The organism is Agromyces sp. NPDC058064 (assembly GCF_042885275.1).
Taxonomy (GTDB): Bacteria; Actinomycetota; Actinomycetes; order Actinomycetales; family Microbacteriaceae; genus Agromyces.
Window position 1 is genome coordinate 310,989 of the sequence record NZ_JBHVSE010000001.1, and the last position, 112,504, is coordinate 423,492.

Sequence of the window (112,504 nt, forward strand, 5' to 3'; positions counted from 1 at the left end):
CGAACGCGCCGAAGCCCGCCGGGCCCTACAGCCACGGCGTCGTCGCGAACGGATTCCTGTACACGGCCGGCTTCGGCCCCCAGGACCCGGCGACGGGGCTCGTCGTCGAGGGCGGCGTGAAGGAGCAGACCCGCCAGGTGCTGCGCAACATCGGCGCCGTGCTCGCCGAGTACGGGCTCACCCACGACGACGTCGTGAAGGTCACCGCGCACCTCGAGGACCTCGCCGACTTCGCCGAGTACAACGAGGCCTACGCCGAGTTCTTCACCGAGCCCTACCCCGTGCGCACCACGGTCGGCTCGCGCCTCGCGGACATCCTCGTCGAGATCGACGTCGTCGCCGCGATCCCGCAGGCCTGACCCGCCGACCGAGCGTCTGCTGCTTCTGCAGGAGAATGGGCCCCATGGTCGCCTGACCGGGCGTCTCAGTGCAATTCTCCTGCAGAAGCAGCGCGCCCGGGGCCCGGGGCCCGGGGCTCGGGCTACGCGATGCCGCCGCCGTCGACGACGAGCGCCGACCCCGTGACGTAGCTCGACTCGTCGCTCGCGAGCCACACGACCGCCGCTGCGATCTCGCGCGGCTCGCCCATGCGGCGCAGCGGCCGGTCGGCGGCCTCGGCGAGGAACCCGTCCTCGGCCTGGCCGAGCTGGCGGGCCTCGTCGCGCAGCATGCCCGTGTTCACGTCGCCGGGGTTCACCGAGTTCACGCGGATGCCCTGCGGGCCGTGGTCGATCGCGAGCGCGCGGGTCATGTTGACGACGGCGCCCTTCGAGGCGCAGTACGAGATCGCCTGTCCGCCGCCCTTGAGGCCCCAGCCCGAGCCGGTGTTCACGATCGAGCCGCCGCCCGCCGCCGCCATGACCGGCACCACGTGCTTGCACATGAGGAAGATCGAGCGCACGTTCACGCCGAACACGCGGTCCCACTCCTCGACGGTCGTCTCGACCGCGGTCGTGCGGCGGATGATGCCCGCGTTGTTGAAGACGACGTTCACGCCGCCGAACTCGCCGACGACGCTCGAGACGACGCGTTCGATGTCGGCCTCGCTCGAGACATCCGCCCCGATCGCGACGGCGGTGCCGCCCGCCGCACGGATCTCGTCGGCGACCGCCTGCGCGGCCTCCAGGTTCAGGTCGACGACGGCGACCTTCGCGCCCTCGGCCGCGAGGGCGATCGACGTCGCGCGGCCGATGCCGCCCGCGCCGCCGGTGACGATGGCCTGCTTGTTCTCAAGGCGCATGGCCTTCTCCTTCGGTGTGGGTGGGGGTGGGGTGGGATGCCTCGGCATCGGGCGCGAGCACAGGGTAGACGCTCGTGGTCGCCGCGCCCGTGATCACGCGCGCGAACCCGGCGAGGCGGGCGTCGACGCCGGGGTCGCCGGTGTCGACGAGCAGGGGGCTCCCGCCGAGGTCGATGAGCTTCTGCTCGGGCGCGACGACGAGGAGCGGGTCGTCGTCGAGCAGGCGCAGCACTCGCGCGGAGAGCTGCTGGTTGCCGCGGCCGAGCAGGAATCCCTGCCCGCCGATGACGCTCACGACCGCCTTCGCCGGGCCGCGCGAGATCTCGTCGACGAGCTCGTGCTCGCTCGCGCCCGCGCGCACGACGCGGCCGTCGAGCACGACGTCGACACCGAGCGGGGTCTTCGCGACGCCGAGCTCGCGGGCGAGCTCGGCCATCGTGCCGCCGGGCCCGAGCAGGTAGCGCACGCCCGGGCGCATCGCGCGTGCGGCCCCGCGCGCCGCCGCCACGACCGCGGCGTGCTCGCTCACCGGCGTCGCCGCCTTGCGCGACTGGGTGCGACCGGCGCGGTACGGCACGGGCATCGTGCCGTGGAGGCGGGGCTCGACGCGGGCGCGCCGCATGGCCGCCTCATCGATGTCGAGCACCTCGCGCTCCTGCACGGGCAGGGGCGCCGCCGCGGATGCCTCGGCCCACGCCACGGCGAGCGCGCCCGCCGCTCGCGGGCTCACGGCGAAGACGGGCGAGTACATCTTGACTCCGGCGGGGATGCCGAGGGCGGCGGCCGGGGTGTCGAGCCCGGCGGCGACGTCGCGCGCCGTGCCGTCGCCGCCGGCGAAGAGCACGAGGGTCGCACCGGCGTCGACGAGCGCGCGCACGGCGGCGGTCGTGTCGGCGGGCGTCGTCTCGAACGCGGATGCCTCGGCGCCGGCGCCGCCCGGACGGTGGACGACGCGCGGCTCCAGGCCTGCGGCGCGCACGGCGTCCTCGCCCATCGGGCCGGCGGCCGTGAGGATGACGGGAGCGTGGTCTCGATGCGCGTCGGGCCCGTCGCCGCTCCTCGACCGGCGGAGGCTCGTCGCGACGACCTCGAGCGCGACCCGGGCGCGCTCGCCGGCCAGCGGGCGGGCGCCGCGCTCGGCGGCCGCCGCCTGCACGGCCGCGCCGTCGGAGCCGGCGAGTCCTGCGGGACCGCCGACCCCGGCGACGGGGTTCACGACGAGGGCGAGCATGCTCAGGCGGCCGGCTCCGACACGGGGGTCTCGATACGGTCGCCGGCGCCTGCTCGACCGGCGGGAACCGCCACTCGACCGACCGGGGTCTCGCCGAAGTACTTCCGGCGGTACGCGCGCCAGGTGATCGCCCAGCGCTCGGGGTCGTCGAGGTCGTCGTGGTGGGTGTGGTGCACCGTCTGGTTGTGCGGCGCGGTGCGCACGACCTCGGGCGTCTCGCGCGCTTCGCGGGCGACCTCGGCGAGCGCGGCGACGTACTCGTCGATCTCGGCCATCGAGTACGACTCGGTGGGCTCGAGCGTGAACGGCTGCGGCACGACGTAGGGGTGGTGGCTCGTCCAGTAGTGCATGCCGAAGTCGGAGAGGCGGATGCCGATCTCCTCCGAGGAGATGCCCGTCTCCTCGAAGAGCTCCTGCCACGAGTAGCGCACCTGCTCGATGCGCCGTCGGCCCTCGGCGTACGGCGCCGAGGCGCCGGGGATGTCGGTGACCTTCTTCAGCAGGTAGTTGTTGTTGAGCACGGCGATCTCGGCGGCGCCGAGCAGGCCCTCGGCGCCGAGCGCCATGATCCACGAGTACGCGCGCACGATGTTCGGCACGACCCCGTGGAAGGGCGCGACCGAGCCGATCGACTGCGGTCCGGCCTCCTGCACGTCGAAGCGCACGTCGCCCGACTCATCGGTCGACCGCACGACGCGCGGCCCGGGCAGGAACGGCGCGAGCGCCTCGCTCACCGCGTTCGCCCCGGCGCCCGGACCGCCGCAGGCGTGCGGCGTCGAGAAGGTCTTGTGCAGGTTGAAGTGGCAGACGTCGAAGCCCGCGTCGCGGGCGCGCGTGATGCCGAGGATGCCGTTGGCGTTCGCCTGGTCGTACGACGCGAGGGCGCCGACCTCGTGCGCGGCATCCACCCACTGCTTGATCGCCGGGTTGTAGATGCCGGTGTCCTCGGGGTTGGTGACCATGATCGCCGCGGTGCGCGGCGAGAGGGCCGCCTTCAGCGCGGCGAGGTCGGGGTAGCCGTCGGCGTCGGGGAAGATCGTGACGACCTCGTACCCGGCCGCCTTCGCCGCCGCCGCGTTCGACGGGTGGCTGAAGATCGTCGTGATGACCTCGCGACGCTGCTCGCCCTCGCCGTTGGCCTCGTGGTACGCGCGGATCATGGCGATGTTCGCCCAGATCGCGGCCGAGCCGCCCTGCGTGTGCAGCGACACCTCCGCCATGCCCGAGATCTCGGCGAGCATGCGCTCGAGGTTCCAGGTGATCTCGAGCACGCCCTGCGCGTCGGCCGGGTCCTGCAGGGGGTGCATCGCCGTGAGCTGCGGCACCCCGATCAGCTGGTCGTTGATCTTCGGCGAGTACTTCATGGTGCAGGTGCCCTGGCCGATGTCGACGTTGAAGTCGGCGCCGAGGTTCTCCTGCGAGAGGCGCAGGTAGTGCTTGAGCACTCGCTGCTGGCCCATCTCGGGGAGGGCGGGCGGCGCCTCGCGGCGGAGGCCGGCGGGCAGCTCGGCGAGGACGTCGCCGACGGCGTCGCGCACGCCCGGCTCGATGGGCGTGACGAGCACGCCACGCTCGCCCGGGGTGGAGAGCTCGAAGATGACCGGTTCGTCCCAGCTGGCCTGGTGGAAGCGGCGGACGGCGGGCTTGGGTGCGAGCGGGAGACTCATGCGTTCTGTTCCTCGGTGGTCGTGGTGGATGCTTCGGTGCCGGTGCCGCTCGCGAGACCGGCGAGGGCCGTGGCGAGCCGGTCGATGTCGCCCTGGCTCGTCAGCTCGGTGACGCAGACCACGAGGGTGTGCTCGCCGAGCACGACGCCGGGCTCGATGCCCTGGCGGCGGAGCGCCTCGACGACGCCGCGCGCGGTGAGGCCGGCGCCCGACACGTCGATCGTGAACTCGCGCAGGTGCAGCGCCCCGTCGCCGAGCGCGACGCCCGGGATCGCGGCGAGTCGCTGCTGGGCGTAGCGCGTGCGGGCGAGCAGCAGCTCGCCGAGGTCGCGCATGCCCTGCGGCCCCATGAGCGCGAGGTGGACGCCCGCGGCGATGCCCCAGAGCGCGGCGGCCGTGCCGACCCACTCCTTGCCCTCCTCGCGCAGGGCGAAGGAGGTGCGCTCGTAGGCGACGTCCCCGAAGCCGACCTCTCCCGGAACGTCGGTGGTCGCGAGGCCGAAGAGGCGCGAGGGCATCTCCATGACGAACGTCGGGTCGTCGGCGACGGCGATGAAGCCGCCGTGGGCGCCGCCGTACCACTGGTGCAGGCCGAGCGACTGGATGTCGCCGCAGACGATGTCGGCGCCCTGCTCGGCCGGGGGCGTCAGCACGCCGTAGCCGATCGGGTCGGTGCCGACGACGAGGATCGCGCCGGCGGCGTGCGCCGCGTCGGCGATCGCCGCGAGGGATGCCTCGACCGCCCCCGTGACGCTCGGCGTCTCGACCCAGACCGCGGCGACGTCGTCGCCGAGCCGCGAGGCGAGCCCCGCGACATCCGCGGTGCCGTTCACCGTCGGGACGACCTCGAGGTCGAGATGCACGCGCACGAAGTCGAGCACCTTCGAGTACTTCGCGGGCAGCACATCGCTCGCGACGAGCACCCGGCGGCGGCCGGTGATGCGCCCCGCCATGGCGAGGCCCGTCGCGGTCGCCTGGTAGCCGTCGTAGGTGGGCACGTTCACGACGTCCATGGCGAGCAGCTCGGCCATGAGCGACTGGTACTGGAACAGCGCCTGGAAGCGGCCGTGGTCCTCGTACGGCTCGCCCGCGTAGGCGGTGAGGAACTCGCTGCGGTTGATGACCTCGTCGACGACGGCGGGCACGTAGTGGTGGTAGGTGCCGTGGCCGAGGAAGCTCAGGCGCTCGTCGGTCGAGCGGTTCTTCGCGAGGAGGCCGCGCACGTGGCGGGCGAGGTCCTGCTCTGCGAGGAGGGGCGCCGGAAGGTCGAGCGGCCGGCCGAGCCGCAGCTCGGCGGGCACGTCGGCGTAGAACTCCTCGGTGGAGGCCGCGCCGACGGCGTCGAGCATGGCCTGCTTCGTCGCGGGCGCGGTGTTCGGGATGTACGGATGGACGAATGCGTCGGTCATGGTGCCTCAGTCGTTCAGTGGTTCGTGTCGGACAGGGTGATGAAGGGCGGCTCCGCCGCGCGCGGCGTCGCGAGCACGGCGGCGCCGAAGCGCGGAAGGGCGAGGGTGGCTCCGGTCGACTCGCCAGTGAGCAGATCGCGCGCGCCCGCCGGCACGTCGACGGTGATCTCGCGGCGGCCGTGGTTGAGCACGAAGGTGTAGTCGGTCGCCTCGTCGCTGCGGGTGACGGCCTCGAGGTCGAGGTCGAGACGCTCGCGGGCCGGCAGGCCCGCGGCGGCGAGCACGTCGCGGAAGAGGGCGACGAGGCCGTCGCGATCGAGCACGCAGCTCAGGTACCAGGCCGCGCCGGATGCCTCGGCTCCCCCGGCTCGTCGCGTGACCGCCGCGCGCCCGTCGAGCTCGCCCGTGGCGTAACGCGCGAGCACCTCGGTGCCGTCGTGCACCTCGAGCCACTCGCCCCAGGTCGGGGCCGCGTGCTCGCCGCCGCCGGTGAACGCGACCCGCTCGGCGAGCCCGTCGGAGACCGGCCACTGCTCGTCGACCTCGACGCCGAGCAGCGCACGCAGCGGGCCGGGCGCTCCCCCGTCGTGCACCTTCTCGGTGTCGTCGACGACGCCCGAGAACGGGCCGACCACGAGCTGCCCGCCGCGGGCGACGAAGCCCTCGAGGGCGGCCGCCTGCGAGGCATCCGTCACGTAGAGGTTCGGCACCACGACCACGTCGTACCCGTCGAGCGGGCCGGTCGCGCGCACCGTGTCGACCGCGTGGCCGAGCGCGTGGAGCGCGGCGTGCCAGGCGCGTGCCTGGGCGAGCCACTGCAGTCGCTGCGACGGCAGCGACTCGGTGGCCGACGAGCCCCACCACGAGTCGTGGTCGACGACGAGCGCGACGCGCGAGCGCACCCGGGTGCCGCGCACCGGTTCGAGGTGCTTCAGCTCGGCGCCGAACGCCTTCGCCTCCTGGAAGGAGCGGGATGCCTCCCCGCGATGCCCGACCATCGCCGAGTGGAACTTCTCCTGGCCGTACTTGGCCTGGCGCCACTGGAACACCATGGCGCCGTCGGAGCCGTGCGCGATGGCCTGGAGGCTGCCGATGCGGTACTGGCCGGGCGCCTTCGGCACGTTCACGTCGCGCCAGCTGACGCCGCTCGGCGCCTGCTCGAGCAACAGCCACGGCTGCCCGCTCTTGAGCGAGCGCATGTAGCCGTAGTTGAGGGCGGCCGGCACGTGCGCGAGCGGGTCGGCAGGGTCGGGGTAGGCGTCGTCGGTGACGAGGTCTTCGGCGGCGGCGAAGTCCCAGTAGTTCAGGTCGCGCAGGATCGACATGAAGTTCGTGGTGACGCCGATCTCGGGCGTGACCTCGCGGAGGATGTCGACCTCGAGCTGGAAGAGCTCGAGCAGCGCGTCGGACGAGAATCGCTCGAAGTCGAGCAGCTGCGTCGGGTTGACGGGGCCGGTCGAGCGGCGGGGCGCCTCGATGTGCGCCCAGTCGGTGTAGCGCTGGCCCCAGACGTTGACGCCCCAGGCCTCGTTGAGACCGTCGAGGTCGCCGTAGCGGGCCTCGAGCCAGCGACGGAAGTGTGCCGACGACTCGGGGCACCAGCACCGCGACACGTGGTCGCCGTACTCGTTGGAGACGTGCCAGAGGGCGAGGGCGGGGTGGTCGCCGTACCGGTCGGCCATCGCCCGTGTCATGCGGCTGACGTGCTCGCGCCAGACGGGCGAGCTCGGGCAGTACGCCTGCCGCGAGCCGAACTCGAGGCGCTGGCCGTCCTCGTTCCAGGGCAGCATCTCGGGGTGCGAGCGGATGAGCCACGACGGCGGCGTCGCGGTGGCGGTCGCGAGGTCGACGGCGATGCCGCCCTCCCAGAGCAGGTCGATGATGCGGTCGAGCCAGCCCCACTCGTAGACGCCCGGGGCGGTCTCGAGCTGCGGCCACGAGAACACCGGCAGGCTCACGAGGTTCACCCCGGCTTCGCGCATGAGGCGGATGTCCTCGTGCCAGACCTCCTCCGGCCACTGGTCGGGGTTGTAGTCGCCGCCGTAGGCGAGTGCGTCGAGCCGGATCGCCCGAGGGGACTCGTCGGTCACGCCTGCTCCTCTCTGAGTGTGCGCGGGTCGGAATGTGCGCGGGGATGTACAGCCTGCGATGCAGAATGTATTCTGTATACAGACACCGTAAACCGGATGCCGGAGGCGGTCAAGCCCGGGCTGAGCCCTAGGCTTGCCGCGATGGACGAACGGCCGCACGCGGCCCGAAAGGCGATCTCATGGCGATCGAACGCAAGAACCTGCGCTCGCAGGTTCGCGAGGAGCTGCTCGCCCGCATGCGCGCGGGCGAGGTGCAGCCGGGCGAGGGCATCAACGAGGTGCAGCTCGCCGGCGAGCTCGGCGTGAGCCGCACTCCCCTGCGCGAAGCGCTCATCGCCCTCGAGAGCGAGGGCCAGATCACGAGCGAGAACGGCAAGGGCTTCCGCTTCGTGCCGCTCAGCGCGGGCGAGTTCGAAGACCTGGCTCCGGTGATGGCGGCGCTCGAGAGCCTGGCGCTCGAGCTCAGCCCCGTCGACGAGCTCCGCACGATCGGCGCACGTCTCGCCGAGCTCGCCGCCGAGTTCGACCAGGAGGTCGTCGAGCACGCCCTCGTCGTCACGAAGGACGACGAGTGGCACGGCATCATGCTCTCGGCCTGCCCGAACCGGCGCCTGCTCGACGTCATCGAGAGCGTGCGCGGGGCGTTCCACCGGTACGAGTCGCTGCTCGTGCCGAGCGACGTCATGATCGAGCGCGTCGCCGCCGAGCACGCCGCGATCGCCGCGTTCCTCGCCGACGGCGACGTGCCGGGCGCCGTGTCCGCGCTCAAGGTCAACTGGATCCAGGGCATGCGCCGCATCCTCGACAACGCGTCGAGCCCGTACTTCACCGCATAACGACCCCGATCGGCCGAGCGCCTCGCCGCCCGCGCTCGGCCTCGCGCCCGGCCCAAGCGTCCCCGTCCGCCTCCGTCGGCCTCCGTCGGGCGAGTCGCAGGACGGATGCCGCGACACGCCCTCCACGCACGGCGTGTCGCCCGAACTCTCCTGCAACTCGCGCACCGCGCCGCGGCACGAGGCGGGGCGGGGCGGGACGGGACGGGAAACTCGCGACGGGCCGGCTACGCGCCCGGCCGAGAGACCTCGACCGCGAGGTCGATGAACAGCGCCGCCGACCAGCCGAACGCCGTCGTGGCGGTCGGCGCCTTCTCGCCGGTGAGCGGGTTGAAGTACTCGTGCGGTCCGCCGCCGTGCACGACGAGGGCGACCGTGCGTTCGGCGAGGTCGTGCGCGAGGTCGTCGCGCCCCGAGGCTCGCAGCCCCTCGATGATGAGCCGGTTGGTGTTCACCCACACCGGGCCGCGCCACATGCGCGTCGCCGAGAAGTCGGGGTCGGCGGCCGAGACCGTCGGCACCGACCACGGCAGCGCGTAGCGCCCGGGGTCGCCGAGCGCCTCCAGCAGTGCCCCGAGCACGGGCTCGGGCAGCGATCCGGTCAGGAGCGGCATGAAGCCCACGATCGCGTCGCTCGGCACGGATTCGCCCGCTGCACGCGCCTCGAAGCGGCCGGATGCCTCGTTCCAGAGCCCGAGCAGCAGCTCGAGCGTGCGGGCGGCGCGTGCGCGGTGCCCGGCGGGGTCGCCCGCGGCGTCCGCCCCGTACCGCTCGGCGAGCCGGGCGAGCTCGAGGTCCTGCAGCACGAGGTACGCGCCGAGGTCGGGCGCGGTCGTCGGCAGCGGGCCGTCGAAGATCGGGCTGTCGTCGAGCCCCGACGAGTACGGGTGCCCGTACTCGGGCATGCCGTCGCCGTCGAGGTCGCTGCCGGCGAACCACCAGTCCTGCGAGCGGCGGATCGTCGCGAGCTGCTCGCGAGCCCAGTCGGGCGCGTCCTCGACCTCGAGCACCTTCGCGAGCGCCCACGCCGCGAGCGGCGGCTTCGTGAGCGGCACGGGCGCGTTGGGGTCGGCGATCTGCGAGCCCGCCCGGCGCAGCCGGTCGCGATCCGCCTGCGGCAGGTCGTCGCTCGTGGCGAGCACGCCCTCCTCGTGCACGACGTCGGGCAGCTGCCCGTTCTCGCTCGGGAACCGGAACGCGATCTCGAGCTGCTCTCGCGCGAGCGACGGGTCGCCGTGGCGCAGGCCCATCGCGATGAAGTACGCGTCCCACTGCCACACGCCGACGTAGCCGATCTTCGACGGCACGACGCCGCGTGCATCGCCCAGACGCGGCAGCTCGACGACGTTCGCCCCGAGCACCCACCAGCAGAAGGCGGCCATCTGCTGCAGGTCGTCGCGCACGATCGGGCACTTCGCGAACCAGTCGCGCCAGAGGCGCTCGGCGGTCGCGAGGTCGTCGTCGTGCGAGCCGGATGCCTCGTGCCGGACGCCGCGGTCGGCCGCCACATGCAGGCGCACCGAGGAATCCCGGGCCGTCAGCTCGACGCGCGTCGGCTCGCCGTCGGGGGTCGTCCACACGACCGAGAGACCCGGGGCTCCCCCGACCGACAGCGCGCTCGCCCCGGCGAACGTCAGCGTCGCCGCACCGTCGCCGAACTCGATGGCGTGCGGCAGCACCCCGGTGACGGGCAGCGCCAGCCCCGAGGCATCCAGCACGGTCAGTTCGTCGATGACGCGGCAGTCGTCGAGCCGGCGCTCGTACTCCGAGGTGTGCACGCGCACGGCTGAAGCAGGGGCGACGTCGCCGACGCCCCCACGCGCTTCGAGCTCCGCCCGGTCGGCCCGGAACACGAGCACGCGCGAACGCGGCAGCGTGAACGGGGCCTGCACCAGGTCGAGGTGGCGGCCGGCGAGGCCGGCCAGCGCCGCGGCATCCGTGGTCGTCGAATGCTCGGTCATCGTCCTCCCAATCCCGAGGCGGCCATGCTGTTGAGGATGCGGCGCTGCCCGATGACGAACACGATGAGCATCGGCACCGTCGAGATCGCGGAGGCCGCCATGACGAGCCCGTAGTTCACCGAGCCGAACTGCCCCTGGAAGCTCGAGAGCAGCAGCGGCACCGTGAAGAGGTCGGGCGTGTTCAGCAGCACCAGCGGGAAGAGGAACGCGTTCCACACCCCGAGCGACACGATGATGCTGAGCGCCGCGAGGCCCGGCTTCAGGTTCGGCAGGATGACGCTCCAGAAGATGCGCCAGCGGCCGGCGCCGTCGACGAGTGCCGCCTCCTCGAGCTCCTTCGGCAGCGACAGCACGAACTGGCGCATGAGGAACACGGCGAAGGGGTTCGCGAGCAGCCCCGGCACGATGAGCGAGAGGTGCGAGTCGACCCAGCCGAGCTGGGTCATCAGCAGGTAGAACGGGATGAGCGTGACCTGCGCGGGGATCATCTGCGTCGCGAGGAACACGATGAAGAGCACCTTGCTGCCCTTGAACGGGATGCGCGCGAACGCGTACCCGGCCATCGACGCGGTGATGAGCGTGCCGACGACGACGAGCACCGCGATGTAGATGCTGTTGAGGTACGCCTGACCGAAGGGCACCGCGTTCCACGCCTCGGCGTAGTTGTCGAAGGTCCACGGGTCGGGGATGAACGCGAGCGGGTCCTGGAGGAGCTGCGGCAGCGTCTTGAACGAGGTCAGCAGCATCCAGATGAACGGGAAGACCATCGCGAGGCCGCCGACGATGAGCAGCGCGTGCAGGAGCGTCGCGCTGAGGCGCCGCTTGCCGCGGCCGGTGCGCTGCCCGTTCGGCCGGTAGTCGTAGCCGGGCGCGGAGATCGCGATCGTCGAGTCGGTGGGTGCGGGCTGCACCCCGTCGACGAGGCCGGGGGTCGTGAGACTCATGCTGCGTCGTCCTCGTAGTGCACGAACTTCTTCTGGGCGCCGAACTGGATCGCGGTGATCACAAGCGTCAGGATCAGCAGGATCACACTCGCCGCACTCGACGGGCCGAACTCGAAGCGGCCGAAGCCGAGATCGTAGATGTGGTAGACGATCGTGCGGGTCGCGTTGTCCGGCCCGCCGTTCGAGACGAGCACGTAGACGATGTCGAAGGTCTGCAGCGACGAGATGAACGCCACGACCGACGAGAAGAACACGATCGGCGAGAGCAGCGGCAGGCGGATCTGCGTGAACAGCCGCCAGGCGCCAGCACCGTCGATGCGCGCGGCCTCGATGACCGACGGCGAGATGTTCTGGAGGCCGGCGAGGAAGATCACGACGTTGAGCCCGAGCGAGGCCCAGATCGCGACGATGCAGACCGCGAGCAGCGCGAGCTTCGGGTCCTGCAGCCAGTCGGGCGGGGCGACCCCGAAGACCTTCGAGATGGTCGTCGACATGACGCCGTCGGACCGGAACATCTGCTGCCAGATCATCGCGACCGCGACCGTCGAGGTCATCACCGGCGCGAAGAAGAGCAGCAGGTAGAGGGTGCGGGTCTTCAGGCGCTCGAGCGCGACCGCGATGACGACGGCGAGGCCGAGGCCCACGGGCACCGTGATCAGCGCGATCAGCAGGGTGTTGATGATCGAGCGGCCCAGCAGCTCGTCCTGGAGCTGGGCGCTGAAGTTCTCGAGGCCCACCCAGGTGAGCTCGCCGAGGCCGTCCCAACTGGCGAACGCGAGCACGAGGCTCGCCGCGAACGGCAGCACGACGAACAGCAGCATGCCGAACAGCTGCGGGCCGACGAAGACGTAGCCCCAGCGGCGGTCGCGCCGCCGCCAGGCGGACTCCTTGCGGATCGGTCGGGGCGACGGGGCGGATGCCGCAGGACGGGCCTGCGGCATCCGCTCACCGGTGGCGAGGTCGGTCACGCTACTCGCCCGACTTCTCCGCGACGAGGTCGGCGACGGCGTCGAGCGTGCCCTGCGCGTCGGTCTTGTCCTCGTAGAGCCCCAGGAACAGCTCGCTGATGTCGGTCGACAGCCCGGGGACCCGCGCCTCGGCGGCGTAGTTCGTGAAGCCCACGTCGCGCATGTCGAGGAACGTCTGGGCGTGCGCCGGGTAGTCGCCGTCGAGCACCACGTCGTCGGCGCCCTTGATCGACGGCACCGCGTTGCCGCCGCCCTCGAGGCGGAAGGTCTGGCCCTCGGCCGAGAGGAACTCGGTCCAGAAGGTGAACGCGGCGTCGCTCGCGGCGGTCTTGCCGTTGATCGCGAGGAACGAGACGGCGACGCCGGTCGGTGCCGCCTGCCCGTCGGGCGTCGGCCAGCGCACGATGTCGTAGCTGTCCTGCTCGCCGGTCGCCTCGACGGTGCCGATCGTGTAGCGGCCCTGCACGAAGAACCCGGCCTTGTGCGTCACGAAGACGCTGTCGGCGCCGGCGCCGTCGGGCAGCGTGTCGGCCACGACGAAGGTGCCGTCCTGGAACTTCTCGCCGAGCTCGTCGATCGCGGCGACACTGGCCGGGTCGGTGTTCGCGACGAACGCGCCCGACTCGTCGTACGGCGCGGGCAGGCCCTGCGACGACAGCCAGCTCCAGTGGGTCGCCCAGTAGTTCCAGAACATCGAGCCCGTGAGGCCCGCGTCCTGCAGCTTGTCGTTCATCTCGAGGTACTTCTCGGTCGTCCACTCGCCGTTCTCGGCGAGAGTGGCCGGGTCCTCGGTGATGCCCGCGGCCTCGAGGGCCTGCTTGTCGTACCAGAGCACGTCGGGGTTCGAGTCGTTCGGGGCGCCGTAGTACTCGCCGTCCTTCTCGGCCGCGCCGAAGAGGCCCGGGAAGAAGTCGTCGGGCTTCGTCTGGCTGTCCTTCGACTCCATGAGCTCCTTGAGCGGCATGAGCCGGCCCGAGTCGACGAACTGCCCCATCATGTCGTCGCCGACGTAGAACACGTCGGGCGCGGTGTTGCTCGTGAGCTGGGCGAGGAGCTTCGAGTGGTAGTCGCCGTACCCCGCGACGGGCTGCAGCTTGACGGTGATGTCGGGGTGGCGCTCCATGAAGGCCTCGTTGAACTCCTTGTACCGCGTGAGCTCTTCGGCAGTGCCCCACGTCGACCACACGACGGTGTTCTCGTCCTTCGCACCTCCCCCGCCGCTGCAGGCCGCCAGGCCGATCGCGAGGGCGCTTGCCGCGCCGATCGCCAGGAGACGCCTCATCTTCGAGTTCGCGCGGGCCATTCCGCTACCTCTTTCGTCATTGCAGGAGGTGCCGACGGGGTGTCGGCGGTGGGGATGCTTCGCCATTATTCTGTATACAAAACTCAATCTCGTCAAGGCGGACGACATCACGAACGCGCAACGGGCTCGCCGCGAGGTGGTGCGCATCCAGCACCGAACGGCCACTCGACCGGCCTCCGGAGACGACGGATGCCCCGTGGCCGACCGGCCACGGGGCATCCGAGTGGTTCGAGGAGGCGCTGCGCGCTAGACGCGCGCGGGCACCTTCGCGGCGACGAGCTCCGCGATCTGCACGGCGTTCAGCGCCGCGCCCTTGCGCAGGTTGTCGTTCGAGACGAAGAGCACGAGGCCCTTGCCCTCGGGCGCCGACTGGTCCTGGCGGATGCGGCCGACGTAGCTCGGGTCGCTGCCCGCCGCCTGCAGCGGCGTCGGCACGTCGCTGAGCTCGACGCCCGGCGCGGTCGCGAGCAGCTCGGTGGCGCGCTCGGGCGTGATCGGGTTCGCGAACTCGGCGTGGATCGACAGCGAGTGGCCGGTGAACACCGGCACGCGCACGCAGGTGCCGGCGACGAGCAGGCCCGGCAGCTCGAGGATCTTGCGGCTCTCGTTGCGGAGCTTCTTCTCCTCGTCGGTCTCGTTGTCGCCGTCGTCGACGATCGAGCCCGCGAGCGGGATGACGTCGAAGGCGATCGGCCGCGGGAACTTCACGGGCTCGGGGAACTCGACCGCCGAGCCGTCGTGGACGAGGTCGATCGGGTTCTGCCCGACGGCGGCGCGCGCCTGCTCGAGCAGCTCCTCGCCGCCGGCGAGGCCCGCGCCCGACACCGCCTGATACGTCGACACCATGAGTCGCTCGAGGCCCGCCTCGTCGTGCAGCACCTTCAGCACGGGCATCGCGGCCATGGTCGTGCAGTTCGGGTTCGCGATGATGCCCTTCACGGCCTCGTCGATCGCGTGCGGGTTGACCTCGCTCACGACGAGCGGGACCTCGGGGTCCATGCGCCAGCCGCTCGAGTTGTCGATGACCGTCACGCCCGCGGCGGCGAACCGGGGGGCCTGCGCCTTCGAGAGCGTCGCGCCCGCCGAGAAGATCGCCAGGTCGAGGCCGGTGGGGTCGGCCGTCGAGGCGTCCTCGACGACGATGTCCTCGCCCTTGAACGGCAGCGTGGTGCCGGCCGAGCGGGCCGAGGCGAAGAAGCGGATCTGCGCGACCGGGAAGTCGCGCTCCTCGAGGAGCTTCCGGACGACCGCGCCGACCTGACCGGTCGCGCCGACGACGCCGATGTTCACACCATTGCTCATATTCGTGTCTTCCTCACTTACGTCGACATCCAGTCTGCCGGACATTTCTGGGTAGGCCGGACGTGGGAGCGTTCCCACCGTGCGAAACGGCGGGATTCTCCCGGAAACCGGCAGGGAATCGAGGGCTAGCGGCCGGTGCCCGCGTGGACGACCGCGTCCTCGTCGCCGTCGAGCTCGAACGCCGTGTGCACCGCCTGCGCTGCGGCGTGCACGCTGTCGGCGCGCGTGACGACCGAGATCCGGATCTCGCTCGTCGAGATCATCTCGATGTTGATGCCCGCCTCGTAGAGCGCTTCGAAGAGGCGCGCCGAGACGCCCGTCGCCGAGCGCATCGCGTTGCCGACGAGCGAGAGCTTGCCGATCTGGTCGTCGTACTGCAGCGACTCGAAGCCGATCGCCTCCTGCGAGCTCGCGAGCGCGGTCAGCGCCCGCTCGCCGTCGGCCTTCGGCAGGGTGAACGAGATGTCGGTGCGGCCGGTCGCCGCCGCAGAGACGTTCTGCACGATGACGTCGACGTTCGCGTTCGTTCCGGCGACGATCTTGAAGATCTTCGCGGCGACGCCCGGCTTGTCGGGCACGCCGACGACCGTGATCTTCGCCTCGGACAGGTCGATCGCGACACCGGCGATGACGGACTCTTCCACAGCTGCTCCTTCGGGAAGACGCGAGGGGTCGTAGACGATCGTCCCCTCGCTGTTGTTGAACGACGAACGGACGTGCAGGGTGACGCCGTGCCGGCGCGCGTACTCGACCGCGCGGATGTGCAGGACCTTCGCGCCGGAGGCGGCGAGCTCGAGCATCTCCTCGCTCGTCACGCGGTCGAGCTTGCGGGCCTTCTTCACGACGCGGGGGTCGGAGGTGAACACGCCGTCGACGTCGGTGTAGATCTCGCAGACGTCGGCCTCGAGCGCCGCCGCCAGGGCGACGGCCGTCGTGTCGCTGCCGCCGCGGCCGAGCGTCGTGATGTCGCGGGTGTCGCGGTTGAAGCCCTGGAAGCCGGCGACGATCACGATCGCGCCGTCGTCGAGGGCCTCGCGCAGTCGCACCGGGGTCACGTCGACGATGCGCGCCGCCCCGTGCTGGGCGTCGGTGATCATGCCGGCCTGGCTGCCGGTGAAGCTGCGCGCCTCGTGCCCCATGCTCTTGATCGCCATCGCGAGCAGCGCCATCGAGATGCGCTCGCCCGCCGAGAGCAGCATGTCGAGCTCGCGGGGCGCCGGGATCGGCGACACCTCGTTGGCGAGGTCGAGCAGCTCGTCGGTCGTGTCGCCCATCGCCGAGACGGCGACGACGACGTCGTTGCCCGCCTTGCGGGTCTCGACGATGCGCTTCGCGACCCGTTTGATGCTCTCGGCATCGGCGACGGACGAGCCGCCGAACTTCTGCACGATCAAGCTCACGTGGCCTCCCGGGGGTTCTGGGCGCGCGCGGGCCGACGGGCCCGTCGTCGGAGTCTTCATCATACGGCGGCCCGCATGCGGGCCCCGCCATGTGACGCCGCCGTGACGGAGCGTGCGAGGAGTAGCATGCGGCCATGTCCGAGGCACTGGATGGCTGGTCGGAGTTCAACGTCGCGATGGTCGGTGCGACGGCGGCGCTCGCGGGGCTGCTCATCGTGGCGATGTCGGTCAACATCCGGACGATCCTGCAGTCGCCCACCCTGCCGGCGCGCGCGGCCGCCTCCGTCGCCACCCTCGTGCTCGCGATCGTCGTCACCGGGCTCGCGCTCGCCCCCGATCAGCCCGCCTGGCTCTACGGCCTCGAGGTGCTCGTCGTCACGCTCGTCGCCGGGGCGTTCGAGGTGCACGCGATCCGGGTGATCCGCCGCGACGCGACGGAGCACCGCGGCAGTGCGCTCGAGCAGCTCGCGAAGTCGATCGCCGGGGTGCTGCCGATCCTCGCCTACCTCCTCGGCGCGGTGGCGCTCGTGGCGGGCGCACCGGCGGTCGGGCTCTGGGCACTGGGCATCGCGACGCTCCTCGCGATCGCCACGGCCATCCTCTACTCGTGGGTCGTGCTCGTCGAGGTGCTCAGGTGAGTCGTCACTCCTCGTGGGCGCGCGGCATGTACCACTCCGTGAACTCGCTCGCCCGACCGTCGGGTGCGAAGCGGATCACCCACAAGTTGAGGTAGTCGCGTTCGGCCGGGTACTCGGTGCGGCCCTGCACGACGGCCAGATCGGATGCCTCGTGCACGACGTGCCACTCGAAGCTCCACTCGCCCGGGGCGTCGGCGTCCTCGATCCAGCCCGACGCGATCTCGGCCCGCCCGCGGCGCGGTTCGGCGTCGGGGGTGGTGAGGTAGACGGCGTCGTCGGTGAAGAGGGCGCCGATGTCGTCGGGGTCGTTGCTGCGCCAGGCGCGGAGGTAGCCGTCGATCCAGTTCGCGGTGCGGTCGCTCGCGGTTTCGCTCATCACCCCGGTCTACGCGTGCGCGTCGCGGGCGTCAACCCGCCGGCTCGCCTCGGGCGGGAACACCGTCGACCGCGGTTTCGGCTCGGTTTCGATCTCGGTCTCGGTCTCGGTCTCGGTCTGCCTCAGGCTCAGCCGACGACGCGGCGCCCCTCGAACGCGCGCCCGAGCGTCACCTCGTCGGCGTACTCGAGGTCGCCGCCGACGGGCAGGCCCGAGGCGAGGCGGGTGACCTTGATCTCGAGGGTCGTGAGGAGCCGGCTGAGGTAGGTCGCCGTCGCCTCGCCCTCGAGGTTGGGGTCGGTCGCGATGATGACCTCGACGACGGTGCCGTCGGCGAGCCGCTGCATGAGCTGGCGGATGCGCAGCTCGTCGGGGCCGATGCCGTCGATCGGGCTGATCGCGCCGCCGAGCACGTGGTACAGCCCGCGGAACTCGCGGGTGCGTTCGATCGCGACGACGTCCTTCGCCTCCTCGACGACGCAGATGAACGAGGGGTCGCGGCGCGGGTCGCGGCAGATCGAGCAGGTCGACTGCTCGGAGACGTTGCCGCAGATCTCGCAGAACCGCACCTTGTCGCGCACGGTGGTCAGGATCTCGGCGAGCCGGGAGACGTCGAAGTGCTCGGTCTGCACGATGTGGAACGCGATGCGCTGCGCCGACTTCGGCCCGATGCCGGGCAGCCGGCCGAGCTCGTCGATCAGTTCTTGGACGATGCCTTCGTACACGGGCTACCCACGCTCCCCGAAGCCGCGCGCCGGCGCCTCGACCTCTTCGAGGAAGGTCGCGCCGAGCACCTCGCGGACGACGGCCTCGCCGTACCGCTGGATGCCGCCGTCGGTCGTCGACGCGACCGGGCGGGCGGGGGCGCGCCGCGCACCCGACGAGGCCGGACGGGAGCCCTGCGCCGGGCGGCCCCGAGCGCCGCGCCCGGGGTCGGCGGGCGGTGGGGGCGCGTCGAACGGCTCGGGCTCGGGGCCCGGGTCGAACGGCGGCTCGTCGTCGACGGGCGGCGCATCGGCGTCGTCGGGCACGAGGTCGGAGGGCTCGGATGCGGTCGCATCGACCGCGCTCGGCGCGGCCTCGGGAGCCGGACGCTCGGCGACGGCCGTCGCGGTGCGCGGCGCCTCGGCCCGCGCAGCCTCGGCCGGGGCGGACTCGGGCTCGGGGTCGCGCGGGATCGCGACCGTCGCCCACGAGTCGACCGGGCCGGTCGGCGGCTCGGTCGCCCGCGCGGGCGCGGCCGTCGCGGCGGACGCGGGCGTCGACGTGCTGGGCCCCGTGGTCGCCGCGCCGCTCGCCGCGGCACCGCCGGTGCGCGCGGCTGCCGCCGAGCCGTCACCCGGACGAGCCGCATCGGGCTCGGACGCGTTCGGTGCAGGCGCCGCCGTGCCGCCGCCCGGTCCGGTCGCCGGCGCAGGGGCAGGGGCGTTCTGACCGCCGCTGCCGCCGCCGATCACGCGCGGCACGAACTTGACGGTCACGCCGAGCACCTCGGCGATCGCCGTGCGCAGCAGGTCGGCGGCGGTCTGCGAGCCGTTGCCCGCGCGCAGGCCGTCGAGGTCGCCGGGGCTCGCGAAGCCGAGCACGAGCACGGCCTCGTCGGTGCGGTACTCGAGCACCTGCGCGGCGAGCGCCGCCATCCAGGCGGTGCGCTTGGTGCGTTGGAGCACGTTGAGCACCTCGGGCCACGCGTCGCGCACCTGCTGCACCGTGACGGGGCCGCTCGGGCGAGGGCGAGCCGCGGGTGCCTCGGGCGCCTCGGTCGCGGGCGCCTCGGCGGGTGCCGCCGTCGCAGCCGGTGCGGACCCCGCGGCCGGGTCGATCGATCTCGGCGAGCGCTCGGGCTCGGCGACGGGCGGCTTCGGAGCACTCGGGGCGGGCGCCGGAGGCGCTGCAGCTGCGGCGCGCGGCGCCGGCTCGGCCGCACGGGCGGGCGCAGTGGCGCCCGACGGGCCGCCGCTCGGCGCGGCCATGACGACCCCGCCCTCGACGGCGCGCTCGAGCCGCTCGACGCGCGCGAGCGCACCGCGCTCGGAGTCGTCGCTCGCCGGCACGAGCACGCGCGCGAGCATCAGCTCGAGGTGCAGGCGGGGTGAGGTCGCACCGGTCATCTCGGTGAGGGTCTGGCTGACGAGGTCGGCCACGCGCGACAGTTCGGCCGAACCGAACGCCCGCGCCTGGGTCGCCATGCGCGCGAGCTCGTCTTCGGGCACGCCCCGCAGCACGGCCGCGGCGGCCTCGGGCGTCGAGGCGGCGACGACGATGAGGTCGCGCAGGCGCTCGAGCAGGTCTTCGACGAAGCGACGCGGGTCTTGACCGGTCTGCACGACGCGGTCGGCGGCGGCGAACGCGCCGGCGGCGTCGTGGGTGCCGATCGCGTCGATGACCTCGTCGAGCAGGGCGCCGTGCGTGTAGCCGAGCAGCGCCACCGCCCGCTCGTAGTCGATCGTCGACCCCTCGGAGCCGGCGATCAGCTGGTCGAGGAGCGAGAGCGTGTCGCGCGGCGAACCGCCGCCGGCCCGCACCACGAGCGCGAGCACGCCCGGCTCGACCGAGATGCCCTCTTCGGTGCAGAGCTGCTGCACGTACTCGAGCATCGGGGCGGGCGGCACCAGCCGGAACGGGTAGTGGTGCGTGCGCGAGCGGATCGTGCCGAGCACCTTGTCGGGCTCGGTCGTCGCGAAGATGAACTTGATGTGCTCGGGCGGCTCTTCGACGATCTTCAGCAGCGCGTTGAAGCCGCCCGAGGTCACCATGTGCGCCTCGTCGATGATGAAGATCTTGTAGCGATCGCGCGCGGGGGCGAAGATCGCCCGCTCGCGCAGGTCGCGCGCGTCGTCGACGCCGCCGTGGCTCGCGGCGTCGATCTCGACGACGTCGAGCGAACCGCCGCCGCCCCGCGACAGCTCGACGCAGCTGGGGCACACCCCGCACGGCTTGTCGGTCGGGCCCTCTGCGCAGTTCAGGCAGCGCGCGAGGATGCGGGCCGACGTCGTCTTGCCGCAGCCGCGCGGGCCGCTGAACAGGTAGGCGTGATTGACCCGATCGGTGCGGAGCGCCGTCATCAGCGGCTCCGTCACCTGGGACTGGCCGATCATCTCGGCGAACGTCTCTGGCCGGTAGCGGCGATATAGGGCGGTGACCACGATTCAATCGTAGTTGCCGCGTCCGACACCCCAACCGGATGCCTCGGGCGTACGATGCACGGACGGAAGGAGCGTGATGACGGTGACGACGATGACTCCGGCTCAGCTCGAGCGATTCGAGGCCCGGCTGCTCGCCGAACGCGCGGAGGCCGCCGAGCGCGCGGCCGAGTTCGACGACGTGATGGGCGAGGTCCGAGCCGCCAGGGCCGGCGCGAGCGCCGACGACGAGCACGACCCCGAGGGCCCGACGATGACCCAGGAGTGGTCGCAGCGCACCGCCGTCCTCGCCGACGTGCAGCACGAGCTCGCCGAGATCGACCGCGCGCTCGCCCGCATCGCCGACGGCAGCTACGGCTTCTGCGCCCGCTGCGGCAAGCGCATCACGGTCGCCCGGCTCGACGCGCGACCGACCGCCACGCTCTGCATCGACTGCGCCCGACTCGAGCGCTGACGACGGGGTGCCCGACGCCGCGCGTCGGGCACCACGTCACCGGCGTCAGGCCCCGTGCTCGCGGCGCCGCGCGAGCAGCACCGCGCCGAGCCCGAGGATCAGCGCACCGCCGCCGAGCGCCAAGGGTGCGAGCAGCTCGACGCCCGTGGAGGCGATTCCGCCCGCCGGCGGCGTCGCCGGCTTCGGCTCGTAGGCGAACCCGTCGGGCAGCGTCGCGTCGCCGCAGCTCTCGCTGCCGACGACGGTGAGGTCGACCACGCCCGTGCCCGCCGGCGACACGGCGACGATCGTGCCGTCGTCGATCACCTCGAAGGAGGTGGCGGGCGTGTCGCCGAAGAGCACCTCGGTCGCCCCGGTGAAGCACTGGCCCGTGATCGTGACCTCGGTGCCGCCGGCTTCGGGGCCGGTCGGCGGGTCGACGTCGTCGATCTCGCCGACGGGCGTGTAGGTGAACGGCAGCGCGTTGCTCTCGCCGCCGGGCGTCGTCACGACGACCTCGACGTCGCCCGCCGCGTGCGGCGGCGTCACGAAGGTGATCTCGGTGTCGCTCACCTGGGTGAACGGCACCGGCACCCCGTCGACGGTGACCTCGGTCGCCCCGCCGAGATCGCTGCCCGAGATCGTCACGGTCGTGCCGCCCGTCGCCGGGCCGGAGCCCGGCGCGAGCGCCTCGAGCGCGGGCGCGGGCACGTAGGTGAACTCGAGCGGGTCGCTCTCGCCGCCCGCCGTCGTGACGGTCACCTCGACCGGCCCCGCGGCGTGCGCGGGCGTCGCGAAGGTGATCTCGGTGTCGCTCACCTGGGTGAAGGGCACGGATGCGCCGTCGACCGTCACCTCGGCGGCTCCGCCGAGCGTGGTGCCCGTGATCGTCACCGAAGTGCCTCCCGCTGTCGGCCCTTCATCGGGGTCGAGCGAGGTGAGCACCGGGGGCGCGACGTACGTGAACGGCATCGGCGCGCTGGCGCCGCCCGGGGTGGTCACCACCACGTCGACCTCGCCGGCCGCGTGCGGCGCGGTCGTGAAGGTGATCTGGGTGCCGCTCACCTGGGTGAACGACACGGATGCCCCGTCGACGGTCACCTCGGTCGCGTCGGCCAGGTCCGTGCCGGTGATCGTCACGAGCGTGCCACCGGAGGTCGGGCCCTCTTCGGGGTCGAGCGCGGTGAGCACCGCGCCCACGACGTAGGTGAACGGCAGCGGGTTGCTCTCGCCGCCCGGCGTGGTGACGACCACGTCGGCCGGGCCGCCCGCATGGGCCGGCGTCTCGAAGGTGATCTCGGTGTCGCTCACCTGCGTGAACGTCACCGGGACCCCGTCGACCGTCACCTCCGTCGCACCGGCCAGGTCGGTGCCGGTGATCGTCACCGGCGTGCCGCCCGACGTCGGACCGCGGTCGGGATCGAGCGCGGTCAGCACCGGCGCAGGCACGTACGTGAACGACAGCGGCTCGCTCTCGCCGCCCGGCGTCGTCACGACGACCTCCACGGCTCCGGCCGCGTGCGCCGGGGTGACGAAGGTGATCTCGGTGTCGCTCACCTGCGTGAACGCGATGGGCGCCCCGTCGACCGTGAGCTGGGTCGCCCCCGCGAGCGCCGTGCCGGTGACGGTGACGGGCGTGCCGCCGGCCGTCGGCCCCTCATCGGGATCGAGCGCCGTGAGCACGGGGACGTCGAAGTAGGTGAACGGCAGCGCGTTGCTCTCGCCGCCGGGGGTCGCGACCACCACGTCGACCGGGCCGGCGACGTGCGCCGGCGTCTCGAAGGTGATCTCGGTCGGGCTCACCTGCGTGAACGTCACCGGCACGCCGTCGACCGTCACCTCCGTCGCGCCCGCGAGATCCGTGCCCGTGACGGTGACCGGCGTGCCCCCGGCGGCCGGGCCCTCATCGGGCGCGAGCGCGGTGATCGCTGGGACCGGCACGTAGGTGAAGGGCAGCGCATTGCTCGGGCCGCCCGGGGTCGTCACGACGACGCCGACCTCGCCTGCGGCGTGCGCGGGCGTCGTGAACTCGATCTCCGTGTCGCTCACCTGCGTGAAGGGCACCGACTCCCCGTCGATCGTCACGAGCTCTGCGCCGCCGAGATCGGTCCCGGTGATCGTCACCGGAGTGCCCCCTGCGACCGGGCCGGCGTCAGGGTCGAGCGCCGTGAGCACCGGGACGTCGACGTAGGTGAAGGGCAGCGCGTTGCTCGGCCCGCCCGGCGTGACCACCACGACGTCCACCTCGCCCACGACGTGCGGAGGAGTCGTGAACTCGATCTCGGTGTCGCTCGCCTGGGTGAACGTCACCGGCACGCCGTCGACCGAGACCGTGGTCGCCCCGGCGAGGTCGGTGCCCGTGATGGTCACCGGGGTGCCGCCCGCGACCGGGCCGGCCTCCGGGTCCAGCGCGGCGAGCACCGGCGCGGGCACGTACGTGAAGGGCAGCGGATCGCTCTCACCGCCGGGCGTCGTGACCGTCACCCCGACCTCGCCGGCCGCGTGCGGCGGGGTGATGAACGAGATCTCCGTGTCGCTCACCTGCGTGAACGGCACCGAGGCTCCGTCGACCGCCACCGCGGTCGCCGCGCCGAGCGCCGTGCCGGTGATCGAGACGATCGTGCCGCCCGCGGTCGGCCCCTCGTCCGGCGCGAGCACTGTCAGTACGGGAGCGTCGAAGTACGTGAACGGCAGTGCGTTGCTCTCGCCGCCCACGGTCGTCACCGTCACGTCCACCTCGCCGGCGGCGTGCGGCGGCGTCACGAACGTGATCTCGGTGTCGCTCACCTGCGTGTACGACACCGGCACGCCGTCGACCGTCACCGCCGAGGCGTCCCCGAGACCGGTGCCCGTGATCGTCACCGGCGTGCCGCCGGCGACCGGGCCCGCGTCGGGGTCGAGCTCCGTGAGCGCGGGCAGCGGCACGAACGTGAACGGCAGCGCATTGCCCGGGCCGCCCGCGGTGACCACCCCCACGTTCACCTCGCCGGCGGCGTGCGGCGGCGTGACGAACGTGATCTCGGTGTCGCTCACCTGCGTGAACGGCACCGACACCCCGTCGACCGTCACGAGCTCGGCGCCGCCGAGATCGGTGCCCGTGATCGTCACCGGCGTGCCGCCGCCGGTCGGACCCTCATCGGGCGCCAGCGCCGTGAGCACCGGCGCGGGAACGTAGGTGTACGGCAGCGCATCGCTCTCACCGCCCGGCGTGGTCACCGTCACGTCGACCGCGCCCGCGGCGTGCGGCGGGGTGATGAACGAGACCTCCGTGTCGCTCACCTGCGTGAACGGCACCGAGGCTCCGTCGACCGCCACCGCGGTCGCCGCGCCGAGCGCCGTGCCGGTGATCGAGACGATCGTGCCGCCTGCGGTCGGTCCTTCATCAGGCATGAGCGCCGTCAGCGCCGGAACGTCGTAGTAGGTGAACGGCAGCGGGTTGCTCTCGCCGTTCGACGTGGTCACGATCACCTCGACCGCGCCCGCAGCGTGAGCGGCGGTGACGAAGCTGATCTCGGTGTCGCTCACCTGCGTGAACGTCACCGGGACGCCGTCGACGGTCACCTCGGTGGTCCCGCCGAGGTCCGTGCCGGTGATCGTCACCGGCGTGCCGCCCGCGACCGGGCCGGCGTCGGGGTCGAGCCCGGTGAGCAGCGGGCCGGGCAGGTAGGTGAAGGCGAGCGGATCGCTCTCACCGCCGGGCGTCGTCACGACGACGTCGACCGGTCCGGCGTCGTGCGGCGGGGTCGTGAAGCTGATCTCCGTGTCGCTCACCTGCGTGAACGGCACCGAGGCCCCGTCGATCGTCACGACCGTTGCGCCGCCGAGCGCTGTCCCGGTGATCGACACGATCGTGCCGCCGGCCGCCGGCCCCTCATCGGGAGTCAGCGCCGCCAGGACGGGGACGTCGAAGTAGGTGAACGGCAGCGTGTTGCTCTCGCCGCCGGGCGTCGTCACCACCACGTCGACCGCTCCGGCCGCGTGCGGCGGGCTCAGGAACGTGATCTCGGTCGGGCTCACTTGCGTGAACGGCGTCGTCGCCCCGTCGACGGTCAGCTCCGAGGCATCCCCGAGGTCGGTGCCGAGGATCGTCACGAGCGTGCCGCCCGCGACCGGGCCCTCGTCGGGCGTCAGCGTCGTGAGCACCGGCGCCGGCAGGTAGGTGAAGGTGAGCGGCTCGCTCTCGCCGCCGGCCGTCGTGACGGTGACGTCGACGGGGCCCGCCGTGTGCGGCGGTGTGGTGAACTCGATCTCGGTGTCGCTCACCTGCGTGAACGGCACCGACACCCCGTCGACCGAGACGGTGGTCGCCCCGGCGAGCTCGGTGCCCGTGATCGTCACCGGCGTGCCGCCCGCCGCGGGGCCCTCGTCGGGGTCCAGGGAGGTCAGCGCGGGCGCGGGCACGTACGTGAACGGGAGGGGGCCCGAGGGACCGGCAGCCGTCGTCACCACCACGTCGACCGTTCCGGCCGCGTGCGGCGGCGTCGAGAACGTGATCTGCGCGTCGCTCACCTGGGTGAAGGTCACCGGCGCCCCGTCGACCGTCACCGAGGTCGCACCGCCGAGCGCGGTGCCGTCGATCGTCACGAGCGTGCCGCCCGCGGTCGGTCCCTCGTCGGGCGTCAGCGTCGTGAGCACCGGGGCCACGAGGTTCGGGCCGACGAGCGCGCGCGCGAGATTGAGCTCGAGCAGCTCGGGAACGATCGTCGTGGGCAGCAGGCTCAGCCGGAGGGCCGTCTCCTCGAACACCGCCCGCTGCACCGCCGGCGACGGCTCCTGCACGTTCGCGAGCAGGGACACGAGCGTGTCGATCAGCAGGAGCGCGGGGTTCAGCGAATCGATGACCGGGTTCAAGACGTCGGTCGTCAGCGTCGTGAGCAGGGTGCCGAGCGCACCGGTGTCGGGGTCGATCACGGCGTCGACGATCGGGCCGAGGGCGTCGAGGACGAGGTCATCGGTGAGCCCGCCGATCGGCAGGCCGCCGAGGGCGGTGATGTCGACTGCGGCGCTGCCGTTCGAGATCTCGAGCAGGGTGCCGGTGACGGTCACGTTCACCAGCGGCAGGCTGAGCGGAGCCGGCCCGTTGACGTCGACGTCGATCACGACCGCGGCGCTGTTCAGGGCGTTCGTGATCGCGGTGCCGAGGTCGTCGACCAGTCCGTCGATCAGCTCCGCCACCTGAGTCGTCACCTCGGTCAGCACCGCGGCCGAGAGCAGTTCGGTGCTCGGGTCGAGCGAGTTCAGTCCGCCCACGAGCTGATCGAGGTCGAGGGTGATCGTGCCGTCCTCGAGGTCGATCACTACGCCGCCGCCCGAGTCGAGCGGCACGGCGAGCACGCCGTCGACTGCGGCCTGCAGGTCGACCGTGACGGACGCGGAGGCATCCCCGAGCCCGCCGATCGCGAGCACGCTGTCGACCACGCCGAGCACGCCGTCGACGAGCGAGCCGTCGGGGCCCGCGAGCCCGTCGACCGCGGTGTCGAGCTCGGTGACCGCGCCGTCGATCGTTCCGGTGATTCCCTCGACGACCGGGCTGTCGACCACGACGGTCGCGCTCGCGATCTCGTAGTCGCCGACCGGCACGCCGCCCTGGGCCACGGCGGCGTTCGCGCTGATCGCCCCGAGGCTCACGACGAGGTCGGAGATCGTCGTCGCGAACTCGTCGCCGAGGAGGTCCGCGAGATCGAGGCTCATCGGTCCGGGCGCGACGCCGGGCGCCGGCGTGACGCCCGTGCCGATCGCGCCCGAGTCCGAGATGAGCCCCGACGCGCCGATCGACGACCCGTCGATCGCGGCGCTCGCGTACTGGCCGACGACACCGGCATCGGTGAAGTTCAGCGGAATCTGCACGCCGCCGCCGATGTCGATGTTCAGCACCGACAGCGCCGAGAGCCCGAGGTTCGTCGAGCTCGTCTCGGGCGTGACGCCGTCGCTCTCGGCGGTCTCGCCGTCGATCCCGACCACCGTGCCGAGGTCGACGAAGTCGAGGAGCGATCCCGAGAGGAACTGCCCCTCGGCGTACGACTGGTCGCCCGGCGCCGCCTGCGCCGAGATCGCGCCGCCGCCCGCGGTGAGGGCGATCACCCCCGCCGCGGCGAGCCAGCGCAAAGAGCGCGGGCCACGCCGATCGGGTGCCCGATGCGCCCCCCGCCGCTTCCGATTCGTGGCCGAGCGCGCGCGTTCGTACACCATGTGACGTCCCCCCAGAGTCAACACCGCGACGCCCCCGCATCGCATGCGCTCAACGTAGGGCGACCGCGTGTCCCCAGAACAGGGGTACAACCGAAATCACCCCCAAAAGGGGGGTACGGTGCGAGCCGCCCTCAGTCGCGCCGGCGGTACTCCTGGATCATCGGGCAGTCGAACGGGTCGCGCGCGGCCAGCCCGACCCGGTTGAGGTACGCGATGACGATGCCGTACGAGTCGACGAGCCCGGTCTCGGTGTAGCGGATGTCGTTCTCCCGGCAGTACTCGCGCACGATCTCCTGCGTGCGCTTCAGCGCGGGCCGCGCCATGCTCGGGAAGAGGTGGTGCTCGATCTGGTAGTTGAGGCCCCCCATGAGCGAGTCCATGAACCGACCGCCGCGGATGTTGCGGCTCGTGAGCACCTGGCGCTCGAGGAAGTCGACGCGGACCCCGCGCGAGATGAGCGGCATGCCCTTGTGGTTCGGCGCGAACGACGCGCCCATGTAGACGCCGAAGACGCCGAGCTGCACGGCGAGGAACGCGGCCGCGAGCAGGGGCGGGAACGCCCAGAACACGAGCGCGGTCACGCCGACGAGCCGCACGGCGATGAAGGCGAGCTCGAGCCCGCGGCGCTTGACCGCGTTGCGGCGGTCGATCACGTGACGGATGCCGTGCACGTGCAGGTTGAGGCCCTCGAGCAGCAGCAGCGGGAAGAACAGGTAGCCCTGCCGCTGCGTGATCAGCCTGACGAGTCCGCGGCTCTGCGCGGCGTCCTCCTCGAGGAACGAGATCGTGTCCTTCGCGATGTCGGGGTCGCGGCCGATCACGTTCGGGTTGCCGTGGTGGCGGGTGTGCTTGTTCATCCACCAGCTGTAGCTGATGCCGACGACGAGGTCGGCGAGCACGAGTCCCGCCCAGTCGTTGACCGGCCCCGAGCGGAAGATCTGCCGGTGCGAGGCCTCGTGCGCCATGAACGCGAACTGGGTGAAGACGACCCCGAGCACCGCCGCGATGACGAGCTGCCACCACGAGTCGCCGAGCATGACGGAGGCCGCGACCGCGGCCCCGAGCACGACGGCCCAGAACACGGCCTTGCGCACGTAGAAGCCGACGAAGCGGTCGAGGAGCCCTTCGTCCTTGATCTGGCGCGAGAGCCGGGCGAAGCCGCTCTGCGCCGGATCGACCGCGTCGCCTCGGCGACGGCCTGCGGTCAGGATGACGGGCGACATGGTGCCGAGGGCACCGTCGGGGCGTTCAACGACCTGCAGGCTCACATGCGCTCTTCTCGTCGTCCGAAAGTGCGCATGAGACTCAGACGAACGATTCGGGGGCGTGTGCGCGGCCGGGTTCGACCACGAGGCGAGCGTAGGCAGACGGTTCAGCGCAGGGCATCACACGGCTGAGCCATTCGCACCCCCTACCGCGGTAGGGGTTCGGATGACTCGGCCGCCGCCGAGGCGCTGCGCAGGCCCGAGAACGAGCGCAGGTAGAGCGGGCTCGACGCCAGCACCAGGTAGAGCGCGGCGCACGCCACGAGCGTCGGCACGAGCCCGGCCTGCTCGGCCGCGAGGCCGCCGAGGAAGGCGCCGAGCGGCATGGTCGCGGCGACGCCCGCGGTCGTCACGCCGAACACCCGGGCGCGCATGCCGTCGGGGATGAGGCCGTACATCGCCGTCGAGATCATCGGGTTGATGGCGCCCGCGGCGAGGCCCGAGAGCGCCAGCACGGGCAGGAGCACCGGCACGGGCGCGCCGAGCGCCATCGTCAGGTACGGCACGGTGCCGGCGACGAGGAAGCACAGGGCGAACATGAGACGCCCCGAGAAGCGGTGGCCGATCGCCCCGAACAGCACCGAGCCGGTCAGGGCGCCGGCCGCGAAGCATCCGAACATGAAGCCCAGTTGCGCCGGGTCGCCGAGCACCTCGGTCGCGTAGAGCGGCTTCAGCACGGTCATGCCGGCCGCGTCGATCGCGTTCGTGAGCGTCACGAGCAGCACGATCGCGCGCAGCAGCGGCGAGGATGCCACGAAGCGGAGCCCTTCCATGAAGCCGCCGCGCGAGGCCGGCGCGTCGTCGGCGTCGGGCTCGTCGGCGCCCTCGGCACCGAGCCGTCGCGGCACGAAGCAGAGCACGAGCAGCGCCGAGACGACGAACCCGCCCGCGTCGACGATGAGCGCCGGCATCGGCCCGAGGAACGCGACGAGCGCGCCGGCGGTTCCTGCGCCGAGCATCATCGCGGTGCGCTGCACGGCGGACTGCGCGCCCGCGGCCCGCTCGATCGGCCAGTTCGCGAGCTTCGCGAGGTCGGGCGTCATCGAGGTCTTCGCGGTGTCGCCGGGCGGGTCGAGGAGCCCGCCGAGGAAGACGAGGGCGAGCATCGCCCCGAACGGGAGGCCCACCGTCGCGTGCAGGATCGGGATGGCGAGCACGGTGACCGCGCTCGCGAGGTCGGCGACGATCGACGAGAGCCGGTAGCCGAAGCGGTCGACGAGCACGCCGCCGAGCGCCCCGCCGATGACGAGCGGCACCGTCGCGAAGACGCCGACGACGCCCGCCGCGAGCGGCGACCCCGTCTGGGTGAGCGCGATGATCGGCAGCGCGACGAGCGCGATCGCGTTGCCGCCGAGCGAGAAGAGGGCGGCCGCGAGGTTCGCGAGGATCGGGAGCCGGCGGGCGGGCGCCGCGGTGGTTCGAGCAGGCGCCCCGGTGTCGGCGCGAGCCCCCTCGGTCTCGGTCAGCTCGCTCATTGCTCGCTCCTCGGGAAGGTGTGCGTGATCCAGCGGACGGCGCGGGTGCCCTCGCGGGGCTCGCGCCCGACGGCCCACCACTTGTCGCGCACGGCGGCCAGGTCGGCGGTGAGCTCGCGGAACTCGTCGAGGGTGAGCTGCGCGCCGCCGTCGCTCGAGTCGGAGGCGGCGATCCACTCGGGCTCGAGCCCGAGCTCGGCGTCGAGCGCCCCGAGGAGCTCTCGGTGGTACGCGTCGATCACCGCGCGGCGCATCGCCTCGGCCGCCTCGCGACGCTCGGGGTCGTCGAGGTAGCTCTCGGCGCTCAGGCTCGTCACCTCGTGCGCCGAGCGCCACCAGCGCTCGCGGCCGTCGCGCTCGAGCTCGGGCGCGGGCTCGACGAAGCCGTGCTTGGCGAGCGTCGACAGGTGGTAGCTGATCGACCCAGAGGCGGCTCCGGTCGCCTCGGCGAGCATGCCCACCGAGTGCGGGCCGTGCATGCGCAGCAGCCCGAGGATGCGCAGCCGAAGCGGGTGCGCCATGGCGCGCATGGCGCCGGCGTCGCGCAGGTCGATGGAGTTCTGGTTCTCGCTCACGGCACCATGGTAACTCTGCAATAACTGTTGCGCAATGGTCCTTGTATATTTCGCGGACGCGCGGCGAACGCCGCTCCCCGCCGAGGAGGAACGCGTCGACCGGCGCGATCAGCCCGAGACGGCCTCGAGCGTCTGGCGGGCGATCTCGAGCTCCTCGTCGGTCGGTACGACGAGCACCGTGACCGGCGAGGCATCGGTCGAGATCACGCGCGCCCCACCCGAGCTGGCGGCGTTGCGCTCGGCATCGAGCTCGATGCCGAGCCGTTCGAGGCCCGCGAGCGCGGCGGCGCGCACCGGGGCCGAGTTCTCCCCGACGCCCGCCGTGAACGAGATCACGTCGACGCCGCCGAGCTGCGCGAGGTACGCCCCGATGTACGCCTTCAGCCGGTGCGCGTACACCTCGAGGGCGAGCGCCGCGCGCTCCTCCCCCGCCTCGGCCGCGTCGACCAGGTCGCGCATGTCGGCGTGCCCGCCGACGCCGAGGATGCCGCTGCGGAGGTTCAACAGGTCGTCGACCTCGTCGACGCCGAGTCCGCCGCGCCGCTGCAGGTGCAGCAGCACGGCCGGATCGATGTCGCCTGAGCGGGTGCCCATGACGAGCCCCTCGAGCGGGGTCATGCCCATGCTCGTGTCGACCGATCGGCCCCCGTCGATCGCGCACGCGGAGGCCCCGTTGCCGAGGTGCAGCACGATCTGGCGCAGCTCCTCGACCGGTCGGCCGAGGTATTCGGCCGCGGCCCGCGACACGTAGCGGTGGGACGTGCCGTGGAACCCGTAGCGGCGGATGCGGTACTTCGCCGCGACGTCGCGGTCGATCGCGTAGGTGTAGGCCGCCGGCGGCATGGTCTGGTGGAACGCGGTGTCGAACACGGCGACGTGGGGCACGTCGGGGAACGCGCGCTGCGCCGCCTCGATGCCCTCGAGGTTCGCCGGGTTGTGCAGCGGCGCGAGGGTCGAGAGTTCGTCGATGTTGATCTTCACGAGCTCGGTGATGACGGTCGGCTCGAAGAAGCGGGCGCCGCCCTGCACGACCCGGTGCCCGACCGCGATCGGCGGGTGCTGCTCGAGCGAGGGGCCGTGGGCGGCGAACCCCTCGAGCATCACCTCGAACGCGGCGAAGTGATCCGGCACGTCGACGTCCGCATCCCAGGTGGAGCCGAGGCTGTCGTCCTCGGGGCCCTCGTGGCGGTGCCTGGCATGCCCGCCCTCACGGCCGATGCGTTCGACGAGCCCGCTCGCGAGCGCCTCGCCGCGGGCGGCGTCGACGAGCTGGTACTTCAGCGACGACGAACCCGAGTTGACGACGAGGACGAGGCTCACGAGGCATCCGCCGCCTGGATCGCCGTGATCGCCACGGTGTTCACGATGTCCTGCACGAGCGCCCCCCGCGAGAGGTCGTTGACGGGCTTGCGCATGCCCTGCAGCACCGGTCCGATCGCGACGGCGCCGGCCGAGCGCTGCACCGCCTTGTACGTGTTGTTGCCCGTGTTGAGGTCGGGGAAGATGAAGACCGTCGCCCGCCCCGCGACATCCGAGTCGGGCAGCTTCGTGCGCGCGACCGCCGCATCGGCCGCCGCGTCGTACTGGATCGGCCCCTCGACCGCGAGCTCGGGCGCGCGCTCGCGCACGAGCTCGGTCGCCCGCCTGACCTTGTCGACGTCGGCGCCCTGGCCCGACTCGCCGGTCGAGTACGAGAGCATCGCGATCCGCGGCTCGATGCCGAACTGCGCGGCCGTCTGCGCCGAGGAGATCGCGATGTCGGCGAGCTGCTCGGCCGTCGGGTCGGGCACGATCGCGCAGTCGCCGTAGACGAGCACCCGGTCGGCGAGCGCCATCAGGAACACGCTCGAGACGACCTCGACCCCGGGCCGGGTCTTGATGATCTCGAACGACGGGCGGATCGTGTGCGCCGTCGTGTGCGCCGCCCCCGAGACCATGCCGTCGGCGAGGCCCAGCTCGACCATCATCGTGCCGAAGTACGAGACGTCCTGCACGCGCTCGCGCGCCTGCTCGAGCGTGACGCCCTTGTGCGCACGCCGCTTCTGGTACTCCTCGGCGAAGCGCGCGACGTAGACGAAGTCGTGGTTGGAGAGCACCGTGGCGCGCGAGATGTCGAGGCCGAGGCCGATCGCGCGCGAGCGCACCTCGATCTCCTCGCCGAGGATCGTGAGCTCCGCGACGTCGCGCGCCAGGAGCGTCGCGGCGGCGCGGAGGATGCGGTCGTCGTAGCCCTCGGGCAGCACGATGTGCTTGCGCTCGCGGCGCGCGCGCTCGAGCAGCCCGTACTCGAACATCAGCGGGGTGACGACCTCGGGGCGCGCGATCTCGAGCCGGTCGAGCAGGGCGGGCCCGTCGACGTGCTGCTCGAAGAGCGACAGCGCGGTGTCGCGCTTGCGCTGCGACTCCGCGGCGAGGCGGCCGCGCGTGTGCGTGATGGCGAGCGCGGTCTCGTAGCTCGTCAGCTGGGTGCGGATGATCGGCAGCCCGGCCTTCAGTCCCTCGACCAGGCGCTCGATGTGCTCGGACAGCGGGAACCCGCCGTTCAGCACGATGCCGGAGATCGACGGGAAGGTGGCCGAGGAGTGCGCCGTGAGCACCCCGAGCAGCACCTCGCTGCGGTCGCCCGGCACGATGACGACGGAGCCCTCGATGAGGTGCGAGAGCACGTTCTCCATCGACATCGCCGCGATCACGACGCCGAGCGCCTCGCGGTCGAGCAGGTCGGCGTCGCCCGCGTAGAGCTCGCCGTCGACGGCGTGCATGATCGAGCGCATCGAGGGCGCGACGAGGAACTGGTCTTCGGGGATCGCCCAGACGGCTGCGGATGCCTCGCCGGCGGGCGCGGCGGCCGCCGCGCCGTGCGCGGGCGCCGAGGCGCGTCGCACGGCGTCGACGATCTCGAGCAGCCCCTCGGGGTCGGCCCGGTTGACGACGATGCCGAGGAGCGAGGCGTGCTCGCGTTCGAGCTCCTCGACGGCGAGCTCGGTGAGCTGGGCGAGCTCGTCGGCCGTGCGGGCCTCGGTGTCGCCGAGGTGCTCGCTGCGTCCGCGACCCTGGCCCTCGCCGACGCGGCCGCCGAGCACGAGCAGCACGGGCGCGCCGAGGTTCGCCGCGATGCGGGCGTTGTAGGCGAGCTCGGTCGGGCTGCCGACGTCGGTGTAGTCGGAGCCGATGATCACGACCGCGTCGCAGCGGCCCTCGATCGCCTTGAACCGACGCACGATGGTCGCGAGCGCGGCATCGGGGTTCGCGTGCACCTCCTCGTAGGAGACGCCGATCGCCTCCTCGTACTCGATCGGCACGACCCCGTCGTGCGCGAGCAGGAGCTCGAGCACGTAGTCGCGCTCGGCGGTCGAGCGGGCGATCGGCCGGAAGACGCCGACCCGGGTCGCGCGGTGGGTGAGGGTGTCGAGGGTGCCGAGCGCCACCGTGGACTTGCCGGTGTTGCCCTCGGCCGAGCAGATGTAGATGCTGTGCGCCACGCCTCCCAGCCTATTCGGCGGGCCGTGCGGGGTGACTGGCAATCAGCTGCGTTCGATCGCCGGCAGCACGTAGCCGCCGTCGAGCACCGACTCGTCGGGCATGTACATCCGCAGGAGCGGCCGGAATGCCCCCGTCGGCGTCGGCAGCCAGTTCGCGGCGGCCGTCGGGTCGACGGGCCGCGTCGAGCTCATCGTGATGGTGACCCCGCCGTCGGCGTCGCGCACGACGCCGGGCGTGCGGTCGCCGATCGAGTACCGGTCGATCTCGTTGTCGACGAGGTAGAAGTCGGGCACGTCGTACATCGTGACCGACCAGAACGCGCCCACGGGCGGGGTCGGCGAGAACCGCAGGGTGTAGTTGCGGGCGCCGTCGAGCGGTTCGCCCGCGGCGTCGACGTAGGTCATGACGTAGGCGGCCTCGTAGGCGTGGTTGCCCCACAGTCCGGCCCGGGCCGCCGCCGCCCGCTGGGCGATGCGCACCTTCGGGTCGGCGATCTTCCATGCGTCGTCGTCGATCGCGCCGACCTCGAAGAAGTCGAGGTTGTAGTCGAAGACGTGGTACGTCAGCTGCCAGCCGTTGACGACCGGTGCGAGGTTCGAGTGGAGAATCTGCTCGAGCACCTTGCGACCCTCGGCGAAGCCGAGCTCCAGGGCGGACGTCACGTCGTCGTCGAGCGAGCCGACGGGCTCCTGGCCGGTGAGGCCGAGCGGCGCGAACGAGGCCTGGAGCGCGGCGTCCCGTTCGGCCGGCGGGAAGGCCTGGGAGTACACGCGGAACCGTTCGAAGAAGTCGAGCGCGTCCGACGGCCCCGGCCCGGTGGCCGGGAGTCCGACCGGGGGCACGAGCGAGCGGAGCACCGGCGTGAGCGTCGTCGCGTCCTGCAGTGCGTGCACGGCGGGCAGGTCGGCCTCGCCGTCGCACGCCCAGCGGCCCACGATCGAGGCGATCCGGGTCGGGAAGCGGATCGGGGTCGCATCGCCGTCGACCTCCCCGTCCCAATCGGGCGGAAGCAGCAGGAACTCGCGGGCCGACGTGCCCGTGGCCCGCTTGCCGACGTACGCGAAGTTGTTCGTCCACGCGTCCACGAACTGCATCACGTAGTAGCGATCGCCCGCGTCGGGCACGCTGAACCGCACCGGGCCGACGCTGAGGTCGACGTTCGCGATCGAGTAGACGGTGTCGTTGTTGATCGAGACGAACGTGTCCTCCGCCGTCGTGAGCGTGCGGGCGTGGCTGAACGAGTTGAGCGCGGCCGCCGGGTTCGCCCCGACGCCGGTGGACACGTACCGATCGACCTGTTCGAGGTCGAACACGATCGGGAAGCCGTACAGGTACGCCTTCGACGCCAGTTCCACCAGTGCTGCATCCGCCATGTTCTCCCCCTCGACGATCGTGATCGAAGCCTATGGCTTCCACGCGAACCGGCGCGAGCGGAACCCGAGCGGCATTCGCCTATGCTGATCGGGCACATCGACGTGCCGTGCCGTCCCCCTGCGGTGCGTACCCGAACCCGAATCGACCACCTGTGAACCCCATCGCCCTCATCGGAGCGGGCCCATCGGGCCTCGCCGGCGCGCGCGCCCTCAGCCGCGCCGGACTCCCCTTCCACGGTTTCGAGGCCGGCGCCGACGTCGGCGGCCTCTGGAACATCGACAACCCGCGCTCGACGATGTACGAGTCGGCGCACCTCATCTCGAGTCGCACGACGACCGAGTTCGCCGAGTTCCCGATGCGCTCGACGGCCGACTACCCGGGTCACCGCGAGCTCCTCGGCTACTTCCGCGACTACGCCGACGAGTTCGGCCTCCGCGAGCACTTCCGCTTCGAGACGCGGGTGACCGCGGTCGAGCCGCTGCCGGCGGCCGACGGCAAGACCCCGGGTTCGAACGGCTGGCGCCTCACCGCCGTCGACGCCTCCGGCGCGACCTTCACGGGCGACTACTCCTCCGTGATCCTCGCGAACGGCACCCTCGCCGAGCCGAACGTGCCCGCGTTCCGCGGCGAGTTCACCGGCGAGCTCATGCACACGAGCGCCTACAAGTCGGCGAAGGTGTTCGACGGCGAGCGCGTGCTCATCATCGGTGCGGGCAACTCCGGCTGCGACATCGCCGTCGACGCGGTGCAACACGCGGCATCCGTCGACCTGTCGGTGCGCCGCGGCTACTACTTCGTGCCGCGGTACCTGTTCGGCAGGCCCTCCGACACGCTCAACCAGGGTCGCCCCCTGCCCGCGCCGATCAAGCAGTTCATCGACACCCGGGTGCTGAAGGCGTTCACCGGCGACCCGGTGCGCTTCGGGTTCCCGAAGCCCGACTACAGGATCTACGAGTCGCACCCCATCGTGAACACACTGATCCTGAACCACCTCGGCCAGGGCGACCTGCGCATCGTGCCCGACGTCGACCGCTTCGACGGTCGCACCGTGCACTTCGCCGACGGCAGCTCGGCCGAGTACGACCGCGTCGTGCTCGCGACCGGCTACACGCTCGACTACCCGTTCGTCGCCCGAGAGCACCTCGACTGGACGGAGGCGTCGCCGACGCTCTTCCTCAACATCTTCCCGCCGAGCTTCAACGGCCTGTTCGTGCTCGGCATGATCGAGGCCTCGGGCATCGGCTGGCAGGGCCGCGCCGAGCAGGCCGAGCTCATCGCCGCCTACCTCGCCGCCGCCTCGAGCGCGCCCGAGCAGGCGGCCCGCTTCAGGGCCAGGGCGGATGCCCCGTGGCCCGACCTCACCGGCGGATACGACTACCTCGGACTCGACCGGATGTCGTACTACGTGAACAAGGACGCGTACCGGCGCACGGTGACGCGACTGCGCAAGACGCTGCCCGAGGCATCCGGCTCGCCCAGTTCGACGGCGAAGGCCGTCTCGACCGACGGAGTCCGCGCATGAACATCGACGACGTCGTCCTGAACTTCACCCCCGGCTCGATGCTCGCCCTGAACGTCGTGCTCGGGTTCATCATGTTCGGCATCGCGCTCGACACCGCGCCGAGCGACTTCAGGGCCGTGCTCACCGCGCCGAAGGCCATGATCATCGCGATGCTCGCGCAGGTCGTCCTGCTGCCGGCGGTCACCTTCGGGCTCACCCTGCTGCTGAACGTGCAGGCGTCGATCGCGCTCGGCATGATCCTCGTCGCGTGCTGCCCGCCCGGCAACATCTCGCAGGTGCTGACCTACCGCGCCCGCGGCAACGTGGCGCTCTCGGTCTCGATGACGGCCGTCGCGAACGCGCTCTACATCTTCGTGCTGCCGATCAGCATCGTCTTCTGGGGCAGCCTGCACCCGACGGCGTCGGAGCTGGTGCGCGAGGTCAGCCTCAACGGCTGGCAGATGCTGCTCGAGATCTTCCTCATCATCGGACTGCCGTTCTTCGCCGGCCTCCTGATCCGCGCGAAGTGGCCGCGCTTCGCGGCACGGGTGCAGCCCTACGCCCGGTGGATCAGCCTCGCCGCCCTCGTCGGCTTCATCGTCATCGCGCTCGTCGGCAACTGGGCGATCTTCATGGCGTACATCGGCGTCGTGCTCGTCGCGGTGTTCCTGCACGACGCCGTCGCACTCGGGCTCGGCTACGCGAGCGCCCGCATCGGCGGGCTCGGCGTGCGCGACCGCAAGGCGATCACCTTCGAGGTCGGCATCCGCAACGCGGGCCTCGGACTCGGCCTCGTGTTCGCGTTCTTCGACGGCCTCGGCGGCATGGCGATCGTCGCCGGCTGGTGGGGAATCTGGGACATCATCGCGGGCCTCGCGGTCGCGACGCTGTGGGCGCGGCACTCGGCGAAGCGGTCGGATGCCACGGCGCCGGAGCCCGCGGTCGCGGCCGGAGCCGGGGCATCCGATGGCGGCGATGCCGTCGGCGCCGCCGATGCCGCCGGCTCGTCCGGAAGCGAGCCGGTCGCATGAGGCGCGTGCTCGTCACCGGCGGATCCGGGTTCCTCGGCTCCTCGGCGGTGCGCGCCCTCGCGAGCGACCCGCGCGTCGAGCTCGTCGTCTCGGGCGACGTGCGCGAGCCCGCCTCGACGCCCGACGGGGTCGTCGTCGAGGCGTGCGACGTGACCGACGCCCTGGCCGTCGCCGCCGTCGTGCGGGAGCACCGGATCGACACGATCGTGCACCTCGCCGCGATCGTGAACCCCGGCGCCCTCGACGAGGAGATCGAGTACCTGGTCGACGTCGAGGGCACCCGCAACGTGCTCGACGCGGCCGTCGCGTACGGCGTCTCCCGCATCGTCGTCTCGTCGTCGGGCGCCGCGTACGGGTACCACGCCGACAACCCCGAGTGGCTGCGCGAGGACGACGCGATCCGCGGCAACGAGGAGTTCAGCTACTCCCGGCACAAGCGCCTCGTCGAGGAGATGCTCGCCGACTACCGCGAGGCCCACCCCGCACTCGAACAGGTCGTGCTCCGCATCGGCACCATCCTGGGGCCGACCGTCGCGAACCAGATCACCGCCCTCTGGGACGGCCCGCGCATCCTCGCCATCCGCGGCTCCGACAGCCCGTTCGTGTTCGTCTGGGTCGACGACGTGGTCGGCGCGATCGCGACGGCCGCGACGGGCGAGGCCACCGGGGCGTTCAACGTCGCCGGCGACGGCCGGGTGACCGTGCACGAGATCGCCGCAGCGCTCGACAAGCGCACGCTGACGCTGTCGCCCGCACTGCTCGCGTTCGCCCTGCGCGCGGGGCGCGCCCTGCGGCTCACCGTGCACGGCCCCGAGCGCGTCGGGTTCCTGCGGTACCGGCCGGTGCTCGCGAACGCCCGGCTCAAGTCGGAGCTGGGCTACGTCCCCGCGAAGACGAGCCGCGAGGCGTTCGACGCCTACCTCGCGGCACGGGCGGCGGGCGCGTAGGGCGCGCTCGCAACCTGGGGGCATGCACGCTTCAGGACGACGGCACGGCGGGAGGGAGGGCCCACGTGGGCGAGGGCTACGGTCGGGTGCGTGCAGAATGCAGGATGCTCCGTGCGACACGCCGCACGCGGCATCCCGGCTGCGGGCGCGCCGCGCCGGACATCCTGAGTTCTGCACGCGCCGGTGCTCGGGCTCAGCGCGTGTCGACGATGAGGTGCGCCACCTCGCGCGGGTCGAACCGCTCGGCGAAGTCGCGCTCGTTCGGCACCCAGACCTCGTCCCAGAGGCGATCGTGGCGGCGCCCCAGCGCCTCGTCGCGCGCCTTGCCGCGCCGGGCTGCGATCTCGAGGTCGAGATCGACCCAGATACGGAGGTCGAGCAGCTCGACCGTCTCGGGGTGGAAGAGGCCGATGAGGTCGACCACGAGCACCTCCGCGTCCGGCAACGGGCGCGGCTCGCCGAGGCGGTGCGCGCCCCAGTCGTACGGGCGGTACTCACCCGGCCTCCCCTCGCGGAACGGGCGCAGCACCTCGACGGCGAGACGCCCGCGCTCGACCCCGCTCCAGTCGCTCGAGCGGAGGTGCGAGCGCACCGGATCGAGGAAGTCGTCGCCTCGGATGCGGGCGATGCCACCGCCGCGCTCGACGAGGGCCCGCGCGAGGGTCGACTTGCCCGCTCCGCAGAAGCCCGAGACGCCGACGACGATCGGCCGCTCCGCCGCAGCCCGCACCGACATCACCCGAGCGTGCACGGCGTCGAGGGTGGTCCGAGGCATCCCCCAAACGTACTGGGGGCGCGGCGCGAGCGACGCTGGTTCTTCGAGGCCCCTCCGCTCGGGTAGACTGTCGGAGGCTCCCCACGTGGCGCCATCCAGGCCAACTCCCCCAGGGCGGAAACGCAGCAAGGGTAACCGGGCTCTGGCGGGTGCGTGGGGGGTCTCTGGAGGATTCGCCTAGTGGCCTATGGCGCACGCTTGGAAAGCGTGTTGGGTGAAAGCCCTCAGGGGTTCGAATCCCCTATCCTCCGCCAAGATGCCCGAGCCGGGTGCGCGCACCGCACCCGCACACGGGGCTCGAATCCCCTCTCCTCCGCCAAGATGCCCGAGCCGGGTGCGCGCACCGCACCCGCACACGGGGCTCGCCTCCACCGCGACTCGTCTTCCCCGTCGCCATCGATGAGGGGTCGTGCGCGTCTCCTTCCCAGGGCGTATTGCACCGTCGCCGGAAGCGCCTATGCTGTCCTGAGCCGGGTCGTGAGGGCCCGAGGTGTCGACGAAGACGACGGCGGCCTCGTTGACCCCACGACGCCGGCGCCGGCTTCCCACGGGCTCCCCCGATGCGCCGCCCTGAACCGCGTGACGCCCCCGCGTTTCCGGGCCTCGCACGCGCGATTCGCCCCCGTGTCCTCATTAATGCGGAATAGCGGCGTCCCCCGATCGGGCGCATCATATGAGGGATGTCAGCAGCACAGGTGGACACGAGGAGTGGGGACGCAGGGGGCTCCTCCACCAGCGCAGCGGCAGCAGGGGGCGACGGCCTCAGGGTGATCACCCTGAGGCCTCGTCGCACTCTCGGGTGGAACTACGGACTCGCTCTCACCGCGCTCGTCGTGCCGTTGCTCGCCGCCGAGTTGTGGCTGCTCGACCAGCCCACCGCGTGGCCCATCGTCGCGGCGACCGCGGCGGTCCTCGGCGTGCTCATCGGCCTCGCCTGGGTCGCCTATCGACGGGCCCGGGTGTCGGTCAGCAAGTACGGGATCGTCGAGCGCGGCTTCTTCGGCGCGACGACCGTCATCGCGGCGCGCGACGTCGCGGGCGTGCTGCGCCTCGCGCTGTACCGTCCGAACAGCCTCGACACGACCGACGAGCTGTTCGTCGTCTGCCGCGGCGGGCGGGGGCGCTTCCGCATGCGCGGCCGCTTCTGGGACGAGCACACCATGAGCCTCGTCGCCCAGGTGCTCGAGGTCGACGAGACCGAGCGGACCGAACCGGTCACGCTCGCCGAACTGCGCCGGAGCGATCCGACGCTGCTCTACTGGTTCGAGCGGCGCTCGCTCCTCGGCTGAGCCCTGAGCACTGAGCACTGAGCGCTGAGCACTGAGCGCTCAGCCGATGGCGCTCAACGCGCCCACCTCACCGGCGAGTCAGCTCGTCGCGATGCCGAGCCGCGGCGACTGCGGCGTGCTCGACGGCAGCTCGTGGAAGCCCAGCCGGTCGTAGAACGCCCGTGCTCCCGTGTTCGCGGCCGCGAGGCCGAGGTGCAGCGCGGGCACGCCGCGGGCGGCGAGCTCGGCGCGGACGGTGTCGATGAGTCGGCGCCCGAACCCCTGCCCCTGCAGTTCGGGCAGCAGGTCGATGTGCAGGTGCGCGGGGTACTCGGCGAGCTCGGGCACGAGCATGCGCTCGGGGTGGAGGCCGGCGTCGATGAGGTCGGGTTCGGTGAAGTCGGGTGCGTGCACGGTGGGTGCTCCCGCGACCGGATGCCTCGCCGCGAAGCCGGGAGCCCACTCGCGCCGCCACCACTCGACGAAGTCGGCGGTGTCGGCGATCGCCATCACGTAGCCGAAGGCACGGCCGGTGTCGGTGTCGGCGACGACGAACGCCAGCTCGGGCGCGTACTCGACGTACGGCAGCGCGAACACCTCTGGCATGAGCGAGTCGTCGGAGTAGACCCCGGTGGCGTCGCCGCCGGCCGCGGCCGTGCGCAGGCAGATCAGCGCGACGTCGTCGCGGTCGTCAGGGCGGTACGGGCGGATCTCGAACACCAGTCGATTCTTCCCGATCCCGAGCGGTCTCGGGACGATTCGCGACGCGGGCGACGGCGTCGGGGCTCAGCGGCGCTTCGCCATGCCGAAGAGGCCGGTGAGCACCTGGCTGATCACCTTCTGCGTGGTCTTCGAGCCGAGCACCTGGTCGAGCGTCGACCGCTGCGACGAGCGCGAGCCCGAACCGCTCGAACGAGACGAGCCCGAGGTCTTCTTCAGCAGCCGGTCGTACTCGGCCTGCGCCTTCTTGTCGGCCTTCGCCGCGTCGGCCTGGATCTTCGCCTGCATCTTCGCGTACTCGGCGTCGGCCTTCGCCTTGGCCTCGGCCGCCTCGGCGGCGTCGGCGGCCGCCGCGGCGTCGGCCATGCGCTTGGTGAGCAGTTCATGGGCGGATTCGCGGTCGATGGCGGTGCCGTACTTCGCCATCAGCGGGGAGGCCGCGACGGCGGCGTCGATCGAGGCGTCGGCGCTCGGCGACATCGACGCCTGGGGTGCGCGCAGTCGCGTCCACGCGACGGGTGAGGGCGCGCCCTTCTCGTTCATGACGGTGACGACGGCCTCACCCGTGCCGAGCACGGTGAGCGTCTCCTCGAGGTCGTAGCCCGACTTGGGATAGGTCGAGACGGTCGCCCGCAGCGCCTTCGCGTCGTCGGGCGTGAAGGCGCGCAGCTGGTGCTGCACGCGCGAGCCGAGCTGGGCGAGCACGTCGCCCGGCACGTCCTTCGGGGTCTGCGTGACGAAGAAGACGCCGACGCCCTTCGAGCGGATGAGCCGCACCGTCTGCACGACCTGGGCGAGGAAGTCCTTCGAGGCGCCGTTGAACAGCAGGTGCGCCTCGTCGAAGAAGAAGACGAGCTTGGGCTTGTCGAGGTCGCCGACCTCGGGCAGGCCCGCGTAGAGGTCGGCGAGCAGCCACATGAGGAACGTCGAGTAGAGCGCCGGCTTGTCGGCCACGCCGGGCACCTCGAGCAGGCTGATGACCCCGCGGCCGTCGGCGGCGGTGCGCAGGAACTCGGCGGTGTCGATCTCGGGTTCGCCGAAGAACACGTCGGCGCCCTGGTCGGCGAAGGTGATCAGCTCGCGGAGGATGACGCCGACGGTCGCCTTCGACAGGCCGCCGAGGCCCTCGAGCTCGGCCTTGCCCTCGTCGCTCACGAGGTACGCGAGCACGGCGCGCAGGTCGTCGAGGTCGAGGAGTGCGAGCCCGTTGTTGTTGGCGTAGTGGAACACGAGCCCGAGGCTCGACTCCTGCGTGTCGTTGAGGCCGAGCACCTTCGAGAGCAGCAGCGGCCCGAAGCCCGAGATCGTGGCGCGGATCGGCACTCCGCGCCCGACGCCGCCGAGCGAGAAGAACTCCGTGGGGAAGCTCGCCGCGCTCCACGCCTGCCCGATGCCCTCGGTGCGCTTCAGCAGCTTCTCGTTGCCCTCGCCCGGGGTCGCGACGCCCGAGAGGTCGCCCTTGATGTCGGCGGCGAACACGGCGACGCCGTTCGCGGCGAGCTGTTCGGCGAGCACCTGCAGGGTGCGGGTCTTGCCGGTGCCGGTGGCGCCCGCGACGAGGCCGTGCCGGTTGGTCATCGCGAGCGGGATGCGCACCGGGACATCCGGCATCGCCTCGCCGTTGACGAGCGCCCCCAACTCGAGCGCCGGCCCTTCGAACGCGTACCCGGCGCGCACGGCGTCGATCGCGTCGGGGTCGAGCGGTCCGGATGCCTCGGCGCCGGCCGGTGCGGCGGGCGCCGCCTGGGCCGGGGCGGCGGCAGCGGAATCGCCTGCGGCCGACCCGGTCGCGGGTCCGGATGCGGGCTCGGGCGCGGCGGCCGCGGGCTCGGCCGCAGTGGACTGCGCCGACGCCGCGGCGGCCGCGGCCTGCGCGAGCGCTGCGGCCTCCTCCGCCGCCTTGATGGCGGCCTCCGCCTGCGCCTGCAGCGCCTTCGCCGCTGCTGCGGCCGCAGCCGCCGCCTCCTGTGCCTGCTTCACCGCGTCGTCCGACATGTGCTGATCCTACTGACGCACCCGGGAACCGCTCCGGTCGGAGCGGACGCGATTCGGCGATCGCCCGACGCAGTCCCTCGGGGTTGCACAGGCTCAGCGCGGTCGCCGAGACGACCTCGCCGGGCGCGTGGAGCACTCGTCGAGCGAGATCGGCGAGCAACGGTGCGGCCGCCGAGCCCATCGCGACGTCGGTCTCGACGAGGAGCGCGAGCGCACCGGGATGCTCACGGTACTCGTCGTCGAGGAGCATCGCCTCGCGCACGATCGCCTTCTCCGTCGTGCCGAGGAAGTACGCGAACTCGTCGATGAGCTCGTTCGTCGCGGCATCCACCTTCACCGGCTTCTCCGTCACCGGCGGCTCCTCTCTCACGATCTCGTCGGTCGTCGTCGCGTCGCATGCGGACGAGTCGGCAGCTCGGCGGTGTCGGTACCTCGACAGCACGGATGGTTCCTGTTCGCATGGCCGGTACCGGAGTACCGGAGTACCGGTCCCTCGACAAGGCGACTCTTCCCTGCGGCACCATGCCGTCCGGACGCGGGCGGGACCAGGCCGACGGGTCGGCGGGCGGCCGGGGCCGGGGAGGAGCGGTCGATCGCGACCGGTCCGCAGGGTTCCGCCGGGCGGGCGCCCCGTCCTAGGGTGAGGGGATGAGCCCGGCAGCGCGTGCGGCAGAGGTCATCGACGTGGGGGGCCGCGAGGTGCGGATCTCCCACCCCGACAAGCTCGTCTTCCCCGAGCCGGGCCTCACGAAGCTCGATCTCGTGCGGTACTACCTCGCGGTCGCCGACGGGGCGCTGCGCGGCGTCGCCGGTCGGCCGATGGTGCTGAAGCGCTTCGTGAAGGGCATCGACCAGGAGGCGTTCTTCCAGAAGCGCGCCCCCGACAAGCGTCCCGACTGGATCGAGACCGCGACCCTGCACTACGCCTCGGGGAACTCCGCGGAAGAGGTGGTCGTGACGGACTCCGCCGCGCTCGCCTGGGTCGTGAACCTCGGCTGCATCGACCTCAACCCCCACCCCGTCAGGGCCGACGACCTCGACCACCCCGACGAGCTCCGGGTCGACCTCGACCCGATGCCGGGCGTCGACTGGTCGCAGATCGTCGACGTCGCGTTCGTCGCACGCGAGGTGCTCGACGACCACGGGCTCGTCGGCTGGCCGAAGACCTCGGGCTCGCGGGGCATCCACATCTCGGTTCGCATCGAACGCGAATGGAGCTTCGCCGAGGTCCGCCTCGCCGCCGAGACCCTCGCCCGCGAGGTCGAGCTGCGGGCACCGGGGCTCGCCTCCGCGCGCTGGTGGAAGGAGGAGCGCGGCGAGAGCGTGTTCGTCGACTTCAACCAGAACGCGAAGGACCGCACGGTCGCCTCGGCCTACTCGGTCAGGGCGCTGCCCGACGCACGCGTGTCGACGCCGCTCGACTGGTCGGAGGTCTCCGACAGCCGCCCCGAGCGCTTCACCGTGGCGACCGTGCTCGAGCGCTTCGCCGAGCGCGGCGACCCGGCGGCCGGCATCGACGACGCCGTCGGGCGGCTCGACGGGCTCCTCCGGCGCGCCGAGGAGCTCGGGCCGGCCGAGAAGGCGCCGCGCGGATCCGACGGATCGGGGCGCCGTCGGTCGACCATGCCGCTCATCGAGATCGCCCGGGCGAAGACCAAGGACGAGGCCCTCGAGGGCCTCGAGCGGTGGAAGGCGCGGCATCCCGAGGCCGTCGCGCTCCTCGAGCCGGCCGACGTGCTCGTCGACGGCATGCGCGGCAGCTCCTCGCTCTGGTACCGCATCAGGGTGAACCTCCAGCACGTGCCCGAGGGCGACCGGCCGCCGCAGGAGCCGCTCGAGGTCGACTACGACCCGTGGGCGAAGTACCGCGACGCGGACGGAGCGATCTCCGGCCCGCCCGCCGGCGGCCCGAACGGCCGCACCTCGTGAGCGACCTCGGACCCGTCGACCCCGGCCACGGGGCCGACCTCGAATGGCTGCACCACTGGCGGCTCCGCGCCGACGGCGACGTGCAGACGACCGCCTCGAGCACCCTGATCCCGGTCCGCACCGAGGAGGGCGTGGCCGCGATGCTGAAGATCGCCCGCATCGACGAGGAGGAGCGCGGCGGCGAGCTGCTCGAGCGCCTGGGAGGACGCGGCGTCGCCCGGGTGCTCATGCGCGAGGGGGCGGCCGTGCTGCTCGAGCGTGCGACCGGACCGAACGACCTCGTGCGGCTCGTGCTCGCCGGGCGCGACGACGAGGCGACCCGCGTGCTCTGCGACGCGGCGGCCCGGTTCCACCTCGCGGTCGCGGAGCTCGAACCGCCGGACGACCGCGACGCGCTCGCCGTCGACGCCGACGCGGCCGCGCGCACCGAGTCGGGCGAGCCGTTGCTCGTGCCGCTCACGACCTGGTTCCGCGAGCTCTTCGCCCATGCCGACGGGCTCGACCCGCTGCACCGACGCGGCGCCGAGCTCGCCCGGGAACTGCTCGACGCGCCCCGCGACGAGCGGGTGCTGCACGGCGACCTGCATCACGGCAACGTGCTCGACTTCGGCGAGCGCGGCTGGCTCGCGATCGACCCGAAGGGGCTCGTCGGCGAGACCGGGTTCGACTACTGCAACCTGCTCTGCAATCCCTCGCACGAACGCGCCCTCGCGCCGGGCCGGCTCGAGCGGCAGTTCGGCGTCGTGCTCGACGCGACCGCCCGTGCCGGCGCACCGCTCGAGCCCGACCGCCTCGCCCGATGGCTCGTCGCGTGGTGCGCGCTGTCGTCGACCTGGTTCTCGATCGACGACGATCCCGTGCACGCCGACGGCGTCGCCCGCATCGGCGAGCGCGCGCTCGGCCTCCTCGGCTGACCGCCGCTCGCCTCAGCTCGTGAGCACGACTGCGCGACCGGTCGCCCAGTCGCGCACGAGCTCGGGGCGCACGGTCACGCCCGTGCCCGGGGCATCCGGCACCCTGAGCTGGCCGCGGTGTTCGCCCTCGCCGAGCACGAACGGCTCGGTCAGGTCGTCGGCGTAGTAGCGGTCCGACGCGGAGGTGTCGCCGGGGAGGAGGAACCCGGGCAGCGCCGCGAGCGCGACGTTCGCCGCCCTGCCGAGCCCGGTCTCGAGCATGCCGCCGCACCAGACGGGCACGTCGAGCTCGCGGCAGGCGTCGTGCACCCGCAGCGCCTCGAGGTAGCCGCCCATGCGCCCGGGCTTGATGTTCACCACCGAGGTCGCGCCGCGCTCGATCGCATCGACCGCGGTCGCGGCGTCGAGGATGGACTCGTCGAGGCAGACCGGCGTCTCGCACGCGGCGGCCAGACGGGCGTGGGTGGCGAGGTCCTCCTCGGCGAACGGCTGCTCGATGAGCAGCAGCTCGAACGCGTCGAGCGTGGCGAGCAGCGGGATGTCGTCGGCCGTGTACGCGGTGTTCGCGTCGACCTGGAGCAGCCCGCCGCGGCCCATCAGCTCGCGCACGGCCGCCACCGGCACGACGTCCCAGCCGGGCTTGATCTTCAGCTTGATGCGCCGGTAGCCCGCCTCGAGGTAGCCCGTGACCTCGTCGAGCAGCTCCTCGAGGGTCGGCGCGATGCCGACCGAGACGCCGCAGTCGACCCAGTCGCGCACGGCGCCGAACGCCTCGCCCATCGAGCGGCCCTGCGCCCGCAGCTCCGCGTCGAGCACGGCGGCCTCGAGCGCGCCCTTCGCCATGCGGTGCCCGGCCACGAAGCCGAGGGCGCCGGCGACCGATCGGGCGAGCGGCAGCGAGGCCCCGCGGCGGCCCGGCCCCTCCTCGCCGCTCGGCTGCGTCGCGCGAGGTGCCTCGAGCAGCGCGGGCGCGAGGTAGCGTTCGATCACGGATGCCGCGCCGTCGACGTACTCCGCCGAGTAGAACGGGTCGCGCCCGGCCACGCATTCGCCCCAGCCGTCGCCGGCGTCGGTGCGCACATGCAGCAGCAGCACCTCGCGCACGGTCTCGCGCCCGAAGCTCGTCTCGAAGGGCCGCACGAGGGGCACCTCGATCCGGTGCAGCTCGATCGCCTCGATGCGGCTCGCCGTCGTGCTCATCTCGTCTCCTCGTCGTGACGGTCGGGGTCGTCGTCGGTGAAGACGTAGTCGCCGTGCGCGTCCAGCTCGGGGCGGAGCCCCTGGCGGGCCATCCGCGTGAACGCGGCGACCGACGCCTCGCGCAGGCGGGCGGCCTCGACGGGGTCGGCCCGCCGGAGCGACTCGAAGTCGGCGACGAGCCCGAACCGCTCACCGCCCGACCACGCGGGCGCGGGGGCGCCTGCGAGTGCCCGCTCGACGCGCGGGGCGTCGAGCCGCCAGCGCACTTCGAACCGGTCGCTGCGGTCGGCACCGGTGATCTCGTCGCCGATCACCCCGTAGAACTCGGGCAGGTAGGCGGCGACCTCGGCGCCGAGCCGCACGAGGTTCATGCGCGCGTTGCGCCGGATGAGCGGGTCGAAGGTCCAGCGGATCTCGTCGACGCCGTGCGCGAGCGCGAGCGCACGCTGGCGGAGCTTCAGCGCGACGCCGATGCCGTGCCCGCGGGCCCCGGGTGCGACGGCGTTCATGTGCGAGTGCAGGTGCAGGCCCTCGTTCCAGCCGAGGAACCCGAGCGTCGCGCCGAGCAGCGCGCCGGGCTTCGCGAACGGCGGCGTCGCCGAGGCATCCACCCCGCCCTCGTCGTCGGCGACCGCGACGAGCACCGTCGCGCCGGCGTGCAGGAGCGCCCGGATCATCGAGTGGTCGGGGCCGCGCCCCTCGCCCCACGTCGCCTCGAACCGCTCGAGCACCGCGGCGATCTCGTGTTCGGCGGCTTCGCGGGTGACGACGCCCGAGCGCAGCTCCGCCGCCTCGGCGAGCGCTTCGGCGGCCTCCACGACGTCACGGTCCATGCCAACAGAGGCTAGCCGACCGCGGGGCGCGGCACCCGTGCCCGTGCGGCTCAGCAGAAGCCCCCGACGCCCTCCCACGCCGCGGGCGCCGGCTCGACGCCCTCGCGGGTGACCGACGCCTCGATCAGGCCGTACGGGCGGTCGGCGGCGAAGAACACCTCGTTCGGGTTGTCGAGGCCGAACGGCGCGAGATCGACGACGAAGTGGTGCCGGTTCGGCATCGAGAACCGGATCTCATCGAGCTCGGCCTCGCGCTCGAGCACCGCCCGGCCCATCTCGTACAGCGTGGCCTGCAGCGCGGGCGAGTACCCCTCGGCGAAGCTCGCGAGCAGGCGCGCCCGGACACGCGAGTAGAGCGCGTCGTAGTCGGGCCGGGCGCCGGCGGCGAAGCGCCAGCGCACGGCGACGCTCGTCGCGAGGATCCGGTCGGCGGTCTCCTGGAGGGTCGTGTAGCGGTCCCGCGGGAACCCCTCGAAGCCCGACCCCGTCGTCTTCATGACGGTGAGGTCCTTCAGCCCGCCGAGCACGTGACGGGTTCCGCCGTCGACGACGACGGCCGCGGTGCGCACCTCCTGGCCGGCCCGCACGAAGGCGTGGTCGTGCGGCCCGCCGTCGGTCGCGATGCGCTCCCAGGCGAACCGCTCGGCGAGCCATCGCCCGCCCGTGACCCACTCGAACCCGCCCGTGAAGTGCTCGGCCAGCCGCAGCAGGAACGCCTCGGGCGCGCCGACGCCCTCGCGGGCGAAGGCGAAGATCGTGTTCTTCTGGGTGTCGGTGGCGACGACGTGCGCGTTGTCGCCTACGAGGTGCGCCGCCGAGAAGTCGCCGCTCAGCTGCGAGGTGACGCTGAGGTCGTCGAGCTCGTGCCGTGCCCGGTCGCGCGTCACCCGCACGAGACGCACCTCGGCCTTGCCGTAGCGGTTCGGGCCGAGCACGATATCGCCGCCCGTCCCGCCGCCCCCGCCGTTCGCTCCGTCGGTCATCTCGTCTTAGCTCCCTCGGTAGGTGGAGTACGCGAATGGGCTGAGCAGGATCGGCACGTGGTGATGCCGTCCCTCCTCGTCGACCGTGAAGGTGATGAGCACCTCGGGGTAGAAGCCGCGGGTGCCCCCCGCGGCGAAGTAGGCGCCCGTGTCGAAGCGCAGCCGGTACTCCCCCGCGGCGACGCGCTCGGGGCCGAGCGCGTTCACCCGTCCGTCGTCGTCGGTCGCGGCCCGCGCGAGGCTCGTCCACTCGTCGCCCGTGCCGCGCCGGAGGAGCTCGACGGCGACGCCCGCTGCGGGCGTGCCGCGGGCGGCGTCGAGCACGTGGGTCGTGATCTGCGACCGGCTCATGAGAAGCGTCCTTCCACTCGCAGCACGGCGATCTCGCGCAGCTGCTCGGCGACGACCGCCGCTTCCGCGACCTCGTCGTTGCCGAGGCGGTCGGTGAGGGCGTCGAGGATGTCCCGCGCGGAGCGCCCCGCGGCCCGGACGAGGAACACCCGCCCGAAGCGGCGCTCGTACGCGGCGTTCCCCTCGGCGAGCGCGCGGGCGAGCTCGGCGTCGGCGGGGTCGACCCCGGCCTGCTCGCCGCGCGAGAGCGCCGCCGATTCGCCCGTTCCGGCCGCACGCTCGCCGATCCGCGGGTGGTCGCCGAGCGCCTGCGCGACCTCGGCCTCCGTGAACGGCGAGGCGGCCCCGACGGCCGCGCGCACGAGCTCGTCGACCGACGCGTAGGGGCGGCCGTCGACGAGCTCCTCGCACCAGCGGGCGACGTCGAGGCACGGCCGGAGCGACGCGATCGCGTCCTCGCGATCGGCGCCGTTGAACCGCTCGAGCGGGCTCGCCTGCGTCATCGTCTCATTGTGCAGGCGCCCGCCCGCGAGGGGAACCGGCTCGCGCCGGAGCATCCGCCCGCGAGGCCGCTCGCGATCGACTGGCTCGCCCGCGAGCAGGGTCCGCCGCACGACGCCGGAGAGCTCGCGGCCGTCGTACGGCGAGACGGGATGCCGGTGCAGGAGCGCGGCGGCGTCGACGGTGAACCCGGCGTCGGGCGCGAACACGACGAGGTCGGCGTCGGCGCCGACCGCGAGGCGCCCCTTCGTGCGCAGGCCGACGAGCTCGGCCGGGCGTTCCGACATCCACCGGACGACCTGCTCGAGCCCGATGCCGCGCCGCCGCGCCTCCGTCCACACGAGCGGCAGGCCGAGCTGCAGCGAGGCGATGCCGCCCCAGGCGAGCTCGAAGTCGCCGTCGCCCGCGAACTTCAGCTCGGGCGTCGCCGGCGAGTGGTCGGAGACGACGAGGTCGATGACGCCGTCGACGAGCCCCTGCCAGAGCGCGTCGCGGTTCGCCTCCTCGCGGATCGGCGGGCAGCACTTGAACGCGGTCGCCCCGGCCGGCACGTCCTCGGCGCAGAGCGCGAGGTAGTGCGGGCAGGTCTCGACGCTCAGCCGGACCCCGGCGGCCCGGGCGGCGGCGATGCGCCCGAGCGAGTCGGCGGAGCTCAGGTGCAGCACGTGCGCGCGGGCGCCGGTGCGCCGGGCGGCTTCGATCACCGCCGCGATCGCCGTGTCCTCGGCGGCGCGCGGTCGCGACGCGAGGAAGTCGGCGTAGGCGGGCCCGCCGGGATGCGGGGCGCCCTCGATCAGCCGGGCGTCCTCGGCGTGCACGATGAGCAGCGAGTCGAGCTCGGCGATCCGCTCCATCGCCGCCGCCATCTCGCCGGCACTCACCGGCGGGAACTCGGGCACCCCCGACGGCAGCAGGAAGCACTTGAAGCCGAAGACCCCGGCGGCGACGAGCGGCCCGATCTCGTCGAGGTTGCCGGGCACGAGCCCGCCCCAGAACCCGACGTCGACGGCGAGCTGCCCCGCGGCCGCCGCGCGCTTCACCGCGAGCGCCTCGACCGACACCGTCGGCGGGATGCTGTTGAGCGGCATGTCGACGATCGTCGTGACCCCGCCGGCCGCGGCGGCCCGCGTCGCCGAGGCGAAGCCCTCCCATTCGGTGCGACCCGGCTCGTCGACGTGCACGTGCGTGTCGACGAGCCCGGGTAGGAGCACCTCGTCGTCGCCGAGCGTCTCGACGACGATGCCCTCGAGCCCGGCGCCGAGCGGCGCGATCGCCGCGACGACGCCGTCGCGCACGCCGAGCTCGACGGCGCCGAACCCCCCGCCGACGAGGGCGCGCCCGGCGACCAGCACCCGGTCGAACGACCCGGATGCCGCGGCGGCCCCGGATCCGGCGGGCGCCCGGCGGTGCTCGTCGCTCACGCGGTGAGCCTCACCTGCCGGTTGACGTCCTTGTAGAGCAGGTAGCGGAACGGCCCGGGGCCGCCCGCATAGCAGGCCTGCGGGCAGAAGGCGCGCAGCCACATGAAGTCGCCCGCCTCGACCTCGACCCAGTCGTCGTTGAGCCGGTAGACGCCCTTGCCCTCGAGGACGAAGAGCCCGTGCTCCATCACGTGCGTCTCGGCGAACGGGATGGACGCGCCGGGCCGGAACGTCACGATGTTGACGTGCATGTCGTGCGCGAGGTCGTCGGGGTCGACGAATCGGGTCGTCGCCCACGCGCCGTCGGTGCCCGGCATCGGCTGCGGTGCGACGTCCTGGTCGCGGGTGACGAACGACTCGGGCGCCGCGACGCCCTCGACCCGCTCGTACGCCTTCCTGATCCACTGGAAGCTCACGCGCTGCCCGCCCGCGTTCGCGATCGACCAGTTCGCGCCGGCGGCGAGGTACGCGTAGCCGCCCGGCTCGAGCAGGTGCCGCCGGCCCTCGAGGGTCAGGGCGAGCGCGCCCGCGGTGACGAACACGACGCCCTCGACGCCCGGCTCGGCCTCGGGCCGCTCGGCGCCGCCGCCGGGCGCGAACTCGACGATGAGCTGCGAGAACGTCGTCGCGAAGCCGGCGATGGGGCGGGCGAGGATCCAGGCGCGGGCGTCGGTGAAGCCGGGGAGGCGACTCGTCACGATGTCGCGCAGCACCCCCTTCGGGATGACCGTGTACGCCGTCGTCACGACGGCGCGGTCGCTGAGCAGCTCGCGCTGCGCGGGCAGTCCGCCCTCGGGGGTGAAGTAGTCGCTCATCGAGCCTCCTCGTGATGGTCCTCGGTGCACCGACGGCGTCCGTTCATCCCGCCGTGCGCCGTGCGCTCGCGAGCCCGGCGAGCGCGCCCTCGTCGAAGCCCGTGTCGGCGGCCGCCTCGTCGGCCGTGATCGCCCCGCACTGCACGCCTCGCCGCACGAACCCGGCGAGCGCGCGCACCGTGGCGGGCTCGTCGAGCACGGCGCCCTCGGTGCCGTCGTGCACGTGGCGCAGGCGGGCGGATGCCTCGGGGTACCCCTCGCGGTAGTAGGCGTACGCCGCGAGGAAGCGGGTCGGGAGCTGCGCCGGGTGGAGGTCCCACCCCTGCGGGAATCCTCGCTCGAACGCCCGTCGCACGAGGCGGGCGTGCACCCGCCACGCCTCCAGCGCGCGGTCGCCGACCGGCAGGAGGTTCGACGAGCCGTCGGAGAGCCGGATGCCGGTGCCCGCGACGGCGAGCTGCATGACGTGCTTCGCGTGATCGGCGGCCGGGTGCTCGAGCGACTGGTAGGGCGCCGCGATGCCGAGCGCGGCCGTGTAGTCGTAGGTGCCGAAGTGGAGGCCGACGAGGCGGCCGGGTGCGGCGAGCGCGAGCCGCGCCACGGGCGAGGTGCCGTCGGCGCCGAGGACGAGCTGGGGCGTCTCGACCTGCACTTCGAAGCGCAGCCGTCCGTCGGGCAGCCCGTGGGCGCGTTCGAGCGCCGCGAGCACCTCGGCCATCACCTCGACCTGTGCGACGGTCGACACCTTCGGGAGCGTGAGCAGGAGTCCGTCGGGCAGCCCGCCGTGATCGGCGAGCGCCGTGACGAAGAGGTCGAGTGTGCGCACGCCCCTGGCGCGCGTCGCTGCCTCGAACGACTTGCACCGGATGCCGATGAACGGCGGTGCGAAGTGCGCTCCCGTCGCGGCGGCCACGCGTTTGGCGGCACGCACGGCGTCGGCGTCCTCGGCGGCGTCGTCGCGCACGCCGTAGCCGTCCTCGAAGTCGATCCGCAGGTCCTCGATCGGCTCGGTCGCGAGCTTGCGCTCGACGAGCGGGGCCACCGCCTTCGCGATCGCCGCCTCGAAGCCGACCCGGAGGCCGAGCGCCTCGGCGCCGCCGGCCGAGGCCGCGGCCTCGCGCGCGGTCCGGCCCCACTCGACGGGCAGCTCGGGCGTGTAGCGATCACCGGGCACGTAGACGGTGTGCACCGGCTGCCGCGCGCCGTCGTCACCGGGGTAGGCGCGCTCGAGCAGCCGGTCGGTGTCGCCCAGCCGATCGTCGAGACGGGTCAGCTCGGCGGCGGTGAGCGCCGTGCGCGGGCGGGCGGGCACGCTCACCTCCGCGAGGCGTTGCGGACGACCCCGATGGCCATGCGAACACCTCCGTCCGCGCCGAGCGTCGGCACCGACGACGGCGTATCTCGGAGGCTACACCCGGGGCCGCGGCGGAGGCCCGAACCTGCCGTCTCGCGCACGGCGCCGGGCGGCTCCGAGGTGCGTAGACTCCGAAGGAGGGGTGCAACGTCGCACCGGAGGAGCCCGGCCCATGGAAGAACCCGTTCTCACCGTCAACGCACGGCGACGCCCGCTGACGGGCGTCACCGCGCACACGACCGCGCTCGACTGGCTGCGCTCGACGGGGCTCACGGGCGCGAAGGAGGGCTGCGCCGAGGGCGAGTGCGGTGCCTGCGCCGTGCTCGTCGCGACCCCCGATGGCGACGGCGGCACCGCGTGGACGGCGGTGAACTCGTGCCTCGTGCCGGTCGCGGCGCTCGACGGCCAGGAGATCGTCACCGCCGAGGGCCTCGGCGACCCCGAGTCGCTGCACCCGGTGCAGCGCGGGATGGCCGAGGCGGGCGGTTCGCAGTGCGGCTACTGCACCCCCGGGTTCGTCTGCAGCATGGCGGCCGAGTTCTACCGCGCCGACCGGGCCCCCGTCGGGGCGGCGGCGGCCGCGCCCCGACGTGCCGACGGCACCGACGTGGCCGACGCCGAGCACGGACCGAACGGCTTCGACCTGCATGCGCTCGGGGGCAACCTCTGCCGCTGCACCGGGTACCGCCCCATCCGCGACGCCGCCTACGCACTGGACGCGCCAGACGAGGGCGACCCGCTGGCCGAGCGGCGCTCGCACCCGGCGCCGGCACCGGTCGCGACCGACCTCGGCGCCGGGGGCGCCAGGTTCGTACGTCCAGCGACGCTCGACGCGGCGCTACGACTGCTGCACGACGAGCCCTCGGCCGTGGCCGTGGCGGGGTCGACCGACCTCGGCGTCGAGGTGAACCTCCGCGGTCGCCGCGATCCGCTGCTCGTCGCGATCGACCGCCTCGACGGGCTGCGCGCCGTCCGCATCGACGACGACGCCGTCGAGCTGGGCGCGGCCCTGCCCCTGTCCGAGATCGAGCGCCGCCTCGACGGCCGCGTGCCGCTGCTCGCCCAGCTCATCCCGCAGTTCGCCTCGCGGCTGATCCGCAACCGCGCGACCCTCGGCGGCAATCTCGGCACCGGCTCCCCGATCGGCGACGCGCCTCCCGCGCTCATCGCCCTCGACGCCCGGCTCGTGCTCGTCTCGCGCGACGGGGAGCGCGAGGTCGGCGTCGCCGACTACTTCACCGGCTACCGCGAGACGGTGCTCGCACCCGGCGAGCTCATCCGCGCGGTCCGCATCCCGCTGCCGCTCGCGAGGCTGACGGCCTTCCACAAGGTCGCGAAGCGACGGTTCGACGACATCTCGAGCGTCGCGCTCGGATTCGCGCTCGATGTCGACGACGGCGTCGTGACCGCAGCCCGCATCGGCCTCGGCGGCGTCGCCGCCACACCCCTGCGTGCGCACGCGACCGAGGCGGCGCTCATCGGCGAGCCGTGGAACCTCGAGTCGGTGCGCCGCGCCGCCGCGGTGCTCGCGGGCGAGGGCACGCCGATGTCCGACCACCGCGCGTCGAGCGAGTACCGCTCGCTCATGCTCGGCAACGCGTTGGTGAAGCTCTTCCACCGCGACGCCGCGCCGGCGCCCGATCGGGCGGGAGCGCCGGCATGAGCGGGCTCGCCGATCGCCCGGCCGACGCCGTCGTGGGCCGCGTCGCCCCGCACGAGAGCGCGGCCCTGCACGTGTCGGGTCGCGCGCAGTACACCGACGACCTCGCCGTCGTCACGGCGGGCGTGCTCACGGCCTGGCCCGTGCAGTCGACGCTCGCGCACGCCCGTGTCGCGCTCGACGTCGCGCCCGCGTACGACGTGCCCGGCGTCGTCAGGGTGCTCACGGCCGACGACGTGCCCGGCGTCAACGACGCCGGGGTGAAGCACGACGAACCGCTCTTCCCCGACGAGGCGATGTTCCACGGGCACGCCCTCGCGTGGGTGCTCGGCGAGACGCCCGAGGCCGCCCGGCTCGGCGCCGCGGCCGTGCGCGTCGAGGCCGAGCCGCTGCCCTCCATCGTCACGCTGCGCGAGGCGATCGACGCGGGTTCCTTCCAGGGCATCCCCCGCACGGTCGTGCGCGGCGACGCGGCCGGGGCGCTGCGCACCGCGGCGCTCGTCGTCGAGGGCGTCTCCGAGTTCGGCGGGCAGGAGCACTTCTACCTCGAGACGCACGCCTCGTTCGCCGTGCGCGACGGCGACGGCCAGTACCTCGTGCAGTGCTCGACGCAGCACCCGAGCGAGACGCAGGAGATCGTGGCGCACGTGCTCGGCATCCCGTCGCACGAGGTCACCGTGCAGCAGCTCCGCATGGGCGGCGGCTTCGGCGGCAAGGAGATGCAGCCGCACGGCTTCGCCGCGATCGCCGCGCTCGGCGCGAAGCTCACGGGCCGCCCGGTGCGGCTGCGGCTCGACCGCACGCACGACCTCACGATGACCGGCAAGCGCCACCCGTTCCACATCGCCTGGCGGGCGGGGTTCACGGGCGACGGCCATCTGCTGGCCCTCGAGGCGACGCTGACGAGCGACGGCGGGTGGAGCCTCGACCTCTCCGAGCCGGTGATGACCCGCGCGCTCTGCCACATCGACAACGCGTACTGGATCCCGAACGTGCGCGCCCACGGCCGCGTCGCGAAGACGAACCTGCCCTCGAACACGGCGTTCCGCGGGTTCGGGGGCCCGCAGGGGGTGTTCCTCGTCGAGGACGTCCTCGGCCGCGCCGCGCCCCTCCTCGGCATCGAGCCCGAGCGGCTCCGCGAGCAGAACTTCTACCGTCCCGGCCAGACGACGCCCTACGGGCAGCTCGTGAAGGACGCCGAGCGCATGCCCGCGATCTGGAACCGCCTGAAGGACGAGTGCGACCACGGCGCCCGCCGCGCCGAGGTCGAGGCGTTCAACCGGGCGCACGCCGAGGTCAAGCGCGGTCTCGCCCTCACCCCGATCAAGTTCGGCATCTCGTTCAACTTCACCGCTTTCAACCAGGCGGGCGCGCTCGTGCAGGTCTACAAGGACGGCTCGGTGCTCGTGAACCACGGCGGCACCGAGATGGGCCAGGGCCTGCACACGAAGATGCTGCAGGTCGCCGCCACCGCGCTCGGCGTCGAGGCGCACCGGGTGCGGCTGGCGCCGACCCGCACCGACAAGGTGCCGAACACCTCGGCGACGGCGGCCTCCTCGGGCGCCGACCTCAACGGCGGTGCGGTGAAGCACGCCTGCGAGCAGATCCGCGATCGCCTGGCCGAGGTGGCCGCGCCCCGGCTCGGCGTCGCACCGGGCGAGGTGCGCTTCGGCGGCGGACTCGTGCGCGGTCCGGGCGCCGACGGCCCCGAGCTGCGGTTCGACGAGCTCGTCGCCGCCGCCTATCTCGAGCGCGTGCAGCTCTTCGCGGCGGGCTACTACCGCACCGAGGGCCTCGAGTGGGATCTCGAGCGCATGCAGGGCTCGCCCTTCAAGTACTTCGCGTACGGAGCCGCGGCCGCCGAGGTCGAGGTCGACGGGTTCACGGGCGAGTACCGCCTGCGCCGCGTCGACATCGTGCACGACGTCGGCGACTCGCTCTCCCCGCTCGTCGACCTCGGGCAGATCGAGGGCGGCTACGTGCAGGGCGTGGGATGGCTCACGCTCGAGGAGCTCCGGTGGGACACGAGCGACGGCCCGAACCGGGGTCGCCTGCTCACGCAGTCGGCCTCGACCTACAAGCTGCCGAGCTTCTCGGAGATGCCGGAGGTGTTCAACGTGCACCTGTTCGAGAACGCCCGCGAGGACGGGGCCGTCTACGGTTCGAAGGCGGTCGGCGAACCACCGCTCATGCTCGCCTTCAGCGCCCGCGAGGCGCTGCGCGCCGCCGTCGGCGCGTTCGGTGCACCGCGGCGCAGTGTCGAGCTCGCGTCTCCGGCGACGCCCGAGGCGGTGTTCCGGGCGATCGAGGCGGCCCGGGCCGGCGCGGCAGAGCACGCGGCGGTCACCGGGGTCGCGCCCGGGGCATCCCTCGGGCCGGACGCCCCGTCGACGCCCCGCCGCGAGTCGGTCACAGCGCGGCGCGAGGTCTGACGAGGCGCCGATGGACTGGCTCGAGGCGCTGCGGCGGCTGCGGGACGCGCGCGAGCCCGCGGTGATCGTCACCCTCGCGATCGTGCGCGGGCACGCGCCGCGCAACGGCGGCGCGAAGATGGTGGTGTCGCGCGGCGCGATCGTCGGCACGGTCGGCGGCGGCAACCTCGAGGCCACGGCGATCGACCGCGCCCGCGCGCTGCTCGCCTCGGGCGGGGTCGAGCCCGAGCTGGTCACGCTCCAGCTGAGCGACAAGGCCACGACGGAGTACGGCGTGCAATGCTGCGGAGGAGAGGTCACGTTCATGCTCGAACCCGTGCCGGTGGTGCCGGCGGTCGCGGTCTTCGGCCTCGGACACGTGGGCCTCGAGCTCGCCCGCATCCTCGCCAGGCAGGAGTTCGAGCTGCACCTCGTCGACTCGCGGGCCGAGATGCTCGCACCCGAGCGGGTCGGCGTGCCCGGCGAGTCGGGCGTGCTGGCCGATGCCGTCGCCGTCGTGCACCTGCATCACGAGCCCGTGCCCGAGGCGGGGCTCGACGCGCTGCCGCCGGGCGCCCACGTGCTCGTCATGACGCACGACCACGTCGAGGACCTCGCGATCGTCGACCGGGCGCTCCGGCGCGAGGGGCTCGCCTCGATCGGGCTCATCGGCTCGCGCTCGAAGTGGGCGCGCTTCAGGGTGAAGCTCGCCGAGCTGGGGCACGACGACGCGGCCCTCGCCCGGGTCTCGACGCCGATCGGAATCCCCGAGGTCGCCGGCAAGGCGCCGGCGACGATCGCGGTGAGCGTCGCCGCGCGAATCCTCGAGCTCGTCGAGCAGGCGCGGGTCTGCGACGACGCCGGCTGAGCGACTCGACGCGGGCTGCCCCCGCGCCGTCAGTACTCGATGCGGTCGGCCGTGCGCTTCCACTCGGCGAAGGGCGCGAGCCGGCGTTCGCCGCCGAGCTCGAGCCGGGCGACCGGCATGATGGCGCGCGACGCCTCGCCGTCGTCGTCGAAGTACCGGTAGAAGCGCGCGTCGTCGAAGCCGGCGTCGGCGGCGTCGTCGCGGGTCGCGGCGTAGACCACCCGGTCGAGACGCGCCCAGAGCGCCGCGGCGAGGCACATCGGGCAGGGCTCGCAGCTCGAGTAGAGCGTGCCGCCGCTCAGGTCGAAGTCGCCGATGCCGCGGCAGGCGGCGCGGATCGCCGTGATCTCGGCGTGGGCCGTGGGGTCGAGGTTCGCGGTGACGCGGTTGACCCCGTCGAAGCTGCGGCCGTCGGCGGTGACGACGATTGCGCCGAACGGCCCGCCCGCGTTGCGCACGTTGTCGGTCGCGAGCTCGACGGCCTGCGCGAGCCGCGCGGCGGTGTCGTCGTCGGTGGCGTCTGCGGGAGTCGGGCCGAGGTTCATCGCTGGCATCCTTGCTCTTTCGTCCCGACAGTAACAGTCGTCTGGACGGCCGGCGCGGGGATGATCGACCGGCAGCCGTCCGTGATTCCGCATCTGCGGCGCTATCCTCGAATTCATGACGCATTATCGGATCAGCGAGGCCGCCGAGCTCGTCGGCGTGAGCGACGACACGGTGCGGCGGTGGATCGCCGACGGGCTCCTCCCGGTCGAGAAGGACGACTCGGGGCGCCAGGTCGTGCCGGGGGCCGAGCTCGCGGCGCGCGCGCAGGCGATCGCCTCGGCCGCCGACGACCGCACGGGCGTCCGCCGCAGCGCGCGCAACCGCTTCGTGGGGCTCGTCACCCGCGTCGAGATCGAGGGCCTGATGGCGCAGGTCGAGCTCCAGTGCGGCCCGCACCGCGTCGTCTCGCTCATGTCGTCGGAGGCGGCGCGCGAGCTGCGCCTCGAGGTCGGCTCGCGGGGCGTCGCCGTCGTGAAGGCCACGATGGTCGTCGTCGAGACCGAGCAGGTCGGCGCGTGAGCGCCCGCCGCGCACTCGCCGCGTTCGCCGTCGGCTCGGTCGCGCTCGCACTGCTCGCCGCCTGCGCCTCCTCGGGCGATGCGGATGCCTCGGCCACCCCCGACGCCTCCGCCCCTGCCGCCCCGGCCGGCGCCGAGCACTCGGGCGAGCTCACGATCTTCGCCGCCGCCTCGCTCGGCGGCGTCTTCGACGAGCTCGCGACGCGATTCGAGACGTTGCACCCCTCGCTCGACGTGCTCCCCGTGACGTACGACGGCTCCTCGGTGCTCGCGACCCAGCTCATCGAGGGGGCGCCGGCCGACGTGTTCGCCTCAGCAGACGAGCCGAACCTCGACCGCGTCGCGGACGAAGGGCTCGTCGCGGGCGAACCCGAGCTCTTCGCCACGAACGTGCTCGAGATCGCGGTGCAGCCGGGCAACCCGCTCGGCATCGAGGGCCTCGACGACCTCGCCGACGGCTCGGCCCCGCCCGTCGTCGTGGTCTGCGCCGCCGAGGTCCCGTGCGGTCGGGCCGCCGCGACCCTGCTCGCCGACGCCGGCGTCGAGCTGTCGCCCGCGAGCGAGGAGCAGAACGTGAGCGCGGTGCTCACGAAGGTGCGGACGGGCGAGGCGGACGCCGGGCTCGTGTACGTCACCGACGTGCGCGCTGCCGACGGCGACGTCGAGGGCATCGCGATCGCCGGCGCGGATGCCGCGACGAACCGCTACCCGATCGCCGCCCTCACCGGGGCCGCCAACCCCGAGGCCGCCGCGGCGTTCGTCGAGTTCGTGCGCTCGCCCGAGGGGGCCGAGGTGCTCGCGGAGTTCGGGTTCGGGGCGCCATGACCCCGACGGGCCGCCACGAGCTGGTGAGGTCCCGGTGACCGGGTCGCCGTTCGCCCTGGGCCCGGCGCCCGCCGCCTCGCCGCAGCGGGATCGCGCCGGCGCCCGCCGTTCGACCGGGATCCCGGGACTCCTGTTCGTGCCCGCCGCCCTCGGCGCCGCGGTGCTCGTGCTGCCCCTCGCCGCGCTGCTGCTGCGCCTCGACTGGGCCGCGGTGCCGGCCGCCGTCACCTCGCCGGCCGCGGTCGAGGCGCTGACGCTCTCGCTCGTCACCGCCGCGATCGCGACCGCCTGCTGCCTCGTGCTCGGGGTGCCGCTCGCCCTCGTGATGGCGCGCGCCTCCCGCCCCGCCGCGGCGGTGCTGCGCACCCTCGTCACGCTGCCGCTCGTGCTGCCGCCGCTCGTCGGCGGCATCGCCCTGCTCGCGCTGCTCGGCCGCACGGGGCTCTTCGGCGAGAGCCTCGCGCTCCTCGGCATCCGCATCCCGTTCACGACGACGGCCGTCGTGATCGCGCAGTTGTTCGTCGCCCTGCCGTTCCTCGTGATCTCGGTCGAGGGCTCGCTGCGCGCGGTCGGCACGCGCTTCGAGGCGGTCGCCGCCGGGCTCGGCGCCCGGCCGTTCACGGTGTTCCGCCGGGTCACGCTGCCGCTCGTGCTGCCCGGCGTCCTCGCCGGCACCGTCCTCTGCTTCGCGCGCGCGCTCGGCGAGTTCGGCGCCACCGCGCTGTTCGCCGGCAACACCGCCGGGGTCACCCGCACCATGCCGCTCGCGATCTACACCGCGTTCAACGGGGCCGGGGTCAGCGAGGACACGGCGATCGCGCTCTCGCTCATGCTCATCGCCGTCGCGGTCGCGGTGCTCCTCGTCATGCGCGGCTGGCGAGAGGATGCCCCGCGATGACCGGCGACGGGGCATCCGGCGCGCTCGTCGCCGAGGTCGTGAGCGAACGCGGTGCGTTCCGCCTCGAGGCGGCGCTCCGCGTCGATCGCGGCGAGGTGCTCGCGGTGCTCGGTCCGAACGGCTCGGGCAAGTCGACCCTGCTCGCGACCATCGCCGGCCTGATCGCCCCGACCCGCGGCACGGTCCGACTCGGCGAGCGCGAGCTCGCACGCGCCGGGGCCGAGGGGCGACGCCCCGCGGGGATGGCGATGGACCGACGGCGCATCGGCCTGCTCGGCCAGGAGCCGCTGCTCTTCCGCCACCTGAGCGTGCTCGAGAACGTGGCCTTCGGGCCGCGGTCGCAGGGGCGGCGGGCCGCCGACGCCCGGGCCGAGGCACGGCGCTGGCTCGAGCGCGTCGGCGGCGCCGAGTTCGCCGCCCGCCGGCCGGCCCAGCTCTCGGGCGGCCAGCAGCAGCGCGTCGCCATCGCACGCACCCTCGCCGCCCGGCCCGAGCTGCTGCTGCTCGACGAGCCGTTCGCGGCGCTCGACGTGCCGACCGCCGCGGCGATGCGCCGGCTGCTCGGCGAGCTCTGCGCCGAGACTGCGACACCCACGGTGCTCGTCACCCACGACCCGCTCGACGCCATCGTGCTCGCGGCGCGGGCGGCCGTGCTCCACGACGGGACGATCGCGCAGGTCGGCCCCGTCGCCGAAGTGCTCGGTCACCCCGCCACGCCGTTCGTCGCGGCCCTCGCGGGCGTGAACCTCGCACTCGGTGTCACGCGGCCCGACGGCGGGGTCGAGGTCGAGGGCGCTGACGGCGCGCGACTCGCCCTCGTGCCGGCCGGCGCGCGTGCGGCCGACCGGGCCGATGTCGACGCTCGGCGCGCGCCGACGGGTCGCCCCGCCTCCGCCGTGTTCAGCCCGGGCGCGGTGCACGTCGCACCCGCCGACGAGTCCGACGCCGGGGCATCCGCCGCAGTGGTGCCGAACCGGTGGATCGGCACCGTCGCCCTGCTGCAGCCCGCGCCCGGCGGGGTGCGACTGACGACGGTCGAGCATCCCGAGCTCGCGGTCGACCTCCCGGGCGCCGCGGCCGTCGCGCTCGACCTGCGGCCCGGCGCTCGGTTCGCCTTCCGGGTCGCGTCCGAGGAGGTCACGGTGCGGGTGCGCGACTGAGCCGGTGTTACGGTGGCACCACGAGCAGGGGGTGACCGACGAGCGACACGGCGATTCCGACGAGAGCGCCCCGCGCCGAGCGGGCGGGTGCGTCGATCGGCGTGCGCCGGCTGCCGTCGACGGGTCTCGTGGGCGCCGACGCCTCGCTCGTCGACCGCCGCGACCGCCCGATGCGCGACCTCCGCATCTCGATCACCGATCGCTGCAACTTCCGCTGCGTGTACTGCATGCCGAAGACGGTGTTCGGTCGCGACTACGCGTTCCTCGACCGCGACGAGCTGCTGAGCTTCGAGGAGATCACCCGGATCGCCCGCATCGCCGCGGCCCACGGTGTCGAGAAGCTGCGACTGACCGGCGGCGAGCCGCTGCTGCGCCGCGGCGTCGAGGAGCTGGTCGCGCAGCTCGCCGAGCTGCGCACCCCCGACGGCCGTCCGCTCGAGATCGCGCTCACGACCAACGGCTCGGCGCTCGCGATGAAGGCCGCCGCGCTGAAGGCCGCAGGACTCACGCGCGTCACCGTGTCGCTCGACTCGCTCGACGACGAACTGTTCCAGGCGATGAACGACGTCCGCTTCCCGGTCGCCAGGGTGCTCGACGGCATCGAGGCCGCGCACGCGGCGGGCCTCGGCCCGGTCAAGATCAACATGGTCGTCAAGCGCGGGCTCAACGAGCACGAGATCCTGCCGATGGCGCGGCACTTCCACGGCTCGCCGTTCACGCTCCGCTTCATCGAGTACATGGACGTCGGCAACTCGAACGGCTGGCAGCTCGACGAGGTCGTGCCCTCGGCCGAGATCGTCGATCGCATCGGCGCCGAGCTGCCGCTCGAGCCGCTCGGGGCGACCGCGCCCGGCGAGACGGCGACCCGCTGGCGCTACCTCGACGGCGGCGGTGAGATCGGGCTCATCTCGAGCGTGACCAACACCTTCTGCGGCAGCTGCAACCGCGCGCGCATCTCGACCGAAGGCCGGCTGTTCACGTGCCTGTTCGCGAGCGAGGGCCACGACCTGCGGGCGCTCCTCCGCGGCGGCGTCGACGACGAGGGCCTCGCCACGGCGATGGCGTCGATCTGGGCCGCCCGCGACGACCGCTACTCGGAGGTGCGTGCGAGCCTCACGCCCGAGCTGCGGGCCGCGCGCCCGAAGGCCGAGATGAGCTACCTCGGCGGGTGACCGTGCCGGGGCTCGCGGATCGCGAGCCGCCTCAGAGGCCGACCCACTCCGAGACGCCGTCGGCGAAGTGCTGGCGCTTCCAGATCGGCACCTCGCGCTTGATCAGCTCGACGAGTCGCTCGCACGCGTCGAAGGCCTCGGCGCGATGGCCGGCTCCGGCCGCGGCGACGAGCGCGACGTCGCCGATGCGCAGCTCGCCGACACGGTGCGCCGCGGCGACCGCGAGCCCCGTCTCGGCCGAGATGCGACGCACGCAGTCGGCGAGGAACCGCTCGGCCTCGGGGTGGGCCCGGTAGTCGAGCGAACGCACGGCTCGACCGCCGTCGTGATCGCGGACGACCCCGCAGAAGACGACCACGGCGCCGCTCGCGTCGGACTCGACCGCGCGCCGCACGGCGGCCTCGTCGAGCGGGTGATCGGAGACGACGGCGTGCGGTTCGGGCATGCGGCGATCCTATGCCGTGCGGTTGCGTGCTCCTGCCGCGGGCGCCGCCCGCGCATCCGAAGGTCGCCGGCGATGCCGGGCTACTTCCCGGGCGCCGCCGCCCCCGGCCGGGCGTCGCGCAGCATCCCCGCGACGACGAGCGCGAACGCGCCGACGATGACGAGGAGCCACAGCCCGAGCGCGTACGAGTTCGTCTCGGCGTTGTAGGTCGCCCCCATCACGAGCGGCGGGAAGTACCCTCCGAGACCGCCCGCAGCGGCCACGACGCCCGTCACCGCGCCGACCTTGTCCTTCGGGGTCGACGGGCCGACCCAGGCGAACACGGCACCCATGCCGAGGCCCATCGCCGCGGCCATCGCGATGAACGTGACGCCGGTGAGGATGCCCTCGGGCGGCTGCTGCCCGACGACGTACGCGAGCGAGACGATGCCCGCGAGCGAGATGAGCGAGATGACCTTCGGCCCCACCCGGTCGGAGAGGGCGCCGCCGATCGGCCGTGCGACCACGGCCGCCGCGGCGAAGAGCGCGGTGCGGGTGCCCGCGCCGACGGGGTCGACGTCATCGGGGTAGATCGTCGTGAGGTACTTCGGCAGGAAGGTCGAGAACGCCACGAAGCCGCCGAAGACGATGCCGTAGAGGAACGCCATCTCCCACGTGATGCGGAGCTTCAGCGCCCCGACGACCTTGGGCACGAGCGGCTGCCGGCTCGGCTCCCACGCGGGCGAGTCGCGGAGGAACAGCCAGACGAGCACCGCCATGCCGGCCATGATCCCCGCGATCAGGAGGTGGGTCGGCAGGTAGCCGATCCACTCGGCCAGGCGCGGCGTGAAGAACGCCGAGACGGCCGTGCCGATCATGCCCATGCCGAACACGCCGGTCGCGAAGCCGCGTCGCGACGGTTCGTACCAGGCGCTCGAGAACGGCACGCCGACCGCGAAGATCGTGCCGGCGACGCCGAGGTAGAAGCCCGCGCCGATCAGCAGCGGGAAGCTCTTGATCTCGCCGGCCAGCGCGACGAGCAGCACGGCGGGCACCGAGAGCAGCAGCACGGCGACGAACATCGTGCGCCCGCCGAACCGGTCGGTGAGTGCTCCGGTGAGGATGCGCCCGAGTGCACCGACGAGCACGGGCGTCGCGAGCATGAGCGAGATCTGCCCCTCGTCGAGGCCCATCTCGGTGGCGTACGTCTTCTGCAGCGGGGCGATCACCATCCACGCCCAGAAGCCGACGGTCGACGCGAGCGTCGCGAGCAGCACCTGTGCGAGCTGCCCCCGCAGCTTCGTGGATTCCGGTTGCGTCGACGATGCGTTCATGCTGCCCCTTCAGCCGGATGGAGATCGTGACTCGTCCTGAGGCAGACAGTACCGGTCCCACTTCCGGGGCGCACGCACCCCGCCCGGGCGATTCACCCCGGCGACGCGCGGGCCCGGCCCGGGTTCCTTCCCATCCGATCGCGCAGCAAGCAGAATGGCGGACAGGACGTGTCGAATCGCGGCCTCGGCCGCTTCGACGCACCAGCCGAGACGAGGAGGCTTCGATGAGCCGAACGCCCCGACCTGCGAGCGAGCCGGCGACCGACGGCCCGCTCGCCGATTCCCTCCTGAGGTTCGGCCGCTTCCTGAGACCCGGCGAGTTCTCCCCCGACCTCCGCACGGTCACCCTCGAGGGCGGCCGGCAGGGCGACGTCTTCTACCGCGACCGCTGGTCGCACGACAAGGTCGTGCGCTCGACGCACGGGGTGAACTGCACCGGCTCGTGCTCGTGGAAGGTGTACGTCAAGGACGGCATCATCACGTGGGAGACGCAGGAGACCGACTATCCCTCGGTCGGGCCCGACTCCCCCGAGTACGAGCCCCGCGGCTGCCCGCGCGGCGCCGCCTTCAGCTGGTACACCTACTCGCCGACCCGGGTGCGCTACCCGTACCTGCGCGGCGTGCTGCTCGAGCACTACCGGGCGGCGAAGCAGCGCGTCGGCGGCGACCCCGTGCTCGCCTGGGAGGCGCTCGTCACCGACCCCGTGGCATCCCGCGCGTACAAGCGGGCGCGCGGCAAGGGCGGGCTGGTGCGGGCGAGCTGGGACGAGACGCTCGAGATCGTCGCGGCCGCGCACGTGCACACGATCAAGGCGCACGGGCCCGACCGGGTCGCCGGGTTCTCGCCGATCCCGGCGATGTCGATGGTCTCGCACGGCGCCGGCGCCCGCTTCATCAACCTCATCGGCGGCACCATGCAGTCGTTCTACGACTGGTACGCCGACCTGCCGGTCGCGAGCCCGCAGGTGTTCGGCGACCAGACCGACGTGCCCGAGTCGGCCGACTGGTGGAACTCGACGTACCTCATGATGTGGGGCTCGAACGTGCCGGTCACCCGTACGCCAGACGCGCACTTCATGACCGAGGCCCGCTACCGCGGCCAGAAGGTCGTCACGGTCTCGCCCGACTACGCCGACAACACGAAGCTCGCCGACGAGTGGCTCTCGCCGCACCCGGGCACCGACGCGGCGCTCGCGATGTCGATGGGGCACGTGATCCTCAGCGAGTTCCTCGTCGAGCGGCGGGTGCCGCGCTTCGAGCACTACCTCAAGACCTACTCCGACGCCCCGTACCTGGTCTCGCTCGACGAGCGCGCGGCGAACGACGGCGGGCGCACGTACGTGCCGGGCAAGTTCCTGACGGCCGCCGACCTCGGCGGGGCCGAGGCGCAGGTCGACAACGCGGCGTTCAAGACCGTGCTGCTCGACCAGGACGGCTCGGTCGTCGTGCCGAACGGCGCACTCGGCCACCGCTTCGGCGCCGCCGACGAGGGCAAGTGGAACCTCGACCTCGAGGGCGTCGACCCGCAGCTCTCGATCCGCGACGGCGCCTCGTGGGGCGGCGAGGTCGCCGAGCTCGAGCTGCCCCGGTTCGACGTCGCGCCCGAGGCGGGCGCCGAGCACGAGGGCGGCAGCGGCGTCGTGCGCCGCGGCGTGCCCGTCGCGCGCGTCGCCGGCCGGCTCGTCACGACCGTCTTCGACCTGCTGCTCGCCCAGTACGGCGTCGCGCGCGAGGGCCTGCCCGGCGAGTGGCCGACGGGCTATGCGGATGCCTCGACGCCGGGCACGCCCGCCTGGCAGGAGGAGATCACCGGGGTCCCCGCGGAGCAGGCCGAGCGCATCGGCCGCGAGTTCGCCGACAACGCCGAGCGCTCGGGCGGGCGCTCGATGATCCTCATGGGCGCCGGCACGAACCACTGGTTCCACTCCGACACGATCTACCGCACCTTCCTCGCCCTGACGACGATGACCGGCTGCCAGGGCGTCAACGGCGGCGGCTGGGCGCACTACGTCGGCCAGGAGAAGGTGCGGCCCGTCACCGGCTACTCGCAGTACGGCACCGCGAGCGACTGGTCCCGGCCCGGCCGCCAGATGATCGGCACCGCGTTCTGGTATCTCGCGACCGACCAGTGGCGCTACGACGGCCTGCCGGCCGACCAGCTCGCGTCCCCGCTCGCCGAGGGGCTCTTCGCCGGCCGCACGACCGCCGACTGCCTCGTCGAGTCGGCCAAGCGCGGCTGGATGCCGAGCTTCCCGACCTTCGACCGCAATCCGCTCGACCTCGTCGACGACGCGCGGGCCGCGGGCAAGGAACCGGCCGAGTACGTGGTCGACTCCCTGAACGACGGCTCGCTGCGCTACGCCTGCGAGGATCCCGACTCGCCCGAGAACTTCCCGCGCGTGCTGAACGTCTGGCGCGCGAACATCCTCGGCTCCTCGGGCAAGGGCAACGAGTACTTCCTGAAGCACCTGCTCGGCACCGACTCGTCGGTGCGCGCCGCCGAGGCGCCCCCGGGGCGCCGCCCCGAGTCGATCGCGTGGCACGACGACGCCCCCGAGGGCAAGCTCGACCTGCTCGTCACGGCCGACTTCCGCATGACGTCGACGACGCTCTTCTCCGACGTCGTGCTGCCCGCGGCCACCTGGTACGAGAAGCACGACCTCTCGTCGACCGACATGCACCCGTTCGTGCACTCGTTCAACCCCGCGATCGCGCCGCCGTGGCAGACGAAGACCGACTTCGAGATCTTCCACCTCATCGCGAAGCGGTTCTCCGAGTACGCGCGCACGCACCTCGGCACCCGCAGCGACCTCGTCGCCGCTCCGCTCATGCACGACACCCCCGACGCGATGGCGACCCCGCACGGCACCGTCGAGGACGACCTGCCGCTCGTGCCGGGCGTGACGATGCCGAAGCTCGTCGTCGTCGAACGCGACTACACGGCGATCGCCGACAAGCTCGCGACGCTCGGGCCGCTCGCGGTGAAGGCGGGCATGGTCACGAAGGGCATCGTCTTCGACCCGACCCCCGAGGTCGCCGAGCTCGGACGGCTCAACGGGCTGGCGACGGCCGGCGCGGGCGCCGGGCAGCCGCTGCTCGACACCGACGTGAAGGTGTGCGAGGCGATCCTCGCCCTCTCGGGCACGACGAACGGCCGGCTCTCGGTGCAGGGCTTCCGCCAGCTCGAGAAACGCACGGGCCAGCGCATCGCGCAGCTCGCCGAGGACCACGAGGGCGGACGCATCCGCTTCGCGGACGTGCAGGCGCGGCCGGTCTCGGTCATCACGAGCCCCGAGTGGTCGGGCTCCGAGCACGGCGGCCGCCGCTACACGGCGTTCGCGATCAACGTCGAGCACCTGAAGCCGTGGCACACCCTCACCGGTCGCCAGCACTTCTTCCTCGACCACGACTGGATGCGCGAGCTCGGCGAGAACCTGCCGATCTACCGGCCGCCGCTCGACCTCGCGCGGCTCTTCGGCGATTCGCCGGTCGTCGGCTCGACCGCGCCGAGCGGCGACCCCGCGGCATCCGGGCACGCCGAGGTCGCGGTGCGCTACCTGACGCCGCACTCGAAGTGGTCGATCCACTCCGAGTACCAGGACAACCTCTTCATGCTCTCGCTCTCGCGCGGCGGCCCGACCATCTGGATGTCGACGCAGGACGCCGAGAAGATCGGCGTGCGCGACAACGAGTGGATCGAGTCGTACAACCGCAACGGCGTCGTCGTGGCCCGCGCGATCGTCTCGCACCGCATGCCCGAGGGCACGGTGTACATGTACCACGCGAAGGACCGCACGGTCGACGTGCCGCGCACCGAGACGAGCGGGCAGCGCGGCGGCATCCACAACTCGCTCACCCGCGTGCTCCTGAAACCCAGCCACCTCATCGGCGGCTACGCCCAGCTCGCGTTCGCGTTCAACTACCTGGGGCCGACCGGCAACCAGCGAGACGAAGTCACGGTGATCCGCCGCCGCAGCCAGGAGGTCGAGTACTGATGAAGGTCATGGCGCAGATGTCGATGGTCATGAACCTCGACAAGTGCATCGGCTGCCACACGTGCAGCGTCACCTGCAAGCAGGCGTGGACGAACCGCTCGGGCGTGGAGTACGTGTGGTTCAACAACGTCGAGACCCGGCCGGGCATCGGCTACCCGCGCCGCTACGAGGACCAGGAGAAATGGGGCGGCGGCTGGGTGCGCACGAAGTCGGGGCGCCTGAAGCTGCGCTCGGGCGGGCGGCTGAAGAAGCTCGCCACGATCTTCTCGAACCCGAAGCTGCCCGAGATCCACGACTACTACGAGCCGTGGACCTACGAGTACGACATGCTCCTGAACGCCCCGGCCGGCGAGCACACCCCGGTCGCGAAGCCGAAGAGCCTGCTCACCGGCGAGGACATGAAGATCTCGTGGTCGGCCAACTGGGACGACAACCTCGGCGGCTCGGCCGAGACGATGGCGGACGACCCGATCCTGCAGCACATGTCGGAGCACGTGGCATCCGAGTACGAGCAGACCTACATGTTCTACCTGCCGCGCATCTGCGAGCACTGCCTGAACCCCTCGTGCGTGGCCTCGTGCCCGTCGGGCGCGATGTACAAGCGGGTGGAGGACGGGATCGTGCTCGTCGACCAGGACCAGTGCCGCGGCTGGCGCATGTGCGTGTCGGGCTGCCCGTACAAGAAGGTCTACTTCAACCACAAGACCGGCAAGGCCGAGAAGTGCACGCTCTGCTACCCGCGCCTCGAGGTGGGCCTGCCGACGGTCTGCTCCGAGACCTGCGTCGGGCGCCTCCGCTACCTCGGCCTCGTGCTCTACGACGCCGACAGGGTCGCCGCGGCCGCGTCGATCGAGGACGAGCACGCGCTCCTCGACGCGCAGCGCGAGGTGTTCCTCGACCCGCACGACCCGGCCGTCGTCCAGGCGGCCCGCGAAGCCGGGATCCCCGAGGACTGGATCGATGCCGCGCAGCGCTCGCCGATCCACCGGCTCATCAACGAGTACAAGGTGGCGCTGCCGCTCCACCCCGAGTACCGCACGATGCCGATGGTCTGGTACATCCCGCCGCTCTCGCCGGTGGTCGACGTCGTCGCCTCCTCGGGCAACGACGGCGAGGACGCGAAGACGCTGTTCTCCGCGATCGCGAAGCTCCGCATCCCGCTCGAGTACCTCGCGGGGCTCTTCACCGCCGGCGACACGCGACCGGTCGAGGCGTCGCTGCGCAAGCTCGCCGCGATGCGCTCGTACATGCGCGGCATCAACCTCGGCGAGGGCAAGGACGAACGCATCGCCGACGCGGTCGGCATGACGGGCGAGACGCTGGAGGAGATGTACCGGCTGCTCGCGATCGCGAAGTACGAGGAGCGCTACGTCATTCCCGCCGCGCACACCGAGCAGGCGCGCGAGCTCGACGAGCTCGCCTGCTCGCTCGACTACGACGGCGGGCCCGGCATGGGCGGCGCCGGCCCCTTCGGCTCGTCGAGCGGCCAGCAGGTGCCGGTCGCGGTCGAGAACTTCCACGCGCTGAAGAACCGGCAGAGCGCCGACCGGCCCTCCACCTCGGGTCGGGTGAACCTGCTCAACTGGGACGGCAACGGCGCGCCGAGCGGCCTGTTCCCGCCGAAGGACGGCGAATGATGGCGAACTTCCCGCTCATCTTCAGAAGGTCGGGCTCGGATGCCTCGCGCTCGTCGCGCGGCCCGGCGACCGCCCCGCTCGCCCTCGACGACGCCACGCGGCGCCTCGCGCACATCGCGGCCTCGTTGCTGCTCGACTACCCCGACGAGGGCTTCGACGCCCGTATCGAGGCGGTCGAGGCCACCCTCGGCGAGCTGCCGCCCGCGATCGCGGGCGAGTTCCGCGACTTCATCGACCATGCCGCCGCGAGCGATCGCGAGGCCCTCGCGATCGAGTACGTCGCGACGTTCGACCTCAAGCGCAAGTGCTGCATGTACCTGAGCTACTACGCCGCGGGCGACACCCGGCGGCGCGGTACGGCGCTCGTGACCTTCATCCAGGCGTACCGCGCCGCGGGCTGGGAGTTCGACGCCGACGAGCTGCCCGACTACCTGCCCGCCGTGCTCGAGTTCTCGGCGCGCAGCGACTCGCCCGTGGCCTCGGAACTGCTCGCGGCCCACCGCGACGGGCTCGAGGTGCTGCGCGAGGCCCTCGAGAGGCAGCGGAGCCCGTGGGCGGGCCTCGTGCGCGCCGTCTGCCGCTCGCTGCCCGAGCTCGACGAGGCGACGCGCGAGCGCTACCTCGAACTCGTCAGCCAGGGGCCGCCCGCCGAGACCGTCGGGCTGTCGTTCCTCGGAAGCATCCCGCCGTACCAGCCCGTCGGAGCCGCACACGAGGAGGCACGCGCATGACCGCCTGGGACGTCCTGCTGTGGGTCGCGATGCCGTACGCCGCGTTCGCGGTGTTCGTCGTCGGGCACATCTGGCGCTACCGCTACGACAAGTTCGGCTGGACGACCCGGTCGAGCCAGACCTACGAGAACCGCCTGTTGCGCTGGGGATCGCCGATGTTCCACCTCGGCATCCTCATGGTGCTCGCGGGGCACGTCGTCGGGCTGCTCATCCCGCGCGAATGGCTCTACGCCATCGGCATCGACGAGCACATGTACCACCTCGGCGCGACGGCGCTCGGCACCGCCGCGGCGGTGCTCACCCTCGCGGGGCTCGCGATCCTGATCTATCGGCGGCGCACGGTCGGCCCGGTCTTCCTCGCGACCACTCGCATGGACAAGCTGATGTACGTCGTGCTCGGTGCGGTGCTGCTGTTCGGCACGATCGCCACCGTCATGTACCAGCTGCTCGGGCCCGGCTACGAGTACCGCGGCACGGTCGGCCCGTGGCTGCGGAGCCTGATCGTCTTCCAACCGCAGCCCGAGCTGATGGTCGACGTGCCGCTCATGTTCCAGATCCACGTGATCGCGGCGAACGTGCTGTTCGCGCTCTGGCCCTTCACCCGGCTCGTGCACGTGTGGTCGGCGCCGGTCGGCTACCTGTTCCGCCCGTACATCGTCTACCGCTCGCGCGACGACGCACGGCGCCCCGGCTCGCGGCCGGTGCGGCCCGGGTGGGAGGGCATCCAGACGCCCGACCCGAAGAAGCTCACGAAGCTCTGAGGGGGCGGGGCGGGCGCGGGCCGGGCCGGGCGCTCGCTCAGCGGGTGACGAGGTCGGCGGCGACGCCGGCGAACCGCTGGATGCCGCCGTCGAGTGAGGCGACCCCCGCGTACCCGCGGCGCGCGAGCTCGCGGGCGGCCCGCTGCGAGCGGAGCCCGACCTCGCAGTAGACGACGATCGGCTCGTCGCCGGGTGGCAGGTCTGCGCCCGCGAGCAGCTCGCCGAGCGGCAGCAGGGTGCTGCCGTCGATGCGGAGGAGGGCGGCCTCGCTCGCCTCGCGCACGTCGATGAGGCGCAAGGGCGCGGCCGCGCGCAGCCGCGTGAGCAGCTCGGCTGCCGAGATCGGGGCGGGGCCGGCGAGCGGGTCGCCGGCCGAGGCATCCGCATCGCTCGCGGCGTCGAGACCGCAGAACCGCTCGTAGTCGATGAGGCCGGTGATCTCCTCGGCGCCCGCGATCGCCGTGTAGGCGATCTCGCGCGTGCGCGCGGTGAGCGCGTCGTAGCTGAGCACGCGACCGAGGAGGGGGTCGCCGACGCCCGTGACGAGCTTCACGACCTCGGTCGCCATCAGCGCGCCGATCGTGAGGCACAAGGTCGGCAGCACTCCCCCGAGCTCGCAGCTCGGCACCTCGCCCGGGGCCGGCGGCACGGGGAAGAGGTCGCGGTAGCCGGGCCCGTGACCGCGCCAGGCCACGCCGAGCTGCCCGTGGAACCGCAGGATGGCACCCCACACGAGCGGCGTGCCCGCGAGGTGCGCGGCGTCGTTCGTGAGGTACCGGGTCGGGAAGTTGTCGCTGCCGTCGACGACGAGGTCGTAGTCGTCGAGGATGCCCGGCAGGTTCGCCGCGGTCAGGCGCTCGTGATGGCGGACGACCCGGCACTCGGGGTCGCTCGCGGCGACGGTCTCGGCGAGCGAGTCGACCTTCGGGCGGCCGAGGTCGGCGATGCCGTGGCTGAGCTGGCGGGGCAGGTTGCTGAGCTCGACCGCATCGAAGTCGGCGATGCCGATCGTGCCGATGCCCGAGCCGGCGAGCGCGGGCACGACCGCGCTGCCGAGACCTCCGGCGCCGACGACGAGCACGCGCGCGGCCTGCAGGCGGCGCTGGGCGAGCTCGCCGAAGCCGGGCAGCATGAGCTGCCGGCTGAAGCGCGCGAGCCTGGCCGGGGCCAGCGGCGGCCCGGGCTCGACGAGCGGCTCGGTCATGCGGCCAGTGTAATCCGCCGGCCTGACGCGGGAGCCGGGCGTCGGGGCGCGCGGTCGGCCGCGGCGGCGGATCCGGATAGGGCCCTGGATCCGACGCGCGCGACGTCCGAGTCGACAGAGCGATCGGCGCCGGGGGCACTGGGAGGGTCTCGTGGGGGTCCGAGACGGCTCCACCCCTGGGCGCCGATCGTGGGACACCCACTGGGGGGTGGGTCAGATGTCCCACTCATGAATCTAGGGCTCGAGCCTGTGAGTGGGCTCGATGCTCGCTGGACGATCGCACCGAGAACGGTGGGCGCCGCCGAGCGAGGCCGCGCACCGGTGCTCCGGTACCATCGACGGCATGACGATCGTCACCGTGCGGTACTTCGCGGCGGCCGCCGAGGCGGCCGGCACCGAGGAGGAGGGGCTCGAACTCCCCGACGGGGCCACGGTCGGCCACCTCCGCGACGAACTCGCCGCACGCTACGGTGCCGCGATGCAGCGCGTGCTGCAGAACGGATCATTCCTCGTCGACGGCACCGTGCAGCGCGACCCCGCGACCGCGCTCGGGGCCGCCGTCGACATCCTCCCGCCGTTCGCCGGCGGTTAGGGCCGAGCACGCCCCGAGCGTCCTCGAGCTCGGGATCCCGCACCACCCCACCGCAGGAGACGAGGCCGGAATGCGCAGCTACGCCGAACACCAACGCGCCGTGCACGAACTGCTCGACCCGCTCGCCGCCCGGCTCGAGGCATCCGGCGGCCGTCCGGTCGCGGTCGCGACGGGCGGCGTCCGCGGCCAGGATGCCGCGGGGCGCGTGCTCGCCCGCGACGTCCACTCGCCCGCGGAGATCCCCGGCTTCGACAACTCGCAGATGGACGGCTACGCCGTGCGCGCGCACGAGCTCGCCGCGGCCCGCCCCGGCAGCCCGGTGCACCTGGCCGTCGGGCCGACGAGCGCCGCGGGCGACGCGCCGTTCGCCCTCGCCCCCGGCACCGCATCGCCGGTGATGACCGGCGCCGTGATCCCCGGCGGCGCCGACGCGGTCGTCCCGATCGAGGCCGCCGACCCGTCGGCCTTCATCGGCCTCGGCGCAGGGCGCCACGACTCCCCCGCCGGCTCGGTCGTCGGGTTCACCGCGCCCGTCGAGCCGGGCGCGTTCATCCGGCGCGCCGGCAGCGACATCGCCGCGGGCGCGCTGCTGCTCGCCGCCGGCACGCGGCTCGGGCCGGCGCAACTCGGCTCGCTCGCCTCGGCCGGAGTGACGGAGGTGCCCGTGCGGCGCCGGCTGCGGGTGCTGCTCGTCTCGACCGGCCACGAGCTGCAGGCGCCTGGCGCGCCGCTCCGCCCCGGGCGGATCCACGACGCCAACACGGCGATGCTCGGCGCGGCGCTGCGCGGGTGCGGCGTCGAGGTCGTCGAGGCCCTCGCCCCCGACGACGCCGCTTCGGTGCGGGCCGTGCTCGAGGCATCCGCCCCCGCCGTCGACCTCGTCGTGACCACCGGCGGCGTCAGCGCCGGGGCCTTCGAGGTCGTGCGCGAGGCGCTCGCCCCGCTCGGCGTCGAGTTCGTGAAGGTCGCGATCCAGCCCGGCGGGCCGCAGGGCCTCGGCACCGCGCGCCTCGGGTCGGGCGGCCCGGCGGGCGCCGGCCGCGCGGACGCCCGAGGCCACGACGCCGTCGAGGTGCCGGTCGTGTCGTTCCCCGGCAACCCGGTGTCGGCGCTCGTCTCGTTCGAGCTCTTCCTGCGGCCCGTGCTGCGACGCCTCGAGGGCCTCGCCCCCGATCGGCACCGCGCGCGCCTGCCGCTCGCGCACGACGTCGTCTCGCCGCGCGCGAAGCACCAGGTGCGGCGGGGCGTGATCGACGGCGCCGGCGCCGTCGAGGTCGGCGCGCCGAGCTCGCACCTGCTGCACGCGTATGCTCAGGCGACGGTGCTCGTGCACCTGCCGGTGGGGGTCGACGCGCTCCCGGCCGGCGCCGCCGTCGACGTCTGGAGGATCGATGACTGACACCCCGCCCCGGCTCACCCACCTGCGCGACGACGGCTCCGCGCACATGGTCGACGTCACCGACAAGCAGGTCACGAAGCGTACCGCGAGCGCGCAGGCGGTGCTCACCACGCGCCCCGAGGTGGTCGCGTCGATCCTCGACGGCACCCTGCCGAAGGGCGAGGCGATCGGCACCGCGCGCATCGCGGGCATCATGGCCGCGAAGCAGACCTCGACCCTCATCCCGCTCTGCCACCCGCTGCCCCTCACGAAGCTCGACGTCGACATCACCGCCGAGGGCGATCGCGTACGCGTCGTGGCGACCGCCACGACCAAGGGCGTGACCGGCGTCGAGATGGAGGCCCTGACCGCCGCGAGCGTCGCCGCGCTCACCCTCTACGACATGATCAAGGCCGTCGACAACCGCGCCGTGATCGGCGAGATCATGGTGCTCGCGAAAGAGGGCGGCAAGAGCGGCGACTGGTCGCGGGCATGAGCGCCCGGATGCCACGGGCCGCCACCGTGCTCGTCGCCTCGACGCGTGCCGCGGCGGGCGCCTACGAGGACCGCACCGGGCCGGTGATCGCGGCGTGGCTCACCGAGCGCGGCTTCGCGGTGCAGGGGCCGCTCGTCGCCGCCGACGGAGTGGCGTTCGCGACCGCGCTGCAGGCGGCCGCGGCCGCCGCACCCGCCCTCATCGTGACGACCGGCGGAACCGGGCTCGCGCCGGGCGACGGCACCCCCGAGGCCACCGCCGCACTGCTCGACCGCGAGCTCCCCGGCTTCGCCGAGGAGCTGCGTCGTCGCGGTGCGGCGACCACGCCGACGGCGCTGCTGACCCGGGGCCTCGCCGGCGTCGCCGGGTCGACGTTCGTGGTGAACCTGCCCGGCTCGAGCGGCGGTGTGCGCGACGGCCTCGGCCTGCTCGGCGAGGTGCTCGACCACGTGCTCGACCAGCTCGCGGGCGGCGATCACCCCGCGGCATCCGCCTGATCGACCGCTGTCTGCCTCTGTCCGCCCCTCTCCCCTCTCTCCCGCTCGCCTCCCTCCTGCTCGCTCCGCTCGCCATCGAGTTGACACCTGTTGTCGGGTCGGTGCGGAGCGGAGCGACGATTCGTGTCACTTCGACGATGCGGGCCGAGGGCGGCTGGCCAGGGCGTGCAGGCGTGCGAGTGCAAAGGGAGTGCGAGTGCGAAGGGCGGGCACAAAGTGCGGGCGCGGGCGCGAGTGAGTGGGGGCGCGGGAGTGCGGAGTGTGCGGCGCGCGCTACCGGCGCGGCACGCGGGGCGGGGTGACGTGGGCCTGCGCCAGCTCGGCGTTCCGGGCGGAGACGACGGCGAGCCGGGCGAGGCGTTCGCGCTCGAGCGGCACCGCGAGCACGGCCCAGAGCACGAGGGCCACCCCGGCGCCGACCAGCGCGCCGCCGACCGTGTCCGAGAACCAGTGCGCACCCAGGTAGGTGCGGCTGACCGCCATGAGCACCGTGTAGACGGCGCCGAGCACCCAGACCCAGACGCGCGGCACGATCACGCCCACCGCGACGGCGATGGTGGCCGCGTTCGCGACATGCCCCGACGGGAATGAGCCGTAGTCGGAGACGACGATCATGTCTTCGGGGCGGGCTCGGCCGAAGAGCGTCTTCAACACCTGCACGACCCCCGCGCTGACCGCGGAGGCGAGCACGAAGTAGAGCGCGGCCCAGGGCCGGCGCAGCAGCAGGAGCACGATCGCGGCACCGACCGGGATCACGAAGACCGCGATGATGCCGCCACCGAGCGCGTTCATGAAGTACGAGAAGACGTCGCCGACGGGCCCGCGCCAGGTGAGCACGTCCTCGGCCCACTCCTCGTCGACCTCGAACGGCAGTCCGCCCTGCCGGCCCATGATCACGAAGCCGAGCAGTGCCGCGGTCACGACCGCGGCGACGCCGCCGATGAGCGGCGCGCGCCGGCGCACCGTCGGGACGGAGGCGGCCGCCTGCTTCTTCTCAACGGTGCTCGCCGGCTGCATCCCCCCACGCTAACGCGAGGCGGCCGGGCATCCGGCCGCCTCGCCGGGCCGCCACGGCTCAGCAGGACCTCAGTCGGCGAGGGGCGGCACGGTCTTCGGGCGCACGAGTGCCCAGAGTCCGACGATCGCGACCGCCGCGGCGGCCGTCATCACGATCGCCATCGGCAGCGCGCTGCCGACGCCCATGAGTCCGATGAGCGGCGAGATGAGCCCCGCGAGGCCGAAGTTCAGCGCGCCGAGCAGCGACGCCGCGGTGCCCGCCTCGCTGCCGTGCGAGGCGAGCGCGAGGATCTGCACCGCGGGGAACGAGAACCCGCACGCCGTGATGAACAGGAACAGCGGCACGATCGTGCCCCAGAGCCCGGCACCGGTCACGTCGAGCACCGCGATCGCGATGGCCGAGCCGAAGAGCACGACCGTCGTGACCGAGAGGATCCACTGCGGCGCCACCCGCCCGCGCATGAGTCGCGAGCTCGTCTGCACGCCGATGATGATGCCGACCGAGTTCACGCCGAACAGCAGGCCGTACTGCTGTGCGGTGAACGCGTACACCTCCTGGAAGAGGAACGACGACGTCGACAGGTACCCGAACAGCCCGGTGAACACCATGCCGCCGACGAGCGCCGCGCCGAGGTAGACGCGATCGCTGAAGAGGGCCCGGTAGCGGTCGCGCATCGTCGAGTGGCCGGTGACGTGCCGGCGCGACGGGGGCAGCGTCTCGACGATGAGGAAGGCGACGCAGAGCACCACGACCACGCCGTAGGCGGCGAGCACCCAGAAGATGCCGCGCCAGTCCATGACCTGCAGCAGCTGCGAGCCGATGACGGGCGCGAGCACCGGGGCGAGGCCGTTCACGAGCGCGAGGCGGGAGAGCATCTTCACGAGCGGCTTGCCGCCGAACAGGTCGCGCACCATCGCCATCGCGACGACGCCGCCCGCGGCGGCGCCGAAGCCCTGGAGCAGGCGGAACGCCGCGAGCCAGACGATGTCGGGCGCGAATGCCGCACCGACCGAGGCGGCGATGTGCAGCGCGGTCGCGAGCATCAGCGGGAGCCGGCGCCCGACCTTGTCGCTCCACGGGCCGACGATGAGCTGCCCGAATCCGAAGCCGATCATCGTGCCGGTCAGGGTGATCTGCACCGCTGCTGCTGAGACGCCGAGTTCGTCCTGCAGCACCGGGAAGGCGGGCAGGTAGAGGTCGACGGTGAACGGCCCGAGCGCGGTGAGCGCACCGAGCACGAGCACGTACACGAGGCGCTGGCGCGCCGTCAGCGCGTCACCGGGATGCATCGACACGACGGGGGTCGACCGGGTGTCGTCGGGGCGGATGATGGGGATGGGGCTCGTGGCGGACATGCGATCCTGGCGTGCTCGATGGCGGATGAGGTCTGGTGCCGGGCGCGACCGGCGGCCTCGGCGCGCGCCATCGGACGCCGGGAACGACGACGACGGCACCGCGTGGGTGCCGTCGTGCTGAGACGAGCCGCGAAGGCGGACTCGAATCGATTCGAAGCACCCAGATTACCGCACCTCCGGCCGTGGCGCGAGAGTCGGTTCACGACACGCGGCAGGTATCCGGGCAGCGTCGATAGTCTGGATCGGTGCCCTTCGATCTCCGAGACATCCCGCTCGACCCGAAGGCCGAGGCCGCGCTCGCGGCTCGGGGCCTCGAGTACCGCGTCGTCGACCACGACGACCGCGAGGCGCTCGAGGCGTGGGTCGAGGCCGACCGCCGCGGTTTCCACGAGGGCCGCGCGCACGCCGCAGAGCTCGCGCGCGAGCTGACGGTCATCGCAGACCGCCGCGTCATCGGCGTCTACGACCCGACGCTCGACGCTCCCGGGACGCCCGTCGCGACGGCGGCCTGCTGGCCGAGCGGACTCAGCGTGCCCGGCGGCCGCAGCGTCGACGCCTGGGCCGTCGCGTCGGTGACGGTCGCCCCGACCCATCGTCGGCGCGGCATCGCGCGGGCGATGATGGAGGCCGAGCTCCGCAACGCGCAGGCCGCGGGCGCTGCACTCGCGATGCTCACGGCCTCCGAGGCCACGCTGTACGGGCGCTACGGGTACGCACCCGCCGCCCGCATCGCGACGATCGAGGTCGATCGTCGCCGGGTCGAGTGGACGGCGCCCGCCGAACCCGGGCGCGTGCAGTTCGTCGCGCCCGCCGTCATGCGGACGGCCGCGGCCGCGATCGCGCGCCGTGCGGTCGCCCGCACGCCCGGCGAGATCGATCGCTGGCCCGGGCTCCTCGATCGGGTGCTCGGCACGCACGACCCCGACAGCGAGCGCTCCCGCGGCATCCGGGTCGCCCGTTACGACGACCGGCACGACCAGCCGCAGGGGTTCGTCGTGTTCCGCCTGCGACCCGATGCGGCCACGCACGAGGTCGTCCTCGAGTTCGACTTCCTCGCGGCCGCGACCGACGAGGCCGAGCGGGCGCTCTGGCGCTTCCTCATCGAGCACGACCTCGTCTCGAAGATCCGCGGCCGGCTCCGCTCGATCGAGGAGCCGCTGCCGTGGCTGATCGCCGACCGCCGCGCGATCGGCATCGGCGAGGTCTCCGACCACCTGTGGCTGCGCATCCTCGACCCCGTCGCCGCACTCGAGGCGCGCCGGTACTCGGGCAGCGGATCGCTCGTGCTCGATGTCGACGACCCGCAGGGGTACGCGGCCGGCCGGTTCGAGATCGAGTTCTCGGCGAAGGGCCATGCCGAGGTGCGGCGCACCGAACCCGGCGCGGCGGATGCCTCGGCCCGCGCCGCCCGCCGGTCGCGACCCGCTCAGGGGCTGGGGCTGCGCCTCGGCGTCGCCGAGCTCTCGGCGATCTACCTCGGCGACGTGGCGCCGTCGCTGCTCGCACGGGCGGGTCGTGTCGTCGAGACGACGCCGGGCTCGCTCGCGCTCGCCGACCGGCTCTTCGCGTCGCCCCGCACGCCGCACCTCAGCATCTGGTTCTGAGCCGCGGCGTCCGGTCGCCGAACGACCGCGTCACCCGACCGGGGCCGGATACCGGGCCGCGAGCTCGGCGCCGGCCCGTTCGAGCCAGCGCAGCGGCTCGGTGACGGCTGCGGCGCCGCCGCCGGCGAGCTCGGTGAGCGAGGCGCTCGCCGCGAACCCGGCGCGCTCGGGGTCGGCGGCCACCGCCCCCGCGACGAGTGCGGCGGCGACCCCGGCGTCCGCCGCGAGGCGCACGACCTCCGACGGCACCTTGCCGGCCGCCGACTGCCCGTCGAAGCGGCCCTCCCCCGTGATCACGAGCGCTGCGCCCCGCACTGCGGCCGGCAGCCCGATCGTCTCGGCGACGGTGCGCGCGCCGGGCGCGGTCGTCGCGCCCCAGGCGAGCAGGCCGTACCCGGTGCCGCCCGCGGCACCCGCGCCCGGGACCCCGGGGTCGACCGCGGGCAGGAGCCCGGCGAGTCGGGCCAGGCCGGCCTCGAGCTCGGCGACCTCGGCGATCGAGGCGCCCTTCTGCGGGCCGTACACCGACGCCGCACCGCTCGGCCCGAGCAGGGGGTTCGTGACGTCGACGAGCAGCAGGGCCCCCGCCGAGGGCGGGCGGCGGAGGCCTCCGAGTCGCGCCTCGGCGAGCCGGGCGAGCCCGCGTCCACCAGCCGGGACGGGCCGACCCGCCTCGTCGAGCAGCACCGCGCCGAGGGCCTCGAGCGCGCCCGCTCCCCCGTCGGTCGAGGCGCTTCCGCCGAGCGCGAGCAGCAGGCGCTCGACGCCGTGGTCGAGCGCCGCGGCGATGGCTTCGCCGAACCCGCGCGTGTGCGCGTCGAGCGGGGCGAGGGGGTCGAGCAGGGTGATGCCGCTCGCCGCGGCGAGCTCGACGACCCCGGTCGACGGCTCGCCGGGCAGCAGGAGCCAGTGCGCGGCGACGGGCACGCCGAGCGGGCCCGGGACGGTGACGGGCATGCGCATCGCCGCAGGCACCGCCGCCTCGAAGGCGTCCATCGTGCCCTCGCCGCCGTCGGCCATCGGGCGCAGCACCAGTTCGTCACCCGGTCGCACCGAGCTCCAGCCGCGGGCGATCGCGCCGGCTGCGGCGGCTGCGGTGGCGGTGCCCTTGAACGAGTCGGGGGCGATGACGATGCGACGCATCGGGGTGCGCTCTGCCCGGGCCGGCACCCCGGTCAGATCGAGTCCTGCCTGGGGAAGACGACCTTCTGCACGATGATGATGAGCGAGGCGGCGACGGGGATCGCGACGAGGGCGCCGAGCACCCCGCCGAGCGTGCCGCCGGCGACCGCCGCGATCACGACGAGCGCGCCGGGCACCGAGACCGCGCGGTTCATGATGCGCGGGCTCAGCACGTACGCCTCGACCTGCATGTAGATGAGGTAGTAGATCGCGGCGGCGAGCGCCGTCTCGGGCGAGGCGGCGAGGCAGACGAGCGAGATGATCACCGCGCCCGTCAGGGTGCCGACGAGCGGCACGAGCGAGCAGAGGAACGCCACGAAGGCCAGGAGGATCGGCGCCGGGGCCCCGATGATCGTCAGGAAGATGAGGCTCAGCACGCCGTTCACGGCGCCGAGGCTCACCTGCCCCATGACGTAGCGGCCGACCGAGCCGGTGATCTCCTCCGACACGTCGCGGTAGCCGGGGCGCGAGGAGGCCGGCACGAAGCGGGCCGCGTAGCGCTTCATCGAGTCGAGCGAGGCGAGGAAGTAGAGCGTGAGGATGAGCACGATCGTCGCGCCGGTGAAGCCGCCGGCGATGCCGGCGCCGACCGCGAGGATGCCGCCGCCGAGCGAGCCGAGGTTCTCGGGGTCGGCGAGCCACTTGCCCGCCGCCTCGATCGCGTCCTCGATGGCGTGGCCGGTGCCCGACAGGTTGTTGAGCCAGGCCACGAGGTCGCTGTTCTTCGCGTTCTCGACGAGGTCGGGCCAGTTCTCGATCACGTTCGTCGTCTGTTCGACGACGATCGGCACGATGGTCGCGATGAGCCCCACGAAGAGACCGACCACGACGATCACGACGCCGAGGATGGCGGCCCACCGCGGCATCCCCCTGCGCTGCAGCCAGCTGACCACCGGATCGAGGCCGAGGGCGAGGAAGAGGGCGAGCGCGACGTAGAGGATGACGGTGCCGAGCTCGGCGATGATCCCGCCGAGCATGAGCGCCAGCAGCACGCCGAGCGCCCCGATGAATCCGATGCGGAAGGCCCGGATCTTCACCTCGGGGCCGCGCGCGTCGCCGTCGCTCGTGACCTGGGCCGCGGGCGGCTGCGGTGCGACGGCTCGCTTCGTTCGGATTCGCATGCCTCGACGGTAATGCGCGGCCCGGCCGAAGGCACCCCCTTGACCCGGCGAGTTCGATCAGGCGGAGGCCACGTCGGGCGGAATGAATCGCGACCCGAGGCGTTGCACCTCTGCGGGGCGGCACCGTGCGCCCCGGCGAGGAGCGGGCATGGCGGACACGACGGGTGTGGGATTCCGATCCGAGCGGGGGCCGGTGCTCATCGCCGTGATGCTCTCGACCGGGCTCATCGCGATCGACTCGACGATCCTCGCGACGGCCGTGCCGTCGATCGTCGACGACCTCGGCGGCTTCTCGCAGTTCCCGTGGCTGTTCTCGATCTACCTGCTCGCCCAGGCCGTCTCGGTGCCCGTCTACTCGAAGCTCGCCGACACCGTGGGCCGCAAGCCCATCATGCTCGTCGGGATCGGGCTGTTCCTCCTCGGCTCCATCCTCTGCGGCGTGGCCTGGGACATGACCTCGCTCATCGTCTTCCGCGCCGTGCAGGGGCTCGGCGCCGGCGCCGTGCTGCCCGTCTCGATCACCATCACGGGCGACATCTACACGGTGCGCGAGCGCGCGAAGGTGCAGGGCTACATCGCGAGCGTGTGGGCGGCGTCCTCGGTCATCGGGCCGACCCTCGGCGGCGTGTTCGCCGAGTTCCTCTCGTGGCGGTGGATCTTCTTCGTCAACATCCCGCTCTGCGTGCTCGCCGCCGTCATGCTCTGGCGGGCCTACCACGAGTCGCTCGGCCGCGAGAAGCATCGCATCGACATCGCCGGAGCGACGGTGCTCACCCTCGGGCTCACCCTCGTCATCCTCGCCGTGCTCGAGGGCGGGCAGGCGTGGGCCTGGCTCTCGTGGCAGAGCATCGGCGCCTTCGGCCTCGGCGGGCTGCTGCTCGTCGCCTTCGTGCTCATCGAGCGCCGCGCGGCCGAGCCCGTGCTGCCGCTCTGGGTGTTCTCGCGCCGCCTCATCGTGACGACCTCGCTCATCTCGCTCGGCGTCGGCGCCGTGCTCATCGGGCTGACCTCCTACGTGCCCACCTTCCTCGAGATCACGGCGGATGCCTCGCCGCTGGTCTCGGGCCTCGCGGTCGCCGCGCTCACCCTGGGCTGGCCGATCGCCGCGTCGAACGCGGGGCACCTGTTCCTCCGGATCGGGTTCCGCGCCACCGCGCTCATCGGGCTGGCTATCGCGGTGCTCGGCAGCGCAGCGCTCTTCGCCGCCTCGTTCGTGCCGAACGTGTGGACGACGGCGATCGCGTGCTTCATCGTCGGCCTCGGCCTGGGGCTCGTCGCCTCGCCCACGCTCATCGCCGCCCAGTCGTCGGTGCCGTGGGAGGAGCGCGGCGTCGTGACGGGCGCGAACATGTTCCTCCGCTCGGTCGGCAGCGCGGTCGGCGTCGCGATCTTCGGTGCGGTCGCCAACGGGGTGATCGCCCGCTCGGGGCTCGGCGCCCACTCGCCCGTCGCGATCCAGGCGGCCTCGGCCACGGTGTTCCTCGCGGTCGCCGTGGCGGCGATCCTCACCGTCGCCGCGGCGCTCGTGATGCCGCGGGCGAAGGTCGACGACATCGAGCACCGCCCGGTCGAGGCCACCGCCGCCTGAGCGGGCCGACCGCCGCCTGAGCGAGGCGACCGCGGCGCCGAGTGGACGGCGCCTCGCGCCGCTCACTCCCAGCGCGCGGCGGGCGGCACGACCTCGGCCTCGAGGCTCCGCACCCAGCGGTCACCCGTCGCCCGGTGCTCGGCTCGCGTCGCGAAGCGGTAGTGGTAGGCCCGCACGCGGATCCACTTCGGCGGCGCACCGTCGAACGGGTCGTGGGCGAGCAGCGCCAGCGTCGGCGGGTCGGCCGCGAGCAGGCGCTCGAGGAAGACCTCGAACCACGGCTCCCACATGCGCCCGAGCGGCAGGAACCACATCAGCCAGTCGAGCCGCAGGTGGTACGGCGCCCACTGCCGCGGCAGCGCACGCACGTCGCCGGGCTTGCCCTTGAAGCCGTACTCGCGCCACGCCGCACCGTCGTCGGGCACGTCGTCGAGCGTGCCCGCGACGACGATCTCGATGCGCCGCTTCGTCACCGTGCCGAAGGCGCCGTACGCGTTCACGAGCATCCAGCGGTTGAAGCTCGCGTTCATGAGCTGGCGGTGCGCGAACAGGTTGCGCAGCGGCCACCAGCTGAGCACGACGATCACCAGGCCGACCGCGAGCACGACGACGGCCCACCACGGCGGCGAGCCCGAGGCATCCGTGCCCAGGTCTTCGGGGATCGCCGGGATCAGCAGGTGCCAGACCGGGTCGGTGACCGCCGACGCCGCGAGCACGACCGTGATCCAGTTGAGCCAGGCGAAGTTGCCGGTGACGATGAGCCAGAGCTGCGTGAGGATGACGATCGCCGCCGCGACCGAGCCGACCGGACCCGGCACGAACAGCAGGAACGGCACGACGAGCTGCGCGAAGTGGTTGCCGATCACCTCGCCGCGGTGGAACCACGGCGGCAGCAGGTGCGCCCGCCGGCTGAGCGGGCCCGGCATCGGCTGGGTCTCGTGGTGGTACATGAGCGCGGTGAGGTCGCGCCACTCGCGCCCGCCGCGGATCTTGATCATGCCCGCGCCGAATTCGAGCCGGAAGACGAGCCACCAGATCGCGACGACGATCACGATGGGCGGCGGCTGGTCGTTCGAGCCGAGAAAGGCCACCGTGAACAGCGCCTCGCAGAGCAGCATCTCCCAGCCGAAGCCGTAGAAGGTCTGGCCGACGTTCACGATCGAGAGGTACAGCAGCCACAGGGCGAGGAAGGCGAGCATCGGCAGCCACGGCGGCCCGAGCTGCGGCAGTCCGAGCACGACGGATGCCCCGAACACGATCCCGGCCACGGCGACCGCCACGAGCCGCCGGTCGCTGTACCCCCAGCGGAACAGGCTCGGGCCGCGCAGTCGCGTGGAGCGGCGCAGCAGTGCGGGCACCGGCAGCAGGCCGTGTTCGCCGAGCAGCGGGCGGAACTGGTTCAGCGTCGACCAGAACGCGACGACGGCGAGCGCGCCGACGCCGCGCTGCAGCACCTGGCGGGCGACCTCGTAGTCGTGCGCGTCGAACCAGGCGGTCCAGTCCACCCCTCCACGCTACGCCCGCCCCGGTCGGTCGAGGAGGAGCGCCGCGACCTTCTCGCGACCACGTCGAGGCGCCTCAGACGCTGAGCCCGAATCGCTCCTTCAGTGCGAGCTTCGCGGCGTACCAGCCGTTCATGCCGTGCACGGCGGGCCCGGGCGGGGTCGCGCTCGAGCACAGGTACACGCCGTCGACGGGCGTGCGCCACGGCGCCGTCGAGACCACGGGGCGCTTCACGAGCTGCGCGAGGTCGAGGGCCCCCGAGTAGATGTCGCCGTCGACGTAGTTGCGGTTGTACGCGCCGACCTCGCGGGCCGAGCTCGCGGCGCTCGCGAGCACGACGTCGCGGAACCCGGGCGCGAAGCGCTCGACCTCCGCCGTCACGAGCTCGGTCGCGTCGAGCGTCGAGCCCGCGGGCACGTGCGTGTACGCCCAGAGCACCTGCTTGCCCGCAGGGGCGCGGCTCGGGTCGACGACGCTCGGCTGGCAGACGAGCACGTACGGATGCCGCGGCGCGCCGCCGTCGCCCGCGACCCGCGTGTTGACGCCGGGCTGCAGCCCGCGTGCGACGGCGTTCTCGGCCGCGGCGATCTCGCGCCGGCTGCCGCCGAGGTGCACGGTCGGCGCGTGCCCGACGGCCGGGTTCGCCCACGGCACCGGCCCGTCGAGCGCGAAGTCGACCTTCGCGATGCCGGTGCCGTAGCGGTATCGGCGCAGGGCGCGCTCGTAGCGGTGCGGCAGCTCGGCCGTGAAGAGGAGCTCGGGCGAGGTGTCGAGCAGCACGGCACGGGAGCCCCGCACCTCGTCGAGCGCCTGCACCGGGGCATCCGTCACGATCTCGGCGCCGTGCTCCGCCAGCTCGGCGAGGAGCGCGTCGGCGATCGCCTGGGACCCGCCGCGCGGGAGCGCCCAGCCGACCCCGTGCGCGTGCATGGCGATGAGCAGCCCGGCGCCCGCCGAGGCGAGCGACGGCATCCCGCCCGCCGCGTGCGCGACGACCCCGGTGAAGAGCGCGGGCGCGACGTCGCCCGTGAAGCGCCGGTCCCAGGCTCGGGTGCCCTGCTCGAGCGCGCGGAGGCCGAACCGGAACGCCGCGATCGGGTCGCGGGGCACGCGCAGCAGCTGCGAACCGGTGAAGTCGACGACGCCGCGCTGCCGGGCGAGGAGCGGCGCGACGAGGCGTCGCCACGCGCGGCCGTCGGCGCCGAGCCCGTCGACGGTGCGGTCGAGGTCGCGCCAGGCGATGCCGGCGCGGCCGCCGGGCAGCGGGTGCGCGTAGGAGGCCTCGGGCACGATCCACTCGGGGGCGCGAGGGCCGTCGACGAGGCCCAGCTCGCGGAACACCGGCGAGGCGAGCGCCGCCGGATGCACCGCCGAGCAGACGTCGTGACGGAACCCGGGCAGGGTGAGCTCGGCGGTGCGGACTCCCCCGCCGAGGGTCGGCGCCGCCTCGACCACGCGCACGGCGAGCCCGGCGCGGGCGGCGACGACGGCTGCGGTGAGCCCGTTGGGCCCCGATCCGACGACGGTGACGTCGACCATGCTCAGAAGGTGCGGAGATAGACCCAGGGCAGGCGGTCCATCATGAGTCGGTGGCGGTTGCCCTGCGCGTCGGGGGCGTCGTCGGGCACGGCCGGACCGCGCCCCTCGCCGCTCAGCACGGCGTCGTACTCGTCGTCCTCCTGCCACAGCACCATGCGACGCACCTCGTCGCGCCGGGCCCGGAAGGGCCGCACCTCGCCGGCGGCGAACGCGGCGAGCGCGGCGTCGACCGATGGCGCGTCGAGCAGCCCGTGCAGCGTCACCCAGGTCGGCGGCCACAGGGTGAGGCTGCCCGTGGCGTGACGGTCGAGGGCGTCCACGGGTCGCAGCCACGCGGCGGCGACGAGCTCCTCGGGCGCGAGTCGCAGCTCGCCGTCGGGCACGCGCACGGCGAAGAACGCGGTCGTGAGTGCCTTCGGCGAGCGCTCGGGCGGGGTCCACAGCGAGAACGGCACGAGCTCGTCGGGGTCGACGACGAGGCCGACCTCCTCCTCGACCTCGCGCACGGCCGCACGACGGGCCGCGGCGAGGCTCTCGGGCGGGTCGCCTGCGACGTCGGCCGGGTCGACCGCGCCGCCCGGGAACACCCACGCGCCGGCGAAGGTGCCGCGGTCGCTCGGCCGCTCGGCGAGCAGCACCTCGAGTCCGAGCTCGCCGTCGCGCAGCAGCACGACGGTGGCGGCGGATCGGGTGGCGACGGGTGAGCTCGGGGACTCGGGCGCGCTGTCCATCCCCTCAGACTAAGCCGGTCGGCCCGCGCTCGCACCGGGGCGGGCCGATACACTGCCGGGATGGACGACGCCGCAGCGCACCAGCGGGTCGACCCGGCCGGGCCGGCGCGACTGGCCCGCACGGTGCTCGCCCCGAATGCCGGCCCGATGACCCTCGACGGCACGAACTCGTACGTGCTGCAGGCGCCGGGCGCCCGTTCGACGGTCGTCGTCGATCCCGGCCCGGCCGACCCCGGCCACCTCGAACGGCTCGCGGCGGCCGGCCCGGTCGAGCTCGTGCTCATCACGCACCACCACGCCGACCACACGGAGGCGATCGACGCCTTCGCGCGGATGACCGGAGCCCCGGTGCGGGCCATCGACCCCGTGTTCTGCCGCGGTGCGGCGCCCCTCGCCGACGGCGAGCGCCTCGTCGCGGCCGGCATCGAGCTTACGGTGATCGCGACGCCGGGGCACACGGCCGACTCGGTCTGCTTCGCGCTGCTGGGCGAGGACGAGGGCGAGGGCGAACGCGACGGAGGATCCGGCGAGCGCGCGGCCGACGCCGGGGCAGCTTCGCCGATCGCGGTGCTCACGGGCGACACGATCCTCGGTCGCGGCACGACGATCATCGCCGACCCCGACGGCGCGCTCGGCCCCTATCTCGAGTCGCTCGAGACGCTCAGGGCCCTCGGAGCCGAGCAGCGGGTCGCGGTGCTGCCCGGGCACGGCCCGGCGCTGCCCGACCTCGCCGCGATCTGCGACGCCTATCTCGCGCACCGCGCCGAGCGGCTCGAGCAGATGCGCGGAGCGCTCGCGCGGCTCGGCGCCGAGGCCTCGGTCGGCGAGGTGACCGACCTCGTCTACGCCGACACGGATGCCTCGGTGCGGGGCGCGGCGGAGGCATCCGTTCGGGCGCAGCTGCGCTACCTGCGCGGCTCGGCCTGAACCGATCTCGAAACGCACGAATCGCCCGGCTTCATGCGAAGCCGGGCGATTCGTCGTGGTGCGGTGCGCGTCAGGCGGCGACGGCGAAGCCGCCCGTCCAGCCGATCTTCTCCTGCACGGCGAGGGTGAGCTGGAGGAACCCGATCGACTCGAGCTCGCGGGCGCGCTTGAGGGCGCCCGCGTCGATGGCCTTCACGCCGCCGGCGCGCACGACGTCGATGAGGGCCTGCTTGGCCACCGCGTCGTCGCCGGCGACGAGCACCGTGGTGCCCTCTTCGCCGACCGACTTCGAGGCGAGGGTCGCGGCGAAGTTCGTGTTGAAGGCCTTGAGCACGCGCGACTCGGGCAGGAGCTCGGCGAGCTCGGCGGCCTTCGAGCTGTCGGACGCGGGAACGAGCGAGTCGAAGGTCTCGAAGTTCAGCGGGTTGGTGATGTCGACGACGATCTTGCCGGCGAGCTCGGCGCGGCGGGCCTCGGCGATCTCGGCGATCGCGAAGTGCGGCACGGCGAGCACGACGATGTCGCCGGTGACGGGCTGCGAGAGATCGCGGCCGAGCACCTCGACGCTGTTGCCGCCCGCGGCGACGATGCCGCCGATCGCGCTGCCCATGTTGCCGTTCCCGATGATGCTGACGGTCGTCATTGCGATTCCTCTCCGCGCCGTTCGACGCGATTACTTGTTTCGACAACCATTACTGTAGACCAATTCAGTTGTTCCGTCAACCAATGAGGTAGAATCGAGTCATGGCAGACGAAACGCAGTGGCTCTCCCCCGAGGAATCGGCGGCCTGGGTGCGCCTCATCGCCGTCGCCGAACTGCTGCCGGGAGCGCTCGACGCCCAGCTCCTGCGTGACGCAGGCCTCACCCACTTCGAGTACGTCGCCCTCATGGCCCTCGCCGACGCGCCGGGTCGCACCATGCGCATGACCGAGCTCGCCTCGCGCACGAACGCGACCCTGCCCCGGCTCTCGCACGTCGCGCGCCGCCTCGAGGAGCGCGGGCTGATCCGTCGCTTCCCCTGCCCCGAAGACCGGCGCGCGACGAACGCGACGATCACCGAGGCCGGGCTCGAGCTCATGGCCGACGCGGCGCCCGGCCACGTCGACACGGTGCGCGCGAACGTGTTCGACGCGCTGAGCGCCGAGCAGCTCGAGCAGCTCTACGCCATCGCGGGCGCGGTGCTGTCGAAGCTCGATCCCGACGAGCGGCTCTCGGCGACCTCCTGCCAGTTCAGCGAGGGGCCGGTCGTCCGCACGCTCGCGGGCTGACGGCGGCCGCTGCTGCCGACGGCAGCACTGCCGTGAGCAGCACCGCCCCCGCGCTCCGCGTGGGCGGCGCAGGCTGGGGTCATGAGCGAACAGACCCCGGCGATCCAGCCGATCGACGCCGAGCTCACCGCCCGGCTCTTCCACGAACGCATCATCGTGCTCGGCGACGAGCTCGACCAGCAGGGCGGCAACCGCCTCTGCGCCCAACTCCTCACCCTCGCGGCCGAGGACCCGCGCCGGGACATCCGGTTCTGGATCAACTCGCCCGGCGGCTCGGTGTCGGCGATGCTCGCGATCGCCGACCTGATGCGCTCGATCCCGAACGAGGTGTCGACGATCGCCTACGGCATGGCGGCGAGCGCCGGGCAGTTCCTGCTGAGCGCGGGCACCCCCGGGCGGCGCTTCGCCCTCCCGCACGCGCGCATCCTCATGCACCAGGGCTCGGCGGGCATCGGCGGCACCGCCGTCGACGTCGAGCTGCAGGCCGACGACCTCCGTCACATGCGCGACACCGTGCTCGGCATCACCGCGGCGAACACGGGCCAGCCGCTCGAGCGGATCGCCGAGGACTCCCTGCGCGACCGCTGGTACACCGCGGAGGAGGCCGTCGACTACGGCTTCATCGACCGCGTCGCCGACGGCTTCGACGAGATGTTCCCCCGGGCCGTACGGCCCCCGACCGGATTGCGAGTGCCCGCATGACCAGTTACACGATCCCCTACGTCGTCGAGAAGCGCGGCAGCACCGAGCGCTCGCTCGACGTCTACAGCCGGCTGCTCTCCGAGCGGATCGTCTACCTCGGCACCGAGATCGACGACGGCGTCGCGAACGTGCTCATCGCGCAGTTCCTCCACCTCGCCTCCGAGTCGAGCGAGACCCCGATCAGCCTCTACCTCAACTCCCCCGGCGGCTCGCCCGGCGCGGCGCTCGCGGTCTACGACACGATGCAGCACATCAGGCCGGATGTCGCGACCACGTGCGTCGGCCAGGCGGCCGGGCCGGCCGCGGTGCTCCTCGCGGGCGGGGCGAAGGGGCAGCGCGCGATCCTGCCGCACGGGCGGGTCGTGCTCCACCAGCCCTCGACCCAGGGCCGGGGCTCCATCCCCGACCTCATCATCCACGCCGACGAGGTGGTGCGCGTGCGTGCGGAGCTCGAGGCGGCCCTGGCCACCGACACCGGGCACGACGCGGCCACGCTGCGGCGCGACACCGACCGCGACCGCATCCTCTCGGCGACCGCCGCCGTCGAGTACGGCCTCGCCGACCACGTGCTGACCGCACAGGTCGCGGTCGGCGCGGGCGCCGCCTACGCGACGAGCAGGTAGACGCCGCCGGGCGGCGCGGCGATCGTCGCGTCGCCCGCGGCGATCGCGCCGCCGAGGTCGAGCACGGCGTCGATCTCGAGCGCAGCGTCGATCCCGAGCGCGGGTTGCCCCGCCGGCAGGTCGGCGCGGAAGGCGAACGACACCTCGCGCTCGAGGCGCTCGCGCCGCTCGGCCTCGCGCCGTTCGAGCTCGCGCCGAGCCTCGAGCGAGGCGGCCACGCGGTGCACGACCTCGACGAGCTCGAGGCCGAGCGCCCCGGCGACCGAGCCGAGCACCTCGCTCGACGGCTCCTTGCGGCCGCGCTCGATCTCGGAGAGGTACTGGGGCGAGACCCCGGCGGTGGCGGCGACCTCGGTCAGGATGCGCTCCTGCGAGCGACGCTCGCCGCGGAGCACCTCCCCCAGCTCGTTGCGCCAGAGCGGCTTCTCGGTGCGCGGTGCTCGCGGGAACTCGACGACCTTGCCCATGCGACGAGGCTAGCCGCGGCGCCGAAGGGGCGACAGCCCGATCCGCTCACAGCAGAACGGCGGCAGCGACGACGAAGGCGGCGCGGGATCGCTCCCGCGCCGCCTGCGCCTCATCGCGTCAGGACGCCCCGAGCACCCTCATCGGGGCACCCCGCCGACGTTGATCTCCGCGGCGCCGCCGAACGCGTTGCCGGCCACGGAGTTCAGTCCGACCAGCTTCACGTAGCGGCCTGCCGCGGGAGCGAACTCGACGCGTTGGGGCCCGAGGTCGCCGGTGAACGACCCCGTCGCGACGGGGTCGCCCCAGCTCGTCCCGTCGGCCGAGACGAAGACCTGGTAGTCCTTCATCCGGCCGTTGACCGCGTTCTGCCGCGTCAGGTACTCGAGGCCCGTCACGTCGTAGCTCGCCCCGAGGTCGAGGGTGACGTGGTGCGGATACGGGACGGCGCCGTTGCGGTACGCCGTGTGCCAGAAGGTGTACGGGTCGCCGTCGATCGCCTTGGTGGCGGGCGTGTTCTCGGAGACCGTCTCCTCGCTCGAGACCTCGGCGATCGAGAGCTGCGTCTGGTCGATGAGGTTCGGCAGCGGCGGGATGGTGGGGACGGAGAGCGTGCCGGTCGCGCTCCCGGCGCCGTCGCCGCCCCGGTAGTCGGCGGTCGCGGTGAACACGCGGAGCGCGTAGCCGGGTCGCTTCTCGGGGACGCGGAGCTGGAAGACGGCGACCTCCTCGTCACCCGCGGCGATGCGACCGAGCTCGTCGTCGACGACGGCGACCTGCCAGCCGACGGGGCCGGTGAACGAGACGGCGACCTTGCTCATCGCCGTGTCCGAGTCGTTCGCCACCGTCACCTCGACGTCGACGATCGCGGGTCCTTCGAGGCTGATCTCGGAGATCGAGACGTCGATCTCGGCCTCCTCGGCAGGCGCCTCGCCGGCAGCCTCGGCCCTCCGCTCCGGGGCCGCCGAGGCCTCGGGTGCAGGGGCCTCCGTTTCGGGCGCCCCGGTCTCGGGTGCGTCGGTGTCGGGTGCGTCGGTGTCGGGCGCCTCCGATGCCGGGGCCTCGGTCGTTCCGGGCTCCTGCGACGGCGCCGGCGTGCTCGTCGCACCGGGCGCCGGATCGTCGGGCGTGCTGCCGAATGCGGGCTGCGCAGCGAGTGCGAGCGTCGAGGCGAGTGCGAGCGCCGCGATGGCGCCGCGGCGGACGGTCTTCATGGTCATGGCGGTTCCTCTCGTTCGGGCGTCAGACGACGGCGGGCATCGTGGTGCGGACGGAGTCGAGGCCGAGTCGGAGCTTCTTCCACTCGCCGCGGGTGAAGTCGGGCACCTCGACCGGGCGCCCGCCCTTCTCGATCGACTTCACGCTGAGCGGCACGGGTGCGCACCAGGCCGCCGAGTCGTACACGTCGATGTCGGGCACCTGGCCGGTGCGCATCTGCTGGACGATCCGCCACTGCAGGATGTAGTCCATGCCGCCGTGGCCGCCGCCGGCGGCCGGGCCCTCGAGGTCCTTCCAGAGCCAGTGGTCGTACTCGGCGCGCAGCGCGCTCGCGCCCCGCCAGGTGTCGCCGCTGTGGATCGGCTCGGCGTAGATGCGGGCGCCCGTCGCGTCGCCGCCGACGTAGTCCTCGAAGATGCCCCGGCTGCCCTCGATCGTGTTGATGCGGCTGTACGGGCGCGGCTGGCTCACGTTGTGCTCGGCCCGGATCATGCGCCCGTTCGCGGTGGAGATCATGCAGGTGACGAGGTCGCCGTTGATGTACTCCTCCTTCCACGAGCGGTGGTCGCGCGGCACGAAGCGCTCGCGGTAGTCGGCGAGGCCCCTCGGTGCGGAGGCCGTCGCCGAGAGCGTGGTGAGCCGATCGCCGCGGTTGATGTCCATCGCGGCCGCGATCGGGGCGAGACCGTGCATCGGGTAGAAGCTCGCGACGCTCTTCGTGTGCCAGATGCGCCGCCAGTCGTCGGTGTAGTAGCCGTCGTTGAAGAGCAGCGCGCGCAGGTCGTGCAGGTAGCCCCCGTGCCCGCTCGTGATGTCGCCGAAGACGCCGTCGTGCGCCATCTTCAGCATCGCGAGCTCGTTGCGGCCGTACGAGCAGTTCTCCATGAGGAACAGGTGCTTGCGGGTCTGCTCGCTCGTGTCGACGAGGTCCCAGAGCTCGTCGAGCTCGGTCGCGATCGGCAGCTCGACGCCGACGTGCGCCCCCGCCTTCAGGGCGGCCTTGCCCTGCACGTGGTGGAACTCCCACGGCGTCGCGATGTAGACGAGGTCGAGCTCCTCGGTGTCGAGCATCTTCTGGAACGAGCCGTCCGAGCCGCCGTACTCGCGGGGCCGCGGCTTGCCGGCGTTCGCGACGCGGTCGGCCGCTCGCGTCGCGCGGTCGCCCCTGATGTCGCAGACGGCGACGACCTGCGCCCCCGGCACGCTGACCCAGCTGCCGAGCATGCCCATGCCGCGGTTGCCGAGCCCGATCAGGCCGATCTTCACGGTGTCGACCTGGTTGAACGGCTCGTTCGCCATCGAGCGCGAGCCCTGCTTGCGTGCCGGCACGGCGGCCGTCGCCGCGCCCGAGCTCACGGCGGTCGCGAGTGCGACGCCGGCGAGGGCGCCGCCGAGCAGGTTCCTGCGGGTGAAGCCGGATGCCACGGATTCGAGGTCGGCGGCAGCTCCGACCTTCTCGCGCGGACTGGTGAAGAAACGCGACATTGCACTCTCCAGAGTTCGTGTGTGTGGTTGCTGAGCACACTGTCGCAGGTGAGCGATGGATGTCAAGAGTTGATTGGAAACTGACCCAATCGATCATGAAGATGCAGAAGCTCGCCGAATTCTGCCGCGCGCTCCACAGAAAACGGGCCCCACCGATCATTCGGTGAGGCCCGTTTCGTCTGCGGTCAGGCGACTTCGTACGTCAGGCAGTCCGCATCGTCCACCCCGGCGCCGATGCGCACGGAGGCCGCGGTGCACTCGAGCTTCGAGTTGTGCACGCACTCGGAACGCTGACAGGCGCCGACGTGGGTGAGCACCTTGTCGAGACCGCCCTTGCTGCTCAGCGGGATGAAGGTCGCGCACTCGGCGTCGCCGACCGATCCGGCGATCGTCACGGCGGCGGCGTGGCAGTGCGAGTGATCGTTGTAGGAGCAGCCGGACACCGAGCATTCGGCGACCGCGGGCAACTCGTCGAGCGTCATGCTCATGGTGACCTCCTGTGGTGGGTGCGACCCATCGAGACGGCCGCCCGGTATCTGGATGCTAACCCCGCAGTCAGGATCCCGCAGCAATCTCCGAACGGTTTTCCGCAGATCAGTGCGACTTTCTTCTGAGGATTGCCTTACCTTCGCAGCGCCGGGCTCGCCGTGCTCGGGGCACGTTCACGCCGGGGCGTTGTCGGGATCCACCGTCTCGATCGTGTCCTCCTCGACGGCGTTGTCGGCCTCCACGTCGTTCGGATCGTCGCCCCGGTCGGGGCCGCCCTCCGCCGGCTCCCCCTCGCGGTCGAGCCGGCCTTCCGCGTCGGGCCGGCCGGGTTCCCGGGGGCGCCTCCGGTCGTGCGTCGCGTCGCTCATCGCGCCCTCCTCGTCTCGATCGTCGGTCCTCCGAGCGTGCGTCGGACCGAGGCATCCGTCAACCGCTTGACAGCGACGGGCACGACGGGCGGCCGTGGCTCAGAACTCGAGCACGTAGCTCCGATGCGAGTGGGCGACCTCGAACCCGAGCCCCGTGTAGAGGCCGAGCGCCCCGGTCGGGTTCTCGGCGTCGACGTCGAGCGTCGCCTTCTCGAGCCCCTCGTCGCGGCAGGCCTCGAGGTGCCGGGCGAGCAGGTGCCGGGCGATGCCGCGGCCGCGCCACGGGCGCACGACGCCGACGAGCTGCACGTACGAGGAGCTGAACCCCTGGCCCGCCCAGTCCTGCTCGTTGCGCAGGGCGAGCACGAAGCCGACGACCTCGTCACGGCCGTCGACCGGCGCGATCGCGAGGAACGAGAGCCCGGGCGCGAACTGCTCGCCCCCGACGAAGCGCGTCCAGCGCTCCTCGTCGGTCGACTGGCTGCCCCAGTGGTCGACGAACGCGGCGTTGCGCGCGAGCCTGGCCGACTCGGTCCACTCGGCCGACCACGGCACGATCGCGACCTCCTCGTCGGCGGAGCCGAGGTCGACGGGCCGGGCGGCCTCGCGCTCCAGGGTGAAGAAGTGACGGCGCAGCTCGAGGCCGGCCCGTTCGAGCAGCGCATGGGCGTCGGGCGAGACCTCCTCCGCGTGCGCCATGATCCAGCCCGGCAGGGGCTTGTCGCTCGCGGCGAGCTGCTCGCGTGCCCGCGCGAGCTCCCACCCGAGCAGGCGCCGCCCGATGCCGCGGCCCCGCACCTCGGGCCGCACCGCCCCCGCGACGATCGAGCGGACCAGGGTCTCCTGCCCCGGCGGCAGGAACACGGCGCCGCTCGCGAGGATCCGGCCGTCCTCCGCCACGCCCACCAGCGTGTCGCGGCGCGGATCGACGTGCGAGAGCTCGAAGGTCTCGAGGAGCTCGTCGCGCGACTCGACCCAGTTCGGGTGGTCGACGCGCGCCACGTCGGCGTGGAACGCGAGGAGCTCGTCGAGGTCGCCCGGCACGGCCGGCCGCCAGCGGTCGACGTCGGGGTGCTCGGGCACGGTGGGCGCGGGGGCCGCGCCCACGCGCCTCGACAGCGGAAGTCGCGGATCGGCCATGCTCAGATCCTGCCATGCAGGCGCCCGATGCCGACGGCCCGGCATCCGAGGCTGGAGTTCGCGCCGCCGCGCAGGCATGATGAAGCCACGGACACGGAGGTGGGCGATGTCGACGGAGACGATGCTGTGGTCGATCCTGGGCTTGATCGGCGCGGTGGGCGGCGTGCTGCTGCTCGCCTCGCTCTGGGCGCTGATACGACGACCGCGCGGGCAGTGACCCGGGCGCCCAGACCCGCGCGGGTCAGCGGATCGCGTCGGCGATCGGCGTCGAGCCCTCGTTGAACCGGATCGTGCGGCCGACGGTCGACGGCTCCTCGAGCACGGCGGCCGCGACGGCCGCCACGTCCGCGCGGTCGACGGTCAGGCTCTCGGATGCCCCGGCGTCGATGCGGCCCGTGCCCTCGCCGTCGGTGAGCCGGCTCGGGCCGAGGATCGTCCAGTCGAGCGCCGTCGTCACGAGGTGCTCGTCGGCCGCCGCCTTCGCCTCCGCGTAGGCGTGGAACGGGTCGGCCTCGGGAACCGAGTGGTCGGGCGAGCGGAAGTACGACACCATCACGTAGCGCCGGACGCCCGCCGCCTCGGCGGCCGCCATCGAGCGCAGCGCGGCGTCGCGATCGACCGCGTACGTGCGCCGGGGATCGCCGCCGCCCGCGCCGGCCGACCAGACGACGGCGTCGTGCCCGCGCACGAGCTCGGCGAAGCCGTCGGCGTCGAGCGTCTCGATGTCGGCGACGACCGGGTTCGCTCCGGTCGCGGCGACCTCGGCCGCGTGGTCGGGGTTGCGGATCACGGCGTCGACCTCGTCGCCGCGCGCCGCGAGCAGGCGGGAGAGGCGCAGTGCGACCTTCCCGTGACCTCCGATGAGTACGATGCGTGCCATGCGGAACTCCTTCGCTTCTCGGGTTCAACGCTACCCGGCGTCGTCGCGCGCGACGGGGTGGGCGACATGCCGGTGACGAGCGCGGGCATCCTGCTGTACCGCGCGCCGGCGGCGGACGAATCGGCCGGCACCGTGCTCGAGGTCTTCATCGCGCACATGGGCGGCCCCTACTGGGAGCGGCGGCACGAGGGCGCCTGGACGGTGCCGAAGGGCGAGTACCTCCCCGCGACCGAGCACCCCCTGCTCGCGGCGCGGCGCGAGTTCGGCGAGGAGATCGGCGTCGCCGCACCCGACCTCGAGTACGACGACCTCGGCGAGTTCCGCTCCTCGACCGGCAAGCTCACCCGCGTCTACGCGGCCGAGGCGCCCGAGTTCGAGGTCGGCCGGGTGGAGAGCAACCTCTTCGAGCTCGAGTGGCCTCCGCGCTCGGGGCGCCTGCGATCGTTCCCCGAGGTCGACGACGCCCGCTGGGTGCCGATCGACGAGGCGCGCTCCCTCGTCACGAAGGGCCAGCGGCAGGTGCTCGATGCGCTGGAGGCGCGGATCGCCGAGTCCCCCGACCCGTCGGCCGTGTAGGCCGGCCGCGCCGCTCGCCGACGAGCGCGGCGCTACCCGCCCGTCGAGCGCAGCTCGTCGCACCACGCCGGCACCACGACGCTCGCGGGGCCGTGCCGCACCTCGTCGAAGAGCGGCGTGATCTCGCTCGCAGCGAGGTTCAGCTCGACCGTGCGGGCGCCGTACTCGGCCGCGGTGACGACGAATCCGGCCGCCGGGTACACGGCGCCCGAGGTGCCGATCGCGGCGAACACCTCGCACGACGCGAGCGCGGACTCGATCTCGTCGAGCCCGTACGGCATCTCGCCGAACCAGACGACGTCGGGGCGCAGCATCCGCTCGCCGCACGCCGGGCACGCCGGGCGATCGACGAGGTCGCCGGGCACCGGCGAACGCTCGGCGCAGGCGAGGCACAGGGCGAGCGCGAGCTCGCCGTGCATGTGCAGCACGCGCCGGGAGCCCGCCCGCTCGTGCAGCGCGTCGATGTTCTGGGTGACGACGAGGAGGTCGTCGCCGAGCTCCAGCTCGAGCCGCGCGAGCGCCTCGTGGGCGGGGTTCGGCTCGGCGAGCGAGACGGCGTGGCGGCGCGCGTCGTAGAAGCGCTGCACCGTGTCGGGGTCGCGGTCGAAGGCCTCGGGGGTCGCGACGTCCTCGACGCGATGCCCCTCCCACAGTCCGCCGGCGTCGCGGAACGTCGGCACCCCGCTCTCTGCCGAGATGCCGGCCCCGGTCAGCACGACGACCCGCATGCCTCCATGAGACCACGTCGCGGCGGCTGTCGGAATCGCGCGCGATCTTGCAGGATGGCCCTATGGGGGGCGATGCGCTCATCGACGAGGCGGCGGCGCTGTACGCGCTGCGCCCCGAGGAGTTCACCGCGGCCCGGAACGGCCGCGGCCGCGAACTGCGCGACGACGACCGCGAACTGGCCGATGCCGTGCTCGCACTGCGCCGCCCCGCGCCGGCGGCCTGGCTCGTGAACCAGCTCGTGCGCCACCGCGGCGACGAGCTCGACCAGCTGCTCGGGCTCGGGGAAGAGCTGCGCGCCGCGCAGGCCGAGCTCGACGCCCCGGCGATGGCCCGCCTCGCCAAGCAGCGCCGCGCGCTCGTCGCGGCGCTCGCGCGCGACGCCGGGGCACTGGCCGAGGAGCTCGACGCCCCGGTGCGCCAGCCGGTGCTCGACGAGATCGCCCAGACGCTCAACGCCGGCATGGTGGATGCCTCCGCCGCCGACGCGGTGCGCAGCGGGCGCCTCGTGCGCGGCCTCGAGGCGGTCGGCCTCGAGGTCGACCTCGACGGCGCGGTCGCGGGCGGCCCGAGCGGCCCGGGCGGCGCCGCGGCGCCGACGCGTTCGGCACGCCCGAAGGCGAGCCGTCGGGGCGGCGGATCGGCCGACGACGGCGCGGAGCGCGAACGCGAGCGCGAGCGCGCGGAGCAGGCGGAGCGCGAGCGCGCGGAACGGGAACGGGAGGCGGAGGCGGCCGACGCGCGTGCGGCCGAGGCATCCGATGCCCTCGACGCCCTCGAACGCGAACTCGCGGCGCTCGCCGACCGGATCGCCGCCGACACCGCGCGACGCGAGGAGCTCGACGCCGAGCTGCGCGAGGTCGAGGACCGGCTCGGCGAGCACGGCAGGGAGTCGCGGCGGCTCGGGCGCGAGCGCGACCGGGCGGCGAGGGTCGCCGAGTCGGCGCGTGACGAGGCGGCCGCGGCCCGCGAGGCGCTCGGCTAGCCTGTCGGCATGCCCGACTCCCGTGACGACGCCACCGCCCTCCGCCCCGAGACCGTCGCCGTGGTGGCCGGGCGCCCGGCGCACGCGTCCGACGCTCCGATGAACGTGCCCGTGCACCTCACCTCGACGTACGTGGCGGGCGGTGAGGTCGCGTACGGACGGTACGGCAACCCGAGCTGGACGGCCTTCGAGGACGTGCTCGGGGCGCTCGAAGGCGGTCGGTGCGTGAGCTTCGCCTCGGGCATGGCGGCCATCTCGGCCGTGCTCGACCTCGTCGGGCCCGGCGGCCTCGTCGTCGCGCCCAGGCACTCGTACACCGGCACGGTCGCACTGCTCGAGGAGCGGGCCGCGCAGGGCCGGCTGCAGGTGCGCTTCGTCGACATCGCCGACACCGCCGCCGTCGCCGCCGCGTGCGCCGGCGCCGAGCTGGTCTGGTTCGAGACGCCGACGAATCCCGCGCTCGAGCTCGCCGACATCGCCGCGATCTCGGCCGCCGCCCACGAGCACGGTGCGCTCGTCGCCGTCGACAACACCTTCGCGACGCCCCTGCTGCAGCGCCCGCTCGAGCTCGGCGCCGACCTCGTCGTGCACTCGGCGACGAAGTACCTCTCGGGGCACAGCGACGTCGTGATGGGGGCCGCGATCGCCTCGAGCGACGAGCACGCCGCCGCCCTCGTGCAGCGACGCAGCATGGCAGGCGCGATCCCGGCGCCGCTCGAGGCGTTCCTCGCGCTGCGCGGGATGCGCACGCTGTCGGTCCGGCTCGACCGGGCGCAGGCCAATGCGCAGGAGCTCGTGCGCCGTCTCGACGGGCACGCCGCCCTCGAGGAGGTGCGCTACCCGGGGTTCGGCGCGATCGTGTCGATCGTCGTGCGCGGCGGCGCCGCACCGGCCGACGAGCTCGCCGCCCGCACCCGGCTCTGGGTGCACGCGACGAGCCTCGGCGGGGTCGAGTCCACGCTCGAGCGCCGCCGGCGCTGGCCCGCCGAGCAGCCGACGATCCCCGAGGGCCTCGTGCGGCTGTCGGTCGGCATCGAGCAGGTCGACGACCTCTGGCACGATCTCGGCGGCGCCCTCGACTCGATCGCCTGATCGGCGTCAGCCGGCTCGCGCGAGGAGCCAGTCCATGGCGTCGGGCACGGTGTCGAGCACCGAGACGTGCCCGTCGTCGAGGCGCATCCAGAGCGAGGCCTTCGGCAGCTGCGCGAGCATCCACGACGCGTGCCGCCGGGGCACCACGCGGTCGCCCTCGCCCTGCACGAGCAGCACGGGGGCGGCGACCTCGGCGAGCGCGAAACCCCACGGACTCGCGAAGGCGACGTCGTCGTCGATGAGCCCCTCGGGGCCCTGCGCCCCGGCGCGGCTCGCATCGGCGCCGAGCGACGCCCATCGCCCCTCGAGCGCCGCGACGTCGACCGGCAGGAACTGCTCGGGGTCGAACTCATCGGTCTCAGTGAAACGCGCCCGCGCCTCGCGGCCCCGGCGTGCCGCCCGGAGGCCTCCGGGCGCCTGCATGCCCGCGTACCAGTCGAACGCCTCGGTGTACGGCGCGATCCCGGCGAGCACGGCGACGCCGGTCACCCGGTCTGGGTGACGGGCCGCCCCCGCGAGCGCGTGCGGGCCGCCGCCCGAGGCACCCATCGAGGCGAACCGCCCGATGCCGAGCGCGTCGGCGATCGCGATGACGTCGTCGGCCGCCGAGGCGACGTCGCGCCCGGGGTTCGGCGTCGAGCCGCCGTAGCCCGGCCGGGCGTACGAGACGAGCCGGATACCCCGCGCCGCCGCCGCGGCGGCGACCGGGTCGAGCGGGGCGCCGGTCTGCGGCGACCCGTGGTGCCAGACGAGCGCGAGCGACGCCGAGGCGTCCTCGCCGGAGTCGTGGGCGCGCAGCACGCGTCCGTCGGCGAGCCGCACCTCGCGGGTGATCGACATGCGGGCCTCCTTCGTGACGCCGGCGGACGGCCGGCTGGTTCAGCCTAGGCTGGGCGGGTGATCGAGGGCTTCCTGCTGGGCGTGCGGATGCTGCTGCGCGGCTTCGCGTTCTGGGCGAAGCGCCCTCGGGTGATGCTGCTCGGGCTCATCCCGGCCGCGATCGTGTTCCTCCTCGTCGTCGCCGCCCTCGTCGGGCTCGGCTTCTCGCTGCCGTCGCTCACCGACTGGCTCACGCCGTTCGCCGACGACTGGGTCGAGCCCTGGCCCGGTCTCGTGCGCGGCGCGCTCGGCGCGGTGATCCTCGCAGCGGCGGTCGTGCTCGCGGCCGTCACCTTCACCGCGGTGACGCTCACGGTCGGCGACCCGTTCTACGAGGCGATCTGGCGCGCCGTCGAGACCGAGCTCGGCGGCGAAGTGCCCGAGCACGGCCCGGGGTTCTGGCGCGCGGTCGGCGACTCGCTCGGCCTCATCGGCATGGGCGCGCTCATCGCGATCGGCGTCGGCCTCGTCGGGCTCGTCCCCCTGGTCGGCGCGGTCGTCGGTCCAGTGCTCGGCGTGGTGCTGTCGGGGCGGCTGCTCGCCGCCGAGCTCGTCTCGCGGGCGTTCGCGGCCCGCGGGCTGCGCGGCGACGATCGGCGACGGATGCTCAGGGGCCGGCGCTCTTCGATCTTCGGCTTCGGCGTCGCGACGCAGCTCTGCTTCATGGTGCCGCTCGGCGCGGTGATCGCGATGCCCGCGGCGGTGGCCGGCTCGACGATGCTCGCCCGCTCAGCGATCGACGCTGCTGCTGCTGCTGCTGCCGCTGCTTCTGCAGGAGATTAGGCCCCATCCCCTGCTCTGGGCCCGGCTCAGTGCACATCTCCTGCAGAAGCAGCGGGCGCGCGGCCCTCGAAGAGCAGGATGGGCACGGGCCCGAACGGCATCGACCTCGCGCGCACCCGGCACACCTCGGTGCCCGTGAACCCCGCCGCGAGGAGGGCCGCCTCGGTCTCGCGATCCCAGTGGCATCCGTGGCACCACCGCTTCGACATCGGGGTCGCGACCCGCTGCACCGCGCGCTTGAGCGTGCCCGGGGGCGCGGCGACGTGGTCGACGAAGACGACCCGCCCGCCCGGGACGAGCACGCGACGCACCTCGGCGAGCGCGGCGGCCTGATCGGTCACCGAGCAGAGCACGAAGGTGCCGACGACCGCGTCGACGGAGTGGTCGGGCAGCGGGATGCGTTCGGCGACCGCGTCGAGCGGCTCGGCCGGGTGGCCCCACTCGCGCCCGCGTGTGGCGAGCTCGGCGCGCCGCCGCGCGTCGGGTTCGAGGCCGATCCATTCGACCCCGAGCTCGAAGGCGCCGAAGTTCTCGCCCTCGCCCGCGCCGATCTCGAGCACCCGGCCGCGCACGCGCCCGAGCAGCTCGCGGCCGAGCTCGTCGACCGCGTCCTGGCTGATCAGTTCGCCGGGTGCCACCCCGGCACGCTACCGCGGCCCGTCCCCGCTGTCACCCCGCGTCGCCGCCTCGCCGCCTCGCCGCCCCGTTGCTTCTGCAGGAGATTGGTCGGCATGGTCGGCTGACAGCCCGGCTCAGCGCAATTCTCCTGCAGAAGCAGGGGGATGCCTCGGCGCGGCCGTCAGCGGTCGAGGCCGACGGTGCGCGTGGCGGCGGCGATGAACGCCGGGCGCACGCGCTCCCAGCCGTCGAGGTAGCCGCCGACCATGGCCGCGTCGCGGAGCAGCACGAGCTGCGCCGCGGCCTGCTCGGGCGCCTCGACCTCTGCGGCGGCGAGCACCGTCTCGAGCTCCGAGCGGAACCACTCGCGGTGCTCGCCGACGGTGCGGCGCACGCCGCTGTCGGGGTCGGGGTACTCGGCTGCGGCGTTGATGAAGGGGCAGCCGCGCGTGTGGTTGCGGGCGACGTCGTCGGCGAGGCCCTCGATGACGAGCCCCACGAGTTGCCGCGGCTCGGCGCCCGACGCCTCGGCCGCGTCGAACGCCCCGCGGATGTTCGCGTCCTCCACGCCGAGGTACGCCTCGACGAGGTCCTCCTTGCTCGGGAAGTGCCGGTAGAAGGTCGCGCGGGTGACGCCGGCCTCGGCGATGATGCGGTCCACCCCGACGGCGTGGATGCCCTCGCGGTAGAAGAGCTCCGTCGCCGTCCGGAGCAGCCGTTCGCGCGCCGCGGAGGCGCCGGTGGGAGTCGTTCGTGCAGCCATACCGAAAATGATAGAACGATCTTTCTCTTTTTGCTTGACATCCGTTCCGCCGTGGGCATACAGTCTCGGAATAGAAAGAGATAGAACGATCGTTCTGCTTCACGGATCACGAAGCGGTCATCCCGATCGCACCACCAGAAGGAGCAGGAATCATGAACACCACCGGCGCGAACAACAGCAAGGCCACCATCGTCCTCGTCCACGGCCTCTGGATGACCCCGAAGAGCTGGGACACCTGGGCCGAGTACTTCCGGGCCCGCGGCCACGAGGTGATCGTCCCCGGCTGGCCCGGCATCGACGACCGCGACGTCGCCGACATCCGCTCGAACCCCGAGTCGCTCAAGGGCGTCGGCCTGAAGCAGATCGCCGACCACTACGAGCGCATCATCCGCTCGCTCCCCGAGAAGCCGATCATCATGGGCCACTCCTTCGGCGGCGTGATCACCCAGATGCTCGCCGACCGCGGGCTCGGTGCCGCCTACGTCGGCGTCGAGCCGGGGCAGACCGCCGGCATCACGACCCTGCCGCCGTCGACCCTTCGCACCGGCTTCCCCATCCTCGCCAACCCGTTCGACAAGAACGGCGCCAAGCCCCTCTCGAAGGCGCACTTCCACTTCACCTTCGGCAACGACCTCGGCCGCGAGGCATCCGACCGCCTGTGGGAGGAGTTCGCGGTGAACTCGTACAACCGGGTGTTCTTCGAGGGCGTCGCCTCGACGATCAACGAGAAGGGCGGCGTCACCCACGTCGACTACGCCCGCGCCGATCGCGCGCCGCTGCTCGTCATCACGGGCGAGATCGACCACGTCGTGCCGCCGGCCATCGGCCGGGCGATCGTGAAGAAGTACACCTCGACCGGCAGCCCGGCGATCGTCGAGCTCCGCGAGTTCGCGGGTCGCACGCACCGCATCGTCAGCCAGGACGGCTGGGAGGAGGTCGCCGAGTACGCGCTCGACTGGGCGACCGAGCACGCGCAGGCGACGCAGGCCGCCTGAGGCCGCTCGCACGACGCGCGGAAGGCGCGGACCCCCAGGGGTCCGCGCCTTCGCCGCGTCCGACCCGGTCCAGGTCGTGGCAGCGGTTTCAGACCGCCCGGCGCAACCCGGCGAAGAACGCGCGGATGTCGCCGATCACGAGCTCGGGCACCTCGAGCGCCGCGAAGTGGCCGCCGCGGTCGAAGCGGCTCCAGTGCACGATGTTCGAGTTGTCGCGCTCGGCGAACACCCTGATGGTCTGGAAGTCGTCGGCGAAGACGGCGACCCCCGTCGGTGCCGCATTCACGGCGGGCTCCTCCCCCGCTGCCGCCGCCGCGGCGGCGGCGCGCGCGTCCTCGAGGTACATGCGGCTCATGCCCGAGGCGGCGTTCGCGAACCAGTTGACGCTCACCTCGGTGAGGATCGTGTCGAGCGGCACGAGCGAGGTGCCGTTGCCGAACGAGTTGTAGAGCTCGCTGTAGGCGAGGAGGCCCACGGGCGAGTCGCTGAGCCCCACGGCGACGGTCTGCGGCCGGCTCGCGTTCATCGCGTTGTAGCCGCCGACCGACTGGAACCACTGCATGTGCTCGAGGCCGGCGTAGTCCTGCGGTTCGAGCCGCTCGAACTCGGCGGGGTCGCCCGACGGGAACGAGAAGAGCTGGAGGACGTGGAGCCCCAGGAGGCCCTCGGGATTCAGCAGCCCGAGCTCGCGCGCGACGAGCGCGCCGTTGTCGGAGCCGTGGATGCCGTACTCGGTGTACCCGAGACGGCGCATGAGCTCGTCGTACGCGCGGGCGACACGGGCGGTGGTCCAGCCCGACCCGGCGAGGGGGTTCGAGAATCCGAAGCCCGGGGCATCCGGGACGACGACGTCGAACGCGTCCTCGGCGCGGCCGCCGTGCGCGACCGGGTCGGTGAGCGGGCCGATGAGGTCGAGGTAGTCGACGGAGGACCCGGGGTAGGCGTGCGCGAGCACGAGGGGCGTCGCGCCCGGGTGCGGCGAGCGCACGTGGATGAAGTGGATCGGCTGGCCGTCGACCTCGGTGACGAAGTGCGGCACCTCGTTGATGCGCGCCTCCACGGCACGCCAGTCGTAGCCGTCGCGCCAGCGCTCGACGGCGTCGCGGAGGTAGCTGTTCGGGGTGCCGGCGTCCCAGTCGTCGACGGGCGACGGCTGCGGCAGGCGGGTGCGCGCCAGTCGGTCCATCAGGTCGTCGAGCTCGGCCTGGGCGACCTCGACGCGGAAGGGGCGGATCTCGGTGGAAGCGGTGGTGGTGTTCATGTCTCCGACGGTACGGTCGATAGAGGAACAGTTCGTTCCTAATGGAAGAGGAGACTCGAAACATGTCCGAGACCGCCTCCCGACTCCTCGCCGTGCTCTCGCTCCTGCAGTCCCGACCCGATTGGACGGGCGGCGAGCTCTCCGCGCGCCTCGGCGTCACCACCCGCACCGTCCGCAACGACATCGATCGCCTGCGCGAGCTCGGCTACCCCGTCGACGCGACCCGGGGCACCGCGGGCGGCTACCGCCTCGGCGCCGGCGGCAAGCTGCCGCCCCTGCTCCTCGACGACGAGGAGGCGATCGCGGTCGCGGTCGGGCTACGGGCGGCGACGGGCATCGCCGGCATCGAGGAGTCGAGCGGGCGCGCGCTCGCGAAGCTCGAACAGGTGCTGCCCTCGCGGCTCCGGCCGACCGTCGAGGCGCTGCACGGCACCGTCGACCGGGCGCCCGAGAACACCGGCACCGACGCGCCCGACCCCGAGGTCGATCCGGCGGTGCTGCAGGCCGTGGCATCGGCGATCCGCGACGTCGAGTGGCTGCGGTTCGACTTCAGGGGTGAGCCCGTGCTCGTCGAACCGTACCGGCTGCTGAGCTGGCAGCGCCGCTGGTACCTCGTCGCACGCGACCCCCGCCGCGACGAGTGGGGCACCTACCGGGTCGACTGGATCGAGCCGCGCATGCCCACCCGGCGGCGGTTCGACCCCGAGCCGATCCCCGGCGGCGACGCGACGGCGTTCGCCATGCGCGCGATCGCCGCGACCGGCTGGATCGTGCACGCCCGGCTGCGCATCGCCGCGCCCGCGGGCGCCGTGCTCGACCGCATCAACCCCGCGGTCGGCGTCGTCGAGCCCGTCGACGACGAGACCTCGGTGCTCGTGACCGGTGCCGATTCGCTCGACACGATCGCGGCCTACATCGGCATGCTCGGCATGGACTTCACCGTCGAGTCGCCGATCGAGCTGCGGTCGGTCCTGCGCACGTACTCCGAGCGGTACGCCAGGGCCGCGGAGGGGTGAGGGCTCGGGCTTCGGGGGGTGAGCCCTTCAGCCGAGCCCGACCCGGTCGGGCACCGCGGCCGCCACCCCGGGCAGCCACGCGTCGACCTCGGGCCAGGCGCGCGCGGCGGGCAGGCGGCGCAGCAGTTGGGCGAGCGAGGCGTCGGCGGCCGGCCACGGGATGACCCGGCTCGGCGATGCGCTCGCGAGCACGCCGAGCCACCAGTGCTTCCAGGTGACCGGCAGGGTCTCGGGGTGGATGACGACGTAGTAGTCGGGCACCGTCAGGTCGTGCCGACCGGCCGCCTCGAGCGCCCTCGCGATCTCGAGCTCGAGCACGCCGTACGTCGAGAGGTCGTCGAAGAACTCGACCCACGCGGCGGCGACGTGCGACAGCGGGTCGTGGTCGTGCACGACGTAGGGCGCCGCGCCGGCGGCCGACCACCTGGCGACGTCGGCATCGCTGGCGTCGGGCAGCGTCGCCGCTCGCACGTTCGCGAACCGCTCGAGCGCATGGATGGCGTTCGTCGCCTCGTCCCCGACGACGACCAGTGTGGTGCTGGCCGGAGCCTCCATTTCCGCAGTCTACGCGCCGCGGACCGACCGGGTCAGTGGGCGCGCCAGTAGCCGCAGAAGGTCACGTTGCGCTTGGGCACGCCGCGTTCGTTGACGAGGAACCGGCGCGCGCCCGTCGCGAGCTTCGACTCCCCCGCGGCGAAGGCGTAGACCGGGCCCTCGGGGATCCGCAGCTCGTGCAGGTGGTCGAGCGCGGCGCGACCGGCGGGCTGCTCGGGCCGGCGCACGAGCCAGTGCACGTCGACGCCGTCGGGCGCGTCGACGTGCTGCCGGTCGGCGAGGTCGGGCAGCTCGATGATCGCCTGTCCGCGCGCGTCGCGAGGGAGGTCGCGGAGGATGCCGAGCACCGCGGGCATCGCGCTCTCGTCGCCGACGAGCAGCGTGTGGTCGGCCTCGACGGGGCGGTAGCCGCAGCCCTGGTCGATGAGGGCGACGGATGCCCCGAGCGGCAGGCCGCTCGCCCACGGTCCCGCGACGCCGTGGTCGCCGTGCACGACGAAGTCGATGTCGAGCTCGAGCGCGTCGGGGCGGAACTCGCGGACCGTGTAGTTGCGGATCACCGGGCGGGTGGCCTTCGGAAGCGTGAGGTAGCGCAGGTAGCCCGCCATGTCGTAGGTGTCGGCGAGGTTGTCGAAGCGCGTGTCGCCCGCGGTCGGCACCGCGAGACGGAACCACTGGTCGAAGCCGAGGTGCCGCCAGCCGGCGAGCTCGTCGCCGGCGACGGTCAGGCGCACGAAGTGCGGGGAGATGCGGACGGCGCCGGAGACCTCCACCTCGACGACGCCGCTCGGCGCGTGGGTGACCGCGATGTTGCTGATCGCCATGGGACTCCTCGATTGCGGGGCGAGTTAGGTAATGCTTACCTTACATACTCGACGGGCGCCTGGACACCCCGCGTCTCAGCGCTCGCGACCGAGGTTCGACGCGACCGACGTTCGAAAGGAATCCTGAGAATCCGAGCGAAGTCGCATCATGATCCGGCGCTCCCCGCATCTCTTGATCGAGTGAATCTGTCGCGACCCACGACATCCACTCGTTCCCCATTCCCGTTCACCCCCGAAACGGAGACCGCGCCCATGCACACTCGCGCTGCCCGTCCCCCGCGCCTTCGCTCGTTCACCAGCCTGCTCGCCATCGCCGGACTCGCCCTCGTGGGCGCGGTCGCGATCACCGGGGCAGCTCCGGCCGAGCGCGCGTACGCCGCCGAACCGCTGCCGATCTGCCCGCCCGACGGCGGCATGCCCCCGATCGGCAACCTCCCGAGTTACACCGACGCCAACGTCGCCGTCTACGCGGGCGGCGACTACCTCGCGACGGGCGCCGCCGCCGAGAGCGAAGGCCTGCTGCTCGTGCGCGGCGACGCCACGTTCGACAAGGACGCCGGCGGCATCTTCAACGTCGGTGCGGTCGGCGTCGGATCGGGCATCGTGCCGCCCGGTGGCAGCACCATGCTCGCCGTCGGCGGCACGCTCGAGGCGACCGGTGCGACCCGCGTCGACATCGGCGCGAACGTCCCCGGCGGCGGCGCGGTGCATGTCGGGGCGACCGGCAGCCCCGCCGGCGGCGCCGCCGGCCAGGTCCAGACGAACGGCGCCGAGTATTTGACCGGCCTCGGGCAGGCCTCGGCGATGGACCCCTACGCCGACTTCCAGGACGTGATCGTGGCCGCCTCGGCCGAGCTCGCCGCAACCCCGGCGACCGGCACGACCGACGTCTCGGGCATCCGCGCGACCTTCACGGGCGGCGGCGCCGGCATGCAGGTCTTCACGATCGACGCGGCCTCGCTCGCGTCGATCAGCGAGGTGTTCTTCGCGGGCATTCCCGAGCACGCGCCGATCCTCGTCAACGTGACGGGCGGCACGGCGTCCTTCTCGCCGAGCTACTTCGATCTCAACGGCGAACGCGTCGACGCCTTCTCCTCGCCGAACTTCGGCAACGCCGCCTCGCAGATCATGTGGAACGTGACCGAGGCGACCTCGCTCACGATCGGCGGTTCGAGCCAGGTGATGGGGTCGATCCTCGCTCCCGCCGCAGACGCCACCGTGACCGCCTCGACGAACGGCCGTCTGCACGTCGGCGGCGACCTCACGACCAGCGGGGTCGGCAACGAGCAGCACAACTACCCGTGGACGGGCGGCGGCCCGTTCGACTGCCGGGACGACGAGGACGAGGTCGGCGGTTTCTCGGCCGCCAAGGCCGTCACCGGACCGGAAGCGGCGAGCGTTCACGCCGACACCGAGTTCACGCTCCAGTACTCCTACGTGCTCGACGGCGAGACCGTCACGGGCGAGCTCGCGCTGCTCGCCGACGGAACGGTCGTCGACGGCCCGCAGGACCTGCCGGTCGGCACGGTCGTGGACTTCGAGGAGGTCGACGTTCCGGTGATCCCCGGCGTCGAGTGGGGCGAGCCCGTGATCACCCCCGAGCAGGTCACGGTCGGCTCGGGCGAGAACACCCTCGTCACGGTCACCAACCGCACGGCGACCGGCATCGACTCGGTCGGCGGCTTCTCGGCGTCGAAGCTGGTGGAGGGCGATGCGGCCGACGCCGTGCCGGCCGACACGGTCTTCACCCTCGCCTACTCGTACGAGCTCGACGGCGAGACGATCTCGGGCGAACTCGGGCTGCCCGCAGACGGCACCGTCGTCGACGGCCCCCAGGACCTGCCCGACGGCATCGTCGTCGCCTTCGAGGAGGTCGACCTGCCCGCCGTCGACGGTGTCGAGTGGGGCACGCCCGAGCTGAGCGCGACCACCGTCACGATCGCCGACGGTGCGAACGTCCGGGTCGTCGTGACGAACACGGCCTCGCCCGTCGTGCCGACGCCGACGCCCTCCCCCGCTCCCGACGGCTCCGACGACCTGGCCGAGACCGGTGTCGACGGCCTCGTGCCGATGATCGCCGCGGCGCTCGCACTGCTCGTCGCCGGTGCGCTGATCGTCGTCGCGCGACGCCGGAAGGTCTGATCGGCCGGCGCCGGCCTCGCCTGAACGAGGATGCCCCGGACTGCACGCGCAGCCCGGGGCATCCGTGTTCTCGCGGTCGGACCGCTCAGACGCCGATCGTGAGCGAGGCGGTGTAGCCGCTCGCGACCGACCCCGACATGCTCGCGATCTGGTGGATGCCCCCGTCGTCGCCGAAGACGTTGTCGCCCGCGAGGCTCACCTGCGAGGCGTTGCGCACGCTCCGCTCGTAGCCGGCCGTCGCGTAGACGAGGGCGTTCGCCTCCTCGGGCAGGGCGATCTGGGAGGTCTTCACGATCGGACCCGCGGCGACGGCGTTGTCGACGTCGGAGTACACCTCGAAGTGGATGTGCGGCCAGCGGCCCGAGTAGCAGGCGGGGTAGATCGAGGTGAACCGCACGGTGCCGGTCTCGTCGGTCGCCTGCACGCCGCGCAGGTAGTTCTCGTCCGCGGCGCCCTGCGAGTACAGCGAGTAGTCGCCGTCGCGGTCGCAGTGCCAGAGGTAGACGCCGGCGCCGACGAGCGCGCTGCCGGTCGCCGCGTCGCGCACGGTGAGCGCGATCTCGAGCGGCACGCCCTCGGCGACCGTGGTCGACGAGCCGAACGACGAACGGATGTCGCTGCGGACGATGCCCGAGTCGTCGAGCACGTTGACCCCGTTCGAGCCGTCGGCCGGGTAGGGGCCGCCGGTCTCGTCGGGCACCTCGTCGAGCGGGCCGGATGCCGCGGCGTCGGCGGACGCCGACGGGGTCGGCGTCGCGGTCGACGACGAGCCGGCCGAAGCGGTCGGGCTCGGGCTCGACGTCGCGGGGGCCGAGCACGCCGCGAGCAGCGAGGTCAGCCCGATGCCGCCGAAGATGCCCAGCGCGCGCCGGCGATCGACCAGCGTGCGGATGTCGTAGACGAGGCCCCGGTGGTCCTCGTCGATCTCGTTGCCGTCGGCGTCGATCCAGCGGGGGTCGACGTCGCGGGCGGTGTCGGGATGCCGCGCTGCGCGGTCGGTGGTTCGGTCGGTCATGGCTGGCTCCTCAGGTCTGCAGCGATCATCGCCCGGATGCCTCGCCGGCGGCTGTGCGGCCGCTATGCCTCCGCCATGAGTGCGCGCACCGCTCGCTCGAGGAGCGGGCGCGGGTCGAGGAGC

At 72.9% G+C, this 112,504-nt stretch carries 98 protein-coding genes, 1 tRNA gene and 1 other RNA gene (2 of these 100 only partly in view); 41 read left to right on the plus strand and 59 right to left on the minus strand.

Features of this window, described 5'->3' with window-relative positions; all coding sequences use genetic code 11:
- On the plus strand, positions 1 to 359 hold the 3' portion of the coding sequence (locus ACFVSL_RS01455; RefSeq protein ID WP_376941234.1) for a RidA family protein. It extends 25 nt beyond the left edge of the window; only the last 359 of its 384 coding nucleotides appear in the window; its start codon lies off the left edge, out of view; it ends in the stop codon at positions 357 to 359.
- A gap of 122 nt (positions 360 to 481) precedes the next feature.
- On the opposite strand, the gene ACFVSL_RS01460 is transcribed toward ACFVSL_RS01455, so the two are convergent.
- The 5 genes from ACFVSL_RS01460 to ACFVSL_RS01480 are packed head-to-tail and all read right to left on the minus strand — an operon-like array spanning position 482 to position 7,637.
- Positions 482 to 1,240 (minus strand): SDR family NAD(P)-dependent oxidoreductase, encoded by a 759-nt coding sequence (locus ACFVSL_RS01460; protein ID WP_386937842.1) that lies wholly within the window; start codon positions 1,238 to 1,240, stop codon positions 482 to 484.
- On the minus strand, positions 1,230 to 2,471 hold the full coding sequence (locus ACFVSL_RS01465) for an ATP-NAD kinase family protein (protein ID WP_386937844.1): 1,242 nt from the start codon (positions 2,469 to 2,471) through the stop codon (positions 1,230 to 1,232). The genes ACFVSL_RS01460 and ACFVSL_RS01465 overlap by 11 nt, the downstream gene beginning before the upstream one ends.
- Positions 2,472 to 2,473: 2 nt before the next feature.
- Positions 2,474 to 4,138: an aminomethyl-transferring glycine dehydrogenase subunit GcvPB gene (gene gcvPB / locus ACFVSL_RS01470; protein WP_386937846.1), complete on the minus strand. Its 1,665-nt coding sequence runs from the start codon at positions 4,136 to 4,138 to the stop codon at positions 2,474 to 2,476.
- Positions 4,135 to 5,547: an aminomethyl-transferring glycine dehydrogenase subunit GcvPA gene (gene gcvPA / locus ACFVSL_RS01475; RefSeq protein ID WP_386937848.1), complete on the minus strand. Its 1,413-nt coding sequence runs from the start codon at positions 5,545 to 5,547 to the stop codon at positions 4,135 to 4,137. Before gcvPA ends, gcvPB begins: the two co-directional genes overlap by 4 nt.
- 14 nt (positions 5,548 to 5,561) lie before the next feature.
- Positions 5,562 to 7,637 carry a beta-galactosidase gene (locus ACFVSL_RS01480; protein WP_386937850.1) on the minus strand — a complete coding sequence of 692 codons (2,076 nt, stop codon included), beginning with the start codon at positions 7,635 to 7,637 and terminating at the stop codon, positions 5,562 to 5,564.
- 179 nt (positions 7,638 to 7,816) lie between these two features.
- Between ACFVSL_RS01480 and ACFVSL_RS01485 the strand changes: the two genes are divergently transcribed.
- A complete protein-coding gene (locus ACFVSL_RS01485; protein WP_386937852.1) occupies positions 7,817 to 8,473 on the plus strand; it encodes a GntR family transcriptional regulator in 657 nt (218 codons plus the stop codon).
- Between the two features lie 224 nt (positions 8,474 to 8,697).
- Here the strand turns inward: ACFVSL_RS01485 and ACFVSL_RS01490 are convergent, their stop codons facing one another.
- The 6 genes from ACFVSL_RS01490 to ACFVSL_RS01515 all read right to left on the minus strand — a co-directional run bounded on the left by ACFVSL_RS01490 (position 8,698) and on the right by ACFVSL_RS01515 (position 16,348).
- Positions 8,698 to 10,431: an amylo-alpha-1,6-glucosidase gene (locus ACFVSL_RS01490; RefSeq protein ID WP_386937854.1), complete on the minus strand. Its 1,734-nt coding sequence runs from the start codon at positions 10,429 to 10,431 to the stop codon at positions 8,698 to 8,700.
- Entirely contained in the window at positions 10,428 to 11,375 is a 948-nt protein-coding gene (locus ACFVSL_RS01495; protein ID WP_386937856.1) for a carbohydrate ABC transporter permease, read from the minus strand. The genes ACFVSL_RS01490 and ACFVSL_RS01495 overlap by 4 nt, the downstream gene beginning before the upstream one ends.
- Positions 11,372 to 12,343, minus strand: coding sequence for a carbohydrate ABC transporter permease (locus ACFVSL_RS01500; protein WP_386937859.1), 972 nt, complete (start codon positions 12,341 to 12,343; stop codon positions 11,372 to 11,374). The genes ACFVSL_RS01495 and ACFVSL_RS01500 overlap by 4 nt, the downstream gene beginning before the upstream one ends.
- 1 nt (position 12,344) lies before the next feature.
- Positions 12,345 to 13,646 carry an ABC transporter substrate-binding protein gene (locus tag ACFVSL_RS01505; RefSeq protein ID WP_386937861.1) on the minus strand — a complete coding sequence of 434 codons (1,302 nt, stop codon included), beginning with the start codon at positions 13,644 to 13,646 and terminating at the stop codon, positions 12,345 to 12,347.
- 246 nt (positions 13,647 to 13,892) lie between these two features.
- The gene (locus ACFVSL_RS01510; protein WP_386937863.1) at positions 13,893 to 14,948 is read right to left on the minus strand and encodes an aspartate-semialdehyde dehydrogenase; all 1,056 of its coding nucleotides are present in this window, start codon (positions 14,946 to 14,948) and stop codon (positions 13,893 to 13,895) included.
- A gap of 125 nt (positions 14,949 to 15,073) precedes the next feature.
- Positions 15,074 to 16,348, minus strand: coding sequence for an aspartate kinase (locus ACFVSL_RS01515; protein ID WP_386937865.1), 1,275 nt, complete (start codon positions 16,346 to 16,348; stop codon positions 15,074 to 15,076).
- A 134-nt stretch (positions 16,349 to 16,482) separates the two neighbouring features.
- Between ACFVSL_RS01515 and ACFVSL_RS01520 the strand changes: the two genes are divergently transcribed.
- On the plus strand, positions 16,483 to 16,986 hold the full coding sequence (locus ACFVSL_RS01520; RefSeq protein WP_386937867.1) for a hypothetical protein: 504 nt from the start codon (positions 16,483 to 16,485) through the stop codon (positions 16,984 to 16,986).
- 4 nt (positions 16,987 to 16,990) lie between these two features.
- On the opposite strand, the gene ACFVSL_RS01525 is transcribed toward ACFVSL_RS01520, so the two are convergent.
- The 3 genes from ACFVSL_RS01525 to ACFVSL_RS01535 all read right to left on the minus strand — a co-directional run bounded on the left by ACFVSL_RS01525 (position 16,991) and on the right by ACFVSL_RS01535 (position 20,508).
- Positions 16,991 to 17,362, minus strand: coding sequence for a YybH family protein (locus tag ACFVSL_RS01525; RefSeq protein ID WP_386937870.1), 372 nt, complete (start codon positions 17,360 to 17,362; stop codon positions 16,991 to 16,993).
- 128 nt (positions 17,363 to 17,490) lie between these two features.
- Positions 17,491 to 18,087 carry a recombination mediator RecR gene (gene recR / locus ACFVSL_RS01530; protein ID WP_386937872.1) on the minus strand — a complete coding sequence of 199 codons (597 nt, stop codon included), beginning with the start codon at positions 18,085 to 18,087 and terminating at the stop codon, positions 17,491 to 17,493.
- A gap of 3 nt (positions 18,088 to 18,090) precedes the next feature.
- Complete coding sequence (locus tag ACFVSL_RS01535) at positions 18,091 to 20,508, minus strand: DNA polymerase III subunit gamma and tau (protein ID WP_386937874.1); 2,418 nt, start codon at positions 20,506 to 20,508, stop codon at positions 18,091 to 18,093.
- Between the two features lie 76 nt (positions 20,509 to 20,584).
- On the opposite strand from ACFVSL_RS01535, the gene ACFVSL_RS01540 reads away from it, so the two are divergent.
- A complete protein-coding gene (locus ACFVSL_RS01540) occupies positions 20,585 to 20,959 on the plus strand; it encodes a TraR/DksA family transcriptional regulator (RefSeq protein WP_386937877.1) in 375 nt (124 codons plus the stop codon).
- Positions 20,960 to 21,004: 45 nt separating this feature from the next.
- On the opposite strand, the gene ACFVSL_RS01545 is transcribed toward ACFVSL_RS01540, so the two are convergent.
- The 7 genes from ACFVSL_RS01545 to ACFVSL_RS01575 all read right to left on the minus strand — a co-directional run bounded on the left by ACFVSL_RS01545 (position 21,005) and on the right by ACFVSL_RS01575 (position 35,298).
- Positions 21,005 to 27,043, minus strand: coding sequence for an IPT/TIG domain-containing protein (locus ACFVSL_RS01545; RefSeq protein ID WP_386937879.1), 6,039 nt, complete (start codon positions 27,041 to 27,043; stop codon positions 21,005 to 21,007).
- Positions 27,044 to 27,258: 215 nt separating this feature from the next.
- Positions 27,259 to 28,350 carry a fatty acid desaturase family protein gene (locus ACFVSL_RS01550; protein WP_386939302.1) on the minus strand — a complete coding sequence of 364 codons (1,092 nt, stop codon included), beginning with the start codon at positions 28,348 to 28,350 and terminating at the stop codon, positions 27,259 to 27,261.
- Between the two features lie 188 nt (positions 28,351 to 28,538).
- Positions 28,539 to 29,867 carry an MFS transporter gene (locus ACFVSL_RS01555; protein WP_386937881.1) on the minus strand — a complete coding sequence of 443 codons (1,329 nt, stop codon included), beginning with the start codon at positions 29,865 to 29,867 and terminating at the stop codon, positions 28,539 to 28,541.
- The gene (locus tag ACFVSL_RS01560) at positions 29,864 to 30,442 is read right to left on the minus strand and encodes an ArsR/SmtB family transcription factor (RefSeq protein WP_386937883.1); all 579 of its coding nucleotides are present in this window, start codon (positions 30,440 to 30,442) and stop codon (positions 29,864 to 29,866) included. Before ACFVSL_RS01560 ends, ACFVSL_RS01555 begins: the two co-directional genes overlap by 4 nt.
- Before the next feature lie 108 nt (positions 30,443 to 30,550).
- Positions 30,551 to 31,762, minus strand: coding sequence for an acetate/propionate family kinase (locus ACFVSL_RS01565; protein ID WP_386937886.1), 1,212 nt, complete (start codon positions 31,760 to 31,762; stop codon positions 30,551 to 30,553).
- The gene (gene pta / locus ACFVSL_RS01570) at positions 31,759 to 33,924 is read right to left on the minus strand and encodes a phosphate acetyltransferase (RefSeq protein ID WP_386937888.1); all 2,166 of its coding nucleotides are present in this window, start codon (positions 33,922 to 33,924) and stop codon (positions 31,759 to 31,761) included. The genes ACFVSL_RS01565 and pta overlap by 4 nt, the downstream gene beginning before the upstream one ends.
- A 42-nt stretch (positions 33,925 to 33,966) precedes the next feature.
- The gene (locus tag ACFVSL_RS01575) at positions 33,967 to 35,298 is read right to left on the minus strand and encodes a DUF1254 domain-containing protein (protein WP_386937890.1); all 1,332 of its coding nucleotides are present in this window, start codon (positions 35,296 to 35,298) and stop codon (positions 33,967 to 33,969) included.
- A gap of 152 nt (positions 35,299 to 35,450) precedes the next feature.
- On the opposite strand from ACFVSL_RS01575, the gene ACFVSL_RS01580 reads away from it, so the two are divergent.
- The 3 genes from ACFVSL_RS01580 to ACFVSL_RS01590 are packed head-to-tail and all read left to right on the plus strand — an operon-like array spanning position 35,451 to position 38,778.
- The gene (locus ACFVSL_RS01580; protein WP_386937892.1) at positions 35,451 to 36,821 is read left to right on the plus strand and encodes a flavin-containing monooxygenase; all 1,371 of its coding nucleotides are present in this window, start codon (positions 35,451 to 35,453) and stop codon (positions 36,819 to 36,821) included.
- Positions 36,818 to 37,831, plus strand: a complete 1,014-nt coding sequence (locus tag ACFVSL_RS01585) for a bile acid:sodium symporter family protein (protein WP_386937894.1) — start codon at positions 36,818 to 36,820, stop codon at positions 37,829 to 37,831. The genes ACFVSL_RS01580 and ACFVSL_RS01585 overlap by 4 nt, the downstream gene beginning before the upstream one ends.
- Positions 37,828 to 38,778, plus strand: coding sequence for an NAD-dependent epimerase/dehydratase family protein (locus tag ACFVSL_RS01590; protein ID WP_386937896.1), 951 nt, complete (start codon positions 37,828 to 37,830; stop codon positions 38,776 to 38,778). Before ACFVSL_RS01585 ends, ACFVSL_RS01590 begins: the two co-directional genes overlap by 4 nt.
- Before the next feature lie 193 nt (positions 38,779 to 38,971).
- On the opposite strand, the gene ACFVSL_RS01595 is transcribed toward ACFVSL_RS01590, so the two are convergent.
- Positions 38,972 to 39,553, minus strand: coding sequence for a uridine kinase (locus ACFVSL_RS01595; protein WP_386937898.1), 582 nt, complete (start codon positions 39,551 to 39,553; stop codon positions 38,972 to 38,974).
- Between the two features lie 72 nt (positions 39,554 to 39,625).
- Between ACFVSL_RS01595 and ffs the strand changes: the two genes are divergently transcribed.
- The 3 genes from ffs (at position 39,626) to ACFVSL_RS01610 (ending at position 40,842) form a co-directional block, all read left to right on the plus strand.
- Positions 39,626 to 39,722: signal recognition particle sRNA small type (ffs, locus tag ACFVSL_RS01600), an RNA gene on the plus strand.
- Positions 39,720 to 39,807 (plus strand) — tRNA-Ser (locus ACFVSL_RS01605). The genes ffs and ACFVSL_RS01605 overlap by 3 nt, the downstream gene beginning before the upstream one ends.
- A 513-nt stretch (positions 39,808 to 40,320) precedes the next feature.
- Positions 40,321 to 40,842, plus strand: coding sequence for a hypothetical protein (locus tag ACFVSL_RS01610; protein WP_386937899.1), 522 nt, complete (start codon positions 40,321 to 40,323; stop codon positions 40,840 to 40,842).
- A gap of 78 nt (positions 40,843 to 40,920) precedes the next feature.
- On the opposite strand, the gene ACFVSL_RS01615 is transcribed toward ACFVSL_RS01610, so the two are convergent.
- Both ACFVSL_RS01615 and ACFVSL_RS01620 read right to left on the minus strand, forming a co-directional pair.
- On the minus strand, positions 40,921 to 41,541 hold the full coding sequence (locus ACFVSL_RS01615) for a GNAT family N-acetyltransferase (protein ID WP_386937901.1): 621 nt from the start codon (positions 41,539 to 41,541) through the stop codon (positions 40,921 to 40,923).
- Between the two features lie 66 nt (positions 41,542 to 41,607).
- Positions 41,608 to 43,536 carry a helicase HerA-like domain-containing protein gene (locus ACFVSL_RS01620; protein WP_386937902.1) on the minus strand — a complete coding sequence of 643 codons (1,929 nt, stop codon included), beginning with the start codon at positions 43,534 to 43,536 and terminating at the stop codon, positions 41,608 to 41,610.
- Positions 43,537 to 44,184: 648 nt separating this feature from the next.
- Between ACFVSL_RS01620 and ligD the strand changes: the two genes are divergently transcribed.
- Positions 44,185 to 45,465 carry a non-homologous end-joining DNA ligase gene (ligD, locus tag ACFVSL_RS01625; RefSeq protein WP_386937904.1) on the plus strand — a complete coding sequence of 427 codons (1,281 nt, stop codon included), beginning with the start codon at positions 44,185 to 44,187 and terminating at the stop codon, positions 45,463 to 45,465.
- Positions 45,462 to 46,379 (plus strand): aminoglycoside phosphotransferase family protein, encoded by a 918-nt coding sequence (locus ACFVSL_RS01630; protein WP_386937905.1) that lies wholly within the window; start codon positions 45,462 to 45,464, stop codon positions 46,377 to 46,379. The genes ligD and ACFVSL_RS01630 overlap by 4 nt, the downstream gene beginning before the upstream one ends.
- A 12-nt stretch (positions 46,380 to 46,391) precedes the next feature.
- Here the strand turns inward: ACFVSL_RS01630 and menC are convergent, their stop codons facing one another.
- The 7 genes from menC to ACFVSL_RS01665 are packed head-to-tail and all read right to left on the minus strand — an operon-like array spanning position 46,392 to position 53,795.
- Complete coding sequence (gene menC / locus ACFVSL_RS01635; RefSeq protein WP_386937907.1) at positions 46,392 to 47,579, minus strand: o-succinylbenzoate synthase; 1,188 nt, start codon at positions 47,577 to 47,579, stop codon at positions 46,392 to 46,394.
- Positions 47,576 to 48,412, minus strand: a complete 837-nt coding sequence (locus tag ACFVSL_RS01640) for a GNAT family N-acetyltransferase (RefSeq protein ID WP_386937909.1) — start codon at positions 48,410 to 48,412, stop codon at positions 47,576 to 47,578. Before ACFVSL_RS01640 ends, menC begins: the two co-directional genes overlap by 4 nt.
- Positions 48,413 to 48,462: 50 nt before the next feature.
- A complete protein-coding gene (gene pucL, locus ACFVSL_RS01645; RefSeq protein WP_386937912.1) occupies positions 48,463 to 49,395 on the minus strand; it encodes a factor-independent urate hydroxylase in 933 nt (310 codons plus the stop codon).
- Positions 49,396 to 49,401: 6 nt separating this feature from the next.
- Complete coding sequence (gene uraH, locus ACFVSL_RS01650) at positions 49,402 to 49,746, minus strand: hydroxyisourate hydrolase (protein WP_386937913.1); 345 nt, start codon at positions 49,744 to 49,746, stop codon at positions 49,402 to 49,404.
- A complete protein-coding gene (allB, locus tag ACFVSL_RS01655) occupies positions 49,743 to 51,668 on the minus strand; it encodes an allantoinase AllB (RefSeq protein WP_386937914.1) in 1,926 nt (641 codons plus the stop codon). The genes uraH and allB overlap by 4 nt, the downstream gene beginning before the upstream one ends.
- On the minus strand, positions 51,665 to 52,483 hold the full coding sequence (locus tag ACFVSL_RS01660) for a bifunctional allantoicase/(S)-ureidoglycine aminohydrolase (protein WP_386937916.1): 819 nt from the start codon (positions 52,481 to 52,483) through the stop codon (positions 51,665 to 51,667). The genes allB and ACFVSL_RS01660 overlap by 4 nt, the downstream gene beginning before the upstream one ends.
- A gap of 43 nt (positions 52,484 to 52,526) precedes the next feature.
- The gene (locus ACFVSL_RS01665) at positions 52,527 to 53,795 is read right to left on the minus strand and encodes a DUF6986 family protein (protein WP_386937917.1); all 1,269 of its coding nucleotides are present in this window, start codon (positions 53,793 to 53,795) and stop codon (positions 52,527 to 52,529) included.
- A gap of 214 nt (positions 53,796 to 54,009) precedes the next feature.
- Between ACFVSL_RS01665 and ACFVSL_RS01670 the strand changes: the two genes are divergently transcribed.
- From ACFVSL_RS01670 to xdhC, 3 genes are read left to right on the plus strand one after another with little or no spacing between them, the layout of a single operon-like run.
- Positions 54,010 to 55,500: a xanthine dehydrogenase small subunit gene (locus tag ACFVSL_RS01670; RefSeq protein WP_386937918.1), complete on the plus strand. Its 1,491-nt coding sequence runs from the start codon at positions 54,010 to 54,012 to the stop codon at positions 55,498 to 55,500.
- A complete protein-coding gene (xdhB, locus tag ACFVSL_RS01675) occupies positions 55,497 to 57,929 on the plus strand; it encodes a xanthine dehydrogenase molybdopterin binding subunit (protein ID WP_386937920.1) in 2,433 nt (810 codons plus the stop codon). The genes ACFVSL_RS01670 and xdhB overlap by 4 nt, the downstream gene beginning before the upstream one ends.
- 10 nt (positions 57,930 to 57,939) lie before the next feature.
- Entirely contained in the window at positions 57,940 to 58,776 is an 837-nt protein-coding gene (gene xdhC, locus ACFVSL_RS01680; protein ID WP_386937922.1) for a xanthine dehydrogenase accessory protein XdhC, read from the plus strand.
- A gap of 29 nt (positions 58,777 to 58,805) precedes the next feature.
- Here xdhC and ACFVSL_RS01685 read toward each other — a convergent pair whose 3' ends face one another.
- A complete protein-coding gene (locus tag ACFVSL_RS01685; protein WP_386937923.1) occupies positions 58,806 to 59,321 on the minus strand; it encodes a nucleoside deaminase in 516 nt (171 codons plus the stop codon).
- Between the two features lie 115 nt (positions 59,322 to 59,436).
- On the opposite strand from ACFVSL_RS01685, the gene ACFVSL_RS01690 reads away from it, so the two are divergent.
- The 5 genes from ACFVSL_RS01690 to moaA all read left to right on the plus strand — a co-directional run bounded on the left by ACFVSL_RS01690 (position 59,437) and on the right by moaA (position 63,895).
- Entirely contained in the window at positions 59,437 to 59,841 is a 405-nt protein-coding gene (locus tag ACFVSL_RS01690; protein ID WP_386937924.1) for a molybdopterin-binding protein, read from the plus strand.
- On the plus strand, positions 59,838 to 60,665 hold the full coding sequence (gene modA / locus ACFVSL_RS01695; protein WP_386937925.1) for a molybdate ABC transporter substrate-binding protein: 828 nt from the start codon (positions 59,838 to 59,840) through the stop codon (positions 60,663 to 60,665). Before ACFVSL_RS01690 ends, modA begins: the two co-directional genes overlap by 4 nt.
- Positions 60,666 to 60,783: 118 nt before the next feature.
- Positions 60,784 to 61,563: an ABC transporter permease gene (locus ACFVSL_RS01700; protein ID WP_386939304.1), complete on the plus strand. Its 780-nt coding sequence runs from the start codon at positions 60,784 to 60,786 to the stop codon at positions 61,561 to 61,563.
- Entirely contained in the window at positions 61,560 to 62,723 is a 1,164-nt protein-coding gene (locus tag ACFVSL_RS01705; RefSeq protein WP_386937926.1) for a sulfate/molybdate ABC transporter ATP-binding protein, read from the plus strand. Before ACFVSL_RS01700 ends, ACFVSL_RS01705 begins: the two co-directional genes overlap by 4 nt.
- A 110-nt stretch (positions 62,724 to 62,833) precedes the next feature.
- Positions 62,834 to 63,895: a GTP 3',8-cyclase MoaA gene (gene moaA, locus ACFVSL_RS01710; RefSeq protein ID WP_386939306.1), complete on the plus strand. Its 1,062-nt coding sequence runs from the start codon at positions 62,834 to 62,836 to the stop codon at positions 63,893 to 63,895.
- A gap of 31 nt (positions 63,896 to 63,926) precedes the next feature.
- On the opposite strand, the gene ACFVSL_RS01715 is transcribed toward moaA, so the two are convergent.
- Positions 63,927 to 64,340, minus strand: a complete 414-nt coding sequence (locus ACFVSL_RS01715; protein WP_386937928.1) for a molybdenum cofactor biosynthesis protein MoaE — start codon at positions 64,338 to 64,340, stop codon at positions 63,927 to 63,929.
- An 80-nt stretch (positions 64,341 to 64,420) separates the two neighbouring features.
- The gene (locus ACFVSL_RS01720; protein WP_386937929.1) at positions 64,421 to 65,653 is read right to left on the minus strand and encodes a nitrate/nitrite transporter; all 1,233 of its coding nucleotides are present in this window, start codon (positions 65,651 to 65,653) and stop codon (positions 64,421 to 64,423) included.
- Positions 65,654 to 65,877: 224 nt separating this feature from the next.
- On the opposite strand from ACFVSL_RS01720, the gene ACFVSL_RS01725 reads away from it, so the two are divergent.
- Genes ACFVSL_RS01725 through narI form a run of 4 tightly spaced genes read left to right on the plus strand, consistent with a single transcriptional unit; the run spans position 65,878 to position 72,777 of the window.
- Positions 65,878 to 69,648, plus strand: coding sequence for a nitrate reductase subunit alpha (locus tag ACFVSL_RS01725; RefSeq protein WP_386937931.1), 3,771 nt, complete (start codon positions 65,878 to 65,880; stop codon positions 69,646 to 69,648).
- Complete coding sequence (narH, locus tag ACFVSL_RS01730; protein WP_386937933.1) at positions 69,648 to 71,285, plus strand: nitrate reductase subunit beta; 1,638 nt, start codon at positions 69,648 to 69,650, stop codon at positions 71,283 to 71,285. Before ACFVSL_RS01725 ends, narH begins: the two co-directional genes overlap by 1 nt.
- On the plus strand, positions 71,285 to 72,016 hold the full coding sequence (narJ, locus tag ACFVSL_RS01735) for a nitrate reductase molybdenum cofactor assembly chaperone (protein WP_386937935.1): 732 nt from the start codon (positions 71,285 to 71,287) through the stop codon (positions 72,014 to 72,016). Before narH ends, narJ begins: the two co-directional genes overlap by 1 nt.
- Positions 72,013 to 72,777, plus strand: a complete 765-nt coding sequence (narI, locus tag ACFVSL_RS01740) for a respiratory nitrate reductase subunit gamma (protein ID WP_386937937.1) — start codon at positions 72,013 to 72,015, stop codon at positions 72,775 to 72,777. The genes narJ and narI overlap by 4 nt, the downstream gene beginning before the upstream one ends.
- Positions 72,778 to 72,814: 37 nt before the next feature.
- Here the strand turns inward: narI and ACFVSL_RS01745 are convergent, their stop codons facing one another.
- Positions 72,815 to 73,981, minus strand: coding sequence for a ThiF family adenylyltransferase (locus ACFVSL_RS01745; protein WP_386937939.1), 1,167 nt, complete (start codon positions 73,979 to 73,981; stop codon positions 72,815 to 72,817).
- A 343-nt stretch (positions 73,982 to 74,324) separates the two neighbouring features.
- Here ACFVSL_RS01745 and ACFVSL_RS01750 point away from each other — a divergent pair, with 343 nt between their 5' ends.
- From ACFVSL_RS01750 to ACFVSL_RS01765, 4 genes are all read left to right on the plus strand, one after another.
- Positions 74,325 to 74,573: a MoaD/ThiS family protein gene (locus ACFVSL_RS01750; RefSeq protein WP_386937941.1), complete on the plus strand. Its 249-nt coding sequence runs from the start codon at positions 74,325 to 74,327 to the stop codon at positions 74,571 to 74,573.
- 70 nt (positions 74,574 to 74,643) lie between these two features.
- Positions 74,644 to 75,972, plus strand: a complete 1,329-nt coding sequence (gene glp / locus ACFVSL_RS01755; protein ID WP_386937943.1) for a gephyrin-like molybdotransferase Glp — start codon at positions 74,644 to 74,646, stop codon at positions 75,970 to 75,972.
- Complete coding sequence (moaC, locus tag ACFVSL_RS01760; protein ID WP_386937944.1) at positions 75,965 to 76,447, plus strand: cyclic pyranopterin monophosphate synthase MoaC; 483 nt, start codon at positions 75,965 to 75,967, stop codon at positions 76,445 to 76,447. The genes glp and moaC overlap by 8 nt, the downstream gene beginning before the upstream one ends.
- A gap of 8 nt (positions 76,448 to 76,455) precedes the next feature.
- Positions 76,456 to 76,944 (plus strand): molybdenum cofactor biosynthesis protein B, encoded by a 489-nt coding sequence (locus ACFVSL_RS01765; RefSeq protein ID WP_386937946.1) that lies wholly within the window; start codon positions 76,456 to 76,458, stop codon positions 76,942 to 76,944.
- 273 nt (positions 76,945 to 77,217) lie between these two features.
- Here the strand turns inward: ACFVSL_RS01765 and ACFVSL_RS01770 are convergent, their stop codons facing one another.
- Positions 77,218 to 77,961: a phosphatase PAP2 family protein gene (locus ACFVSL_RS01770; protein WP_386937948.1), complete on the minus strand. Its 744-nt coding sequence runs from the start codon at positions 77,959 to 77,961 to the stop codon at positions 77,218 to 77,220.
- 69 nt (positions 77,962 to 78,030) lie between these two features.
- On the minus strand, positions 78,031 to 79,251 hold the full coding sequence (locus ACFVSL_RS01775) for a multidrug effflux MFS transporter (RefSeq protein WP_386939308.1): 1,221 nt from the start codon (positions 79,249 to 79,251) through the stop codon (positions 78,031 to 78,033).
- Positions 79,252 to 79,562: 311 nt separating this feature from the next.
- Here ACFVSL_RS01775 and ACFVSL_RS01780 point away from each other — a divergent pair, with 311 nt between their 5' ends.
- The gene (locus tag ACFVSL_RS01780) at positions 79,563 to 80,921 is read left to right on the plus strand and encodes a GNAT family N-acetyltransferase (RefSeq protein ID WP_386937950.1); all 1,359 of its coding nucleotides are present in this window, start codon (positions 79,563 to 79,565) and stop codon (positions 80,919 to 80,921) included.
- A 30-nt stretch (positions 80,922 to 80,951) separates the two neighbouring features.
- On the opposite strand, the gene ACFVSL_RS01785 is transcribed toward ACFVSL_RS01780, so the two are convergent.
- Both ACFVSL_RS01785 and ACFVSL_RS01790 read right to left on the minus strand, forming a co-directional pair.
- Positions 80,952 to 82,064, minus strand: coding sequence for a glycerate kinase (locus ACFVSL_RS01785; protein ID WP_386937952.1), 1,113 nt, complete (start codon positions 82,062 to 82,064; stop codon positions 80,952 to 80,954).
- A 32-nt stretch (positions 82,065 to 82,096) separates the two neighbouring features.
- A complete protein-coding gene (locus tag ACFVSL_RS01790; RefSeq protein WP_386937954.1) occupies positions 82,097 to 83,224 on the minus strand; it encodes an AI-2E family transporter in 1,128 nt (375 codons plus the stop codon).
- A 148-nt stretch (positions 83,225 to 83,372) separates the two neighbouring features.
- Here ACFVSL_RS01790 and ACFVSL_RS01795 point away from each other — a divergent pair, with 148 nt between their 5' ends.
- Positions 83,373 to 84,812 carry an MDR family MFS transporter gene (locus tag ACFVSL_RS01795; RefSeq protein ID WP_386937955.1) on the plus strand — a complete coding sequence of 480 codons (1,440 nt, stop codon included), beginning with the start codon at positions 83,373 to 83,375 and terminating at the stop codon, positions 84,810 to 84,812.
- A gap of 62 nt (positions 84,813 to 84,874) precedes the next feature.
- On the opposite strand, the gene ACFVSL_RS01800 is transcribed toward ACFVSL_RS01795, so the two are convergent.
- The 3 genes from ACFVSL_RS01800 to ACFVSL_RS01810 all read right to left on the minus strand — a co-directional run bounded on the left by ACFVSL_RS01800 (position 84,875) and on the right by ACFVSL_RS01810 (position 88,585).
- Positions 84,875 to 86,317, minus strand: coding sequence for a lipase maturation factor family protein (locus tag ACFVSL_RS01800; RefSeq protein WP_386937957.1), 1,443 nt, complete (start codon positions 86,315 to 86,317; stop codon positions 84,875 to 84,877).
- Positions 86,318 to 86,390: 73 nt separating this feature from the next.
- Positions 86,391 to 87,854 carry a phytoene desaturase family protein gene (locus ACFVSL_RS01805; protein WP_386937958.1) on the minus strand — a complete coding sequence of 488 codons (1,464 nt, stop codon included), beginning with the start codon at positions 87,852 to 87,854 and terminating at the stop codon, positions 86,391 to 86,393.
- Positions 87,855 to 87,856: 2 nt separating this feature from the next.
- Positions 87,857 to 88,585 (minus strand): NUDIX domain-containing protein, encoded by a 729-nt coding sequence (locus tag ACFVSL_RS01810; RefSeq protein ID WP_386937960.1) that lies wholly within the window; start codon positions 88,583 to 88,585, stop codon positions 87,857 to 87,859.
- A 60-nt stretch (positions 88,586 to 88,645) separates the two neighbouring features.
- On the opposite strand from ACFVSL_RS01810, the gene ACFVSL_RS01815 reads away from it, so the two are divergent.
- Positions 88,646 to 89,512, plus strand: coding sequence for an MBL fold metallo-hydrolase (locus ACFVSL_RS01815; RefSeq protein WP_386937962.1), 867 nt, complete (start codon positions 88,646 to 88,648; stop codon positions 89,510 to 89,512).
- 70 nt (positions 89,513 to 89,582) lie between these two features.
- Here the strand turns inward: ACFVSL_RS01815 and ACFVSL_RS01820 are convergent, their stop codons facing one another.
- A complete protein-coding gene (locus ACFVSL_RS01820) occupies positions 89,583 to 90,155 on the minus strand; it encodes an NADPH-dependent F420 reductase (protein ID WP_386937964.1) in 573 nt (190 codons plus the stop codon).
- Positions 90,156 to 90,256: 101 nt separating this feature from the next.
- On the opposite strand from ACFVSL_RS01820, the gene ACFVSL_RS01825 reads away from it, so the two are divergent.
- From ACFVSL_RS01825 to ACFVSL_RS01835, 3 genes are all read left to right on the plus strand, one after another.
- Complete coding sequence (locus ACFVSL_RS01825; protein WP_386937966.1) at positions 90,257 to 90,781, plus strand: MarR family winged helix-turn-helix transcriptional regulator; 525 nt, start codon at positions 90,257 to 90,259, stop codon at positions 90,779 to 90,781.
- Between the two features lie 81 nt (positions 90,782 to 90,862).
- Positions 90,863 to 91,483, plus strand: a complete 621-nt coding sequence (locus ACFVSL_RS01830) for a ClpP family protease (protein ID WP_386937968.1) — start codon at positions 90,863 to 90,865, stop codon at positions 91,481 to 91,483.
- Entirely contained in the window at positions 91,480 to 92,106 is a 627-nt protein-coding gene (locus ACFVSL_RS01835; protein ID WP_386937970.1) for a ClpP family protease, read from the plus strand. Before ACFVSL_RS01830 ends, ACFVSL_RS01835 begins: the two co-directional genes overlap by 4 nt.
- Here the strand turns inward: ACFVSL_RS01835 and ACFVSL_RS01840 are convergent.
- The 7 genes from ACFVSL_RS01840 to ACFVSL_RS01870 all read right to left on the minus strand — a co-directional run bounded on the left by ACFVSL_RS01840 (position 92,088) and on the right by ACFVSL_RS01870 (position 98,151).
- Positions 92,088 to 92,573, minus strand: coding sequence for a helix-turn-helix domain-containing protein (locus ACFVSL_RS01840; protein ID WP_386937972.1), 486 nt, complete (start codon positions 92,571 to 92,573; stop codon positions 92,088 to 92,090). The two genes, ACFVSL_RS01835 and ACFVSL_RS01840, sit on opposite strands and share 19 nt — an antisense overlap.
- Positions 92,574 to 92,711: 138 nt before the next feature.
- Positions 92,712 to 93,791, minus strand: coding sequence for a discoidin domain-containing protein (locus ACFVSL_RS01845; protein WP_386937974.1), 1,080 nt, complete (start codon positions 93,789 to 93,791; stop codon positions 92,712 to 92,714).
- Positions 93,792 to 93,813: 22 nt separating this feature from the next.
- On the minus strand, positions 93,814 to 95,274 hold the full coding sequence (locus ACFVSL_RS01850) for a Gfo/Idh/MocA family protein (RefSeq protein ID WP_386937975.1): 1,461 nt from the start codon (positions 95,272 to 95,274) through the stop codon (positions 93,814 to 93,816).
- 185 nt (positions 95,275 to 95,459) lie between these two features.
- The gene (locus ACFVSL_RS01855; RefSeq protein ID WP_386937977.1) at positions 95,460 to 95,762 is read right to left on the minus strand and encodes a DUF1540 domain-containing protein; all 303 of its coding nucleotides are present in this window, start codon (positions 95,760 to 95,762) and stop codon (positions 95,460 to 95,462) included.
- A gap of 174 nt (positions 95,763 to 95,936) precedes the next feature.
- Positions 95,937 to 96,131: a hypothetical protein gene (locus tag ACFVSL_RS01860; protein ID WP_386937979.1), complete on the minus strand. Its 195-nt coding sequence runs from the start codon at positions 96,129 to 96,131 to the stop codon at positions 95,937 to 95,939.
- Between the two features lie 99 nt (positions 96,132 to 96,230).
- Complete coding sequence (locus ACFVSL_RS01865; protein ID WP_386937981.1) at positions 96,231 to 97,271, minus strand: GNAT family N-acetyltransferase; 1,041 nt, start codon at positions 97,269 to 97,271, stop codon at positions 96,231 to 96,233.
- 241 nt (positions 97,272 to 97,512) lie between these two features.
- The gene (locus ACFVSL_RS01870; protein ID WP_386937983.1) at positions 97,513 to 98,151 is read right to left on the minus strand and encodes an NAD(P)H-binding protein; all 639 of its coding nucleotides are present in this window, start codon (positions 98,149 to 98,151) and stop codon (positions 97,513 to 97,515) included.
- Positions 98,152 to 98,217: 66 nt separating this feature from the next.
- On the opposite strand from ACFVSL_RS01870, the gene ACFVSL_RS01875 reads away from it, so the two are divergent.
- Complete coding sequence (locus ACFVSL_RS01875; protein ID WP_386937984.1) at positions 98,218 to 98,727, plus strand: NUDIX domain-containing protein; 510 nt, start codon at positions 98,218 to 98,220, stop codon at positions 98,725 to 98,727.
- A 32-nt stretch (positions 98,728 to 98,759) separates the two neighbouring features.
- Here ACFVSL_RS01875 and ACFVSL_RS01880 read toward each other — a convergent pair whose 3' ends face one another.
- Positions 98,760 to 99,455 carry an NAD-dependent deacylase gene (locus tag ACFVSL_RS01880; protein ID WP_386937986.1) on the minus strand — a complete coding sequence of 232 codons (696 nt, stop codon included), beginning with the start codon at positions 99,453 to 99,455 and terminating at the stop codon, positions 98,760 to 98,762.
- A gap of 62 nt (positions 99,456 to 99,517) precedes the next feature.
- Here ACFVSL_RS01880 and ACFVSL_RS01885 point away from each other — a divergent pair, with 62 nt between their 5' ends.
- The gene (locus tag ACFVSL_RS01885) at positions 99,518 to 100,438 is read left to right on the plus strand and encodes a transposase (RefSeq protein WP_386937988.1); all 921 of its coding nucleotides are present in this window, start codon (positions 99,518 to 99,520) and stop codon (positions 100,436 to 100,438) included.
- 9 nt (positions 100,439 to 100,447) lie between these two features.
- Entirely contained in the window at positions 100,448 to 101,530 is a 1,083-nt protein-coding gene (locus ACFVSL_RS01890) for a trans-sulfuration enzyme family protein (protein WP_386937989.1), read from the plus strand.
- 6 nt (positions 101,531 to 101,536) lie between these two features.
- Here the strand turns inward: ACFVSL_RS01890 and ACFVSL_RS01895 are convergent, their stop codons facing one another.
- Positions 101,537 to 102,370: an alpha/beta fold hydrolase gene (locus ACFVSL_RS01895; RefSeq protein WP_386937990.1), complete on the minus strand. Its 834-nt coding sequence runs from the start codon at positions 102,368 to 102,370 to the stop codon at positions 101,537 to 101,539.
- A gap of 57 nt (positions 102,371 to 102,427) precedes the next feature.
- Here ACFVSL_RS01895 and ACFVSL_RS01900 point away from each other — a divergent pair, with 57 nt between their 5' ends.
- A complete protein-coding gene (locus ACFVSL_RS01900; protein WP_386937992.1) occupies positions 102,428 to 103,192 on the plus strand; it encodes an EI24 domain-containing protein in 765 nt (254 codons plus the stop codon).
- 26 nt (positions 103,193 to 103,218) lie between these two features.
- Here ACFVSL_RS01900 and ACFVSL_RS01905 read toward each other — a convergent pair whose 3' ends face one another.
- Both ACFVSL_RS01905 and ACFVSL_RS01910 read right to left on the minus strand, forming a co-directional pair.
- A complete protein-coding gene (locus ACFVSL_RS01905) occupies positions 103,219 to 103,830 on the minus strand; it encodes a class I SAM-dependent methyltransferase (RefSeq protein ID WP_386937993.1) in 612 nt (203 codons plus the stop codon).
- A gap of 161 nt (positions 103,831 to 103,991) precedes the next feature.
- A complete protein-coding gene (locus ACFVSL_RS01910) occupies positions 103,992 to 104,573 on the minus strand; it encodes a TetR/AcrR family transcriptional regulator (protein WP_386937995.1) in 582 nt (193 codons plus the stop codon).
- 152 nt (positions 104,574 to 104,725) lie between these two features.
- Here ACFVSL_RS01910 and ACFVSL_RS01915 point away from each other — a divergent pair, with 152 nt between their 5' ends.
- Complete coding sequence (locus ACFVSL_RS01915; protein ID WP_386937997.1) at positions 104,726 to 105,568, plus strand: alpha/beta hydrolase; 843 nt, start codon at positions 104,726 to 104,728, stop codon at positions 105,566 to 105,568.
- 88 nt (positions 105,569 to 105,656) lie between these two features.
- Here the strand turns inward: ACFVSL_RS01915 and ACFVSL_RS01920 are convergent, their stop codons facing one another.
- Positions 105,657 to 106,829, minus strand: a complete 1,173-nt coding sequence (locus ACFVSL_RS01920; RefSeq protein WP_386937999.1) for an epoxide hydrolase family protein — start codon at positions 106,827 to 106,829, stop codon at positions 105,657 to 105,659.
- A 62-nt stretch (positions 106,830 to 106,891) separates the two neighbouring features.
- Between ACFVSL_RS01920 and ACFVSL_RS01925 the strand changes: the two genes are divergently transcribed.
- Positions 106,892 to 107,845, plus strand: coding sequence for a helix-turn-helix transcriptional regulator (locus ACFVSL_RS01925; protein WP_386938001.1), 954 nt, complete (start codon positions 106,892 to 106,894; stop codon positions 107,843 to 107,845).
- Positions 107,846 to 107,872: 27 nt separating this feature from the next.
- Here ACFVSL_RS01925 and ACFVSL_RS01930 read toward each other — a convergent pair whose 3' ends face one another.
- Complete coding sequence (locus ACFVSL_RS01930; protein ID WP_386938002.1) at positions 107,873 to 108,400, minus strand: hypothetical protein; 528 nt, start codon at positions 108,398 to 108,400, stop codon at positions 107,873 to 107,875.
- A 32-nt stretch (positions 108,401 to 108,432) separates the two neighbouring features.
- The gene (locus tag ACFVSL_RS01935; RefSeq protein WP_386938004.1) at positions 108,433 to 109,224 is read right to left on the minus strand and encodes a siderophore-interacting protein; all 792 of its coding nucleotides are present in this window, start codon (positions 109,222 to 109,224) and stop codon (positions 108,433 to 108,435) included.
- 252 nt (positions 109,225 to 109,476) lie between these two features.
- Between ACFVSL_RS01935 and ACFVSL_RS01940 the strand changes: the two genes are divergently transcribed.
- Positions 109,477 to 111,366 (plus strand): choice-of-anchor A family protein, encoded by a 1,890-nt coding sequence (locus ACFVSL_RS01940; protein ID WP_386938006.1) that lies wholly within the window; start codon positions 109,477 to 109,479, stop codon positions 111,364 to 111,366.
- Between the two features lie 85 nt (positions 111,367 to 111,451).
- On the opposite strand, the gene ACFVSL_RS01945 is transcribed toward ACFVSL_RS01940, so the two are convergent.
- Together ACFVSL_RS01945 and ACFVSL_RS01950 are read right to left on the minus strand one after the other, a co-directional pair.
- On the minus strand, positions 111,452 to 112,381 hold the full coding sequence (locus ACFVSL_RS01945) for a 3,4-dioxygenase subunit beta (RefSeq protein ID WP_386938007.1): 930 nt from the start codon (positions 112,379 to 112,381) through the stop codon (positions 111,452 to 111,454).
- A 62-nt stretch (positions 112,382 to 112,443) separates the two neighbouring features.
- Positions 112,444 to 112,504, minus strand: the end of a protein-coding gene (locus tag ACFVSL_RS01950) for a TetR/AcrR family transcriptional regulator (RefSeq protein WP_386938009.1). 500 nt of this gene lie beyond the right edge of the window; 61 of the gene's 561 nt are visible here — the last part of the coding sequence; its start codon lies beyond the right edge, outside the window; the stop codon is at positions 112,444 to 112,446.

Coding starts and splice junctions, on each gene's coding strand:
- ACFVSL_RS01860 (WP_386937979.1), bottom strand. CDS start 96,131: ATGAGCGACGCGACGCACGACCGGAGGCGCCCCCGGGAACCCGGCCGG.
- ACFVSL_RS01465 (WP_386937844.1), bottom strand. CDS start 2,471: ATGCTCGCCCTCGTCGTGAACCCCGTCGCCGGGGTCGGCGGTCCCGCA.
- ACFVSL_RS01550 (WP_386939302.1), bottom strand. CDS start 28,350: ATGTCGCCCGTCATCCTGACCGCAGGCCGTCGCCGAGGCGACGCGGTC.
- ACFVSL_RS01490 (WP_386937854.1), bottom strand. CDS start 10,431: ATGACCGAGCATTCGACGACCACGGATGCCGCGGCGCTGGCCGGCCTC.
- ACFVSL_RS01915 (WP_386937997.1), top strand. CDS start 104,726: ATGAACACCACCGGCGCGAACAACAGCAAGGCCACCATCGTCCTCGTC.
- ACFVSL_RS01620 (WP_386937902.1), bottom strand. CDS start 43,536: ATGTCGGACGACGCGGTGAAGCAGGCACAGGAGGCGGCGGCTGCGGCC.
- ACFVSL_RS01720 (WP_386937929.1), bottom strand. CDS start 65,653: ATGAACGCATCGTCGACGCAACCGGAATCCACGAAGCTGCGGGGGCAG.
- ACFVSL_RS01795 (WP_386937955.1), top strand. CDS start 83,373: ATGGCGGACACGACGGGTGTGGGATTCCGATCCGAGCGGGGGCCGGTG.
- ACFVSL_RS01850 (WP_386937975.1), bottom strand. CDS start 95,274: ATGTCGCGTTTCTTCACCAGTCCGCGCGAGAAGGTCGGAGCTGCCGCC.
- ACFVSL_RS01810 (WP_386937960.1), bottom strand. CDS start 88,585: ATGGACAGCGCGCCCGAGTCCCCGAGCTCACCCGTCGCCACCCGATCC.
- ACFVSL_RS01505 (WP_386937861.1), bottom strand. CDS start 13,646: ATGGCCCGCGCGAACTCGAAGATGAGGCGTCTCCTGGCGATCGGCGCG.
- ACFVSL_RS01910 (WP_386937995.1), bottom strand. CDS start 104,573: ATGGCTGCACGAACGACTCCCACCGGCGCCTCCGCGGCGCGCGAACGG.
- ACFVSL_RS01870 (WP_386937983.1), bottom strand. CDS start 98,151: ATGGCACGCATCGTACTCATCGGAGGTCACGGGAAGGTCGCACTGCGC.
- ACFVSL_RS01890 (WP_386937989.1), top strand. CDS start 100,448: ATGCCCGACTCCCGTGACGACGCCACCGCCCTCCGCCCCGAGACCGTC.
- ACFVSL_RS01835 (WP_386937970.1), top strand. CDS start 91,480: ATGACCAGTTACACGATCCCCTACGTCGTCGAGAAGCGCGGCAGCACC.
- glp (WP_386937943.1), top strand. CDS start 74,644: ATGCGCAGCTACGCCGAACACCAACGCGCCGTGCACGAACTGCTCGAC.
- ACFVSL_RS01670 (WP_386937918.1), top strand. CDS start 54,010: ATGGAAGAACCCGTTCTCACCGTCAACGCACGGCGACGCCCGCTGACG.
- ACFVSL_RS01855 (WP_386937977.1), bottom strand. CDS start 95,762: ATGAGCATGACGCTCGACGAGTTGCCCGCGGTCGCCGAATGCTCGGTG.
- ACFVSL_RS01880 (WP_386937986.1), bottom strand. CDS start 99,455: ATGCGGGTCGTCGTGCTGACCGGGGCCGGCATCTCGGCAGAGAGCGGG.
- ACFVSL_RS01595 (WP_386937898.1), bottom strand. CDS start 39,553: ATGCCTCGGACCACCCTCGACGCCGTGCACGCTCGGGTGATGTCGGTG.
- ACFVSL_RS01520 (WP_386937867.1), top strand. CDS start 16,483: ATGTCCGAGGCACTGGATGGCTGGTCGGAGTTCAACGTCGCGATGGTC.
- ACFVSL_RS01750 (WP_386937941.1), top strand. CDS start 74,325: ATGACGATCGTCACCGTGCGGTACTTCGCGGCGGCCGCCGAGGCGGCC.
- ACFVSL_RS01825 (WP_386937966.1), top strand. CDS start 90,257: ATGGCAGACGAAACGCAGTGGCTCTCCCCCGAGGAATCGGCGGCCTGG.
- ACFVSL_RS01845 (WP_386937974.1), bottom strand. CDS start 93,791: ATGACCATGAAGACCGTCCGCCGCGGCGCCATCGCGGCGCTCGCACTC.
- ACFVSL_RS01715 (WP_386937928.1), bottom strand. CDS start 64,340: ATGCCCGAACCGCACGCCGTCGTCTCCGATCACCCGCTCGACGAGGCC.
- ACFVSL_RS01885 (WP_386937988.1), top strand. CDS start 99,518: ATGGGGGGCGATGCGCTCATCGACGAGGCGGCGGCGCTGTACGCGCTG.
- ACFVSL_RS01785 (WP_386937952.1), bottom strand. CDS start 82,064: ATGCGTCGCATCGTCATCGCCCCCGACTCGTTCAAGGGCACCGCCACC.
- ACFVSL_RS01705 (WP_386937926.1), top strand. CDS start 61,560: ATGACCGGCGACGGGGCATCCGGCGCGCTCGTCGCCGAGGTCGTGAGC.
- gcvPA (WP_386937848.1), bottom strand. CDS start 5,547: ATGACCGACGCATTCGTCCATCCGTACATCCCGAACACCGCGCCCGCG.
- ACFVSL_RS01555 (WP_386937881.1), bottom strand. CDS start 29,867: ATGAGCGAGCTGACCGAGACCGAGGGGGCTCGCGCCGACACCGGGGCG.
- ACFVSL_RS01945 (WP_386938007.1), bottom strand. CDS start 112,381: ATGACCGACCGAACCACCGACCGCGCAGCGCGGCATCCCGACACCGCC.
- ACFVSL_RS01525 (WP_386937870.1), bottom strand. CDS start 17,362: ATGAGCGAAACCGCGAGCGACCGCACCGCGAACTGGATCGACGGCTAC.
- ACFVSL_RS01660 (WP_386937916.1), bottom strand. CDS start 52,483: ATGAGCGACTACTTCACCCCCGAGGGCGGACTGCCCGCGCAGCGCGAG.
- ACFVSL_RS01925 (WP_386938001.1), top strand. CDS start 106,892: ATGTCCGAGACCGCCTCCCGACTCCTCGCCGTGCTCTCGCTCCTGCAG.
- ACFVSL_RS01770 (WP_386937948.1), bottom strand. CDS start 77,961: ATGCAGCCGGCGAGCACCGTTGAGAAGAAGCAGGCGGCCGCCTCCGTC.
- gcvPB (WP_386937846.1), bottom strand. CDS start 4,138: ATGAGTCTCCCGCTCGCACCCAAGCCCGCCGTCCGCCGCTTCCACCAG.
- ACFVSL_RS01895 (WP_386937990.1), bottom strand. CDS start 102,370: ATGTCGATCACCCGCGAGGTGCGGCTCGCCGACGGACGCGTGCTGCGC.
- ACFVSL_RS01840 (WP_386937972.1), bottom strand. CDS start 92,573: ATGGGCAAGGTCGTCGAGTTCCCGCGAGCACCGCGCACCGAGAAGCCG.
- ACFVSL_RS01930 (WP_386938002.1), bottom strand. CDS start 108,400: ATGGAGGCTCCGGCCAGCACCACACTGGTCGTCGTCGGGGACGAGGCG.
- moaC (WP_386937944.1), top strand. CDS start 75,965: ATGACTGACACCCCGCCCCGGCTCACCCACCTGCGCGACGACGGCTCC.
- ACFVSL_RS01775 (WP_386939308.1), bottom strand. CDS start 79,251: ATGCATCCCGGTGACGCGCTGACGGCGCGCCAGCGCCTCGTGTACGTG.
- ACFVSL_RS01865 (WP_386937981.1), bottom strand. CDS start 97,271: ATGGCCGATCCGCGACTTCCGCTGTCGAGGCGCGTGGGCGCGGCCCCC.
- ACFVSL_RS01920 (WP_386937999.1), bottom strand. CDS start 106,829: ATGAACACCACCACCGCTTCCACCGAGATCCGCCCCTTCCGCGTCGAG.
- ACFVSL_RS01940 (WP_386938006.1), top strand. CDS start 109,477: ATGCACACTCGCGCTGCCCGTCCCCCGCGCCTTCGCTCGTTCACCAGC.
- ACFVSL_RS01765 (WP_386937946.1), top strand. CDS start 76,456: ATGCCACGGGCCGCCACCGTGCTCGTCGCCTCGACGCGTGCCGCGGCG.
- ACFVSL_RS01685 (WP_386937923.1), bottom strand. CDS start 59,321: ATGAACCTCGGCCCGACTCCCGCAGACGCCACCGACGACGACACCGCC.
- ACFVSL_RS01725 (WP_386937931.1), top strand. CDS start 65,878: ATGAGCCGAACGCCCCGACCTGCGAGCGAGCCGGCGACCGACGGCCCG.
- pucL (WP_386937912.1), bottom strand. CDS start 49,395: ATGACCGACGGAGCGAACGGCGGGGGCGGCGGGACGGGCGGCGATATC.
- narH (WP_386937933.1), top strand. CDS start 69,648: ATGAAGGTCATGGCGCAGATGTCGATGGTCATGAACCTCGACAAGTGC.
- ACFVSL_RS01820 (WP_386937964.1), bottom strand. CDS start 90,155: ATGACGACCGTCAGCATCATCGGGAACGGCAACATGGGCAGCGCGATC.
- ACFVSL_RS01745 (WP_386937939.1), bottom strand. CDS start 73,981: ATGACCGAGCCGCTCGTCGAGCCCGGGCCGCCGCTGGCCCCGGCCAGG.
- ACFVSL_RS01495 (WP_386937856.1), bottom strand. CDS start 11,375: ATGAGTCTCACGACCCCCGGCCTCGTCGACGGGGTGCAGCCCGCACCC.
- ACFVSL_RS01540 (WP_386937877.1), top strand. CDS start 20,585: ATGACGGTGACGACGATGACTCCGGCTCAGCTCGAGCGATTCGAGGCC.
- ACFVSL_RS01590 (WP_386937896.1), top strand. CDS start 37,828: ATGAGGCGCGTGCTCGTCACCGGCGGATCCGGGTTCCTCGGCTCCTCG.
- xdhB (WP_386937920.1), top strand. CDS start 55,497: ATGAGCGGGCTCGCCGATCGCCCGGCCGACGCCGTCGTGGGCCGCGTC.
- ACFVSL_RS01640 (WP_386937909.1), bottom strand. CDS start 48,412: ATGGACCGTGACGTCGTGGAGGCCGCCGAAGCGCTCGCCGAGGCGGCG.
- ACFVSL_RS01690 (WP_386937924.1), top strand. CDS start 59,437: ATGACGCATTATCGGATCAGCGAGGCCGCCGAGCTCGTCGGCGTGAGC.
- ACFVSL_RS01805 (WP_386937958.1), bottom strand. CDS start 87,854: ATGGTCGACGTCACCGTCGTCGGATCGGGGCCCAACGGGCTCACCGCA.
- menC (WP_386937907.1), bottom strand. CDS start 47,579: ATGAGCACGACGGCGAGCCGCATCGAGGCGATCGAGCTGCACCGGATC.
- ACFVSL_RS01485 (WP_386937852.1), top strand. CDS start 7,817: ATGGCGATCGAACGCAAGAACCTGCGCTCGCAGGTTCGCGAGGAGCTG.
- ACFVSL_RS01935 (WP_386938004.1), bottom strand. CDS start 109,224: ATGGCGATCAGCAACATCGCGGTCACCCACGCGCCGAGCGGCGTCGTC.
- ACFVSL_RS01875 (WP_386937984.1), top strand. CDS start 98,218: ATGCCGGTGACGAGCGCGGGCATCCTGCTGTACCGCGCGCCGGCGGCG.
- uraH (WP_386937913.1), bottom strand. CDS start 49,746: ATGAGCCGGTCGCAGATCACGACCCACGTGCTCGACGCCGCCCGCGGC.
- ACFVSL_RS01790 (WP_386937954.1), bottom strand. CDS start 83,224: ATGCGAATCCGAACGAAGCGAGCCGTCGCACCGCAGCCGCCCGCGGCC.
- ACFVSL_RS01585 (WP_386937894.1), top strand. CDS start 36,818: ATGAACATCGACGACGTCGTCCTGAACTTCACCCCCGGCTCGATGCTC.
- ACFVSL_RS01460 (WP_386937842.1), bottom strand. CDS start 1,240: ATGCGCCTTGAGAACAAGCAGGCCATCGTCACCGGCGGCGCGGGCGGC.
- ligD (WP_386937904.1), top strand. CDS start 44,185: ATGAGCCCGGCAGCGCGTGCGGCAGAGGTCATCGACGTGGGGGGCCGC.
- narJ (WP_386937935.1), top strand. CDS start 71,285: ATGGCGAACTTCCCGCTCATCTTCAGAAGGTCGGGCTCGGATGCCTCG.
- narI (WP_386937937.1), top strand. CDS start 72,013: ATGACCGCCTGGGACGTCCTGCTGTGGGTCGCGATGCCGTACGCCGCG.
- ACFVSL_RS01830 (WP_386937968.1), top strand. CDS start 90,863: ATGAGCGAACAGACCCCGGCGATCCAGCCGATCGACGCCGAGCTCACC.
- ACFVSL_RS01575 (WP_386937890.1), bottom strand. CDS start 35,298: ATGGCGGATGCAGCACTGGTGGAACTGGCGTCGAAGGCGTACCTGTAC.
- xdhC (WP_386937922.1), top strand. CDS start 57,940: ATGGACTGGCTCGAGGCGCTGCGGCGGCTGCGGGACGCGCGCGAGCCC.
- ACFVSL_RS01815 (WP_386937962.1), top strand. CDS start 88,646: ATGGACGACGCCGCAGCGCACCAGCGGGTCGACCCGGCCGGGCCGGCG.
- ACFVSL_RS01510 (WP_386937863.1), bottom strand. CDS start 14,948: ATGAGCAATGGTGTGAACATCGGCGTCGTCGGCGCGACCGGTCAGGTC.